General features: G+C 60.0%; 93 protein-coding genes (2 of these 93 running past the window's edge). 41 read left to right on the top strand and 52 right to left on the bottom strand.

The window, feature by feature from the left end; genetic code table 11:
- Window positions 1-917: the 3' portion of a M48 family metalloprotease gene (locus LXM96_RS08785; protein WP_239998084.1), read on the top strand. The gene continues 622 nt to the left of window position 1, outside the view; the window shows 917 of its 1,539 coding nt (coding positions 623-1,539); its start codon lies off the left edge, out of view; it ends in the stop codon at window positions 915-917.
- Between the two features lie 3 nt (window positions 918-920).
- On the opposite strand, the gene LXM96_RS08790 is transcribed toward LXM96_RS08785, so the two are convergent.
- The 5 genes from LXM96_RS08790 to LXM96_RS08810 all read right to left on the bottom strand — a co-directional run bounded on the left by LXM96_RS08790 (window position 921) and on the right by LXM96_RS08810 (window position 6,932).
- Window positions 921-1,784, bottom strand: a complete 864-nt coding sequence (locus LXM96_RS08790) for an RNA polymerase factor sigma-32 (protein WP_239998085.1) — start codon at window positions 1,782-1,784, stop codon at window positions 921-923.
- 275 nt (window positions 1,785-2,059) lie between these two features.
- Complete coding sequence (locus LXM96_RS08795) at window positions 2,060-2,629, bottom strand: CarD family transcriptional regulator (RefSeq protein ID WP_239998086.1); 570 nt, start codon at window positions 2,627-2,629, stop codon at window positions 2,060-2,062.
- 369 nt (window positions 2,630-2,998) lie between these two features.
- Window positions 2,999-3,337 carry a ferredoxin FdxA gene (fdxA, locus tag LXM96_RS08800; protein ID WP_239998087.1) on the bottom strand — a complete coding sequence of 113 codons (339 nt, stop codon included), beginning with the start codon at window positions 3,335-3,337 and terminating at the stop codon, window positions 2,999-3,001.
- A 221-nt stretch (window positions 3,338-3,558) separates the two neighbouring features.
- The gene (locus LXM96_RS08805) at window positions 3,559-3,924 is read right to left on the bottom strand and encodes an RNA-binding S4 domain-containing protein (protein WP_239998088.1); all 366 of its coding nucleotides are present in this window, start codon (window positions 3,922-3,924) and stop codon (window positions 3,559-3,561) included.
- A gap of 2 nt (window positions 3,925-3,926) precedes the next feature.
- Entirely contained in the window at window positions 3,927-6,932 is a 3,006-nt protein-coding gene (locus LXM96_RS08810) for a helicase-related protein (RefSeq protein ID WP_239998223.1), read from the bottom strand.
- Between the two features lie 351 nt (window positions 6,933-7,283).
- Between LXM96_RS08810 and LXM96_RS08815 the strand changes: the two genes are divergently transcribed.
- Window positions 7,284-7,439 carry a DUF3309 family protein gene (locus tag LXM96_RS08815; RefSeq protein ID WP_239998089.1) on the top strand — a complete coding sequence of 52 codons (156 nt, stop codon included), beginning with the start codon at window positions 7,284-7,286 and terminating at the stop codon, window positions 7,437-7,439.
- A 33-nt stretch (window positions 7,440-7,472) separates the two neighbouring features.
- Window positions 7,473-7,727, top strand: coding sequence for a YMGG-like glycine zipper-containing protein (locus tag LXM96_RS08820; protein ID WP_239998090.1), 255 nt, complete (start codon window positions 7,473-7,475; stop codon window positions 7,725-7,727).
- A 50-nt stretch (window positions 7,728-7,777) separates the two neighbouring features.
- Here LXM96_RS08820 and phbB read toward each other — a convergent pair whose 3' ends face one another.
- Both phbB and LXM96_RS08830 read right to left on the bottom strand, forming a co-directional pair.
- Window positions 7,778-8,506, bottom strand: a complete 729-nt coding sequence (gene phbB, locus LXM96_RS08825) for a beta-ketoacyl-ACP reductase (RefSeq protein ID WP_239998091.1) — start codon at window positions 8,504-8,506, stop codon at window positions 7,778-7,780.
- Window positions 8,507-8,577: 71 nt separating this feature from the next.
- Window positions 8,578-9,759, bottom strand: coding sequence for an acetyl-CoA C-acetyltransferase (locus LXM96_RS08830; RefSeq protein WP_239998092.1), 1,182 nt, complete (start codon window positions 9,757-9,759; stop codon window positions 8,578-8,580).
- Between the two features lie 225 nt (window positions 9,760-9,984).
- Between LXM96_RS08830 and phaR the strand changes: the two genes are divergently transcribed.
- Window positions 9,985-10,560, top strand: coding sequence for a polyhydroxyalkanoate synthesis repressor PhaR (gene phaR / locus LXM96_RS08835; protein WP_239998093.1), 576 nt, complete (start codon window positions 9,985-9,987; stop codon window positions 10,558-10,560).
- Between the two features lie 64 nt (window positions 10,561-10,624).
- Here the strand turns inward: phaR and rpmF are convergent, their stop codons facing one another.
- The 3 genes from rpmF to mtgA form a co-directional block, all read right to left on the bottom strand.
- Window positions 10,625-10,810 (bottom strand): 50S ribosomal protein L32, encoded by a 186-nt coding sequence (gene rpmF / locus LXM96_RS08840; protein ID WP_027487079.1) that lies wholly within the window; start codon window positions 10,808-10,810, stop codon window positions 10,625-10,627.
- 144 nt (window positions 10,811-10,954) lie between these two features.
- Window positions 10,955-11,602 carry a glutathione S-transferase family protein gene (locus LXM96_RS08845; RefSeq protein WP_239998094.1) on the bottom strand — a complete coding sequence of 216 codons (648 nt, stop codon included), beginning with the start codon at window positions 11,600-11,602 and terminating at the stop codon, window positions 10,955-10,957.
- A 73-nt stretch (window positions 11,603-11,675) separates the two neighbouring features.
- Window positions 11,676-12,350 (bottom strand): monofunctional biosynthetic peptidoglycan transglycosylase, encoded by a 675-nt coding sequence (gene mtgA, locus LXM96_RS08850; RefSeq protein ID WP_239998224.1) that lies wholly within the window; start codon window positions 12,348-12,350, stop codon window positions 11,676-11,678.
- A 194-nt stretch (window positions 12,351-12,544) separates the two neighbouring features.
- On the opposite strand from mtgA, the gene LXM96_RS08855 reads away from it, so the two are divergent.
- Window positions 12,545-13,459 (top strand): polyprenyl synthetase family protein, encoded by a 915-nt coding sequence (locus LXM96_RS08855; RefSeq protein ID WP_239998095.1) that lies wholly within the window; start codon window positions 12,545-12,547, stop codon window positions 13,457-13,459.
- A gap of 80 nt (window positions 13,460-13,539) precedes the next feature.
- Here the strand turns inward: LXM96_RS08855 and LXM96_RS08860 are convergent, their stop codons facing one another.
- The 5 genes from LXM96_RS08860 to LXM96_RS08880 form a co-directional block, all read right to left on the bottom strand.
- Window positions 13,540-14,196: an OmpA family protein gene (locus LXM96_RS08860; RefSeq protein ID WP_239998096.1), complete on the bottom strand. Its 657-nt coding sequence runs from the start codon at window positions 14,194-14,196 to the stop codon at window positions 13,540-13,542.
- A 38-nt stretch (window positions 14,197-14,234) separates the two neighbouring features.
- The gene (gene ispG, locus LXM96_RS08865; protein WP_239998097.1) at window positions 14,235-15,521 is read right to left on the bottom strand and encodes a flavodoxin-dependent (E)-4-hydroxy-3-methylbut-2-enyl-diphosphate synthase; all 1,287 of its coding nucleotides are present in this window, start codon (window positions 15,519-15,521) and stop codon (window positions 14,235-14,237) included.
- Between the two features lie 89 nt (window positions 15,522-15,610).
- Entirely contained in the window at window positions 15,611-16,798 is a 1,188-nt protein-coding gene (locus tag LXM96_RS08870; RefSeq protein ID WP_394801920.1) for an MFS transporter, read from the bottom strand.
- Window positions 16,799-16,909: 111 nt separating this feature from the next.
- On the bottom strand, window positions 16,910-20,371 hold the full coding sequence (gene pyc, locus LXM96_RS08875) for a pyruvate carboxylase (RefSeq protein ID WP_239998099.1): 3,462 nt from the start codon (window positions 20,369-20,371) through the stop codon (window positions 16,910-16,912).
- Between the two features lie 107 nt (window positions 20,372-20,478).
- Window positions 20,479-21,219, bottom strand: a complete 741-nt coding sequence (locus LXM96_RS08880) for a helix-turn-helix transcriptional regulator (protein WP_239998100.1) — start codon at window positions 21,217-21,219, stop codon at window positions 20,479-20,481.
- Window positions 21,220-21,520: 301 nt separating this feature from the next.
- Here LXM96_RS08880 and LXM96_RS08885 point away from each other — a divergent pair, with 301 nt between their 5' ends.
- Window positions 21,521-23,287: a glucan ABC transporter ATP-binding protein/ permease gene (locus LXM96_RS08885; protein WP_239998101.1), complete on the top strand. Its 1,767-nt coding sequence runs from the start codon at window positions 21,521-21,523 to the stop codon at window positions 23,285-23,287.
- Window positions 23,288-23,347: 60 nt separating this feature from the next.
- On the opposite strand, the gene LXM96_RS08890 is transcribed toward LXM96_RS08885, so the two are convergent.
- Entirely contained in the window at window positions 23,348-31,849 is an 8,502-nt protein-coding gene (locus LXM96_RS08890) for a GH36-type glycosyl hydrolase domain-containing protein (RefSeq protein ID WP_239998102.1), read from the bottom strand.
- Between the two features lie 321 nt (window positions 31,850-32,170).
- Between LXM96_RS08890 and LXM96_RS08895 the strand changes: the two genes are divergently transcribed.
- On the top strand, window positions 32,171-33,331 hold the full coding sequence (locus LXM96_RS08895) for a M20 aminoacylase family protein (RefSeq protein WP_239998103.1): 1,161 nt from the start codon (window positions 32,171-32,173) through the stop codon (window positions 33,329-33,331).
- 33 nt (window positions 33,332-33,364) lie between these two features.
- On the opposite strand, the gene LXM96_RS08900 is transcribed toward LXM96_RS08895, so the two are convergent.
- The 7 genes from LXM96_RS08900 to LXM96_RS08930 all read right to left on the bottom strand — a co-directional run bounded on the left by LXM96_RS08900 (window position 33,365) and on the right by LXM96_RS08930 (window position 41,481).
- Window positions 33,365-33,505 carry a hypothetical protein gene (locus LXM96_RS08900; protein WP_239998104.1) on the bottom strand — a complete coding sequence of 47 codons (141 nt, stop codon included), beginning with the start codon at window positions 33,503-33,505 and terminating at the stop codon, window positions 33,365-33,367.
- Between the two features lie 146 nt (window positions 33,506-33,651).
- Entirely contained in the window at window positions 33,652-34,623 is a 972-nt protein-coding gene (locus LXM96_RS08905) for a threonine ammonia-lyase (protein ID WP_239998105.1), read from the bottom strand.
- Between the two features lie 40 nt (window positions 34,624-34,663).
- The gene (locus LXM96_RS08910; RefSeq protein WP_239998106.1) at window positions 34,664-36,097 is read right to left on the bottom strand and encodes an aldehyde dehydrogenase family protein; all 1,434 of its coding nucleotides are present in this window, start codon (window positions 36,095-36,097) and stop codon (window positions 34,664-34,666) included.
- Window positions 36,098-36,166: 69 nt separating this feature from the next.
- Entirely contained in the window at window positions 36,167-37,006 is an 840-nt protein-coding gene (locus LXM96_RS08915) for an endonuclease/exonuclease/phosphatase family protein (RefSeq protein WP_239998107.1), read from the bottom strand.
- Window positions 37,007-37,070: 64 nt separating this feature from the next.
- The gene (gene cls / locus LXM96_RS08920) at window positions 37,071-38,528 is read right to left on the bottom strand and encodes a cardiolipin synthase (RefSeq protein WP_239998108.1); all 1,458 of its coding nucleotides are present in this window, start codon (window positions 38,526-38,528) and stop codon (window positions 37,071-37,073) included.
- A 71-nt stretch (window positions 38,529-38,599) separates the two neighbouring features.
- On the bottom strand, window positions 38,600-39,958 hold the full coding sequence (locus LXM96_RS08925) for an aspartate aminotransferase family protein (protein WP_239998109.1): 1,359 nt from the start codon (window positions 39,956-39,958) through the stop codon (window positions 38,600-38,602).
- A gap of 89 nt (window positions 39,959-40,047) precedes the next feature.
- On the bottom strand, window positions 40,048-41,481 hold the full coding sequence (locus tag LXM96_RS08930; RefSeq protein WP_239998110.1) for a M20 family metallopeptidase: 1,434 nt from the start codon (window positions 41,479-41,481) through the stop codon (window positions 40,048-40,050).
- A gap of 499 nt (window positions 41,482-41,980) precedes the next feature.
- Between LXM96_RS08930 and LXM96_RS08935 the strand changes: the two genes are divergently transcribed.
- The 5 genes from LXM96_RS08935 to LXM96_RS08955 all read left to right on the top strand — a co-directional run bounded on the left by LXM96_RS08935 (window position 41,981) and on the right by LXM96_RS08955 (window position 47,376).
- Window positions 41,981-43,576 carry an ABC transporter substrate-binding protein gene (locus tag LXM96_RS08935; protein WP_394801921.1) on the top strand — a complete coding sequence of 532 codons (1,596 nt, stop codon included), beginning with the start codon at window positions 41,981-41,983 and terminating at the stop codon, window positions 43,574-43,576.
- Window positions 43,577-43,727: 151 nt separating this feature from the next.
- On the top strand, window positions 43,728-44,732 hold the full coding sequence (locus tag LXM96_RS08940; protein ID WP_239998111.1) for an ABC transporter permease subunit: 1,005 nt from the start codon (window positions 43,728-43,730) through the stop codon (window positions 44,730-44,732).
- Between the two features lie 12 nt (window positions 44,733-44,744).
- On the top strand, window positions 44,745-45,668 hold the full coding sequence (locus LXM96_RS08945) for an ABC transporter permease subunit (protein ID WP_262913572.1): 924 nt from the start codon (window positions 44,745-44,747) through the stop codon (window positions 45,666-45,668).
- Between the two features lie 2 nt (window positions 45,669-45,670).
- Entirely contained in the window at window positions 45,671-46,525 is an 855-nt protein-coding gene (locus LXM96_RS08950) for an ABC transporter ATP-binding protein (protein WP_239998112.1), read from the top strand.
- The gene (locus LXM96_RS08955; RefSeq protein WP_239998113.1) at window positions 46,522-47,376 is read left to right on the top strand and encodes a dipeptide ABC transporter ATP-binding protein; all 855 of its coding nucleotides are present in this window, start codon (window positions 46,522-46,524) and stop codon (window positions 47,374-47,376) included. The genes LXM96_RS08950 and LXM96_RS08955 overlap by 4 nt, the downstream gene beginning before the upstream one ends.
- Before the next feature lie 68 nt (window positions 47,377-47,444).
- On the opposite strand, the gene LXM96_RS08960 is transcribed toward LXM96_RS08955, so the two are convergent.
- The gene (locus LXM96_RS08960) at window positions 47,445-49,037 is read right to left on the bottom strand and encodes a gamma-glutamyltransferase family protein (protein WP_239998114.1); all 1,593 of its coding nucleotides are present in this window, start codon (window positions 49,035-49,037) and stop codon (window positions 47,445-47,447) included.
- A 178-nt stretch (window positions 49,038-49,215) separates the two neighbouring features.
- Here LXM96_RS08960 and LXM96_RS08965 point away from each other — a divergent pair, with 178 nt between their 5' ends.
- The 3 genes from LXM96_RS08965 (at window position 49,216) to LXM96_RS08975 (ending at window position 52,740) form a co-directional block, all read left to right on the top strand.
- Window positions 49,216-49,623, top strand: a complete 408-nt coding sequence (locus LXM96_RS08965) for a hypothetical protein (protein ID WP_239998115.1) — start codon at window positions 49,216-49,218, stop codon at window positions 49,621-49,623.
- An 86-nt stretch (window positions 49,624-49,709) separates the two neighbouring features.
- Window positions 49,710-52,241: a protein translocase subunit SecD gene (gene secD / locus LXM96_RS08970; protein WP_239998116.1), complete on the top strand. Its 2,532-nt coding sequence runs from the start codon at window positions 49,710-49,712 to the stop codon at window positions 52,239-52,241.
- A 52-nt stretch (window positions 52,242-52,293) separates the two neighbouring features.
- The gene (locus LXM96_RS08975; protein WP_262913590.1) at window positions 52,294-52,740 is read left to right on the top strand and encodes a YqaA family protein; all 447 of its coding nucleotides are present in this window, start codon (window positions 52,294-52,296) and stop codon (window positions 52,738-52,740) included.
- Between the two features lie 19 nt (window positions 52,741-52,759).
- Here the strand turns inward: LXM96_RS08975 and LXM96_RS08980 are convergent, their stop codons facing one another.
- Together LXM96_RS08980 and putA are read right to left on the bottom strand one after the other, a co-directional pair.
- Window positions 52,760-53,920, bottom strand: a complete 1,161-nt coding sequence (locus LXM96_RS08980) for an iron-containing alcohol dehydrogenase (protein ID WP_239998117.1) — start codon at window positions 53,918-53,920, stop codon at window positions 52,760-52,762.
- A gap of 82 nt (window positions 53,921-54,002) precedes the next feature.
- Window positions 54,003-57,701 carry a trifunctional transcriptional regulator/proline dehydrogenase/L-glutamate gamma-semialdehyde dehydrogenase gene (putA, locus tag LXM96_RS08985; protein ID WP_239998118.1) on the bottom strand — a complete coding sequence of 1,233 codons (3,699 nt, stop codon included), beginning with the start codon at window positions 57,699-57,701 and terminating at the stop codon, window positions 54,003-54,005.
- A gap of 127 nt (window positions 57,702-57,828) precedes the next feature.
- Between putA and LXM96_RS08990 the strand changes: the two genes are divergently transcribed.
- Window positions 57,829-58,290, top strand: a complete 462-nt coding sequence (locus LXM96_RS08990; RefSeq protein WP_239998119.1) for an Lrp/AsnC family transcriptional regulator — start codon at window positions 57,829-57,831, stop codon at window positions 58,288-58,290.
- 103 nt (window positions 58,291-58,393) lie between these two features.
- On the opposite strand, the gene bfr is transcribed toward LXM96_RS08990, so the two are convergent.
- The 5 genes from bfr to LXM96_RS09015 all read right to left on the bottom strand — a co-directional run bounded on the left by bfr (window position 58,394) and on the right by LXM96_RS09015 (window position 65,092).
- Window positions 58,394-58,879, bottom strand: a complete 486-nt coding sequence (gene bfr / locus LXM96_RS08995; protein WP_239998120.1) for a bacterioferritin — start codon at window positions 58,877-58,879, stop codon at window positions 58,394-58,396.
- Window positions 58,845-59,156 carry a (2Fe-2S)-binding protein gene (locus tag LXM96_RS09000; RefSeq protein WP_239998121.1) on the bottom strand — a complete coding sequence of 104 codons (312 nt, stop codon included), beginning with the start codon at window positions 59,154-59,156 and terminating at the stop codon, window positions 58,845-58,847. The genes bfr and LXM96_RS09000 overlap by 35 nt, the downstream gene beginning before the upstream one ends.
- 137 nt (window positions 59,157-59,293) lie before the next feature.
- The gene (locus LXM96_RS09005) at window positions 59,294-62,716 is read right to left on the bottom strand and encodes an error-prone DNA polymerase (RefSeq protein WP_239998122.1); all 3,423 of its coding nucleotides are present in this window, start codon (window positions 62,714-62,716) and stop codon (window positions 59,294-59,296) included.
- Complete coding sequence (locus LXM96_RS09010) at window positions 62,716-64,131, bottom strand: Y-family DNA polymerase (protein ID WP_239998228.1); 1,416 nt, start codon at window positions 64,129-64,131, stop codon at window positions 62,716-62,718. The genes LXM96_RS09005 and LXM96_RS09010 overlap by 1 nt, the downstream gene beginning before the upstream one ends.
- Window positions 64,132-64,171: 40 nt before the next feature.
- Window positions 64,172-65,092, bottom strand: a complete 921-nt coding sequence (locus tag LXM96_RS09015) for an ImuA family protein (RefSeq protein ID WP_239998123.1) — start codon at window positions 65,090-65,092, stop codon at window positions 64,172-64,174.
- Window positions 65,093-65,259: 167 nt separating this feature from the next.
- Between LXM96_RS09015 and LXM96_RS09020 the strand changes: the two genes are divergently transcribed.
- Entirely contained in the window at window positions 65,260-65,697 is a 438-nt protein-coding gene (locus LXM96_RS09020) for a metallopeptidase family protein (RefSeq protein WP_239998124.1), read from the top strand.
- Window positions 65,698-65,712: 15 nt separating this feature from the next.
- On the opposite strand, the gene LXM96_RS09025 is transcribed toward LXM96_RS09020, so the two are convergent.
- Window positions 65,713-65,919 carry a DUF1737 domain-containing protein gene (locus LXM96_RS09025; protein ID WP_239998125.1) on the bottom strand — a complete coding sequence of 69 codons (207 nt, stop codon included), beginning with the start codon at window positions 65,917-65,919 and terminating at the stop codon, window positions 65,713-65,715.
- On the bottom strand, window positions 65,916-66,812 hold the full coding sequence (locus LXM96_RS09030; RefSeq protein ID WP_239998126.1) for an HpcH/HpaI aldolase/citrate lyase family protein: 897 nt from the start codon (window positions 66,810-66,812) through the stop codon (window positions 65,916-65,918). The genes LXM96_RS09025 and LXM96_RS09030 overlap by 4 nt, the downstream gene beginning before the upstream one ends.
- Before the next feature lie 109 nt (window positions 66,813-66,921).
- On the opposite strand from LXM96_RS09030, the gene LXM96_RS09035 reads away from it, so the two are divergent.
- The 6 genes from LXM96_RS09035 to LXM96_RS09060 all read left to right on the top strand — a co-directional run bounded on the left by LXM96_RS09035 (window position 66,922) and on the right by LXM96_RS09060 (window position 71,865).
- Window positions 66,922-67,149, top strand: coding sequence for a hypothetical protein (locus tag LXM96_RS09035; protein WP_239998127.1), 228 nt, complete (start codon window positions 66,922-66,924; stop codon window positions 67,147-67,149).
- Between the two features lie 123 nt (window positions 67,150-67,272).
- Entirely contained in the window at window positions 67,273-67,878 is a 606-nt protein-coding gene (leuD, locus tag LXM96_RS09040; RefSeq protein WP_239998128.1) for a 3-isopropylmalate dehydratase small subunit, read from the top strand.
- A gap of 11 nt (window positions 67,879-67,889) precedes the next feature.
- The gene (locus LXM96_RS09045; RefSeq protein ID WP_239998129.1) at window positions 67,890-68,279 is read left to right on the top strand and encodes a RidA family protein; all 390 of its coding nucleotides are present in this window, start codon (window positions 67,890-67,892) and stop codon (window positions 68,277-68,279) included.
- Window positions 68,280-68,378: 99 nt separating this feature from the next.
- Window positions 68,379-69,488, top strand: a complete 1,110-nt coding sequence (gene leuB / locus LXM96_RS09050) for a 3-isopropylmalate dehydrogenase (RefSeq protein WP_239998130.1) — start codon at window positions 68,379-68,381, stop codon at window positions 69,486-69,488.
- A gap of 377 nt (window positions 69,489-69,865) precedes the next feature.
- Window positions 69,866-70,900 carry an aspartate-semialdehyde dehydrogenase gene (locus LXM96_RS09055; protein ID WP_239998131.1) on the top strand — a complete coding sequence of 345 codons (1,035 nt, stop codon included), beginning with the start codon at window positions 69,866-69,868 and terminating at the stop codon, window positions 70,898-70,900.
- 152 nt (window positions 70,901-71,052) lie between these two features.
- A complete protein-coding gene (locus tag LXM96_RS09060; RefSeq protein ID WP_239998132.1) occupies window positions 71,053-71,865 on the top strand; it encodes a lytic murein transglycosylase in 813 nt (270 codons plus the stop codon).
- Window positions 71,866-71,882: 17 nt separating this feature from the next.
- Here LXM96_RS09060 and LXM96_RS09065 read toward each other — a convergent pair whose 3' ends face one another.
- Together LXM96_RS09065 and pdxY are read right to left on the bottom strand one after the other, a co-directional pair.
- On the bottom strand, window positions 71,883-72,560 hold the full coding sequence (locus tag LXM96_RS09065; protein WP_239998133.1) for a carbonic anhydrase: 678 nt from the start codon (window positions 72,558-72,560) through the stop codon (window positions 71,883-71,885).
- 55 nt (window positions 72,561-72,615) lie between these two features.
- Entirely contained in the window at window positions 72,616-73,482 is an 867-nt protein-coding gene (pdxY, locus tag LXM96_RS09070; RefSeq protein ID WP_239998134.1) for a pyridoxal kinase PdxY, read from the bottom strand.
- A gap of 175 nt (window positions 73,483-73,657) precedes the next feature.
- On the opposite strand from pdxY, the gene LXM96_RS09075 reads away from it, so the two are divergent.
- Both LXM96_RS09075 and LXM96_RS09080 read left to right on the top strand, forming a co-directional pair.
- Complete coding sequence (locus tag LXM96_RS09075; protein ID WP_239998135.1) at window positions 73,658-78,433, top strand: NAD-glutamate dehydrogenase; 4,776 nt, start codon at window positions 73,658-73,660, stop codon at window positions 78,431-78,433.
- A gap of 52 nt (window positions 78,434-78,485) precedes the next feature.
- Entirely contained in the window at window positions 78,486-79,850 is a 1,365-nt protein-coding gene (locus LXM96_RS09080; protein WP_239998229.1) for an MFS transporter, read from the top strand.
- Here the strand turns inward: LXM96_RS09080 and purH are convergent.
- The 4 genes from purH to htpX all read right to left on the bottom strand — a co-directional run bounded on the left by purH (window position 79,847) and on the right by htpX (window position 85,672).
- Entirely contained in the window at window positions 79,847-81,463 is a 1,617-nt protein-coding gene (purH, locus tag LXM96_RS09085) for a bifunctional phosphoribosylaminoimidazolecarboxamide formyltransferase/IMP cyclohydrolase (RefSeq protein WP_239998136.1), read from the bottom strand. The genes LXM96_RS09080 and purH overlap by 4 nt on opposite strands.
- 72 nt (window positions 81,464-81,535) lie before the next feature.
- The gene (locus LXM96_RS09090; RefSeq protein ID WP_239998230.1) at window positions 81,536-83,215 is read right to left on the bottom strand and encodes a heparinase II/III family protein; all 1,680 of its coding nucleotides are present in this window, start codon (window positions 83,213-83,215) and stop codon (window positions 81,536-81,538) included.
- A 100-nt stretch (window positions 83,216-83,315) separates the two neighbouring features.
- A complete protein-coding gene (locus LXM96_RS09095) occupies window positions 83,316-84,722 on the bottom strand; it encodes an RsmB/NOP family class I SAM-dependent RNA methyltransferase (RefSeq protein WP_394801925.1) in 1,407 nt (468 codons plus the stop codon).
- The gene (gene htpX, locus LXM96_RS09100) at window positions 84,713-85,672 is read right to left on the bottom strand and encodes a zinc metalloprotease HtpX (RefSeq protein WP_239998138.1); all 960 of its coding nucleotides are present in this window, start codon (window positions 85,670-85,672) and stop codon (window positions 84,713-84,715) included. Before htpX ends, LXM96_RS09095 begins: the two co-directional genes overlap by 10 nt.
- Window positions 85,673-85,768: 96 nt before the next feature.
- Between htpX and LXM96_RS09105 the strand changes: the two genes are divergently transcribed.
- Together LXM96_RS09105 and LXM96_RS09110 are read left to right on the top strand one after the other, a co-directional pair.
- Window positions 85,769-85,987 (top strand): DUF1674 domain-containing protein, encoded by a 219-nt coding sequence (locus tag LXM96_RS09105; protein ID WP_239998231.1) that lies wholly within the window; start codon window positions 85,769-85,771, stop codon window positions 85,985-85,987.
- 51 nt (window positions 85,988-86,038) lie between these two features.
- Window positions 86,039-86,479: a thermonuclease family protein gene (locus tag LXM96_RS09110; protein WP_239998139.1), complete on the top strand. Its 441-nt coding sequence runs from the start codon at window positions 86,039-86,041 to the stop codon at window positions 86,477-86,479.
- A 49-nt stretch (window positions 86,480-86,528) separates the two neighbouring features.
- Here the strand turns inward: LXM96_RS09110 and acs are convergent, their stop codons facing one another.
- The gene (gene acs / locus LXM96_RS09115; RefSeq protein WP_239998140.1) at window positions 86,529-88,481 is read right to left on the bottom strand and encodes an acetate--CoA ligase; all 1,953 of its coding nucleotides are present in this window, start codon (window positions 88,479-88,481) and stop codon (window positions 86,529-86,531) included.
- A gap of 219 nt (window positions 88,482-88,700) precedes the next feature.
- Here acs and LXM96_RS09120 point away from each other — a divergent pair, with 219 nt between their 5' ends.
- Entirely contained in the window at window positions 88,701-89,411 is a 711-nt protein-coding gene (locus LXM96_RS09120) for a DUF1013 domain-containing protein (RefSeq protein ID WP_239998141.1), read from the top strand.
- A gap of 54 nt (window positions 89,412-89,465) precedes the next feature.
- On the opposite strand, the gene LXM96_RS09125 is transcribed toward LXM96_RS09120, so the two are convergent.
- Window positions 89,466-91,403 (bottom strand): propionyl-CoA synthetase, encoded by a 1,938-nt coding sequence (locus tag LXM96_RS09125; protein ID WP_239998142.1) that lies wholly within the window; start codon window positions 91,401-91,403, stop codon window positions 89,466-89,468.
- A gap of 90 nt (window positions 91,404-91,493) precedes the next feature.
- On the bottom strand, window positions 91,494-92,153 hold the full coding sequence (locus LXM96_RS09130; protein ID WP_239998143.1) for a YggS family pyridoxal phosphate-dependent enzyme: 660 nt from the start codon (window positions 92,151-92,153) through the stop codon (window positions 91,494-91,496).
- Between the two features lie 165 nt (window positions 92,154-92,318).
- Between LXM96_RS09130 and leuS the strand changes: the two genes are divergently transcribed.
- Genes leuS through holA form a run of 3 tightly spaced genes read left to right on the top strand, consistent with a single transcriptional unit; the run spans window position 92,319 to window position 96,524 of the window.
- Window positions 92,319-94,949, top strand: a complete 2,631-nt coding sequence (gene leuS / locus LXM96_RS09135; protein WP_239998144.1) for a leucine--tRNA ligase — start codon at window positions 92,319-92,321, stop codon at window positions 94,947-94,949.
- Window positions 94,939-95,490 carry a hypothetical protein gene (locus LXM96_RS09140; RefSeq protein WP_239998145.1) on the top strand — a complete coding sequence of 184 codons (552 nt, stop codon included), beginning with the start codon at window positions 94,939-94,941 and terminating at the stop codon, window positions 95,488-95,490. The genes leuS and LXM96_RS09140 overlap by 11 nt, the downstream gene beginning before the upstream one ends.
- Window positions 95,478-96,524, top strand: coding sequence for a DNA polymerase III subunit delta (gene holA / locus LXM96_RS09145; protein WP_239998146.1), 1,047 nt, complete (start codon window positions 95,478-95,480; stop codon window positions 96,522-96,524). The genes LXM96_RS09140 and holA overlap by 13 nt, the downstream gene beginning before the upstream one ends.
- On the opposite strand, the gene LXM96_RS09150 is transcribed toward holA, so the two are convergent.
- The 8 genes from LXM96_RS09150 to hemE form a co-directional block, all read right to left on the bottom strand.
- On the bottom strand, window positions 96,521-97,399 hold the full coding sequence (locus LXM96_RS09150) for a ParB/RepB/Spo0J family partition protein (protein ID WP_239998147.1): 879 nt from the start codon (window positions 97,397-97,399) through the stop codon (window positions 96,521-96,523). The two genes, holA and LXM96_RS09150, sit on opposite strands and share 4 nt — an antisense overlap.
- A 20-nt stretch (window positions 97,400-97,419) precedes the next feature.
- Window positions 97,420-98,208, bottom strand: a complete 789-nt coding sequence (locus LXM96_RS09155; protein WP_239998148.1) for a ParA family protein — start codon at window positions 98,206-98,208, stop codon at window positions 97,420-97,422.
- Between the two features lie 19 nt (window positions 98,209-98,227).
- On the bottom strand, window positions 98,228-98,842 hold the full coding sequence (gene rsmG / locus LXM96_RS09160) for a 16S rRNA (guanine(527)-N(7))-methyltransferase RsmG (protein ID WP_239998149.1): 615 nt from the start codon (window positions 98,840-98,842) through the stop codon (window positions 98,228-98,230).
- Window positions 98,842-100,716, bottom strand: coding sequence for a tRNA uridine-5-carboxymethylaminomethyl(34) synthesis enzyme MnmG (gene mnmG / locus LXM96_RS09165; RefSeq protein ID WP_239998150.1), 1,875 nt, complete (start codon window positions 100,714-100,716; stop codon window positions 98,842-98,844). Before mnmG ends, rsmG begins: the two co-directional genes overlap by 1 nt.
- A 33-nt stretch (window positions 100,717-100,749) precedes the next feature.
- A complete protein-coding gene (mnmE, locus tag LXM96_RS09170) occupies window positions 100,750-102,057 on the bottom strand; it encodes a tRNA uridine-5-carboxymethylaminomethyl(34) synthesis GTPase MnmE (protein ID WP_239998151.1) in 1,308 nt (435 codons plus the stop codon).
- An 84-nt stretch (window positions 102,058-102,141) separates the two neighbouring features.
- Window positions 102,142-103,407, bottom strand: coding sequence for a transcription termination factor Rho (rho, locus tag LXM96_RS09175; protein ID WP_239998232.1), 1,266 nt, complete (start codon window positions 103,405-103,407; stop codon window positions 102,142-102,144).
- A 184-nt stretch (window positions 103,408-103,591) separates the two neighbouring features.
- The gene (hemJ, locus tag LXM96_RS09180; RefSeq protein ID WP_239998233.1) at window positions 103,592-104,134 is read right to left on the bottom strand and encodes a protoporphyrinogen oxidase HemJ; all 543 of its coding nucleotides are present in this window, start codon (window positions 104,132-104,134) and stop codon (window positions 103,592-103,594) included.
- Between the two features lie 2 nt (window positions 104,135-104,136).
- On the bottom strand, window positions 104,137-105,168 hold the full coding sequence (hemE, locus tag LXM96_RS09185; protein ID WP_239998152.1) for a uroporphyrinogen decarboxylase: 1,032 nt from the start codon (window positions 105,166-105,168) through the stop codon (window positions 104,137-104,139).
- Between the two features lie 399 nt (window positions 105,169-105,567).
- Between hemE and LXM96_RS09190 the strand changes: the two genes are divergently transcribed.
- The 5 genes from LXM96_RS09190 to dnaQ are packed head-to-tail and all read left to right on the top strand — an operon-like array spanning window position 105,568 to window position 109,196.
- A complete protein-coding gene (locus LXM96_RS09190; protein WP_239998153.1) occupies window positions 105,568-106,389 on the top strand; it encodes a pyruvate, water dikinase regulatory protein in 822 nt (273 codons plus the stop codon).
- 31 nt (window positions 106,390-106,420) lie between these two features.
- Window positions 106,421-107,017 (top strand): Maf-like protein, encoded by a 597-nt coding sequence (locus LXM96_RS09195; RefSeq protein WP_239998154.1) that lies wholly within the window; start codon window positions 106,421-106,423, stop codon window positions 107,015-107,017.
- Entirely contained in the window at window positions 107,010-107,870 is an 861-nt protein-coding gene (locus LXM96_RS09200) for a shikimate dehydrogenase (protein ID WP_239998155.1), read from the top strand. Before LXM96_RS09195 ends, LXM96_RS09200 begins: the two co-directional genes overlap by 8 nt.
- On the top strand, window positions 107,867-108,475 hold the full coding sequence (gene coaE / locus LXM96_RS09205) for a dephospho-CoA kinase (protein WP_239998156.1): 609 nt from the start codon (window positions 107,867-107,869) through the stop codon (window positions 108,473-108,475). The genes LXM96_RS09200 and coaE overlap by 4 nt, the downstream gene beginning before the upstream one ends.
- Entirely contained in the window at window positions 108,468-109,196 is a 729-nt protein-coding gene (gene dnaQ, locus LXM96_RS09210) for a DNA polymerase III subunit epsilon (protein WP_239998157.1), read from the top strand. The genes coaE and dnaQ overlap by 8 nt, the downstream gene beginning before the upstream one ends.
- A gap of 20 nt (window positions 109,197-109,216) precedes the next feature.
- Here dnaQ and secB read toward each other — a convergent pair whose 3' ends face one another.
- Together secB and LXM96_RS09220 are read right to left on the bottom strand one after the other, a co-directional pair.
- A complete protein-coding gene (secB, locus tag LXM96_RS09215) occupies window positions 109,217-109,696 on the bottom strand; it encodes a protein-export chaperone SecB (protein ID WP_239998158.1) in 480 nt (159 codons plus the stop codon).
- 83 nt (window positions 109,697-109,779) lie between these two features.
- Entirely contained in the window at window positions 109,780-110,289 is a 510-nt protein-coding gene (locus LXM96_RS09220; protein ID WP_239998159.1) for an FxsA family protein, read from the bottom strand.
- Between the two features lie 108 nt (window positions 110,290-110,397).
- On the opposite strand from LXM96_RS09220, the gene LXM96_RS09225 reads away from it, so the two are divergent.
- The 5 genes from LXM96_RS09225 to gyrB form a co-directional block, all read left to right on the top strand.
- Window positions 110,398-111,093, top strand: coding sequence for a Tim44/TimA family putative adaptor protein (locus LXM96_RS09225; protein ID WP_239998160.1), 696 nt, complete (start codon window positions 110,398-110,400; stop codon window positions 111,091-111,093).
- Entirely contained in the window at window positions 111,090-112,211 is a 1,122-nt protein-coding gene (gene mltA / locus LXM96_RS09230) for a murein transglycosylase A (protein ID WP_239998161.1), read from the top strand. Before LXM96_RS09225 ends, mltA begins: the two co-directional genes overlap by 4 nt.
- On the top strand, window positions 112,208-112,774 hold the full coding sequence (locus tag LXM96_RS09235) for a Smr/MutS family protein (RefSeq protein WP_239998162.1): 567 nt from the start codon (window positions 112,208-112,210) through the stop codon (window positions 112,772-112,774). Before mltA ends, LXM96_RS09235 begins: the two co-directional genes overlap by 4 nt.
- Complete coding sequence (locus LXM96_RS09240) at window positions 112,771-113,136, top strand: helix-turn-helix domain-containing protein (protein ID WP_239998163.1); 366 nt, start codon at window positions 112,771-112,773, stop codon at window positions 113,134-113,136. Before LXM96_RS09235 ends, LXM96_RS09240 begins: the two co-directional genes overlap by 4 nt.
- Window positions 113,137-113,281: 145 nt before the next feature.
- On the top strand, window positions 113,282-115,343 hold the 5' portion of the coding sequence (gene gyrB / locus LXM96_RS09245) for a DNA topoisomerase (ATP-hydrolyzing) subunit B (RefSeq protein ID WP_239998164.1). The gene runs 374 nt beyond the window's last position; 2,062 of the gene's 2,436 nt are visible here — the first part of the coding sequence; it begins with the start codon at window positions 113,282-113,284; its stop codon lies off the right edge, out of view.

Consider the following 115,343-nt stretch of genomic DNA (forward strand, 5'->3'; position numbering starts at 1 on the left):
TCCGTCTTGCCGCCTTCTCCCGGCAACAGGAACTTCAGGCAGACGTCATCGGCATCCGAATGCTGGGCGAAGCTGGCTATGATCCCTATGCCGCCCCACGGTTCCTCGATTCCATGGCCGCTTACGCCCGCTTCTCCTCGGCCGACCCGGACACCGATCAAAGCCTCGACTTCCTCTCAAGCCACCCGAACGCGCCGCAGCGCTTAGAGCTTGCGCGGCGTCATGCGCGGGCACAAGGGATGGAAGGCAAGGTCGGCGACAGAGGCCGTGATTACTACATCGAAGGCATCGACGGCCTGCTCTATGGCGACAGTCCCGACGAAGGCTTCGTGCGTGGCCAGACCTTCCTGCATGGTAAATTGGGGATTCGTTTCGATGTCCCCGCCGATTTCCGGATCGACAACAAGGTAGATGCCGTTCTTGCAACCGGACCCGAGGACACCGCTATCCGTTTTGACGGCGTCGATGCCGGCGAGACTGACAGTTTGACCAATTACTTGACGAGTGGCTGGGTGGCTGGGTTGCTCCCTGAAACCGTCCGTGAAACGACGGTGAATGGTCTGCCTGCCGCGACGGCGCGCGCAACTGCGGATCGCTGGGAGTTTGACGTGACGGTCGTCCGCCTAAACGATCAAATCTTCCGCTTCTTGACTGCGGTGCCTAAAGGGAGCACGCGCCTTGAGCCGGTGGCGACGGTGTTGAAGTCGACTTTCAGGAAGATGACGCCCCAAGAAATCGCGTCACTTAAGCCGCTGCGGGTTCGCGTGGTAACGGTTGGACCAAGGGATACGCTGACAACGCTAGCTGCACGGATGATGGGCACCGACCGCAAGCTCGACCTGTTCAAGCTAATCAATGCCATGCCTGCCGGAGCCTCGCTGGCTCCAGGCCAGCGGGTCAAGTTGATCACTGAATAGATTTCAACCTACGACCGCCATTTGCGGATTTGCCGAAACAAGTGCGGATTTCAGCTTTTCGATCGCGCGGCTTTCGATCTGCCGCACACGCTCCTTAGAGATCCCGAGTTCCGCACCCAGTGCCTCAAGCGTTGCACCGTCGTCCGTAAGGCGGCGAGCTCGAATGATCTTCTTCTCCCGCTCGTTCAGCTTTGTGAGAGCGCCTTGTAGCCAACGGAGGCGTCTTTCGCCATCGATCATTCCGGACACCTGTTCATCTGGCAAGGGTTCGGCACTAGCGAGAAGATCGAGCCGCTCACCACTGTCGGAGTCGCCCGCAATAGACGGTGCTTGCAAGGATGCGTCATTGCCAGAGAGTCGGGCGTCCATCGTCTGAACGTCAGCAACACTCACTCCAAGCGCTGCTGCAATCTCTTCATGGATGGCGCGTGAGGTCAGATTGCTGTCACCGCGCGCAAGCTTCGCACGCAGGCGGCGCAGATTGAAGAAAAGCGCCTTCTGGGCCGAGCTGGTGCCGCCACGCACGATCGACCAGTTGCGTAGGATATAATCTTGCATCGATGCGCGTATCCACCAGCTGGCATAGGTGGAAAAACGAACATCCCGCGCCGGTTCAAATCTTGCCGCAGCCTCGAGAAGCCCTACGTAGCCCTCTTGTACAAGATCGCTCATCGGCAGCCCGAAGCCACGGAACTTGGACGCCATGGCAATCACCAACCGCATGTGGGCGAGCGCGATCTGGTTGCGCGCATCCTGGTCCTGATCGTCTTTCCAGCGGACCGCAAGATCCCGTTCCTCCTCGCGTGCGAGATACGGAGCAGACATAGCGATTTTGATCATATTGCGGTCGGCGGACATGGCTTTCATTGTGTTCTCCGTGAGCTTTGGGAACTCTGCAAGGCAACGCGCCACCTTCTCGCCAAGTGGCACAAACTACATTTCCTTGCTTGGTCCCCTTTTTGTTCCCCGAGCACTTGCCCTATCCAGGCCGCTCTCTATCTCTGATGGTAACCTCAAAAAATATTCTGACCGGCAGAAATGTTCGCCGTTCCGGCGGGTTAACGTCCGACAAAGAAAATGGTTCCAAAGAAAAACCCGGCGCAAGGCCGGGTCTTCTTTGATTGCTCAGCGGTTGGAAGGGCTTATGCCGCCTCCTCCTGGGCTTCGTCTTCTTCTACCGTCTTCCCACGCTTAGGGCCCTTGGCAAGATTGGTTTCCACCAGTCGAACAGCTTCTGTGTCGGACATCTTGTTTACGGCAGCGATCTCGCGGGCCATACGGTCGAGTGCGGCTTCATAGAGCTGGCGTTCGGAATAAGACTGCTCCGGCTGGTTCTCGGCGCGGTAAAGGTCGCGCACCACCTCGGCAATCGAGATCAGGTCGCCAGAATTGATCTTCGCATCATACTCCTGCGCACGACGGGACCACATGGTGCGCTTGACGCGCGCCTTGCCTTGAACCACCTTCAATGCGCGCTCGACGAAATCCGTCTCTGAGAGCTTCCGCATACCGATGCTGACTGCTTTGGTAACAGGCACCTTCAGCCGCATCTTATCCTTGTCGAAATCGATCACAAAAAGCTCGAGCTTCATGCCCGCCACTTCTTGCTCCTCGATCGCGGTGATCATCCCGACGCCATGGGCCGGATACACGATCGCTTCGCCGGTCTTGAATCCCTGGCGCGCCGAAGATTTTTTCTGCTGGGTCGTCATTCGTCTAACAAACTCCCTGTTACGCACCCGGTTTACGACCGGGGCCGGGTCAGGCAGGCCCGGATGAGACGGGGGAAACCGTCGGGTCACTCGATACTGGTCCAACCAACGTGCGCGAAAAACAGCTCGATCGCAGGAGCGACGACACAAAACTCAGTGTGATGTCACGGAGACCGCGTATTTTGATCTGTTGCTTTCGTGATGTTTTTTGGGCACACGAGTGCCGCCTTGTGGAACAGTTCTTGAGGTCTACCACAAAAAAGTGCCGAAATCAATAATTTGCTTTTGTATGCGGCGAATCAGCATCAGTCATCGACAGGATAATGCCCTTGCTGCATACCCCGGTGAACCGGCTGCCCCGAAGGCCGGTCAGTCGCCCGCTCCGGGCTCTGACGAAAAGAACTGCTCGAACTTTCCCGTAACGCCATCCATTTCCTTGGCCTCGGGCATGGGCTCGCGCTTGACTGTGATGTTTGGCCAGACCTGCGCGTACTCAGCGTTGACCTTCAGCCACTTGTCGAGCCCCGGCTCGGTGTCCGGCTTGATGGCTTCCGCAGGACATTCAGGCTCGCAGACGCCGCAATCGATGCATTCGTCCGGGTGGATAACGAGAAAGTTCTCACCCTCGTAGAAGCAGTCAACAGGGCAGACTTCGACACAATCGGTGTACTTGCAGCGAACACAATTGTCGGTGACGACGTAGGTCATGCGGCACTCCAGGATATCGCGAACGGCCGGGACAAGTGTGGGAAGTGCGGAGCCCGGCAAAGGCATCTCCGGCCACGACAGCCGATGCGCCTGTTTTGAACGTGACGTAGAACCTTTCAATGCGCCTTGCAAGGATAAAGCTTCCACCGAAACGCCTGTATCGGAAGCATTTTTCCTCTAAGTGGATCCTCAGCAAGCACGGGCCGGATCGTGTGCCCTCTTCAGGGGATGCCGCCTCGTCCATGAGGACGCAAGCGGCGTTGTGCCCGCTCGAAGGGAGTCAGCCTCGGTTGGTCTTTGTCCGTAGAGAGTTGCTCGTACAGTTGGCGAGCTTCTTCATAGGGACCGCGTCGAATGCCACATCCTCGCACGAGCAGACATACATCTCCACGCTCAAGCAGAAGTTCGATCTTGTCACCCACTCGGACAAGATGACGGGGCTGGGCAACGGGATTGCCGTTGATCATGACGCCACCCGCCGAAACAAGCGACTGCGCAAGCGAACGCGATCTCACGATCCGTGCAAAGAAGAGCCACTTGTCGATGCGCTGCTGCGTCCCGCCCAGTGGCTGCTCTTCAACCGTCATGGCTACTTCTTCATCTGCTCCTTGAGAGCCGCAAGCTTTGCGAAAGGAGAATCCGGATCCATTGGCTTTTCCTTCCGAGGAGGCTTGCTCTCGAAGCGAGCCGGCTGCGGCGCTTTGCCGCGATCCTGGCGTTCGCTCCGTTCAGGACGACCCGGCCGTTCCGACTTGCCCTCAGAGCGGCGGTTCTCCCGGCTGGGACGACCACCTTGGCGCGGTCCACGCTCACCATTGTCTCCGCGCTCCTCTCCCCGCCCGCCAGGGCGCCTGTCGCTTTGCTGGGAACGTCCACCACGCTGGTTCTCGTTGCGACCACCCGGCCGCCAGAGCAGAACCGGCTTAGGCGTCTCCGCCTCTGTCATTTCGGCTGCGGGCTTTTCCGTCTTTTGCGTCTCTTGATCACCCGCTACTACCTCGGCAACAGCCTGAGTTGCTTCGCCGGCATCAGCGACGGCTTCCGAGCTGGCAGTCGTGTTCTCTGCAGCGAACGCTTCCGCGCTGTCCTTCGGTGCTTCGGTTGCATCAGGCTGAGCCTCTGCTCGCGCCGGATCCTGCGCCGACAGGAAGGCTGTCGCCTCTGCCGCATCAACGCTGTCGGCGCGGTAGCCAAGACCCTTCAGGATCTCTTCCATATCGTCGGGCGTTGCACCGAGGATTGACAGCATAGACGTCGTCGCGACAAAGCGGCGGCCGTCATAGGCCCCTTCAGGGCGCGGCGACGTACCGGGCTTCCACTGCAGAAGCGGGCGGATCAGGTCCGCCAGCCGCTCCAGGATATCAATGCGTACGGCACGCTTGCCGAGGAAACGGAAGCCTGCGAGCTTATAAAACATGCGCTCGAAGCTCGGGTCTGCGACAACCGAGGTGCGGCCGGCGGCAAGCGCCGGGATGAGCTCGCCATACCCCGGCTTGTCCAGACCATCGTTCTTAAGAGCCCAAAGAAGTGTGATCAGCTCTGCCGGCGCTGGCTTCAGCAACGCGGGCATGAAGATATGGTAGGCGCCAAATCGGATGCCATAACGGCGCATGGAGGCTCTACTATCCTGGTCGAGCGACTTTACGTCGTCGGCGACATCACGGCGGAAGAGAACGCCGAGGTTCTCGACGATCTGGAAAGCAAGACCTTTGGCGAGCCCCTGCAGATCCTCTGCCCGCGAAAGATCGTCAAGCGGCTTGAGCACGGTCGCGATGTGGTGATTGATGAAGCGCTCAATCCGAGCCTGGACATGATCCCGTGCATTGCCGGTCAACTGCTCATCCGCGAGCAAAATGGCGCGGGGACGCATAATATGATCGCTGCTCGCAAGCCGAGCAACCGGGTCTCCCAACCAGCGAACGAAGCCGTCGGACCCAAGCGCGAGGTCGCCATTGCCGGACGCGTAAAGACGTGCCGCCCGCGCTTCGAACTCGAGCGCGAGAGCTTTGTATGCTGCGCCTTGGACGGCTTTCGCATCCGGGCCCTCGGCACCGGCGATCGGCGTAAACCGAAAACCGGCCAATTGCCCGACGTGATGACCTTCCACGAAGACATCACCATTCACACTGATTTCAGCTTCCAGCATCGCATTCTCTCTCAGGCGCTTCATGAGCACAGATGTCCTGCGGTCAACGAACCGTTTCGTCAACCGTTCATGTAGTGCGTCCGACAGCCTGTCCTCAATTTCTCTCGTCTTTTCCTGCCAGTGTGTCGGATCGGCAAGCCAACCAGGGCGGTTGGAGACATAGGTCCACGTGCGGATCTGAGCGATACGGGCAGACAAAGTATCGATCTCGCCATCCGTCCGATCCGCCCGCCTAACCTGCTCGGACATAAAATCCTCGTTGACTGAGCCGAAGCGAACGAGATCCGAGAAAAGCGTCGAAATGAGGTCCGCATGCTGAGCAGGCGCGATGCGGCGATAATCCGGAAGTGCGCAGGCCTCCCACAGCTTCTCCACCCGATCCGGTGAGGTCGCGGCATCAATGATCTCAGGATAGCGAGATAAATAGTCGAGGGCCTGACTATCCGTGGCCGGGAGCGCGCGTGTGAGGCCGGGCACCGCCGGTGCCACCTCCAAGCTGGAGCGCAAATTGCGGATGGAGGAGAAGTCGAGCGCCTTGGAGCGCCACTGCAGAACCTTGACCTCGTCGAACTCGTGGGTTTCGATGCGCTCCACCAGTTCCTCGTCGAGCGGCTGGACCTGCCCGGTGACGCCGAAAGTCCCGTCGCGGACGTGGCGCCCGGCACGGCCGGCGATCTGACCCATTTCTGCAGGATTCAGGTTGCGGAACTGAAAGCCATCGAATTTGCGATCTTGCGCGAAGGCAACGTGGTCGACATCGAGGTTGAGGCCCATGCCGATCGCATCCGTCGCAACCAGATATTCGACATCACCTTCCTGATAGAGACCCACCTGCGCGTTGCGTGTGCGAGGACTGAGTGCGCCCAGCACCACTGCCGCGCCGCCACGCTGGCGCCGGATCAATTCAGCAATCGCATAGACTTCATCGGCAGAGAAGGCGACGATGGCAGTGCGTTGCGGCAATCGCGTAATCTTCTTCTGCCCCGCATAGAAGAGCTGCGACATGCGCGGCCGCTCGATCACGCTGATGCCCGGAAGCAGTCTCTCGAGGATCCTTCGCATCGTGCCGGCACCCAGCAGCAGTGTCTCCTCACGACCCCGAAGGTGCATGATGCGATCGGTAAAGATATGGCCGCGCTCCAGATCAGCAGCCAATTGTACCTCATCGATCGCGACAAAGGCTGCCTTGGTCTCCCGAGGCATGGCCTCGACAGTGCAGACGGAGAACCGCGCGCCTGGCGGGCTAATCTTTTCTTCCCCGGTCACCAGCGCAACGGCAGAGGCGCCCACCTTCTCTACTACGCGGGTATAGACTTCGCGGGCAAGCAGCCGCAGCGGCAACCCAATGACGCCGCTGCCGTGAGCCACCATGCGTTCTATAGCGTAGTGCGTCTTGCCGGTATTTGTCGGCCCGAGCACGGCGGTGACGCCACGCCCGCTAAGCATCATGGGCTGAAAGTTCAAAGCTGGATCCGTATGAATAAACACTCGCCTGCTTGCGAGACCGCACTTGACCAAGGGCAGAGATGGCTATGTTGCAAAGCCTTGGCAAGTGAAGGCCGCTTTTTCTCTAGAGAATAAAGCGGCACGCACATCAGAACAAATACGAACGAAACGGCGACGAATCGCGGACTTGCGGTCTTCCGTTTTTGTTCTGTTGGAGCAGCCGCAACGCCGCAGCGGCCTCTCTTTGAATGGTCGAAACGATCATATTCTGTCGCAATGCCCTCTTGGAACCAAACGGAAGAAGAAGCGTTTGTTCCCGCATCCTGTAAGAAACCGGGATCGGAGAAAACACGCATGCTCGGAACGGTGTTGCTGGTCGTCCTCATCCTGCTCCTGATTGGCGCTTTGCCGAATTGGGGCTACAGCCGCGGATGGGGCTATGGGCCATCGGGAGGACTTGGACTGGTCCTCGTCATCGTCATCATCCTCCTGCTCATGGGCAGGTTCTAAGTTTAGCGTTCACCAAACGGGAAGGAACACGTCATGAAAAAGATCTTGCTCGCAGGCGCCTTGATCGGCTCTCTCGCATCCTGCACCTCTACCGAGCGTGGCACGGCCATCGGCGCCGGCACGGGTGCCGTTATCGGCGGTGTCGCTACCAACAGCTGGGGCGGCGCGGCCGTCGGCGCTGTTGCAGGCGGTGCAGTGGGTGCTCTCGTTGGTGCGTCGCAGGAGCGTAGTGGCTACTGCGTCTATCGCGACCGCTACGGCCGGACCTACGAAGCCCGTTGCCGCTAAGCCGCAGCATAGAACTCCAAAAGGCGCCTTAGCGGCGCCTTTTTTCATGCTTAACCGGCGTAATACTGCCCCCCGTTCGCGGTGAGCGTGGATCCGGTAATGAACCCCGCATCGGTTGAGGCAAGGAAGACGACACAACGAGCAATCTCTTCCGGCTCTCCTAGTCTTCCCACTGGAATCTGCGGAAGAATCCGCTCTTTCAGCACATTCTCAGGAACCGCCTTCACCATCTCTGTTGCTATATAGCCGGGGCAAATTGCGTTGACGGTGATGTTCTTGGCTGCACCTTCTTGCGCCAGGGCCTTGGTGAACCCGAGATCTCCGGCCTTGGCCGCCGAGTAATTGACCTGCCCCATCTGCCCTTTCTGGCCGTTGATGGATGATATGTTGATGATGCGCCCAAAATTTCTGTCACGCATTCCGCTCCAGACCCTATGGGTCATGTTGAATAGACCGCTGAGGTTGGTGGAGATCACCTCGTTCCACTGCTCCGGTGTCATCTTGTGAAACATAGCGTCTCGCGTGATACCGGCATTGTTGACGAGGACCTCGACGGGACCGATTTCGTTCTCCACCTGACCGACACCGTCGGCACAAGCCTGGTAACTTGAAACATCCCATTTGAAGACCGGAATGCCGGTCACCTCCCCGAATGCTTGCGCCTTTTCCTCGTTGCCTGCGTAATTGGCCGCGACCTTATAGCCAGCCGCATTCAGCGCCACGCAGATCGCGGCACCTATGCCCCGTGTACCCCCCGTCACCAAAGCAACTTTACTCATCGAGCCTCCTCCCTTCAGGCGGTTCCGACCGGCCCCGAGAGGCCCGACGCACTCTCATCATCCCGTAGGCGCTACATCGCCTCCACGCACATCGCGACGCCCATGCCGCCGCCGATGCACAAGGTTGCCAAGCCCTTGCGGGAACCGCGGCGCTTCATCTCGAACACCAACGTATTCAAGATGCGGGCGCCAGAAGCCCCGATTGGATGTCCAATCGCAATGGCACCGCCGTTGACGTTGACGATGGAGGGATCCCAGCCCAGTTCCTTGTTGACCGCACAGGCCTGCGCGGCAAAGGCTTCGTTCGCCTCGACGAGGTCAAGATCGCTTGCCTTCCAGCCGGCCTTGTCCAGTGCCTTTCGCGACGCGGGAATCGGACCAGTGCCCATGACTTGCGGGTCGACTCCGGCCGTTGCCCAGGAAACGATCCGCACCAGTGGAGTGATACCCCGACGGGACGCCTCCTCCTCCGTCATCAGCACCGCGGCAGCAGCTCCGTCGTTGATACCCGAAGCGTTGCCGGCGGTCACGGTGCCGTCCTTGTCGAAGGCCGGGCGGAGTTTGGCCATGTTGTCGAGCGTCGCGCCGATGCGAATGTACTCGTCGGCATCAACGGTGACATCGCCCTTTCTCCCCTTGACGACGAATGGAATGATCTCGTCCTTGAACCTGCCGGCAGCTTGAGCTGCCTCAGCTTTGTTTTGCGAGGCGACTGCAAAGTTATCCTGCTCGTCGCGCGAAAGCTGCCACTGGCGGGCGATGTTCTCGGCAGTGATGCCCATGTGGTAGCCGTAGAAGGCGTCGGTAAGGCCATCTTTGATCATAGTGTCGATCATTTTCATGTCGCCCATCTTCACGCCGTTACGCAGATGCGCGCAATGCGGCGCCATCGACATGGACTCCTGCCCACCGGCAACGACAATGCGCGCATCACCCAAAGCGATCTGCTGCATCGCCAGCGCAACGGCGCGCAAGCCGGAGCCGCAGAGCTGGTTGACGCCCCAGGCCGTTGCCTCCTGCGGCACCCCCGCCTTCATTGCCGCCTGTCTTGCGGGATTCTGGCCCTCTCCCGCCGGCAGGACCTGCCCCAGGATGACCTCGTCGACCTCGTCGGAGCTGACCTTCGCTCGCTCGAGAGCTCCCCGCACAGCGGCGGCGCCAAGCTCATGAGCGGGAACATTGGCAAAGGCACCATTGAATGAGGCAACGGCGGTACGGGCTGCGGCGGCTATGACGATTGATGACTGGCTCATGGCGCTTCCTCGATTTTGTTGTGGTGAAACACTGGCAGGCGTCACATCCGGAGTCAAACGCGTAAGAACCCGGAGGTGACGCAGGTCAAGGCCTTACGATCCTTGGCTGCGCAGCATGGCCCACACCGCGATGCACAAAACGACATTGTCAGTCCCGCATTTTTGGGCTTACAGTTTGTCAGGGAGAGCCCATCCGTATGAATGCACGGCTCCGAGGAGGCAAACATGGCCAAGAACGAAGGCGAAACCATCATAAAAAAATACGCCAACCGGCGCCTCTACAATACGGGCACAAGCACGTATGTGACGCTGGAAGACCTCGCAAAGATGGTGAAGAAAGGGGAGGAATTTGTTGTTCAGGACGCGAAGACCGGGGCCGACATCACCCACTCTGTGCTGACACAGATTATCTTCGAGCAGGAATCGAAAACAGGAAATACGCTTCTGCCAATTTCATTTCTGCGGCAGTTGATCTCCTACTATGGAGATCAGATGCAAATGGTGGTCCCGACCTTTCTCGAGCATTCCATGCACGCCTTCGCCGATCAGCAGGTGCAGATGCGCGAGCAGATGACGCGAGCTTTCGGTGAGACGCCGCTCACGAAGAACCTGCAGGCACCTATGCAATTGATGGAAGAACAGGTTCGCCGCAACACGGAGATGTTTCGCCAGGCGATGCAGATGTTCTCGCCCTTCGGTGCTCAGGGCGCCGCGACCAATGAAAAGACAAGCGACCCTAAAGATCTTGACGAGCTGAAGGAACAGCTGCGGGCCTTGCAGAGCCGGATCGATAGCCTCTAACAGATCGACAACTGCGCAACAAAAAAGGCCGGTAACCCGGCCCCTTTTTTACATAAGAAAACGCTTACGCGCTTTCCTTTGGCGTCAGCACCTGACGACCGCGATACATCCCCGTCTTAAGGTCGATGTGGTGCGGGCGGCGCAACTCGCCGGAGTTCTTGTCTTCGACATAGGTCGGGTTCTTCAGCGCGTCTGCCGAACGGCGCATACCGCGTTTCGACGGGCTTGTTTTTCTCTTGGGTACAGCCATTCTCGTTACTCCACTTTCGTGCGAAAGCATCGTCCCCGGCAAATCAAGCCGAAATGGACAAGCCTTAATATCGGAAATTGGGCCGGCTTATACATGTTGATCGGGCACTTGACCAGTCCCCACGGCAAAAAATCCGTAACGCTGTCAAGCCTCGTCTTCAGCCACTACCCAGGTTTCCGCAAGGGCCGCCTCCCGCCACTTCAGCCAGGCTGGATGGCTCTGCACGGCCTCCATGTAACCTAGCACCTCGCGATCGTCTACGAGGTCATAAACATCGAAGCGGTTCACGACCGGGGCGAACATGGCATCGGCAGCTGAAAAGGTCCCGAAGAGGTAAGGGCCGCCGGACCTGTCACGGCACTCTTTCCAGATCGAGGAGATGCGCTCGACATCCTCCGTGACACCCGCAGGAAGGTCTATGGAGCGTCGTGGCCGCCGGAAGTTCATTGGGCAGGCGTTGCGCAGCGCCCCGAAACCTCCCAGCATTTCCATGGAGATCGAACGTGCAACGGCTCTATCAGACGCAGCAGTAGGCCAGACCGGATGATCGGGGAAGAGTTCCGCCACATACTCAATGATTGCCAGCGATTCCCAGACCCGCAGTTCACCGTGATGCAGGGCGGGAACCCGGGCTGTGGGAGACACCTCACTGAAGCGTGGGTTCCCTGCCGGGAAATCGAACGGGATCACAAATTCTTTGAACGGAATGCCGGCAGCCGTCATGGCAACCCAAGGGCGGAAGGACCAGGAAGAGTAGTTCTTGTTGCCGATATAGAGGATCAGGTCACTCATGCGCATCTCCACCTTTCAACAATGAAGTGGGATAGCGCCACAATTTGGCTCCGACCAATGAAAAGAGGAGAACTCACCCATAAATGCAGGTGATGTACTCTCCCGAACTTCTTGCCCTACGCTCCACGACGCCAGCCAGCCGCTGCATGCCTTTGCCGGGCTTGCTTGCGACACGGGTGGTCGGATTGGGGAGCGAGACGGCAAGCAATGCTGCCTGGCGTCGCGTCAACTCCTTCGCCGAAACACCGAAATGGTGCTGGGCGGCGGCCTCGGCCCCGTAGATGCCAGGCCCCCATTCGGCAATGTTGAGATATATCTCCATCATCCGCCGTTTCGACCAGACGAAATCCGCGGTGATTGCCAACGGCAGTTCCAGCACCTTGCGGACAAAGAAGCGGCCGTTCCAGAGAAACAAGTTCTTCGCCGTCTGCATCGGGATGGTGCTTGCGCCGCGAGTGGTTTCACCCTCGAGTGCTTCTTGCACCACCACCTTCATTTCACCCCAATCGACGCCGCCATGGCGACAGAACTGCCCATCCTCCGACATCATCACTGCCTGCACGAGGTTGGGAGAGATCTCGTCGAGGCTGACCCAGCGCCGGTCAAAGCCTTGCAGTTTCAGGAGATCCGCCAGCATCAACGTCGATACCGGATGCACGAAGGCGGCCGCATAGACCAGAATCAGCAGGTATGGGGCGGCGAGCAGAGCCAGACCAAGAAGTATCAGTCGGCGGAAGATGCGCCGGATTGGCGAACGCCCCCGGTTCCTTGCACGCGTATGTCGCTCGTTTACGAACTCGTCCGGCTCGGCTTCCACGCTCGCCCTCTTGCTTAGATCCGCTTCTTAGACGCTGCAGCCGGGCATTGCCAGTGAAAGGAGCAAGACAGATTGGGGAGCGAAGCAGCGTTGCCTACAAAAGCGCAGCATGCCAAAGAGCAAGAATGACCCGACCAACCGATGTGTTTGAGCAACGCCTGACAAACTGCGCCAGCGCAACCGAAGCGCTTCTCGCGGCCCTGCTGAGCGACACTTGCCAGCCAGACGAAACCATCCGCCCGGCAAACCTTATGGCCGCCATCCGGCACGGTGCGCTCAACGGCGGCAAGCGTCTGAGACCTTTTCTCGTGATGGAAAGCGCGGTCATGCTTGGTGGTCAGGGTGAGGCTGCGGCGCGCGTAGGCGCAGCATTGGAATGCATCCATTGCTACTCACTCATTCATGACGATCTGCCGGCCATGGACGATGACGATATGCGTCGCGGGCAGCCGACGGTTCATAAAGCCTTCGACGAGGCTTCGGCTATCCTGGCCGGCGATAGCCTCCTGACCTATGCCTTCGACATCATAGCAGCGCCTGAAACGGATCTTTCCGATCGGCAGAAAACCGAACTCGTCCTGGCACTTGCGCGCTCGGCAGGCCTTGGCGGCATGGCCGGTGGGCAAGCCCTCGATCTCGCCGCCGAGATCACTCCGCCGGACGAAGCTGGGATCGTGACTTTGCAGGCCATGAAGACCGGTGCGCTGCTTCGCTTTGCTTGCGAAGCGGGCGCTGTCGTCGCGGGCGCCGGAGCAGCCGACCGCCAGCAGCTACGCCACTTCGGAGAAACGATCGGGCTCGCTTTCCAGCTTGCCGATGATCTCCTGGACGTGAAGGCAGACGCGCAAACCATGGGCAAGGCAACCGGCAAGGACGCCGCTCGTGGCAAAGGAACCCTGGTTTCTTTGAAGGGTATTACCTGGGCGGAGGAACGGCTTGACGCAATTGCCGAGGAGGCCGTGGGGCTGCTTTCGCCATACGGAGAGCGCGCCACCATCCTGCAGGACGCCGCGCGCTTCATCGCCAATCGAAAGAACTGACGGACGCGGCGCTTAAGGCGCTACTCTACCCGCAGAAAGTCCTGGCGAACCGCCGTAGCGCGGCCCGCCAGACTCTGTCTTTACTGCGAGATGGGTGCGATCAGCACTTCAACGCGGCGGTTCTGCGCGCGTCCTTCCGGCGTCGCATTGGACGCAATCGGCTGCGACGGACCGAAGCCGAGCGTCGACATACGGCGTTGGTCGACTCCGCGGCCTGCCAGGTAATTGGCAACCGAAGCGGCGCGTCGCTCAGAAAGACCCTGATTATGGGCAAGGCTTCCGGTCGAGTCGGTATGGCCATTGACGTCGATCAGCGTCTTGTTGAACTTGTTCAGCACGATCGCAACGGAATCAAGCGTCGCATAGAACGGCGGGATCACCTGGTCCTGATCGGTGGCGAAGGTGACATTGGACGGCATGTTGAGGACGATACGATCGCCCATGCGCGTCACGGAAACGCCTGTGCCTTGTAGCTGCGCCCGCAGTTCGGATTCTTGCTGGTCCATGTAGTTGCCGATCGCGCCGCCGGCGAGACCACCGATCGCGGCTCCGATCAACGCGTTGCGGCCCTTGTCACCGCCGCCAATCACCAGGCCACCGAGCGCGCCCAGTCCGGCGCCAATGGCAGCACCGCCGGCCGTGTTGGATACTTTCTGTTGGCCGGTATACGGATCGGTTGTGGTGCAGCCGGAAAGATAGGTTGCGGCCAGCGCAACAAGTGCGAATTTCTTGATCATGCGAATCGAATTCCCCGTCGTCATTGATGGACGGTGATTTACCATAAATTACGGCAATAGCGGGACCTGATACCTTTTTCCGCCGCGCTTCTCTGTCCGAAGCGCTGTTCGATATAATCGATCACCAGCTTCTCGAAGTCTGCGGCGATATCCGGACCGCGGAGCGTCATCGCCTTCTTTCCGTCGATGAAGACGGGCGCGGCCGGCGTTTCACCGGTGCCTGGCAAGGAAATCCCGATATCCGCGTGCTTGCTTTCGCCGGGACCGTTGACGATGCAGCCCATGACGGCAACGTTGAGCGCCTCGACGCCCGGATATTTTTCCCGCCACACCGGCATGTTCTTGCGCAGGTCGTCCTGGATCCGTTGCGCCAGTTCCTGGAAAACGGTGGATGTGGTTCGGCCGCAACCGGGGCAGGCGGCGACGACGGGCACGAACTGGCGGAAACCCATGACCTGCAAGATTTCCTGGGCAACCTGTACTTCCCGCGTGCGGTCACCATTCGGTTCCGGCGTCAGCGACACGCGGATTGTATCCCCAATGCCGTGCTGAAGCACATAACCCATGGCCGCAGACGAAGCGACGATACCCTTGGATCCCATGCCCGCTTCGGTCAAACCGAGATGCAGTGCATGATTGGAGCGTTGCGCAAGCATGGAGTAAACCGCAATCAGGTCCTGCACCTGGCTGACCTTGGCGGAAAGGATGATCCGGTTGCGCGCAAGTCCGATGCTTTCCGCAAGCTCGGCAGAAATTAGCGCGGACTGGACGATCGCTTCGTGCATAACCTGCCGTGCCGAAAGCGGCGAGCCTTCCAGAGCATTGCGATCCATAAGCGTCGTCAACAGATCCTGATCGAGGGAGCCCCAATTCACGCCGATACGGACCGGCTTGTCGTAGCGGATCGCCATCTCGATGATATCTGCGAACTGCTTGTCTTTCTTGTCCTTGAAGCCAACATTGCCCGGGTTGATGCGATATTTGGCCAGCGCCTCGGCACAGGCCGGATGATCGGCGAGAAGCTTGTGTCCGATATAGTGAAAGTCCCCGACCAGCGGCACATCCATGCCGAGCCTCAGCAGGCGCTCGCGGATCTTCGGCACGGCTGCGGCACTTTCGTCGCGATCCACGGTGATCCGAACAATCTCCGACCCCGCCTTGTAGAGCGAGGCAACCTGCGCCACCGTCGCATCGATATCGGCCGTGTCGGTGTTGGTCATCGACTGGACAACCACGGGCGCACCGCCCCCAACGATTACGCCTCCAACGTCAACGGCAACCGTTGCCTTGCGCGGCTTCGGATCATACTCAATCGGTGTGGACATGGGGCTCTCGCGTCTAAAAACGTGCCTTTCAGGTGGATGATGCCATGGCCAATGTCAACCTTTGGGAGGCTCGCTCACGTCTGGTTGAGTCAGTCGTGCCGGACACCGTCCGCATGTCTGGCAAGCGGCGAAAGCAACAAGACGACGAGATGCAGCACCGAGAGTGCTACGAAGATCAGGGCGAGACCACTGTACTCGGCAATGAAGCCGATCGCGGACGGCGCAAGCAGGATTCCGGAATAGCCCATCGTGGTCACGACAGACAGTCCGACGCCTGCTCTCAAGCCCGGTAGATTTCCTGCTGCGGAGAATACGATCGGGACGAGGTTCGAGATACCAAGGCCTGCCAATGCAAAGCCGAGGATGGCAACCGTGTGGCTTGGAGCAAGGCCGGCGGTGATCAGTCCCGTGATAGAGATGACGGCACAGACGCGAAGCGTCAGAACCGCCCCGAAGCGGTCGCGGACGAGATCACCCGCGAAGCGCATGATTGCCATGGTGAGCGAGAAGGCGGCGAAGGCGAAGCCCGATGCGGTGACCGAGGAGCCGAGTTCCTGGCGCAGGTAGAGCGCGCTCCAGTCGATCACCGCCCCCTCCGGGATCATGCAGAAGAGCGCCATCAGGCCAAGCAGCCAGGGGAGCGGTGAACGAGGCAGGCGCAGACGTTCCTGCACTTCCTCCGGATGCGGCGCGTCGCGCAGGATCATCGACCAGGCTAAAGCCACCATGATCGCGGCCACGACCGTAACGAGGACAGCATGGCTCGTCACGCCCATTCGCTCGATCAGGAACCCGCCGCTCGCAGCGCCGATCAAGCCGCCAAGGCTCCAGAAGGCGTGGCATGAGGACATGATCGCCCGTCTCATATGTCTTTCGACGGCAACCGCATTGGCATTCATCGCGACGTCCATCGCCCCGATCAAACCGCCAAAGAAGAAAATCGCGACCGCACCCGACCAGATACTTCCGGCCCAGGTCAGGAACAGCAATGTGGGGACCGCGAGAAGCGCAGCCGTCTTGGAGACTGCACTGGAGCCATAGCGGGCGATCTGGGCCCCCGCGATCGGCATCATCACCAGCGAGCCAAGCCCGAAGACCAGGATCATGATGCCGAGGGAGCTTTCAGACAGGCCGAGGCGGCTGGCAAATTCCGGGATCTTCGGCGCCCACGCCCCGACGAGAAAGCCGTTCATGAGAAAGAGCAAGGCAACGCCGCCGCGCTCGCGCGTGATCATCTGCGTCGTGGGGGTAACGGGGTTTTCCTGAAGCATGTCCATCTTCCGCGTCTGCAATCGCGGGGAACCTATTTAAATCGATTGAAATAGCAAGCCGCAGCTCTCCGCCGCGGTGTCACGTTTTGTTATGGATGATCCACAAGGTGATCGTCCCTATTCGCTGAAGACCACGAGCAGGTCCTTGGCGTCGATTTGATCTCCCGCGCTGACCAAAACCTCTGCAAGTGTCCCGTCTCGCTCGGCGTGTAACGCTGTCTCCATCTTCATCGCTTCGATCGAAAGGAGGATGTCGCCCGCCTTGACCGCCTGCCCCGCCGAAACCGCGACCGTCGAGATCACACCCGGCATCGGTGCCCCCAGATGGTTGGCATTGGCTGTGTCTGCCTTACGCCGCGCAGCAGATCCTGTCGCTCCATGTGACCTGTCAGGTACCTTGATGCGGCGCGGCTGGCCGTTCAGTTCGAAGAAGGCAGTGACCATACCCTTGCTGTCCGTGCCGCTGGTGGCCTGGTTGACGATCACCAGCGTCTTGCCGCGTTCGATATCGGCAAACAGTTCCTCGCCATCCGAAAGCCCGTAGAAATAGGCGGGGGTCGGAAGCACTGAGACAGGCCCGTAGCTTTCGATGGCCTGGGCAAAATCAGTGAAGACCTTGGGATACATAAGATAGGACGCGAACTCGAAGTCATCGACAGGGCGCTCAAGTTTCTCCTCGATCGCCCGCCGCTCCGCGTCGAGGTCGGCATCGGCCAGCAAGGCGCCCGGACGATCCGTATAGGGCTTCTCGCCCTTCAGCGCCTTCTTCTGCAGGGCCTCCGGCCAGCCACCTGGCGGCTGTCCCAGATCACCCTTCAGCATCGAAACAACCGACTCCGGGAAGGCGATATCCCTTTCCGGATTTTCGACGTCGGCGACCGTTAGATCCTGGCTCACCATCATCAGCGCCATATCGCCCACAACCTTGGAGGACGGGGTCACCTTGACAATGTCGCCGAACATCTGGTTGGCATCCGCATAGGTCTGGGCCACCCGGTGCCAGCGGTTCTCCAGCCCTAGCGAGCGCGCCTGCTCCTTCAGGTTGGTGAATTGTCCGCCCGGCATCTCATGGAGATAGACTTCCGATGCTGGGCCTTTGAGATCACTCTCGAAGGCCGCATACTGGTTACGCACCGCTTCCCAATAGAACGAAATGCGGCGGATCCATTCCGGATCAAGGCCAGGATCGCGCTCCGAACTGGCAAGCGCCTCCACGATCGATCCGAGGCAGGGTTGCGATGTCGTTCCGGAGAAGGCGTCCATGGCAGCGTCAACGATGTCCACCCCCGCATCGACGGCTGCAAGGACGGTCGCCGCGGAGATACCCGATGTGTCGTGGGTATGGAAATGGATGGGCAAATCTGTTGCTTCGCGCAGGGCCTTGAACAGGATGCGCGCCGCCGCCGGTTTCAAGAGGCCGGCCATGTCCTTGACTGCGATAATATGCGCCCCCGCCCTTTCCAGTTCCGCTGCAAGCGAGGTGTAGTATTTCAGATCATATTTCGGCCGCGCACTGTTGAGGAGGTCACCGGTATAGCAGATGGTCGCCTGGCAGATCCGGTTTTCCTCCTGGACCGCATCCATGGAGACACGCATGTTCTCCACCCAATTGAGGCAATCAAAGACGCGGAAGACGTCGATGCCACCCCGCGCTGCCTGTCGGACGAAGTATTTCACGACATTGTCGGGGTAATTCTTGTAGCCGACGCCGTTGGCTCCACGCAGAAGCATCTGCAGCAGAAGATTGGGAGCTCCTTCCCGCACCAGCGCCAGCCGCTCCCACGGATCCTCTGTCAGGAAGCGCATCGACACGTCGAAGGTCGCGCCACCCCAGCATTCCAGCGAGAAGAGGTTCGGAAGAGCGCGCGCATATACGTCGGCAACACGCGCAATGTCATAGGTTCGCATCCGGGTCGCAAGGAGCGACTGATGGCCGTCGCGCATGGTTGTATCGGTCATGAGGACGCGATTTTCGCTGCGTATCCACTCGGCGAACTTGCGCGGACCGAGCCGGTCCAGCATCTGCTTGGTGCCGTCTGGAACTGGCACGTTGATGTAAGGCACGACCGGCTTTGCCGCCTGCGGGGACGGCATCGGACGCCCCTTTACCTCCGGATGTCCGTTCACGCTGACATCGGCAAGATAGGTTAGCAGCTTGGTGGCGCGGTCCTGTCGCTTGACCTGGGCGAAGAGCTCCGGCGTCGAATCGATGAACTTCGTGGTGTAGGAATTGTCGCGGAAGCTTGGATGGCCGATGATGGCTTCCAGGAAGGTGAGGTTGGTTGCGACGCCGCGGATGCGGAACTCGCGCAATGCGCGGTCCATGCGGCTGATTGCCTCCTGTGGCGTGCTGCCAGACGCGGTCACCTTTACGAGGAGCGGATCGTAGTACCTCGTTATGATCGCCCCGGTATAGGCGGTGCCCCCGTCGAGACGGATGCCGAAGCCGGCCGCTGAACGATAAGCCGTGATGCGGCCATAGTCGGGTATGAAGTTCTGCTCTGGGTCTTCGGTCGTGATGCGGCATTGGAGGGCGTGGCCGTTGAGGCGGATATCCTCCTGGCGGGGAACGCCTGACTCGGCAGTACCGATCGCCGCACCTTCGAGGATGTGGATCTGCGCCTTTACGATGTCGATCCCGGTGACGACCTCCGTCACCGTGTGCTCGACCTGAATGCGTGGATTGACCTCGATGAAGTAGAACCTGCCCGTATCAGCATCCATCAGGTACTCGACGGTGCCGGCTCCGATGTAGTTCGTCGCCCTGGCGATCTTCAGCGAGTAGTCGGCAAGTTCCTGTCGCTGCGCGTCGGAGAGATATGGCGCCGGTGCGCGCTCGACGACCTTCTGGTTACGTCGCTGGATGGAGCAGTCGCGCTCGAAGAGGTGGACGACGTTGCCATGCGTGTCGCCAAGGATCTGGCTCTCCACGTGCCGCGCCCGCTCGACAAGCTTCTCAAGATAAACCTCGTCCTTTCCGAAGGCCGCCTTGGCTTCGCGCTTCGCCTCCGTGACTTCCTTGGCGAGATCAGCTTGGGAGCGGATGACGCGCATGCCGCGGCCACCCCCACCCCAGGATGCCTTCAGCATCACCGGATAGCCGACCTCGGCCGCCATACGCGCCACTTCCGCCATGTCGTCCGGCAGGGGCTCCGTTGCAGGCACCACCGGAACTCCGACCGAAACCGCCAGATTGCGGGCAGCCACCTTATTGCCAAGGCGAAGCATTGTATCGGCGGTGGGCCCGATGAAGATGATGCCTGCATCGTTGCAGGCCTCTACGAATTCGGGACTTTCCGACAACAGGCCATATCCGGGATGGATTGCATCGGCACCAGAGAGTTTTGCCACCCGAATGACTTCGGGGATCGATAAGTAGCTTTCTATCGGTCCAAGGTCCCGCTCCAGATGCGGCCCGCGGCCGACCTGATAGCTTTCGTCTGCCTTGAACCGGTGCAGCGACAGCTTGTCTTCTTCTGCCCAGATCGCGACGGTCTTGATGCCGAGCTCGTTCGCCGCACGGAACACGCGGATGGCGATCTCGGACCGATTGGCCACCAGAATCTTCGAAATGGGCAAGGTAGATCTCCTCCATCAACCGCAGCAATGCTGCACTGCAAGGCGAACCTAGCCACTTGGGGGGCGAAGTCAATTTCTACGTTCTGCTAGACTGTCGGGCCCGATGATCAGGCAACGAGACCTCGGCGCAGCGCGAGGGCGACGACATGCAGCCGGTTTTTTGCCTCCATCTTTTCTTGCAAGCCGTTGATATACCAATCGACCGTATGGCTGGAGATCCCCAGTTCGCGAGCAATCTCGCTGGAAGTCAATCCCTCTGCGAGATGGCGCACGACATCCAATTCCCGCTTCGTCAGGGGAGGTTCCGCCGCCTCAGCCTTCTCAAGACCCAAAGGGTATCCACGTAGCTCCAAGTGGCGCAAAAGCGCGCTGCGGGTGGCCGCGTCGAAGAGCGCCAGTTCAGTAGCCGACAGATCGATTGGCCTGCCGCTGACAAGAAGGCTACCGAGCAGACCAGTGCGACCATGAACGGGAAAGACATATCCATCACTCATGCCGTGCTTGGCAGCATCTTGTATCATGCGCTGCAGGCGGCCGCGACGAGGCTGGTTGCGAAGCGCAAACACGGCATCCCGGATGCGATAAGGCTTTTCTGCGACACGGAGCAGCCGCACGACGGGATCGACGGTGGAGTATTTCTTGGCCCGATAAATCTTCGTCCACTCTTCCGGCCACCGATGAGCGAGGGTCACTTCTTCTTCTCTCAGGAGCTTCGGCTGCAGTGCGAGGCGATAGAAAAGAAAGCCATAGCTGTCGATCATTGATTCAAACTGAAGATCGAGGTGGCGCGCGCTCTTGGCCTCTCCTCCAGCAACTGCCAAAAGCTCCATGATGAGGTGAATGCCCAAAGCTGCCCCGCCTCCAGATCAGCGTAGTGAATCAGAATATGGACTATCGTATTCGTCGATATTCCAGCCGTAACCTTACCGATAGTTGAAGCTGTTCTGCGAAATCTTGCAGTCTCTCTCGGCCAGAATGTTCGATAGACGCCGTCTTCCGACGAGGCTTTATCGATCGTATCGCGGGGATGCGGGAAACCTTCTGTGGCTGCCGGCATTTCTCAAGCGATCCGCTCGGGCCCTTCTCAGCCGTTGACGCGGCTCCCGCGTTAAGGCAGCAGGACGTAGAGAAAAGAAAAGGTTCCGCTAGGTGACGTTGTTTCAAATCTATACGCGTGCGCTTGGTTATCTGGCCGAGAAGCGCCTTCGCGTTACGATGGTTGTGATCGCCAACATCATTCTGGCCATCATCACCATTGCCGAACCGATCCTCTTCGGGCGCATCATTGATGCGATATCGTCGGGAGGGGACGTGCTCTCGGTTTTGCTGCTCTGGGCGGGCTTCGGTGTTTTCAATACGGTGGCTTATGTTCTGGTGGCGCGCGAAGCTGATCGGCTTGCGCATGGCCGCCGCGCCTCGCTCCTTACGGAGGCATTTGGGCGCATCATCTCAATGCCATTGTCTTGGCATCATCAGCGAGGCACGTCGAACGCACTTCATACACTGCTACGCGCCGCCGAGACGCTATTTGGCCTTTGGCTCGAATTCATGCGCACGCATCTGGCCACAGCCGTCGCGCTCCTGCTCCTGATACCTACTGCCTTTTCTATGGACACCCGCCTCAGTGCAGTCCTGGTCGCTCTAAGCGTTGCTTACTGGTTCATCGGCAAGATGGTGATGAAGAGGACAAAGGAGGGGCAGGCTCTAGTAGAGGGACACTATCACACCGTCTTTTCCCACGTGAGCGACTCCATCAGTAACGTGTCGGTGTTGCACAGCTACAACCGAATCGAAGCGGAAACCCGCGCGCTACACGACTACACGAGAAATCTCCTGAAGGTGCAGTATCCGGTGCTAGACTGGTGGGCACTGGCCAGCGCATTAAACCGCACCGCCTCCACGGTTTCGCTGATGGTCATCCTCGTCATTGGAACCATTCTGGTACAGCAGGGCGAGCTTCGGGTTGGCGAAGTCATTGCGTTCATCGGCTTCGCCAATCTGCTGATTGGGCGGCTTGACCAGATGCGGCAGTTTGCGACGCAGATCTTCGAGGCGCGCGCCAAGCTGGAGGACTTCTACAGGCTTGAGGATGCGGTGGAGGAGCGCGAGGAGCCCCTGGGCATCGCTGAACTGCAAGGCGTGAGAGGGGATGTCGAGTTCCGAAACGTCTCCTTCGATTTTGCTACCACCGCACAGGGCGTCCACGACATCTCCTTCCGTGCCGCAGCAGGCGAGACCGTGGCGATCGTCGGACCAACGGGAGCCGGCAAGACGACGCTGGTCAACCTGCTGCAGCGCGTCTACGACCCGAAGGAGGGCCAGATCCTGATAGACGGCACCGACATCGCCAAGGTGTCGCGACGCTCGCTTCGCCATTCGATCGCAACGGTGTTCCAGGACGCCGGCCTCCTCAACCGGTCTATCAGTGAAAACATCAGCCTCGGCCGCGAGAACGCCAGCGAGGAGGAGATCGTTCAGGCGGCGGAAGCTGCCGCGGCGACTGATTTCATCGAAAGCCGCTTGACCGGTTACCATACGGCAGTGGGTGAGCGCGGCAACCAGTTATCGGGTGGCGAGCGCCAGCGGATAGCGATCGCCCGCGCGATCCTCAAAAACGCGCCAATTCTCGTGCTCGACGAAGCCACCAGCGCATTGGACGTTGAAACGGAGGCGCGGGTCAAAGCGGCAATAGACAGGCTGCGGCGAAACCGTACGACGTTCATCATAGCGCACCGTCTCTCAACGATACGAGATGCGCACAAAGTGATCTTCCTCGACAATGGCCGCGTCACGGAGATGGGTTCGTTTGACGAACTGAGCAAGAGCGGTGGACGCTTTACGGCGCTTCTGAAGGCGAGTGGCATCCTGGCGGAGAGCGACGCATCCAAAGATGCGCCGCCCGAACCGGTTGTTTGACCTGGACCCTCACCGGCGAAAGGCCGCTACAGCGTTCCCTTCGTCGGCGAGGTTACCTTATCAAAGATCGGCGGCCTCCAGAACCGGACGAGACGGCGCTGCCTCCAAGGTGAAGCCTGAAATTCCGACCCGCTGTCCGTTTACGGTCACGACAGGCTCGCCCGCATCCCTTTTGACCTCGATTTGATGGGGTACGCCATCAATCGCCATCTCTGCTTTGAAGCCGGTCCACTCCGAAGGCAAGGCCGGTCGAACCCACAGCCGATTGCCTTCCTTGCGGATGCCGAAAATGCCTTCGACAGCGGCGCGGTAGAGCCAGCCGGCGGACCCGGTATACCAAGTCCAGCCTCCCCGCCCGGTCAGACTGCCGGCACCGTAAACATCTGCAGCCACCACGTAGGGTTCGACTCGGTAACGCTCGGCGGCCAAGGCATCGAGGCTGTGATTGATCGGATTGAGCATCTGGAAGCAGCGCCATGCTTCATCGGCGCGTCCGAGCCGCGCCAGTGCCAGGACCACCCAGGTTGCGGCATGGGTGTATTGACCGCCATTTTCCCGAACTCCCGGCGGATAGGCCTTGATATACCCGGGGTCGAGCGGCGTGCTGGAGAGGGGTGGCGTGAAGAGGCGAATAATCTGCGCCTGCTCATCCACGAGTTCCGAAACAACCGCGTCCATGGCCTGGCCGGACCGCGTCTCGCTGCCGATACCGGAGAGCACGCTCCACGACTGAGACAGGGAATCGATGCGGCACTCCTTGTTCTGCTCGGAACCGAGAGGCGAACCATCGTCGAAATATCCCCGGCGATAATAGTTGCCATCCCAACCCGCGCTTTCCAGCGCCTGCTTCAGCTTTTCGACATGCGCCGACCACCGGTCGAGACGCGTCGCGTCCCCGCGTCGGCTGGCGTGGTCCTTGAACGCCTCCAGCGTCCCTGCCAAAAACCAGCCCAGCCAAACGCTCGTTCCACGGCCTCCGATCCCGACCCGGTTCATTCCATCGTTCCAGTCGCCGCCGAGCATCAGGGGCAGATCCTGTTCCCCCGTCCGCTCGATCGCTAGATCGAGAGCCCTCGCGGCATGCTCATAGAGACTCGCGGTCTCACTCGAGACCTGCGGCTCAAAGAACGCGTCGTGTTGCTTTGCCTCCACAACGGGTCCCACGAGGAAGGGCAGTTGTTCGTCCAGAAGAGTATCATCGCCGGTCGTGCGGATGTACTCGTCAATCGCGTGAGCCAGCCAAACGACATCGTCGGAGATCCTAGTCCGGACGCCGGCGCCCGTGTCCGGCAGCCACCAGTGTTGAACATCGCCTTCAGGGAACTGTCGCGCTGCAGCGTTGATGATCTGTCGACGTGCTAGTGACGGCTCCTGCGCAAGAAAGGCGAGCGTGTCCTGCAATTGATCTCGGAAACCATAGGCGCCGCTAGCTTGATAGAAGGCGCTGCGGGCAGTAAGCCGGCAGGCCAGCGCCTGATAGGGCAGCCAATGATTGACAAGGTAGTCGGCACCTTTATCAGGAGTCTCAACCTTGAGTTGGCCAGTCAGTCTGCGCCAGTGGTCCTGTGTTTCATGAAGAATAGCGGTGGCGTTCTCCGATTTGACGCTCTCGATCAAATCGACAGCTTCATCACGATTCGCTGCATCGCCAAGGAAGAAGGTAACCACCTTTTCTTCACCCGGCGCCAGCTCGATATCACAAGCAAGTGCCGCGCAGGGGTCACCATCAAGCCCGACTGTTTCTGCGAGGCTCCCGGCTCCGACGATGGCGGAGGGTGTTGCTATCGATCCAAAGCGTCCAATGAAATCGCGACGGCTGGCGGTGAAACTCGACACCGGCTCGCTTGCGGCAAGAAAGGCGACGCGTTGGTGACTGGTGCTGTACCGGTTGCTCGCCAGGACCGCATCTGCTTGCTTGTCATGACCGGTTATAATGTAGGGAAGCGATCGATAGGCGTTGTTCCCAAGCAGCAGCTCTACGTAGCCGTAGACGCGCAAGTGGCGGGGCTGATCGCTCTCGTTCCGCACCTTCAGAATGGACAACTTGACCGGACGTTGCCGATCCACCGTCAGCGTCAATGAAACCGCCAGCCCACCGTCACAGGTTGAAAAGGTGGAATAGCCGAGCCCGTGGCGCACTTCGAATATGGCCGGAGAGGCGGGAGACAGCGCCGCGAATGGCTTGATGATCTGTCCCGATTCCCGGTCTGCGATATAGAAAGCCTCGACTGGCCGGTTGATGACCGGGTCGTTGCTCCAAGGGCTCAGTTGGTAGTCTCGGGAGTTCCGTGCCCAGGTATATCCGCCACCCTCAGCCGCGACATGGAAGCCGAAGCGCTCGTTGGCGATCACATTGATCCACGGCTGAGGCGTGGCTTGTCCGCCCTGCAGCCGGACAACATACTCCGACCCCTTCTTGTCGAAGCCGCCGTATCCGTTCCAGAATTCCAGCCCGAGGCCATCAGCAGCACGTTCAACTTCGAAGGCCTCCCCCCCGAGTAAGGGGCGTACGTACGCGGAAGCGTCGATCGGGACGGCAAACAGGGACACGGCGCGATGGATCTGGTCGATGAGCTTGCCGTTGCGGGCGTGAAGCACTACCCGCGCTGCGGAGATGATCGCATCGAACGTGACATCATCTATCAGATCGCGGCGCAACGCGAAGACATGCGGTCGTCCTGATTCCGTTTGCCCTGTCCGACGCTGCTTCTCGCAGAGCCCCTCCAGTGCGTGCTGCATCTCCTGAACGTAGGAAGACGCTTTCTCGTTGATGATCACGAAATCCGCGATGACGCCCCGCGAGCGGAGGTATTCTTGCGCACTCAGTGCCTCCCTTGCGACCCCGAGATCTATTTCGTCGTTTATCCGCAGCACGAAGATCGGAAAGTCACCCGAGATCGACATCGGCCACAACATCGACTGCGGCTGTAGCCCACTCTGCAGGGTTTCTGGGTCGGCACGCAGGTGCGTATCGGGATAGATGAGGTAGCGTGCCAAATGCTGGAAAGCGGCCGCCTGCTGAGACGTGACCCCTAGATGGCGCATCTGGACTTGCGTCCGCGTCCAAACCTGGACCAGTTCATGAGCGAACGCATCCGCATGACGATACCGCTCGATCGCTTGATCAAGCTCGTCGCGCTTTGGCGCCGCAATGGTCCAGAAGATCACGCTCACCTTCTTGCCGGCAGGCACACGCACAACACGCCTCAAGGCCATGATAGGATCGAGCGTGAAGCCGTCGGTACCTGACAGGGCCGCATCCGGATCGAACGCCGCCGCTTCTGACAGGCTGCGTCCGCGGCCGAGGAATTTCCGTCGGTCCGTCTCGAATTCAGTCGGCCGCGCGGAGCCGGCATTGTCGGCCGCGAGGTGCGCCACCATCATGTCCGGATCGGACGGATTCCGCTTGTTTCGCCACGCTCGGATGACGTCGCCACGGCGGCCGATCTCTGTGCCTATGAACATCCGTGAAAACAGCGGATGGGCATTATCATCGTCTTCCAGCGCCAGAACCGGCTCGAGATAGGAGGTGATCTCAACGAAGCGATCCTCGCTGCCCATGTTGAGCAGCGTCACGCGACGTCCTTCAGCATCGTGTTCCGTTGCTACAAGGCACTCCACGACACTCGTCAGGCTACCGACCGTCTTGTGGAATTCTACCTTGTCATCGCCAAAAAGGGTTTTGGTGATTTCTCCCGGGGCGCGCCGCGGCTCGGCTGTCGCCGACCACCAGTCCCCGGTAGCGGTGTCGCGCAGGAAGATGAATTGACCCCAGCGATCCTCCGTTGCATCCGGCTTCCACCTTGCGACCACCTGCCCGTTCCAGCGCGAATAACCTGCGCCAGTCGCCGTCAGCATGACGGAATAGTGGCCGTTGGAAAGGAGTGCAATCTCGCGGTCTCTATAGGCGGGATTCTCAATCGTGCGAACCTCCGCGCGAAGCAGTTCCGCCTGGCCTTTGCCAGGTGTCTCCTCATGCCTTGCACTCATCACTGGCACATCGCGCGGCGCCTTTTCCTGCAACAGCAACTCGGCCGCCTCGATGACCGGATCGGCATGGAAGAGTTCGCGCAGATAGCCGTTGAACACGACGTTGGCGACGGCCGCGATCGACATGCCATGGTGATGGGCATAGTAGTTGTAGACAATTGCACAACGGGAACCGGCGGGAACACGAGTCGGGGTAAAGTCGACCGCGTCATGGAACCCATACCGGCCAAGTGCTCCCAGCGCTTCCAGCTTCTCTAGGTTCTCAATGGCCGCCAGCGGATCGTACTGGCTCGCCAGGATCGAAGCGTAAGGTGCAATCACCGCGTTCTGCCCGAGCCCGCGCTTGAGGCCGAGCGTAGGAACGCCAAAATTGGTATACTGGTAGTTGAGGAGATGGTCGCGGGCATTGAATGCGGCTTCCGATATGCCCCAAGGCGTCCCCAACCGGCGGCCATGGGCGATCTGCTCCTTGACCACCAGGTTGTTTGTCTGGTTCAGGATGCCACCCTGACGTTCCTGCATGATGAGCGGCGGCATCAGATACTCGAACATCGAACCCGACCAGGAGACAAGGGCGCCCTGAGCACCGATCGGAACAACCTGTCGACCGAGACGGTACCAGTGCTCGTTCGGCAGGTCACCCTTGGCGATGGCAAACAGGCTGGTCAGGCGGCACTCGGAAGCGAGCAGGTCGTAACACGCCTCGTCGAGTTCGTTGCTGTCCACTCGATAGCCGATCGAGAGCAGCCGCCGGTCTTTACGGAACAGGAAGGTGAAATCCATAGAGAAGGCGAGGTCACGTGCGCGGTTTCCGAGCGCGATCAGCCGCTTGCGCAACGGCTCGATATTGGAATGGTCGAAAACACTATCCGAAATATGGGCTTCGCAGACCTCAACGAGTTGAGCCGACCAGTAGATCAGTTCCTCGCTGAGAGGAGAACCGGTTTCGTAGTGCAGATTTGTCGCAAGCTTCTGGATGTCGCGCGCGAGGACTGCAAGATTTATGATCCGGATGGAAGCGAATTCGTGCTCACGCTTGACCGCGGCGAGGGCATTGCCGAAGCCGGCAATGCGCTCTACCAGCCGGCGCCGCAGTGGGCGAACAACCTTCCGGTCGTCTGGCAGACTGCCCATCGTCTCCGACAGGATGCTGACGACGTCCCCGATGCCATCGAGGCTCGCCTGCAGATGGGCCGAAGGCGCCTCCGCCCAGACCCGGCAAGCCGAGGAAATCGCAATGAGGTGGCCGGCGAGATTGCCACTGTCGACGGCTGAGATGTAGCGTGGGCCAAGTGGCGCTAGGCTGTCGGTGTGGTACCAGTTGAGCAGATGCCCGCGGTACTTTTCCATCTTGTCGAGTGTGGCGATCGTGTTTTCCAGCCGCTCGATCGTGTCGGCGAAGCTGATCCAGCCGAATTGACGCGCCGACACGGTCGACAGAAGATAAACGCCGATATTCGTCGGCGAGGTCCGCCGCGCCAGCACGGGCTCTGGCTGCTCCTGAAAATTATCTGGCGGCAGATGATTGTCGTCAGCGGTCACGAAGGTACCAAAATAACGCCAGGTACGTCGCGATATGGCGCGCAGTTCGGCCGCCGCCTCGTCGGGAACAAAAAGCCGATCCTCTGTTTCGGCGGACTGGCTCACGTACCAAGCAACAAGCGGCGAGAATATCCACAGCAGCGCGAACGGCAGGCCCACGAGAAAGGCGTTGTCACCGGGAATGGACGCAAAAATCAGGCTGAAAATGGCGATAACCGGTGCATGCCACATCTGCCGGTAGTATCCGGCCGGGTTCCCCTGGGCACTGGATTGGATGCTCGCAGCAGTCTTCCATTCCAGCATCAGCTTTCGGCTAACAAAAAGGCGATAAAGAGAGCGGCCGATGGCGTCGGTCATCAGGCAAGCCATATCGGCAATGAAGACGATCCGGAGAGCCACCTGAGCATTGGCCGACTGGATCTCCGACCATACGGAATAGATGTGAGCACGCGGTACGATATCGGTGCTGCGCGGAAGGACGCCGGTGACCAGCGACAAGGTAGGCGCAACGAACAGCAGGAATATCAGGAAGATCTGCCAAACCAGCGCCCCGAGCGGCTCGAAGAAGTACCAGCCGAGAACGGAGGCGAAAAACCAGGCGATCGGCGTCAGCGAGCGCCTGAGGTTGTCGACCATCTTCCACCGGCCCAGTGCGGTGACGCCGCGCGCAGGGTCGAAGATATAGGGAAGAAGCTGCCAGTCCCCACGTGCCCACCGATGCTGGCGTGACACCTCCACCTCATAGCGGGTGGGAAAGTCCTCCACGAGCTCGACATCCGTCACCAGTGCACAGCGGGCAAAGGAGCCTTCGAGCAGGTCGTGGCTGAGAACAGAATTCTCGTCAATCCGCCCCTTGATCGACCGCTCAAACGCGTCGACGTGGTAGAGTCCCTTGCCCGTGAAGGTCCCTTCGCCCGTCAGATCCTGATAGACATCGGACACCGTGAACACATAGGGGTCGAGGCCGCGACCGACGGAAAAGACCCGCTGGAAGACCGAAGCATCCTTGCCGGTCGTCAGCGAAGGCGTCACTCGGGGCTGCAGGATCCCATAGCCTTCCACCACGCGATTGCTGTCTGCATCATGAACGGGCCGATTGATCGGATGATGCAGCTTACCCACGAGCTTGGTCACCGCGTCGCGCATCAGACGCGTGTCGGAATCCAGCGTCATCACATATTGAACGCCTTCCGGCACCGCGTTGGCGCCAGGCACATAGCTGGTGTCCTGGTCACCGCGCAGAAGAAGGTTCAGCTCGTGCAGCTTCCCACGCTTGCGTTCCCAACCCATCCAGGCGCCTTCCCCCGGGTTGAACTGGCGACGGCGGTGAAGAAGGTAGAAGCGCTGCTTGCCGTCGAAGGCATATTTAGCGCTGAGCGACGCGACCTCCCCCTTGGCATAGTCCAGCACCTCGAGATCGGCGGCAGTTTCCTCGCTGGCGCTGTCCTTCCAGTCGCTGAGCAGAGCGAAATAGATCTCGCCGCGAGGATTTGCGAGGTAGTGGACTTCCAGGTTTCGCACCAGTTCATCGACGACGTCGCGGCTGGTGATCATGCAGGGAACGACCAGCAGCGTACGCGCTTCTTCCGGAATGCCATCCTTGAACTCGTAACCGACAAGCCGTGCAGGTTTCACGAAGTAAGTGACAAGCGTGTTGAACAGACCTGTCGCCCCCTCAGAGGCGGGTAACGCGAACAAGAACAGGAACAAGACGAGAAGCGGAAAACTCATGCCCGCTTCCGTCAGGAACCAGCCGACAACAGTCATCGCAAGCAGGGTGAGCAGAATGACCGGCGCAGCGATCGCCATCCATTGCAAGCGCCGCACCTGGCGGATCGAGCGCTGCAGGAAGGGTGCGCGATATCCGACCTCGGCTTCGAGTTCCCGGCGCCGGCGGCCCACCAGGAAGGCACCAATATCGCTTTCTCCGATATCTGATGCGCCCTCCGGCATGCCTGCAGCAAGCGCAATCGCCCTGCGTGCCACTTCGATTTCCGTCTGCGCAGAGCGGCGCGCCAGCTGCTCTATCCGGCTGCGATAACTGTTGCGGGAGCCAAAATCGAGTTCGGCATAGTCGGAATGCTCGCGCAGGATCCGGTCAACATGCGACACGTCCTCGAACCAGACGCTCCACTCCGTGTCGTCGATTTCACGCAGGCTCTTGATGATATTGCCCATCGTGACATTGCCGGAGGCGAGGCGGTTATGTTCCGCCATCATCACCTCTTCGGCGTCGGTACCGCCTTTCTGGAGGCGCTCCTCGAGCCATGCGACGGCGAAATTCGACGACTGGGATGCATTACGCAGGCGGTAGAAGAACTGGGTGGTGAAGGTAGGATCCGCCGCGAGCGGCTCCATGTCCTTCAAGACACCTGCGCTTGCCGCCTCGTCATTAAGGCGGATCATCGTGTCGGCCAGATCGTTCGCCTTGATGCGCATACGGCGGGAGCGATCCACGCGAACGGCGATACGGCGCAGGTTCTCGATCAGGACAAAACGCAGAATGGAAGGCAGCGCCCAAAGCTCGCCGATCTGAAGCGGATCCGTCTCCTGGAACCCCTCCACCATTGCGGCGAGAGAATCTTTGGAGATCGTGCTGTGAGTGTGCGCCACGTAAAGCCACGCAAGTGCCACGACGCGCGGCATCGAATGGGTTCCGACCTTCACCCAAGGCAGTTGCCGGTAGAAGCGCTTCGGAAAGTCGCGGCGAACCTCCTGGATGGCCTCTTCCACGATGTAGTGGTTGTCCAGCAGCCATTCGGCAGCTGGCGTGATGGCAGCACCCGCCTCGACATCCGCCGCGACCGCCCGGTAAACACGAAGGATCTCCTTGTCGTTCGACCGGTGCCGGGCGAAAAACTCGAATTCCACGAACTCCGGCAAGCTCTGCAGTCCGTCGCGTCCAAACGTCCGCCCAAGCTCCCTCAGCTCGTCATTGGCAAGGTAGCGTGCCCGGATCGTGTCATTGTGATCGACCTGCTTGGTCTCAAGATCGCGGGGCTGGGTAGACGGCGTGCTGTGGAATGACATGGGTTCAGCTTCTGGCTTGGACTGGCGTCGGGGCTGGCTTAGGCGATCTCTTCAGGGACAGCCCGTTCATCCTTGTGCTGATTCAAACGTTGAGAGGCCGGCAGGCTTCGCGACAAGATGAAGTAGAGGGAAGTACGGATTTTGCAAACACTCAGGCCCAGGCGATGACGGAAAATGCCAATCTTCGCGCTTATCCTGTCGACTCTGAATAACAGCTGAACGGATTTGCACAATTCTCGGCGGCGATCTTACGTCCTGAAGCACCGGTTGCTATGGATGGCCTCACGTCGCAAGAGCCCGCTTCACCACAAGGCGCACCACATGACCATACAAGTATCCAATCACATGCCCGAACTCACGGCCATCCGCCACCACCTCCACCAGCATCCGGAACTGGGTCTCTCGGAGGTAAAAACCTCCGAGTTTGTCGCGCAAAAGCTGGTGGCAATGGGGTATGAGGTCACACGGGGCCTGGGCAAGACCGGTCTGGTCGCCACGCTCCAGAACGGGACGGGTGAGCGGTCGATCGGCATTCGGGCGGATATGGACGCCTTGCCCATCCATGAAGAAACCGGCGCCGTGTATGCCAGCCTTACGCCGGGCCTTATGCATGCCTGCGGCCACGACGGCCACACGACCATGCTGCTAGGCGCGGCGAAGCTGCTCGCTGAACGTCGCAACTTCGACGGCACGATCCATCTCATCTTTCAGCCGGCGGAGGAGAATTTCGGCGGAGCGCGACTGATGATCGAGGACGGGCTGTTCGAACGCTTCCCCTGCGATGCCGTCTTCGCCCTTCACAATGATCCAAGTCTCCCGTTCGGAGAGATCTATGTCCGAGAAGGGCCGGTCATGGCAGCTGTCGATGAATGCCGTATCACCGTCAACGGCCGCGGTGGGCACGGGGCAGAGCCCCAAGAGACCGCCGACCCGATCGTTGCCGGTGCAAGCATCATCATGGCCCTGCAGACCGTTGTGTCGCGCAATCTGCACCCGGTGGATTCGGCCGTCGTGACCGTCGGCGCATTTCACGCGGGACAGGCAAGCAACGTCATCCCGGAACGAGCGGAGATGCTGCTGACGATCCGTTCTTTCGATCCCGAGGTGCGGGACCTCCTGGAGAAGCGGATCCATACGCTGGCCGAAGGGCAGGCTGCAAGCTACGGCATGTCCGTCACCCTTGACTACGAACGGGGTTACGAGCCTACCGTCAATCATGCAGCCGAAACGGAGTTCATCCGGAAAATCGCGGCACGTGTTGTCGGTGAAAGAAAGGTTCACGACCTCCCTCGCCCGATGATGGGAAGTGAGGATTTCGCTTATATGCTCGCAGAGCGTCCGGGCAGCTATTTCTATCTCGGGACGCGGAGATCGGACCGCGACCCGCCGCTTCACCACCCGCGCTTCGACTTCAATGACGACGTGCTGCCGATCGGTGTAAATCTCTGGGTGGAACTGGCCGAGGCTTGGTTGGCGCAGTAAGAGCCTTCCGTCAGAAGGGGTCGGCCTGCGAAGTTACCCAAGCAGGCCGAATGTCACGGCTGCGAGAAAGGTGAAGGCAAGTACAACGAGCGCGGCTTGGCCAAAAAATGCCAACCGGCGGGAGGCGGCGGATCGTGGGAAGGTTACCCGCTGATCGTATAGGCTGAGCCTCATGCTTTCTTCCTGAGCAACAACATCTCGATCTTCAACGTAATCGATCTCTGCCAAACCGGTAGAGATGAACATTCTTCTTGGCGGGCGGCGGTGAAAAATCCTACCAGAAATCAAACGCTCCTCCCGAAGATCAGGACAGGAGCCTGCTAAGGGTTCTGGCGCAGTGCTTCAGCAAAGACGTCGCTGTCGACATTGCCGCCGGACACCACCGCAATGACAGTATCCCCCAGCGCCTCGCCCCGCGAAAGTGCAGCAGCCAGCGCAACGGCGCCGCCGGGTTCAACGACGATCTTCAGCCTCTGAAACGCAAGCGCCACCGCCCGGAGAGCCTCCCGGTCGGTAACGACCCGTCCCGGGCCACAGAGGCGAGAGAGAATGGGGAAGGTAAGATTGCCGGGCTGAGGTGTGACGATGGCATCACAGATCGAACCCGTCTGGCTCGAATTCCGTTCGATCCTTCCAGCAGCAAGAGACCGTGCAACGTCATCGAAGCCTTCCGGCTCACAGGTTCGCACCCGAAGTCCCGGCGCCTTTGCCTCAAGCGCCAGAGCGATGCCAGAGGCAAAACCACCGCCACCCGTAGGCACGATCACATCGGCCGCATCCACACCCTCTTCTGCAGCTTGCTCAACAATCTCGAGGCCTACCGTACCCTGACCGGCGATCACCAGCGGATCGTCAAATGGTCGGACAAGTGTCAGCCCCCGTTCCTGAGAGATCCTTCCACCGATGGCATCGCGATCTTCCGTCGCTCGATCGTAGAGAACGACTTCTGCTCCGTAAGCGCGGGTGTTTTCGACTTTGATGCGCGGCGCGTCTGCGGGCATCACGATGACACTGGGGATGCCGTGGAGCTTCGCCGCAAGCGCCACGCCCTGTGCATGGTTTCCCGATGAGAAGGCGATGACGCCGCGTGAACGGACGTCAGGCGCGATATGAGATATGGCCGACCACGCCCCCCGAAACTTGAAAGAGCCGGTGTGCTGCAGGCATTCGGGCTTTACCAAAACCCGTCGTCCCGCAAGTCCGTCCAAAAAAGGCGAAGAGAGCAGCGGAGTGCGCCGCACCCGACCCACCAGGCGGTCGCGTGCGGCTTCGATCATTTCAATGCTAGCCATCGGCATCCCTCGTCAGGCGCCGACAACCGCCGCCTCTCGTTTACGGCAACGTATAGGCAGTCTTCACGACAGTGAAGAATTCGGCCGCATATTTCCCCTGCTCACGCGGACCAAAGGAGGAAGCCTTGCGGCCACCGAACGGAACGTGGAAATCAACACCCGCGGTCGGCAGGTTGACCATGACCATGCCGGCTTCGGAGTTGCGCTTGAAGTGGGTCGCATACTTGAGGCTGGTGGTTGCGATACCGGCGGAAAGACCGAACGGCGTGTCATTCGCGACCGCCAGGGCCTCATCGTAATCCTTCACGCGGATGACACTTGCCACCGGGCCGAAGATTTCCTCGCGGGAAATCCGCATCTGGTTGGTGGCTTCCGTAAACAGCGTCGGCTGCAGGTAGAAGCCAGGTGTCTCGCGTTCGATGCGTTCGCCCCCGAAGGCAAGCTTGGCGCCTTCCTTCTTGCCGATCTCAATATAGTCCATGTCCTGCTGAAGCTGCTTTTCGTCGACGACCGGACCGATATGCGTGCCCTGCTTCAGTGCGTTGTCGACCGTCAGCGTCTTCAGTTTGTCGGTGAGGGCAGCGACGAACTTGTCGTGGATCCCTTCGGTTACGATCAGACGTGAGGAGGCCGTGCAGCGCTGGCCGGTGGAGAAGAAGCCGGAATTGGCCGCCGCTTCGACGGCAACGCTCAGATCCGCGTCGTCGAGCACGACCATTGGGTTCTTGCCGCCCATTTCCAGCTGGAACTTGCGGTTATGCTCGACGGAGGCCAGAGCGACCCGCTTGCCGGTGCCGGTGGAACCAGTGAAGGTAATGCCGGCCAAATCCGGGCTGTCTAGCATGGCTTGGCCCACTACGGAGCCACGCCCCATCACGAGATTCAGCACACCCTTCGGCAGGCCGGCGCGTTGCAGGATGTCGACGATGGCCCATGCGCAGCCCGGAACAAGGTCGGCAGGTTTAAATACCACGGTGTTCCCGTAGCAGAGAGCCGGTGCGATCTTCCAGGCCGGAATGGCAATCGGGAAATTCCAAGGCGTGATAATACCGATCACGCCAAGCGGCTCGCGGGTGATCTCGACGCCGATGCCCGGTCGCGCAGACGGCACGACCTCGCCGGTTAGCCGAAGTGCTTCGCCAGCGAAGAAATCAAAGATTTGGGCGGCGCGAAGCGTTTCACCGATTGCTTCCGGAAGCGTCTTGCCCTCTTCGCGGGCGAGAAGCTTGCCGAGTTCTTCCTTGCGCGCGACGATCTCGTCTGCCGCCTTCTTCAGGATCGCGTGGCGCTCCATGATGCCGGAGCGCGACCAGGCCGGGAACGCTGCCTTTGCGGCGGCGATGGCTTGCTTGGCATCGTCAGCACTACCTTGTGCGTAGGTACCAACGACGTCATTGGTGTCCGATGGGCTGATATTGTTGGAGGCGTCGCTACCCACCCATTCTCCGGCGATGAGGTTTTGGTAGATGGTCATGGTGAGCTCCTCTTGGTGTTCGGTCGGCCCATGCCTTACGACGTCGGCCATCCCGGTTCAATAGTATGATTAAATATCTTGGCCCGGATCCCCGACGGCAGCTGCCGCGTCGAGGCGAACGCGCGCCTTGATCGGCAGGTGGTCGGAGGCTAGCCGTGCCAAGGCGGAATCGTGAACCGCGACCGGCCCCAGGATGTCCGGCCGGTTGGACATGATCCGGTCGAGTGCCAGCACCGGCAGGCGGGAGGGGAAGCTCGGCACTGCGCTGGGCAGACCAAAAACCGGCGCCAGCGTGTTGAGCGACGAACGATCGCCCAGCCGCCATTCGTTCAGGTCGCCCAGAAGAATAGTCGGCTGGTCCGCCCGCGACCGAAGCAGATCGATGATCATCCGCGCCTGCTGGTGGCGCGAACGGTGTAGCAGTCCAAGATGTGCGGCGATGACGCGAAGCGCGCCACCGCCTTTCAGTTCCAGTTCGGAAATAAGAGCGCCCCTTGGCTCCAGCCCGGGAAGCTTGACCTGATGGACGTCCCGTACCAAGCCTTCGCGAAAGAGGATGACATTGCCGTGCCAACCATGGGCCTTGGCAATGCCTGCCACTGGCACGGGCGAAAGCCCCGTCTCTCGCTCAAGCCACTCCAGATCCAGAAGGCCGCGGCGCTCGCCAAAGCGTGTATCGGCTTCCTGCAGTGCAAGAACGTCTGCTCCGATTTCTCGGATCACCTCCTTCGTCCGGTACGGGTCGAACTTGCCGTCGATCCCGACGCATTTGTGGACGTTGTACGAGGCGATGACGAAGCCCTCTTCGGACACCTCGGACGGCACATTATGCACTGCGCCGCCACGTCTGCGATGTTCGCGGATGGATGCCATGATGCTAGCCGAAAGCTTCTCGCGTCTTGTCCTCATGGTCCTCTGGCAACAGTTCTACAAAACATGGCATGGGCAAATCTGAGGCAAATCTGGTCCTCATTCAAAGATAGGGCGAACCCAGCCAGAGCACACGGTCGAGAAGTCGGGCTGCGAAGGGCCTGTCCCGCAGACGCTCCAGCGTGACCTGCGTGGAGGAGGAAATGGCAAGATCGATTCTTCGTTCCAGTTCCTTGGCGAAAGAAACGTCCATCACCTCAAGATCGACCTCGAAATTCAGCCGCAGTGACCGCGGATCCAGGTTGGAGGACCCGACGAAGGCCCAACGACCATCGATGGCCATCAACTTGGAATGGTTGAAGGCGCCCGGTGACCGCCAGATCCGGCAGTAGTTCTTCAGCAATTGGTCGAACTGACCTGTCATCGCTCGGTCGACCAGCGTCAGGTTGTTGGCCTCCGGCACGACCACATCGACCTCGACCCCGCGCCTGGCGGCGGTGATCAGCGACGTGATCAGCTCGCGGTCGGGAAGGAAGTAGGGAGACGCGATTCGGATGGAGCGACCTGCCACTGAGAAGGCGCCCATCAGCATCTTGTGGTTTGTCTCGACGCTGCGGTCCGGTCCGGATGCGACCGCGCGGATTGCGACAGGTTGGCCCGGCTCGCTCTCGGGAGACACGATCTGCCATGCCTCTCCCTGCAGGTCCTCTCCCGTGGCGAACCGCCAGTCGGAAGCCGCAATGGCGAATAGATCCGCCACCACAGGGCCTTTGATCTGAAAGTGCGTATCAACCGCACAATTGGCACCGAAGAGCTCCCCCGAGAAGCCCTCGCGGATGTTAATGCCACCGGTAAATGCGGTTCGACCGTCCACCACGAGGATCTTCCGGTGGGTGCGCAGGTTGGCATAGGGCAACCTCAAGCCCGTGATCACGTTCCCGTTGAACACATCAACGGGAACCCCGCCGTCCTGCAGCATGCCCAGCACGCTTGGCACCGAATAACGTGCGCCAACGGCGTCGATCAGCACGCGTACAGCCACACCACGTTGGGCAGCTCCCGTCAAAGCCTCGACAAAGCGGCGACCGACCCGGTCGCGATCAAAAATATAGGTTTCCAGCAGGATCGAACGCTCGGCTTTATTGATGGCAGTCAACATCGCCCGATAAGCGTCATCACCCGTCGTCAACAAGTCGATGCTGTTGCCGGTGGTGATGTCATGTTCCGTGACGCGATCGCCTAGCACTTTCATCGCCGCGTACCGTTCGCCAAAACGCTCGGCGACCATCTCGCTCGTCGCGTCATATGCCTCGAAGTGGTCGCGAACATGCCCAAGCATGAAGCGTCGGTCGGAGATGGCGCTCCTGCGGATGCGGTTGATCCCGGCCATGAAGTAGAGGAGCGCGCCGATGATGGGTGACAGGATGATGATACCCACCCAGCCGATGGCAGAACGGACTTCCTCCTTCGTCATGGCTGCGTGAATGGCCGCCGTCGCTCCTAGCAGAAGCGAAAGGACAAAGAGGACATGGGGCCAGTACGGCTCGATCAACATCAGCATCGCGCGAGATATAGGTCCCCGGTTGCTCCCAGCAATCAGCCGCGATCATACCGCGGCAGATGCGTTCAATGTCAGCCCTGATTGAGCTGCGCCTGGAAGGCATCCAGCGACGCTTCGAAGCTGTCGAAGATCGTGTTGATCTGCTCTTCGGTGACGATCAGCGGCGGGCAAAGCGCGACACTGTCGCCGATCGCACGCCCGATCACTCCCTTGTCGAGCATCAGGGCCGCAAACTTCGGACCGAGTTGTCCGGTGGCAAAGCCTTCCCGCGGCTTCAACTCCAAGGCACCGATCAGGCCGATACCGCGGGCCTCGGTGGCCAGCGGATGCCCCTCGAGCGCCTTCAGCCGCTTCAAGAACAGCGGGCTAAGACCCCTGACATTGCCGACAAGATCCCGCTCTTCAATGATTGCAAGGTTCTCCAGTGCAACGGCAGCAGCCACCGGATGTCCGCTGGCTGTAAAGCCATGCCCGAAGGTGCCGATCTTGTTGGATTCATCCGCCAGCGGCCCATAGACCCGCTCGTTGATCAGCAGCGCCGAGATCGGCTGGTAGGACGAGGACAACTGCTTCGATACGGTCATGATGTCCGGCTGCAGGCTGAAGGTCGTCGTGCCGAACATCTCGCCCGTGCGACCAAAGCCACAGATCACCTCGTCGGCGATCAGCAGGACGTCGTACTTGCGCAGCACCGCCTGGATGGCTTCCCAATAGCCATTTGGCGGTACGATGACGCCGCCGGCACCCATGACAGGCTCACCAATGAAAGCGGCAACCGTCTGAGGACCTTCTGCAAGGATCAGGTCCTCCAGGTCCTGCGCGCAACGAATGACAAAGGCCTCCTCCGTTTCCCCCTCCTGCTTGAAGACACGATAGTGGGGGCACGTGGTATGGAGGATGTTGGCGAGCGGCAGATCGAAGGAACGGTGGTTGTTCGGCAGGCCGGTGAGGCTAGCGCTGGCAATGGTGACGCCGTGGTATCCCTTCACCCGCGAGATGACCTTCTTCTTCTCTGGCTTGCCGAGCGCGTTCGACCGGTACCAGACCATCTTCAGGGCCGTATCGTTGGCCTCCGAGCCCGAATTGGTGAAATAAACCTTCGACATCGGCACAGGGGCCATCTGGATCAGCTTCTCTGCCAGGTCGACCGAAGGCCCGTGCGTGCGTCCGGTGAAAGTATGGTAATATGGAAGCTTCGCCATCTGCCGCGTGGCGGCATCGATCAGGCGCTGCTCGCCGAAGCCGACCGCCACGCTCCAGAGCCCCGACATCGCCTCGATATACTGCTTGCCGTTGTTGTCGTAGACATGGACGCCCTCGCCCCGCTCGATCACCAGCGCACCATCACGCTCAAGGGCGCGGGCATTGGTGTATGAGTGCAGCTGATAGGCTTGGTCGCGAGCTTCTACGGAATTGGGCTGAACGGTCACGGTAGTCTCCTTGTGGAATTCGCCGCGCAGTGATAGCCGGGCGCGCGCTCGGCGTCAGCTTCCGATTGCGGCGGAAGATGATCTTGCGGCTACTTCGAGGACATGGCGGCGATGGGAGGCTCGGCTCCCTCCGGAATCGGGCTTTGATAGATCTGCCCCTTGTGACGGCGCTTCAGATCCGCCCAGGCCGCCTCGCGCAGTTCCGGGCTTTGCAGCGCGGCGAGCCCTGTTGCCGCCATCACCTTGGCTGTTGCGGCCATGCCCTTATGCGCCAGCGGGCTTTGGCCCTGCGCCACCACCTGCCAGGTGTGCAGCTGAGTGCCCACAGCGAGCGTTGGACCATAGGCCTGCACCGTCGGGACGACCCAGCTGACGTCGCCGACGTCCGTCGAGCCACCCATCTGGCGAACCTCATTGTGCGGCGGCAGGATGAAGTCGGCCAGCGGAATGTCCCTCTGCTCCAGTCTCTCCTGGTTCCAGCTGGCAGCGATATCCTCCGGTGTGAGGGTGGCGCGGATGCTCTCGGCAAAAGCGATGTCGCTGTCGTCATATGTTGGCGGGCCAAGGCTCTCCCAGATGCCCTGCATCGTGTCCATCAAGGGCGTGTTGACGATGAGATTGGAAACACCTGCCAGGATCGTGCTCCTGACGCTTGTTTCCGTCATCAAGGCCGCGCCGTCGGCGACCTTCTTCACCCGCTCGATCAGCGTCAGCAGGCCGGCAAGATCCGGAGAGCGGACCACATAACGCACCTTCGCATAGGCCTGCACGACGTTGGGCGAAATCCCGCCGGCATCGAGGATGGCGTTGTGAATCCGGCACTCGGAAGGCATGTGCTCGCGCATGTAGTTTACGCCGACGCTCATCAGTTCGACCGCATCAAGCGCGCTGCGACCCAGTTCCGGCACCGCAGCAGCATGGGCCGACCGACCGGTGAACTCGAAATCGATGCGGCAGTTGGCTAGCGACGTTTCACGCTGGACGCCAGCGAAGTTGCTCGGGTGCCAGCTGATCGCAATATCGACGTTCTCAAAAGCTCCGGCGCGCACCATGAAGGCCTTGGCCGCACCGCCCTCCTCAGCTGGGCATCCATAGTAGCGGACACGCCCGGGCTTGCCGGTCTGCTGCAGCCAGTCCTTCACCGCCGTTGCGGCAAGCAGCGAGGCCGAACCGAGAAGATTATGACCGCATCCGTGACCGTTCGCGCCAGCAACAAGCGGGTCATGCCTCGTTTCTCCTGCCTTCTGGCTGAGACCTGCAAGAGCGTCGTATTCACCCAGGAAGGCAATGATTGGTCCGCCCTCTCCGGACTCGCCGATCAACGCTGTCGGAATCCCCGCAACGTTTTCGGTGACCCGGAACCCTTGAGCTTCCAGCATCTGGCGATGGGCCGCTGCGGACTGCGTTTCCATGTAGCAGGTTTCGGGCGTCTCCCACACGCGGTCGCTGAGTTGGAAGAAGTCCTTCTTCTTAGCATCGACCATGTCCCAGACCGGCGGGTGGTTGGAGTGGTTGTTCGTCATGAAAGCCATGCCCTTTGTGCAACGCATTAGAGTTGACCGTAATCACATTCACGCGGCGCCGCAAAGGGGCATGTTTCCTCGAGCTGCAAGAGCGCCATAGCCGCAGTACCGAGGCGCCTAACCTTCCTGAACCGCCGGATTCAAGGTCTCTCGACAAGTGCGATCTAATCGCTATGCTTCGCCGCCGCTGCCTGAGCACAATTTCCGTGAAATGACGTCTGCGCGACAAATTTCCGAGAGTTGGGACGCATCTTGAGGTTTTTCTTCTAAGATGCATAGCATAGGCAGAATGTGCGACCGTCCGCGGTCGGAAATGCTGATCTAGGGGCGGCAACGGCAAGTCCGAAACCGATCCCGGGAACGGCTGCTCGGTGTGCGACGGGATCTTCTGCCGCACAATCGAGAGGTTGAAGGACAAAACGGTATGGGCCCTTGGCACGTATCGGCATAGTAGCGGTCGGCCAGGTAACATCCAGGCCGCCTAACTGGGAGAAAGCCCGTGAAACATAAACTTGTTCTGGCCGCAGCCTTGCTGTCGGCAACGTTCTTCGCAAGCGCGGCAAGCGCCAAGACCTTCGTGTATTGCTCTGAAGGTTCTCCGGAAGGTTTCGACCCTGGCATGTACACCGCCGGAACGACCTTCGACGCCTCGGCGCACCCGATCTACAGCCGCTTGATGGAGTTCAAGCCCGGCACGACCGAAGCTGAGGCTGGTCTGGCCGAGAGCTATGAGGTCAACGAAGACGGCACCGTCTACACATTCAAGCTGCGTCCGGGCGTGAAGTTCCACACCACGGAGTTCTTCACTCCTAGCCGCGAACTGAACGCAGACGATGTTGTGTTCTCGCTCGAACGCCAGATCAACGCCGAGCACCCGTGGAACCAGTACGTGGCGGGCACTTCTTGGGAATATGCCGCCGGTATGGGCTTCCCCGAGTTGATCAAGTCGATCGAGAAGGTCGATGACATGACCGTGAAGATCACGCTCAACCGGCCGGAAGCGCCTTTCCTGGCAAACCTCGCAATGCCGTTCGCTTCGATCGTATCGAAGGAATATGCTGACAAGCTCGAAGCCGAAGGCAAGAAGGAGCAACTCAACCAGATGCCCGTCGGCACCGGGCCGTTCTCCTTCGTCGGCTATCAGCAGGACGCGGTCATCCGCTACAAGAAGAACGCCGACTACTGGGGTGGCGCGCCGAAGATCGATGATCTGGTCTTCGCGATCACGACCGATGCAGCCGTTCGCTATCAGAAGCTGAAGGCAGGCGAGTGCCACCTGATGCCATTCCCGAACGCTGCCGATGTCGAGGCAATGCGTTCTGACGAGAGCCTGACGATCCTTGAGCAGGAAGGCCTCAACGTTGCCTACCTCGCCTACAATACGACCCAGGCTCCATTCGACAAGGTCGAGGTTCGCAAGGCGCTCAACAAGGCGATCAACAAGCGAGCGATCGTTGATGCCGTGTTCCAGGGCATGGCAACGCCGGCCAAGAACCCGATCCCGCCGACCATGTGGTCCTACAATGACGCCGTCGAGGAAGATGAGTACGATCTCGAGGCCGCAAAGAAGATGCTTCAGGACGCAGGCGTTGAGAATCTGTCGATGAAGATCTGGGCAATGCCGGTTTCGCGCCCGTACATGCTCAATGCCCGTCGCGCTGCCGAAATCATCCAGGACGACTTCGCCAAGATTGGCGTCGACGTTGAAATCGTCTCCTATGAGTGGGCCGAATACCTCGACCGCTCGAAGGCAAAGGACCGCGACGGCGCTGTCATGCTCGGCTGGACCGGCGACAACGGCGATCCGGACAACTTCCTCGACACACTGCTTGGCTGCAACGCCGTGGGCGGCAACAACCGCGCCCAGTGGTGCAACGAGGAGTTCAACGAGCTCGTGACGAAGGCAAAGACCATCTCCGACCAGGACGAGCGTGCGAAGCTCTACGAGCAGGCACAGGTCGTGTTTAAGCGTGAAGCTCCTTGGGCCACCATCGACCACTCGCTGTCGATCGTTCCGATGCGCAAGGAAGTAACCGGCTTCGTGCAGAGCCCCCTTGGTGATTTCACGTTCGAGAACGTCGATATCGCCGAGTAACGGCACCTGATCGATAAAATCTGCCGCGGGATACATTGCGTTTCCCGCGGCATTTGCTTTATGAGCGCCAGAAAAAATGAAGTGAAACCACTTCAAGCGCCATGAGCGGGGTCCAAAACCTGCCTTGGCTCAAGGGACAAAAAGGTTTCCTATGTTCGGCTTTCTCCTGCGGCGTTTCGCCGTTCTGATCCCGACCTTCATCGGGGTCTCGATCATCGCTTTCTCGTTCATCCGGCTTCTGCCCGGAGATCCGGTCGCGCTGCTCTCGGGCGAGCGCGTCATGTCGCCCGAGCGTCATGCGCAGATCAGCGCGCAACTCGGCCTCGACCGCCCAGTGGTGATCCAGTATTTCGACTACCTTGGCGGTGTCGTGACCGGTGACTTCGGGTCGTCCATTGTCTCAAAGACACCGATCCTTGACCAGTTCCTGGCGCTTTTCCCAGCAACGGTGGAACTGTCGCTCTGTGCCATCATCCTCGCCGTCCTGATCGGCATCCCGGCGGGCGTAATCGCGGCGATCAAGCGTGGCTCGATCTTCGACCAGTCGCTGATGGGCATTGCCCTTGTCGGCTATTCGATGCCGATCTTCTGGTGGGGATTGCTGCTGATCATCCTGTTCTCCGGCATCCTCCAGTGGACACCGGTCTCCGGTCGAATTTCGCTGATGTTCTTCTTCCCGCCGGTCACGGGTTTCATGCTGATCGACTCGCTTCTGTCCGGTCAGAAGGGCGCCTTCATGTCTGCGCTCAGCCACCTCGCGCTGCCGTCCATCGTTCTGGCCACGATCCCGCTCGCGGTGATCGCCCGCCAGACGCGCTCGGCAATGCTTGAAGTGCTGTCGGAAGATTATGTCCGTACCGCTCGCGCCAAAGGCCTTTCGCCGTTCCGCGTCGTCGGCATTCACGCGCTGCGCAACGCCATGATCCCGGTCATCACCACCATCGGTCTCCAGATCGGCGTAATGCTGGCAGGCGCCATCCTGACGGAGACGATCTTCTCCTGGCCGGGCATCGGCAAATGGATGGTCGACAGCGTCTTTAGGCGCGACTATCCGGTCATCCAGGGCGGCCTGCTGCTGATCGCGGCGATCATCATGTTCGTCAACCTCATCGTTGATCTGCTCTACGGCCTGATCAACCCGCGTATCCGGCACTAAGAGGATAATCCCATGGCCGATACTATCACCGATATCGACAACTCCCCGGAAGCACTGTCGAGCGCAGCCCTGCGCCGCAAGATGCTCAAGGAGTTCTGGTTCTACTTCTCTGAAAACCGCGGCGCCGTCATCGGGCTCTATGTCTTCGTGGCACTGGTGCTGATCGCGATCTTCGCGCCGCTCGTCGCCCCGCATTCGCCGTTCGAGCAGTACCGCGATGCTATCCTTCTCCCGCCGGCATGGCTGGACGGCGGCAATGTCAGCTACCTCCTGGGCACAGATCCCGTCGGTCGAGACATCCTGTCCCGCCTCATCTATGGCGCCCAGTATTCGCTGTTCATCGGCGTCTTCGTCACCACGCTGTCGCTGACGAGCGGTATCCTCATCGGCGTCATCGCCGGCTACTACCGCGGCTGGCTCGACACCGCGATCATGCGCCTGATGGACATCATCCTGGCCTTCCCGTCGCTGCTCCTGGCGCTGGTGTTGGTTGCCATCCTCGGCCCCGGCCTGATCAATGGCATGATCGCCATCGCGCTTGTACTGCAGCCGCACTTCGTGCGCCTGACCCGTGCTGCCGTCATGACGGAAAAGACCCGCGACTACGTCACGGCCTCCCGCCTTGCCGGCGCCGGGCCCTTTCGCCTGATGTTCCGCACGATCCTGCCGAACTGCACGGCACCGTTGATCGTGCAGGCGACGCTCTCCTTTTCGAACGCCATCCTCGACGCCGCGGCCCTCGGTTTCCTCGGTATGGGCGCTCAGCCGCCGGCTCCTGAATGGGGCACCATGCTCGCCGAAGCCCGCGAGTTCATCCTGCGCGCCTGGTGGGTCGTGACCTTCCCTGGTCTTGCGATCCTGATCACGGTTCTTGCCATCAACCTGATGGGTGACGGCCTGCGCGATGCGCTCGATCCGAAACTGAAGAGGTCCTGATTATGGCGCTTCTGCAAATCGATAACCTCACCGTCGAATTCGAGACAGCTTCCGGCTGGTTTCGCGCCGTGGACGGCGTCTCCATGTCGGTCAATTCCGGCGAAGTGCTGGCGATCGTCGGCGAATCCGGCTCCGGCAAGTCGGTGGCCATGCTGGCCGTCATGGGCCTCCTGCCGTGGACCGCAAAGATCACCGCGGACCGCATGCTCTTTGAAGGTCGTGACATCCAGAACATCGGCGCGTCCGAACGGCGCAAGCTGATCGGCAAGGAAATCGCGATGATCTTCCAGGAGCCGATCGCGAGCCTCAACCCCTGCTTCACCGTCGGCTTCCAAATTGAGGAGGTGCTGCGTATCCACCTCGGGCTGGACAAGAAGGCACGGCGCGAGCGGGCGATCGAGCTGTTCAGACAGGTCGGTCTTCCCAATCCGGAAGAGCGGCTCAACCACTTCCCGCACCAGATGTCCGGCGGTCAGTGCCAGCGCGTGATGATCGCAATCGCTATCGCGTGTGACCCAAAACTTCTCATTGCGGACGAGCCGACAACGGCGCTGGACGTCACCATCCAGAAGCAGATCCTCGACCTCCTGATGTCGCTGCAAGCCAAGAATGGAATGGGCCTCATCATGATTACCCACGACATGGGCGTGGTGGCCGAGACTGCCGACCGGGTGGTCGTACAGTACAAGGGCAAGAAGATGGAAGAGGCCGACGTGCTTTCCCTCTTTGAGAACCCCAAGAGCAATTACACCAAGGCCCTGCTTGCGGCATTGCCAGAGAATGCGACTGGAGATCGCCTCACGACGGTCTCTCAGTATTTTGACGGCACGCACGAGCCTGCGGGAACAAGCGCATGACCGACATCAAGAAAAGCAACACCATGCTTGAAGTGCGCGACATCAAGCGCGACTACGAGCTTCCCGGCGGGCTGTTCAAGCCGAAGAAGATCATCCATGCGGTCAAGGGCGTGTCCTTCTCGCTTGAACGCGGCAAGACGCTTGCCATCGTCGGCGAATCCGGCTGCGGCAAGTCGACCCTTGCTCGCATGCTTACTTTCATCGACGAGCCCACCTCCGGGGATCTCATCATTGATGGGGAGAAGACCGACACCCGTCCCGGTCATCTGACGCCCGAGATGCGCCAGAAGGTGCAGATCGTCTTCCAGAACCCCTATGGCTCGCTGAACCCACGCCAGAAGATCGGCGATGTCCTTGGCGAGCCCCTGCTGATCAACACCAAGTTCTCGGCCGCGGAACGCCGCGAGCGCGCCAACGAGATGCTGGTGAAGGTCGGGCTGGGCCCGGAGCACTACAACCGCTATCCGCACATGTTCTCCGGCGGGCAGCGTCAGCGCATCGCGATCGCGCGCGCCCTGATGATGAACCCGAAGCTTCTGGTCCTGGACGAGCCGGTGTCTGCGCTCGACCTTTCGGTCCAGGCGCAGGTTCTTAACCTGCTCGCAGACCTGCAGGACGAGTTCGGCCTGACCTACGTGTTCATCAGCCACGACCTTTCGGTCGTCCGATACATCGCCGACGAGGTCATGGTGATGTACTTCGGCGAGGCTGTGGAATACGGCACCCGCGATGAGGTCTTTTCCGACCCGAAGCACGAATACACGCGCACGCTTTTTGCGGCGACGCCACGGGCGGATGTTGAATCCATCCGGGCACGCGTGGCTCGCAAGAAGACTGCGAGCGCTGCTTGATAAATGATTGCAAGCCGGCGACCGCTATCGCCGGCTTGCAAGGCACCGGGTGATCGATCCCCCGGGGATCAGATGCCGAGCGCCAAGCCGTCCTTGCGCGTATCGGAACCGCCAAGCAAAACACCCCTCTCCCAATCGATCCATATCGCCTGCGCGCCACCCATCGCCGACTCCGGCGTCCGCAGTTCGAAGCCGCGACGAACGAGTTCTTCGCCAATGCTTTCGCGCAGCCGCTCCTCGATATCCACCTGCTTCGTACCGGGCAGCGGAAAGAGCCGCGGCAGCTCGATCGCCGTCTGGAGATCGAGTCCGTAATCGAACACTTTCGACAGCAGATGGGCATGACCCATGGCCTGGTAATGTCCGCCCATCACGCCGAACGGCATCACTGCGCGACCACCCTGTGTCACCATCCCCGGAATGATCGTGTGCATCGGCCGCTTGCCTGGTGCCAGTTCGTTCGGATGCCCTGCCTCGAGCGAGAAGCTCTGGCCGCGGTTGTGGAAGAGGACGCCGCTCTTCGGCGCCATGATGCCGCTGCCATAGGGCGAGAAGATCGAATTGATGAAGCTCACGGCATTCCGGTCTTCATCGACGACACAGATATAGACCGTGTCCGTGTGCGCCTTCTCGTTAAACTGTGGGAGATCTTCAATGGCACGGTCGAGATCAATTTTTGCCGCTAGCTCCTTCGCAAGCCTATCCGACAGCAGGTAGTCGACGGGCACCTCTGCCTTGGCCGGATCCACAAGAAGCTGCTGCCGCGCAGCGTAGGCCAGCCTCGTCGCTTCGATCTCGACGTGAAGACGGTTGACGTTGAGCGGATCTCCGGAGCCTGGAAAATGAGAAAGGATGTTGAGGATCATCAGGGCGATGATGCCCTGTCCGTTCGGCGGGCATTCGTGAATATCATAGCCGCGGAAGCTGGTCTTGATGGTCTCGACATACTCCCCTTCGGCTGCCGCGAAATCGTCGAGCGAATGCATGCCTCCGGCTGCACGAAGGCGCTCTACCATGTCCTCCGCCACCCAGCCCCGGTAAAAGCCGTCGCGCCCATCTCGGCCGATCGCCTCCAGCGTCTCTGCAAGGCGCGGCTGATGCTGGATGGCCCCAACCTTGGGCGCTTCACCGTCAACGAGAAAGGTGGCGCGTGTCGAAGCATCCCGTCCGACGGTCGCATGCTGTGCCGCCAGATCGTGCGCAACGCGCGGCGAGACGGGATAGCCGCCGCGTGCAAGCTCGATGGCCGGCGCAAGGACATCCGCCATGCTCAGCCGTCCGTGGTCGGCAACAAGGCGGGTCCAGGCATCGACAGCGCCGGGGACGGTCACCGCATGGGGTGACCATCGCTCGATCGCCGTCAGGCCTTGGGAGCGCAGCCGTTCCGCAGATGCCGCCGCCGGCGCGCGTCCGGAGCCGTTATATGCAACGATCTTGTCACTGCCCCCGATGGAGAGCAGGGCAAAGCAATCGCCGCCAACGCCGGTGGAGCCTGCTTCGACCACGCACTGTACCGCGCAGGCCGCAACTGCGGCATCGATCGCATTGCCGCCCTGCCTGATGATATCAATGGCCGTCAATGTGGAAGCCGGATGAGACGTGGCGGCCATCCCTTTTCGGCCGACGGCGAGCGAACGGCCCGGCAGGGAAAAATCTCTCATTGTCGTCATCTCCTGAGGGAAGCGCTGGGCGGGACCCGCGCAATCTGTGACGCCAGAGACTGGGGGTCAATGGTGGAGGCGCCATCTCTGCATCCGTTGACCCCTGAGGCGCTCTCCAGTAGAACGCGCCATTCGGCCTTGACACGATCAGGGCTTAGATGCTCCGGAGTTGCAACGGATGGCGATTTTTCCGCCGACATTGCGGATAACCGCCGAAAACAGGAGGCTGAGCCCCGCCTTCCTGCCATGGCTTGCGCTCGGCCTGTTTTTTGCCGCGTTCTTAGGCGTGATTACCGATGCGACGCGGGACACCGCACTGAAGATCGGCGCTCTGGCCGCCGAAAACAGTTCGGACGTGCCTCACCTGTCCAAGCGCGAACCGGTGCGCTTCCTGACTCCGGACATCCGTCGCGATGGCACGGCCTCGACCGCCTGGTCCGGCGGAAAAAGCTTCATGCCAGCCATGGGCGCTGTCGCCGCTATCGTCTTCAGCTCGGCTGTGTGCTTCGACGGACCCCGAAACGCCAGTCCTGCCGGCTCCCTGGCCCTCGCCTACCGTTCGAGAGCACCGCCGCTGGCCGCCTGAGAACAGGACGCCTTGCCGTCCGCAGCGCCAACAACTTAGTGCCCCGGCCCGGTCAACGTGCCGCTTGGCTCAGCAGGAACAGTCATATGAGAACTTCCCCTTGGGTGGTGGCGAGCTACGCCTTCATCATCTTCATCGGCATACTGATCGCCTTGCCGAACGTGCTTCCGCAGTCAACGCTCGACCGGATGCCGTCCTGGCTCCCACACAGCCGGGTCTCCCTAGGTCTCGACCTTCGCGGCGGATCACACCTCGTGCTCGAGGTTGATCATGCTGATCTGCTCAACGAACGCCTTCAGAACCTGTTACAGGACAGCCGACGCGTGCTGCGGGACAACGGCATCGAACCGTCCGGCGTGCGGCGCAGCGGCGATGTGGTGACAGTGACGCTGCGCGATCCGGCGCAACGTGGCGACGCGGTGGACCAACTTGAGACGCTCGCAAGCCCCGTAGGCTTCGGCACCAGTGTCGGGCAATCAGACCTAAACGTAGGGACGCCGACACCCAACACCATTACGCTTGCCTATACCGAGGCTGGGATCGAATCTCATGCGAGCGCCGCGGTTGAGCAGAGCCTCGAGATCATACGCCAGCGCGTCGATCAGGTTGGCGTCGCCGAACCGACGATCCAGCGTGTCGGCTCCGACCGCGTTCTGGTGCAGCTACCGGGCGAGCAGGATCCATCTCGCCTCCGGCAGTTGTTGGGCTCGACGGCGAAGATGAGCTTTCACCTGCTTGGAAACCAGGGGGAACCCGGCGTCACCATGCTGCCCGATGAACAAGGACAGCAATACCCAGTACAAGATCGCGTTGAACTTTCGGGTGACCGACTGACGGATGCACGCGCCGCCTTCGATCCGCAGACGAACGAACCAATTGTAAACTTCCGGTTCGACACAGCCGGTGCGAGCCGCTTCGCCCAAATCACTCAGGCCAATGTTGGGCGTCCCTTCGCCATCGTTCTTGACAACAAGGTCCTCAGCGCTCCGGTCATCCGTCAACCCATCACGGGAGGCTCCGGGCAGATCTCCGGCGGCTTCACCGTGGAGGAAGCCAACACCCTTTCCGCTCTTCTGCGTGCCGGTGCGCTGCCCGCGAAGCTGACAGTCATCGAAGAGCGTACCGTCGGTGCCGATCTGGGATCCGATGCCATCGAGATGGGCGTGTTCACGGGCCTTATCGGCTTCCTGCTTGTCGTAGGATTCCTGATCCTGCTCTATGGTGGGTGGGGCGTCGTCGCCAACGTGGCGCTTTTCATCAATATCATTCTGACGTTTGCGGCGCTGACAATGATCGGAGCAACGCTGACGCTACCGGGCATTGCCGGTATCGTCCTCGGCATCGGTATTGCGGTTGACGCCAACGTTCTGATCAACGAGCGCATCAAGGAGGAAACGCGCAAGGGCCGCAGTGCGTTCGGTGCCATCGATGCAGGCTTCAAACGTGCTTATTCCACGATCGTCGACAGTAACGTCACGACCCTGATCGCGACTGTGCTCCTCTTCTGGTTCGGGTCCGGGCCGGTGCGCGGCTTTGCGGTGACCATGGGCTTCGGCATCATCATCTCCATGTTTACGGCCGTTGCGATCGTCCGGGTTGCGATGATCTGGCTGACAGGCCGCATGAAGCTCAAGAAGATCGAGATCCGTCCGCTGCTACCGATCAAGCTCGTGCCGGATGGCACGCAGATCCGATTCATGAAGGCGCGGTTTTTCGGAATTGGAATTTCGCTCTTCCTGTCTGCAGCCTCCATCATCCTGTTCTTCACTCCCGGCCTCAACTATGGCGTTGACTTCAGGGGCGGTATTCAGATGGAGGTCGTGACGGAAGGCGCTGCCGATATCGCAGCCTTCCGCAGTCATCTCGACGGGCTGGGCTTGGGAGATGTGGCGCTTCAGGAATTCGGCAGCCCCAATCATCTTCTTGTTCGCGTCGAGCGGCAGCAAGGGGGTGAAGAGGCCCAGACGGCAGCGGTTCAGAGCCTGCGCGCAGCAGTTGTCGAGATCGATCCAACGGCTGAGGTGGAGAGAACCGAGGTTGTAGGCCCGAAGGTCAGTGGAGAACTGGCCACCGCCGGCATTCTCTCCGTGGTTCTAGCCTCGATCGCCATGCTCATCTATATCTGGGTGCGCTTCGAATGGCCGTTTGCGGTCGGTGCGATCGCGACCCTGGTGCTCGACGTGACGAAGACGATCGGCTTCTTCGCCATAACCGGCTTGGACTTCAATCTAACAGCCATCGCCGCCGTGCTGACGCTGGTTGGCTATTCGGTCAACGACAAGGTGGTGGTGTATGACCGCATGCGCGAAAACATGCGGCTCTACAAGAAGATGCCGCTCCGCGAGTTGATCGACCGATCGATTAACGAGACGCTGGCACGAAGCCTCTACACCTCGGCAACGACTTTCCTGGCTATGCTACCTATGGCGATCTGGGGCGGCAGCGCCGTCTCTAGTTTTGCGATTCCGATGGTGTTCGGGATCGTGATCGCGACGTCGTCCTCGGTCTTCATCGCGGCCCCGATCCTGCTCTTCCTTGGCGACTGGCGCACGCGCCGCGCGAAGAAAGCGGCAGCAGATGCCCTGGTCGAGGACGGTGAAGAAGCGCGACCTACCTGAGCCGAAACTCACTGCCGAAGAGGGCGGCAAACCCGCCCTCTTCCTTCCGGAGATGGCCCTCGTGCTGGACATTGGGATCTACGTCGGCCTTTTCACCGCCGCCTTTCTCGCCGCCACGGTTCTACCGATGCAGTCGGAGGCGCTTCTGGTCGGCCTCATTCTCTCTGGCCATCATCCAGTTTGGACTCTCGTCAGCGTTGCAGCTGTCGGCAACACTCTCGGTGCTGTCGTTAACTGGATGCTGGGCCGCGGCATCGAGCGTTTTAGGCACAGCCGCTGGTTTCCGGCCTCTGACCGGCAGCTGGAAAAGGCGGAGCGCTGGTACCACAGGTTCGGCAGATGGTCCCTTCTCCTAAGTTGGCTGCCTGTGGGAGGAGATGCGCTGACTGTGATAGCCGGTGTCCTGAAGGAGCCGCTGCCGAACTTTCTTCTGCTTGTCTTTGTTGGCAAAACAGCGCGTTACATCGTTCTAGCCGCAGCTACTCAAGGCGTTCTTTGAGGATGCCGCAACAGCTGCGCTACCACGCGCTCCGGTAGATGGCCAAGGCGTCCTGCTCGGTGACGTCCCGGGGATTGTTGACGAGGAGGCGTGTCTGTTTCAGCGCGTCCCGAGCCATCTTTGACAGATCATCCTCGCTGATGCCAACATCCCGCAAGCGCTGCGGCAGGCCGAGCCTCAGCGGTAAGACGGCAAGCGCTTCAATGAAGGCTGACGTGCGTGCACTCTCGTCTTGCTCCCGCTCAAGATCGGGAAAGGCGTCCGCCGCGATCTCTGCATAAAGAGACGAGACGGTGGCAGCATTAAAGCGCAGCACATGAGGGAGAACCAGCGCATTCGACAATCCGTGAGGAACGTGAAAGCTGCCGCCGATGGGGTAGGCAAGCGCATGCACTGCCGCAACGGGAGAGTTGGCGAAAGCCTGTCCTGCTAGCATTGAACCAAGCAGCATGCCGCTGCGCGCAACAAGATCATGTCCGCTGAACACTGCACGTTCGATGTTCTGTCCCAGGAGCCGCAGCGCCTGGCGCGCGAGCATCTTCGACAGCGGGTTATTGTTGGCACTGGCGGAGGTATAGGCCTCGATGGCATGAACCATTGCATCGATCCCAGTGGCGGCGGTTGTCTGTGGCGGCAGGCCAAGCGTAAGTCTGGGATCAAGAATCGCGATGTCCGGCAGGATGAGCGGCGATGAGACGCCCTTCTTCTCTGTTCCCCCAACAGTGATGATCGCCACCGGTGTCACTTCGGATCCAGTTCCGGCGGTTGTGGGGATAAGGACCAGCGGCAGGCGGGGACCAAGGGCATTGCCCACCCCCCATGCCCGCTCGATGTCCTGCGCCGAACCGAGAAGCAAGGCAGCAACTTTCGCAACGTCCAGCGAGGAGCCACCGCCAAAACCGATCACACCCGTGGCTCCTGCTCGTCTCCCAGTCTCGACGGCATCGGTCACGGTATCAAGCGATGGGTCCGCCTCTACCGCATCGAAGACGATGACCTGCGTACCGGCTGCCGTCATGGATGCGATGGCGGGTTCAAGCAAACCCAGCCGGCGGATGCCGACGTCGGTTATAACCAGAACCAGGTCTCCGACCACGCCTCCGGCAATCGCGGCAACGTCCGCGACCGCTCCAGACCTGAAGATAATCTGGGGCGTGGTGTTGAACACGAATGGCTGCATGCACTTCCTCCCGAGTTCCGGCAGGGCTGCAGCCGGACACGTCATGAAAGACGCATGTCTAGCCATGGCAAGTCAAGAACGCTTATCCGATTGCCATCAGGCTTGCGTTGCCACCCGCTGCCGCGGTGTTGATGGAGACGGATACCTCCTCAAGCAGCCAGCTAAGGCAGTAGGCGTCCGGTCGGGCTATGTCTTGAGTAGACGCCGACTGGATCAGCACCAAAGGCCCCGGCAGATTCGCAATCTTCTGCGCCATTGCCCGAACCCGCTCCTCCTCTCCCTCGATCAATGCGCCGGCATAGGGTCCATCGGCAGCCCAGTCCGACGACCAGGCGGTCCTTGAGGCAACGGAAGCCGGAAGCTCATGAAGTGGAGCTCCTAGCGCCTGTCCTGGAGCAATTACAGCGGTATTGCCGGTGGCCAGCACCGCTGCCAACTGATGGTGAAGCCCCGCCTCGGTTGCCGGCAAGAGCAGGATCTGGCCCCGTGGGTGTAGGGAGTAGCGATTGCTCTCGCCGACCGGCCCCGGAAGCTGAAGATCCAGCCCAAGCGTCGAGGTACTGCCCATAGCCGCTGCTACTTCCGCCTCCTCGGCCATCCCACGCGCCTGTAACCAACGCACAAAGTCGAGCAGAGCTGGATCGGTATGAACCGAGCTATGCTGCGGCGGCACCGGCGCGGTCTCTACGAGGCGCCCAAGGTAAAGCGGTCCGCCGGCCTTGGGTCCTGTTCCTGACAACCCACGCCCCCCGAAAGGTTGGACGCCGACCACGGCTCCAATGATGTTGCGGTTGACATAAAGGTTGCCCGCCCGAATGCGGCTCGTCACATGCGCAATGGTCTCATCGAGGCGCGTGTGCAGACCAAAAGTCAGCCCGTAACCCGTGGCGTTGATGTCGTCGATAAGGCGATCTAGCTCATTACGCCTATAGCGAATAACGTGCAGGATCGGCCCGAATACCTCGCGCTCCAGATCCCTGAGCGAATGCAGCTCGATGATGGTCGGCGGGACGAATGTGCCGGTGACCGTGTGCTCCGGCAGATCGGTCTGGTCGACCCTCCGCCCCAGAGCGCGCATCTTTTCGACATGCCCGACGATGGTGGCCTTTGCCTCGGTCGTGATGACCGGTCCGATGTCAACGCTAAGGCGGTCGGTACGGCCGATGGCCAACTCCTTCAACGCGCCCTTCAGCATGCCAAGCGTCCGGTCTGCAACCTCCTCCTGTAGGCAAAGAACCCGTAATGCGGAGCAGCGCTGTCCAGCGCTGTCGAAGGCCGAAGCAATCACATCGCCGACCACCTGCTCGGCCAGGGCAGAGGAGTCGACAATCATTGCGTTCTGGCCCCCGGTCTCCGCGATCAGGGGGATAGGCTTGCCGCTTGGCAGCAGCCGGTCGGCGAGCTGCGTCTGGATCAGCCGTGCAACCTCGGTGGAGCCTGTGAACATGACGCCGTAAGTCTCTGGCGCAGCGACGAGCGCAGCACCGATACGTCCTCCGCCGGGGAGGAATTGCAGCGCCGAACGTGGAATGCCTGCTTGATGAAGGATCCGCACAGCCTCAGCCGCGATCAGCGGGGTTTCTTCCGCAGGCTTTGCGAGAACAGGGTTTCCTCCCACCAGGGCCGCCGCGACCTGTCCTGTGAAGATGGCCAGCGGGAAATTCCAGGGACTGATGCAGACGATGGGCCCGAGCGGCTTGTGCATTGGTCCAAGCGTACGCCGCGCCTGTTGAGCATAGTAGCGCAGGAAGTCGACTGCCTCGCGCACCTCCGCGATCGCATTGAGCGCCGACTTACCAGCCTCCCGCATGATCAACCCGAGCAGGATTGGCATTCGCTCCTGCATCAGGTCCGCCGCCCTCTCAAGACGAGCGGCTCGCTCCACTGGTGGCACCGCCCCCCATTCACCAGCGGTTTCCTTCGCCGCACGTGCGGCGGCCTGTGCCTCGTTCTCTGTTGCCTCAGACACGTGACCAACGATATCCGCGTGATCGGCTGGATTGGACACCGGTCGTGCATTTCCGCCCGGTACCACTCCCTCGATCATGGGCGTCGCCGTCCAATCGATTTCAGCGCTGCGTTGCAACTCGTTCGTCAATCGCGCAAGGACCTGTTCATCTGAAAGGTCCAGTCCTTCAGAGTTGGCTCGACCCGACCCGAGGATATCGCGTGGTAGCGCGATCTGCTCATGTCGCGAACCCGGTACCGCCATGGCGCGAATGGTATCTGCCGGATCTGCAATCAGCTCTTCTACGGAAACGGCGGGATCTGCGATCCGGTTGACGAACGAGGAGTTGGCACCGTTTTCGAGGAGCCGGCGAACGAGATAGGCCAGTAGCGTTTCGTGTGTGCCGACGGGGGCATAAATCCGACATGGTCGATTCAGCTTTTTTTCACCCACGACCTCGTCATAGAGGGGCTCTCCCATCCCATGGAGGCACTGAAACTCGTACTTTCCGACCTCGAAGTCCGGCCCGGCCAGATGGTAGATCGTGGAAAGCGTCTGCGCATTGTGGGTGGCAAACTGCGGGAACACGACCTCGCTTTCCGCCAGAAGCTTTTTGGCACAGGCGATATAGGAGACGTCCGTGTGCACTTTTCGGGTGAAGATCGGGTAATCCTCCAACCCATCCAGCTGTGCCCGCTTGATCTCGGCATCCCAGTAAGCGCCCTTGACCAGACGAACCATGATCCGGTGTCCCGAGCGGCGGGCAAGATCGATGATAAAATCGAGCACCAAAGGGCAACGCTTGCCGTAAGCCTGGACGACAAAGCCGATCCCGTCCCAGCCATCAAGTGCCGGGTCCAAACAAAGCTCCTCCAGAAGATCGAGCGACAGCTCCAGGCGGTCCGCCTCTTCGGCATCGATATTGAGGCCGATATCATAGGACTTGGCGACCAAAGCGAGAGCCTTCACCTTAGGAAGCAACTCCTCCATGACCCTGCCCGCTTGCGCACGGCTGTAACGGGGATGAAGCGCCGAGAGCTTGATCGAGATGCCAGGCCCCTCATAAACGCCGCGGCCGCCGGAAGCCTTGCCAATGGCATGAATAGCGGCCTCGTAATCCCGATAATAGCGTGCAGCGTCACCGGCGGTGGTCGCAGCCTCGCCCAACATATCATAGGAATAGCGAAAGCCGCGCTCTTCCAGAGGCCGTGCGCGCTTGAGCGCTTCGTCTATGGTCTCGCCTGTGACGAATTGCTCGCCCATCATCCGCATCGCCAGGTCCACGCCGCGACGAATAACCGGCTCCCCGCACCGCGCAAGGAGTCGCGTCAGAGCGGCGGCAAGGCTCCGGTCATTAACCGTCGACGTCAATTTGCCAGTCACCACTAGTCCCCAAGTGGCGGCATTGACGAACAGGGAGCGGTTGCCCCCCAGATGGGATTTCCAGTCACCGTCGGCAATCTTGTCGCGTATTAGGGCGTCACGCGTGGCTGCATCGGGAATTCGAAGCAGCGCCTCAGCCAGGCACATCAGCGCCACACCTTCTTGACTGGAAAGCGAGTATTCGTGAACCAGTCCCTCGACGCCCGAACCGCGATGTTTTGCCCGAAGTGCCTCGATGAGCGTCCGTGCCGTCTCCTTCGTTTTGCCGCGGATGTCTTCTGGTAGGGTTGCTGCATCCAGTAGGGACTCGACGCAGGTGATCTCTGGCGGGCGATAGGCTGACGTGATCTGCTTGCGCAGCGAATTCTGTGGCCGGGCTGGCGGTGCGAAGTCGGCAAAGGGTGGACGGGCCGCTGCAGCGGGCGTGGCGGGTTCTGGATAGTTGATCATGTGTCGGAATCCGGAGCGGTGTTGGTTGCAGATAGCTTACTTCACCGCCACACTCGCGCTGGACTTTTTGTTAAACCTATCTCAGCTTAAAACTCCTTTTATGGAGCTGTTGCTGGACGTTATGCCTATGAAAGATCCGAAGACCAGCCAAATTGACGGATACGACCGTAAGATCCTGGAGCTGCTCGCTGCTGACGGGCGTATGCCGGTGACGGAACTTGCTAGCCGGATCGGCTTATCTAAAACGCCTTGCGCTGCACGCCTGAAGCGGCTTGTCGATGAGGGTTATATTGAAGGCTTTCGGGCCGTTCTCAATCCACAGAAGCTTGGCCTTGATCACGTCGCTTTCGCAGAAGTCACGCTGTCCGACACGCGGGAGTTGGCCCTTGCAGAGTTCAACAAGGCCGTCAGCAAGATCCGCGAGGTGGAGGAATGCCACATGATCGCCGGTCGCTTCGACTACCTGCTGAAGGTTCGCACGCCAAATATCCGACGTTACCGGGAGGTCCTGGGGGAGAAGATCTCGAGCCTGCCACACGTCGCAAGCACATCGACGTCGGTGGCAATGCAGTCGGTGAAGGAGAGGTAGACACGTCAGGACCAAGGGCGGCAGTGCGGGAAGACTGCGGGCTGCCCGTTCTGCACCTTAGGAGAGTGCTCCGACGGTAAAGCCGCCGGAGCATAGAATTCAATCACTCAGCAGAATCTGCGGATTCCGCGTTCAGCAATCCGTAGCGCTCCTCGCCGATCTTTCCGAGCAGTTCTAGCTGGGTCTCAAGGAAGTCGATATGGCCTTCCTCGTCTGCGAGCAGTTCTTCGAAGAGCTTCATGGAAACATAATCGCCTGCGGCATGACAGACGTCACGCGATGCTTTGTAGGCTGTTCGGGCATCGTATTCGCCGGCAAGATCAGCCTCGAGAACTTCCTTGACGTTCTGGCCGATACGCAGCGGCGCCAGCGTCTGCAGGTTCGGATGGCCTTCGAGGAAGATGATGCGATCGATCAGCCGGTCGGCATGATGCATTTCTTCGATCGACTCTTCCCGCTCTTTCTTGGCGAGCTTGGTATAGCCCCAGTCCGATAGCAGACGGTAGTGAAGCCAGTACTGGTTGACGGCGCCGAGTTCGAGGAACAAAGCCTCGTTAAGCCGCTCGATGACGCTGCTGTCGCCTTTCAATGTCCGCTCTCCTGTTTTCCTCGTGGAACTGTTTCAGGCGGGACATATAATCGATAACGTCAGCGGTCGTCGAGTGCCGCTGCGCGTGATATTCCTCGGTGGTCTTGATGATGATGTCGACGACGTTGGGGAAGCAGCCACAGCAACGGCCGCGCTTGCTCATCGCGTGGTAGACCTTCGCCGGAACGATCAGCTGCCAGCAGTCCTGATCCAGGAGCTCGACGATGACGTCGCGGATTTCCTTGTCGGTGATGTAATTGCAGCTGCAGACTAGCATTCTCGGTCAACCCGTCAAACATGACCAGTAACATCCGCTTTTTGCGAAAGAGGACGGCTCCTGTCAAGAAAAAATGCTGAGCTTTATTAGCACACCCTTGTGATGGTGCCTTGGGCAGGCCGGGCACGCATTGACGCTTACTGGAAATTGCGCCCCTTCGGCATGACCTCCTCCGGTCGGCTACCCAGCGCAAGCTGCGGCTCGCTCGGATCGGAGGGTCTGATTTCTCCTTCCACCTTCCTCTTGCGATAACTGCCGCATCCTGAGCCCAATGCTTCGTCGGCGCCCGGGCGGGGAGCGCCAAATCGGCGAACTTCCTTCTGGAGCAGGCCCAGCATAGGCGTAATATCCTCGATATGCTCCACCACCGTATGGATGACGCCATGCGCGCTCTGCAGTTGGCCGCGGATCTTCACCATGCGTGCGCCCATCACCACCGGTCGGTACTTCTCGAAGACCTTCGGCCAGACGATGGCGTTCGCCACTCCCGTCTCGTCTTCTAGCGTCATGAAGATCACGCCGCTTGCCGAGCCGGGGCGTTGGCGCACGAGGACCAGCCCGGCGATGGTGACCTTGCGGCCGTTCGGCACCGAAAGAAGGTCGACGCTCCGCGTCACACCCATGCGGGCAAAATCCTCGCGCAGGAAGGAGGTTGGATGAGCCTTCAGGGAAAGGGTGAGGTGGCGGTAGTCCTCGATGACCTCTTCTCCCGGAAGCATCAACGGCAGCGCAACCTGATGCTCCGGCCTCAAGTCTGCGTTTCCTGCCGCCTCGAACAGTGGCAGGTTATTCTGAGGCTTCACCTGATCAAGCCCCCGCACCGCCCAAAGAGCCTGCCGGCGGCTGAGCCCGATGGAGCCGAAGGCATCCGCATCCGCCAGGCGCTCCAGAGCCCCCCGGTCGAGACCCGACCGCCTCCAGAGGTCATGGATGGAGCGATAGCCGTCGCCCCTGTTGGCGATCAGCTTCTCCAGCACCTCCTTCTCCGCCATTCCCTTGATCTGGCGAAACCCCAGCCGCACCGCATGGCGGCTGCGGATGACGCTCTGCATCTCCCGGTGCCGCGGATCCACGCGGCTCGGACGAAACTCCGCCTCTTCCAGGCTGCTGTCCCAGCTTGAGAGATTGACGTCCACCGGACGGACCTCGACCCCATGCTCCCTTGCGTCACGCACCAGCTGGGCCGGCGCATAGAACCCCATGGGTTGCGAGTTCAAGATCGCGGCGCAGAACACGTCGGGATAATAGGTCTTGATCCAGCAGGAGGTGTAGACCAGGAGGGCAAAGGAGGCGGCATGGCTTTCCGGAAAGCCGTATTCCGCAAAGCCCTCGATCTGGCTGAAGCAGCGCTCGGCAAATTCCCGGCTGTAGCTGTTCCTGACCATGCCGGAGACGAGCGCCTTCTTGAACTCCACCACCCGCCCCGACCGCTTGAAGGTCGCCATGGACCGCCGCAGCTTGTCGGCCTCGGATGGCTTGAATCCCGCCGCGGTAATAGCAATCTGCATCACCTGTTCCTGGAAGAGCGGAACGCCGAGCGTCCGCTCCAGAACAGCCTTCAGCTCCGGCTTCTCGTAATGAATCTCCTCGCCCTTGAGCGCCTTCTCCCTTCGCTTCAGATAGGGGTGCACCATATTGCCCTGGATCGGGCCAGGCCGGACGATCGCCACCTCAATGACGAGGTCGTAGAAGCGCCGCGGCTTCAGGCGTGGCAGCATGCTCATCTGCGCCCGGCTTTCGATTTGGAAGACGCCGATCGTGTCGGCACGGCAGATCATGTCGAAGACGTTCGGATCGTCCCCCTTCGCCATCAGGCTCGCCAGCGTTTCCGGCTGCTTGTAATGATCCTCTAGGAGCGCCAGGGCGCGTCTCATACAGCTCAACATACCAAGCGCCAAAATATCGATCTTGAGGAGCTTCAGCGTGTCGAGATCATCCTTGTCCCATTCGATCATGTAGCGACCGGGCATGGCGGTCTTCATGATCGGCACCACTTCGTCGAGCCGGTCGCGCGTGATGAGAAAGCCGCCGACATGCTGGGTGAGGTGGCGGGGAAAGCCCATCAATTCCTTTGCGTGAGCGATCACCTTCTGGGTCGTGGGATGAGCAAGATCGAGGCCGGCCACCTTTGCTTCCCGCTCCGACAGGCCTTCTTCCGACCATCCCCAGACGGTGCTTGCCAGCGCTGCCTGCACATCTTCGGACAGGCCGAAGGCCTTGGCCACTTCACGGCCGGCCATACGAGTGCGATAGCTGGTCACCGCCGCCGTCAGCCCCGCATGGCGAAAGCCGTAATGCCGATAGATGTACTGGATGATCTCTTCGCGCCGCTCGTGCTCGAAATCCACATCGATGTCCGGCGGCTCGTTTCTTTCGGTGGAAATAAAGCGCTCGAACAGGAGCGTACTATGGACAGGATCGACCTCCGTGATGCCGAGACAGTAGCAGACGGCCGAATTGGCAGCCGACCCCCGCCCCTGGCAAAGGATTTTCAATTCGTTGCGGGCATGCCAGACGATGTGGCGCACCGTGAGGAAATAGGGCTCGTACTGCATCTCCTGGATGAGATCGAGTTCGTAGCGGATCAGTTGGGCAACTTTTTCCGGCACGTCGGAAGCATAGCGCTCTCGCGCTCCCTCCCAAGTCAGGCGCTCAAGCGTCTGCGCCATCGTCTCACCGGGAACGCTCTCATCCGGGTAATTGTGCTGCAGCTCGTCCAGAGAAAAATGGAGCCGGCTAAAGAATTTTCCCGTATTCGTCACGGCTTCCGGAAAATCTGCAAAAAGGCGGCTCATCTCCTGCCCTGTTTTCAGGTGCCGCTCCCCGTTCGGCGCCAACCTGAAGCCAGCCTCAGCGATCTGCACGTGCTCGCGGATTGCGACCACCACATCCGATAGCGACCGCCGTTCCGGGAGATGAAAAAGGGGTTGGTTGCTGGCCAGAAGCGGGATGTGGTGCGTCGCGGCAACAGCCGCAAAAGTGGCGAAAATGAACCTGTCCTGCCCGTCATAGCTGGGAGAAAGCGTCAGGTAGACCGCCCTTCCGAATTTCTCCCGAAGCAGTTTCAGAAGCTCGCCGAGTTTTTGCAGATAGGCTTCATCGGGAGCACGGGCAGGATCGGGCGTCACGGCCAGCATCATCTCCTGCCCCCATTCCAGAAGATCCCATTCCTCCAGAATGCAGCCGCCCTTCTCCGTCCGCAGGTTTCCCCGGCTGAGGAGGCGGCAGAGATTGGCCCATCCCCTCCGCTTTATGGGATAGGCAAGGACATCCGGGGTTCCGTCGGCGAAGACGAGTCGGGCACCGGGTTGCATACGACAAGGGGAAGGAACATCCTTCTCCTCTTCATACCCGTCCTTTCCTCGCTGATGCCGTTCGGCAAGATCCCGCACATGGGCATGGGCACGCACCACTCCGGCCACCGAATTGCGGTCTGCAATGCCAAGCCCGGAAAGCCCAAGCAAGGAAGCGGCCAGCACCATCTCGTCCGGCTTCGAAGCACCCTCCAGAAACGAAAAATTCGTCCGGGCGCCAATCTCGAAGAAAGCAGCATCCGCCATCACGCGAAGATCCCATGCATGTGCCAGGTGGGTCGGTAGTCGGCACTGTAATGGCCTTGCCGGTACACCCAGAAGCGATGGCCGGAGGCGACTTCCAGGCGGAAATAATCCCGCTCCTGCGCGGTTTCCTGATCCAGCCACCATTCCGGCGAAATCCGCTCCGGCCCTTCCGCACGCGCGACATCGTGAAGAACGCGGCGCCAGCGGAAGCGGCTCGGCGGTCCGTCCGGGACGATTGCGGCAAAGGCTTCCACTGGCTCTGGCCGTGCAAGGAGGCGCAGCGGCCTTTCTCTTTCCGTCATGACTGCCGGGTATGGTTTGCCTCCTGTCTCCGCCTCATGTCCCAGGGCTGGGTGCGCGAAGACTGCGCGTTCCGGGATATGACTTTCGCGGAGCTGGAATGCCTGGAGCACGTCTTCACCCAGCCTTGCCGAAACACGATCGATGAGATCGGCCAGCGGCGCCTCACCTTCCGCCTTTCCCAGAAGATTGTCCTGGCTTGCCTCGCATAGATCATGCTGGAGCACGTTGAGCCGGAAAAGCTCGAAGCCGAAACCTGCATCCAGTTCGTCATGAACCGACTTCAGCCGCTCGGTAAACAATCCGGCGATCTTCTGCGGATCCCGCAAAGGGCGGGAGGCGCCGGCAGAAATCCGAAAGACGCGGCCGTCCACACGGAACAGCACGAGTTCAAAAACCCGCCCGCCCACACCGCGCGCCTCCAGGCTGGCCCGCAAGGAAAGCGCCATGCGCGCCGCCAGTTCCAGGATTTCCTCCTCCGCCTGGATGGCTTCAGCCAACTTCCTTTCGATCGAAAGCAAGGCTACGGGGCGGCGCGGCGAGATCGGCTCCTCCTCGTGACCGAGTGCCTGATCGAGCCGGAGAAGGAGATGGCCGCCAAAGCGCCGCGCCAAGCCAGCGCGCGGCATCGAAAGCAGGTCCCCCACCTGTTTGAGCCCGAGCTTGTTCAACGCTGCAATGGTTTCTCCGCCAATGCGCAGGGAGGCGACAGGGAGAGACGCAAGCACCTCCTCACCCCCGCCATCCTCGATCACGCCGCCGTGGCCGAAACGGCAGATGGCCCAGGAGAGACCGGGCGAGCCGGAGATTGCTCCCTGAACCTTAAACCCCATCTGGAACAGGCGCAGCAGAATGTCGTCGAGCAGGGCCTGTTCCCCGCCGAACAAATGCGTGCAGCCGGTGATGTCGAGAAACAACCCGTCGCTGCCATCGAGTGCCACCAGCGGCGTATAACGGTCGCACCAGTCGGCGATCGCTTCCAGAAGCGCCCTGTCGGCGGTCGGATCCTCTTCGGCAACATCGATGGCCGGATACATGGCCCGCGCTTCGGCCAGACCCTGCCCGTGCCGCAATCCCAGTTCGGTCGCCACTTCGTCCAGCGCCGTTAAACGCATGCCGTTGTCGCGCCGGCCCGAACAGAGCAGCGGCGGATGGTCAGGACGCCCGGTCAAACGCCAGGAGGCGCCCCAGAGCCGCCGCGCGATCCGATCCGTCGGCAGATGCGGGAAGACGAGGGCCAGAATGCGCTGTTGCATCCCCGGCAAGGCGAGACGGCTCTGGTTGTCGGGCAGGGCAAAATTGACGGTCACGGGAATTCCACTCCAGAAGAAAGGAGAGCGGAGCCGGGTTGCGGCTCTTCTCCAGGGTAAGACGGAAAACTGGGAAGCCTATGCTGCCGCCAAGCATGGTCCCGTTGGGAAGGACCCGCTCGGCAGCGGGTCCGGGTTCGGCATGGAAACGGAAGACGGCGCTGCTGGCCTCCTCCTCGCTTGCATGCCGCAGAAGCAAAATCGGGCGCCTCGCCGCTTTTGCTCTCAGACTGAGCCTCCGGCTTTCGGACAGACCGAAGGCGGAAGGGTTTCCTCTGATCTCAAGAATGGTCGCAGCCAGGGCACCACTCGCCGCAGCGGTTTCCGCCAGCCATAAGGCATCCTCCAGCTTCTTGGGAAGCGCGTGGAGGAAGTGCCTGACCTGGAGGCCATATTGAGCAAGCCCAATCGGATAGGGCAGGCCCGCCTCGACATTGGAGAACCTGTCGCTGATCCACAAAAGGGCGGGAGCCTTGGCCTGTTGCTGGATCAGAGCTGCCAGGGCCAAAACAAACCCACTGCCTGCACCGGCGTTGCGCATGGCACAGGTGCGGATTTCCGTCATCCCGTCCAGCGGAAGCCCCCCTTCCAGGGCAGCATCCAGCTCGTCGACTCCAAGCGCAATGCGCCGGCTGCCCTTTCCCGTTGCAGCCATTCTCTCGCCCTGCGGCTCTTCGCTCACCAGCGTCGGGGTCTTGCCTTCCAGTTTGGCAATCGTCTCACGCAGGGCAAAAAGTCTCTCCTGCGCCGTGGCATGCTTGGCCATGGCGTCAGCTCCATTCCGATATGTTCACTTTATGTTCTAATGGATTCCAGAGCTCTCCAGAAGAGTCAACAGCCATTTTAAGAGAAGAGCCGGCTTCCTCTGGAGCTCTATGAATCCTCTCGAAAATTTCCGGAAATAGATTATATGAGCTCCAACAAGGAGCATCTATGGCCCGTATAGACCAAACCGACGATTGGCGGGATCGCCACGCGCCGACCATCAGCGCCTTTGAATCGTTGGCCATCGAAGCCTATGGCAACTTGCCGGAAGAATTTCGGGCGCTGACCACCAACCTGACCATCGAGATCGAGGATTTCCCGGACGACGAGATCTTCGAGGACATGGCCCTGGAAACGCCATTCGACCTGCTCGGCCTGTTCGAAGGGCGCGGCATTTCCGAACGCTTTTCCATGGAGACAGGCGAGCTGCCGAACCGCATCCGGCTCTACCGCCGCCCGATCCTGGATTACTGGGCCGAGAACGAAGAAACGCTGGGCGATATCATCACCCATGTGCTGATCCACGAGATCGGCCACCACTTCGGCCTGAGCGATGATGACATGGAGCGGATCGAGGCGAGCGCCGAAGAGGCGACGGATCGCTGATCCGCTCTGCGCCCTTTACTGCTCGCCGAGTTTCATGTTGGGATCGTAATCCTTGCCGTGTACCGTCTTCACCACGGCCTGACCGCAATACATCTTGTTCTCTGCAGCGTTGAAGCTGTGGCTCGGCGAGCCGTGCAGTTCCCACCCCTTGTTCAAGGCATCGGTGACGCGATGGCAGAAGGAGGAATCGTCGGGGCCAGTGATAAAGCGGTAAACTTTCATGCCATCGTCTTTCTGAGAGAGATCTGCTGTGCCTTTGCCACAAGCCGCTCGGCCTGTTCAAGGTGAAGCCGCTCGACCATCTGGCCGTTCATGGTAATCACATTGAGATCGTGTGCTGCCGGATCGGCAAAAGCGGTAATGATCGCCTTCGCTTCGGCAATTGCCTCGGCAGAGGGACCAAAGGCCTGATTGGCGCCCTCGATCTGCGCCGGATGGATCAGCATCTTGCCGTCAAATCCCATGGCGCGGCCTTGGGCGCACTCGGCTGCAAACCCGTCTGTATCACGGAAGTCGTTGAAGACACTGTCGATGACATCAAGGCCATGGGCACGAGCCGCCAGCACCACCTGCATGATCCAGGGCACCAGATAGGTCCGACCATGCTCGGATGGCACGCCAGTGTCCTTGCGCAGGTCGTTGAGGCCGAGCACAAGGCAGTCCAGCCGTGGATCTGACTTGGCGATCGCGGCAGCGTTAAGCACGCCCCCTGCCGTCTCCATCATTGCCCAAAGCCTTACGTCCGGCGACGTTGCGGCAAGAAGACCCGCAACTTCTCGAATGTCCTCTGGATCATCCACCTTGGGAAGCAGCACGGCATCCGGCGCAAGCTCCAGGACCAGCTCGATATCCGCTTTTTGAAATTCGGAGCCGCTTGCGTTGATGCGGATGACTGCTTCTCTCCCCTGAAGCGGCGTCTGCCGAAACAACCGCCGAAGATTGTCCCGCGCCTCGCCTTTCTTCTCCGGGAACACCGAATCTTCGAGGTCAAAAATGACCACGTCGCAATCGAGACCGTGCGTCTTGTCTAGGGCCCGCTGATTGATGGCAGGGACGCTGAGACAGGAGCGGCGGATGCGGGCAGAATGGCTTGTTGGGGAACTTACGGTCGTCATCGCGATTTTGTGACAAGGTTTTCGGCGCGGCGCAATATCGCAACAGCATGAAAAGCCTTGCAAGCCATACCGGCAGGGACCACATTCGTGTCACAGAAAGGGTTGTGCCATGCAAAACATCCGTTCGTTCTTCTTCTTCACCACCGGCCTTGCGCTTTTTGCGCTGGCGGCGTTGCTGACGGCTTCGCTCACTGTTGCCTTCATCGGGGTTCTCGGCGCACTTGCGGCCGGCCGCCTTCTGTCGGCTAAGCTGAAACAGGTCCCGGTGCAGGCTAAGGTGCGAAAGGACGAGATGCGCGTCTGGAACGACGGCCGCGGCACGATCATCGATCTTTGATCCGGCGCTACGCCGAAAGGCTCTGTTTCCGGCCTTGAGCGTACCGCCCAGGGCCAAAACGGTCCTTCAAATTCGTCGGGATTTGCTTTAAGTGCTTCCGCACAACTCCAGCGGAGGCAGATCATGGAAAAGTTCACCAAGCTCACCGGCGTTGCAGCGCCGCTTCCGGTTGTCAACGTCGACACGGACATGATCATTCCCAAGGACTACCTCAAGACGATCAAGCGGACCGGTCTCGGCAAGGGACTTTTTGCCGAAGCCCGCTACCAGGAAGACGGGTCCGAAAACCCGGACTTCGTGCTGAACAAGCCTGCCTATCGCAATGCCAAGATCCTTGTCGCCGGCGATAACTTCGGCTGCGGCTCGTCCCGCGAGCACGCTCCCTGGGCACTTCTGGACTTCGGCATTCGCTGCGTGATCTCCACCAGCTTCGCCGATATCTTCTACAACAACTGCTTCAAGAACGGCATCCTGCCGATCGTGGTCGCCCAAGACGATCTCGACAAGCTGATGGATGATGCCTCGCGCGGCTCCAACGCCGTGCTGACGGTCGACCTGGAGGCTCAGGAAATCACCGGTCCGGATGGCGGCTCCATCACCTTCGACATCGACCCGGCGCGCCGCCACATCCTGCTGGAAGGGCTCGATGATATCGCCAGCACGCTGAAGAGCGAGGCCGTGATCGGCAGCTTCGAGCAAAAGATCAGCGCCGAGCGGCCCTGGCTCTGAACGGCCGCTCGATGGTACAGCGCATCTCCTCCGGCTCCCCATTTGAAACGCGCATCGGGTATTCGCGTGCAGTGGTCGATCGCGAGATGGTCTATGTCTCCGGGACCACCGGCTATGACTATGCCAGGATGGAAATGCCGGAGGACGTCGCGGATCAGACCCGCAATGCCCTGGCCACCATCGACAACGCCTTGCGAGAGGCCGGCAGCAGCCTGAAGGACGTGCTCCGCGTCCGTTACTACATCACCGACATGGCTGACTATGATGCCATCGTGGACGTTTTGGGTGAAACATTCTCTGAAATTCGGCCCGCCGCCACGATGATCGTCTGCGGCCTGACCACGCCCGAGATGAAGGTGGAGATCGAGGTCACCGCTCGCATCGGCGCCGGTTCATCCTGAAAGTTCTCAATCGGCCTTCTCCTATCGGCAGGCTCGGAGGAGGTTAAGACGGCACGACATCGTGCGGAGGGTGAGCCTGTCACCGAGAGGAAATACCGAATGACCAAGTCTCTCTTCCTGCTTCCCGGCGACGGCATCGGCCCTGAGGCCATGGCTGAGGTTCGCAAGATCATCGCCCACATGAACAGCACGATGAATGCCGGCTTCGAGACCGACGAAGGCCTAGTCGGCGGCTGCGCCTATGACGCGCATGGCCAAGCGATCTCGGAAGCCGACATGGCAAAGGCCACGGCGGCGGACGCCGTGTTGTTTGGTGCCGTCGGCGGGCCGAAGTGGGATGCCGTTCCTTATGAAGTACGTCCTGAAGCCGGCCTGCTGCGGCTGCGCAAGGACCTCGAGCTTTTTGCCAACCTGCGCCCAGCCATCTGCTACCCGGCACTCGCCAATGCCTCTTCTCTCAAGCCAGAGCTGGTAGAGGGCCTCGACATCCTTATCGTTCGCGAACTGACCGGCGGTGTCTATTTCGGCGAGCCGAAGGAGATCATCGACCTCGGCAACGGCCAGAAGCGGGGCATCGACACCCAGGTCTACGATACCTACGAGATCGAGCGGATCGCCAGCGTCGCCTTCGAGCTTGCGCGCACCCGCAAGAACCGCGTCTGCTCGATGGAAAAGCGCAACGTGATGAAGTCTGGGGTTCTCTGGAACCAAGTGGTGACGGAAACCCACAAGCGCTCCTTCTCCGACGTACAGCTCGAGCACATGCTGGCCGACGCCGGCGGCATGCAGCTTGTCCGCGCGCCGAAGCAGTTCGATGTCATCGTCACGGACAACCTGTTCGGGGATATGCTTTCCGACGTCGCAGCAATGTTGACCGGCTCGCTCGGAATGCTGCCGTCGGCCTCACTGGGGGCGCCGGACGGAAAAACCGGCAAGCGCAAGGCGCTCTACGAGCCCGTCCACGGCTCGGCACCGGACATTGCCGGCACCGGTGTTGCCAACCCGATCGCAATGATCGCCTCCTTCGCCATGTGCCTGCGCTATTCCTTCAACATGGTCGCGGAAGCCGATCGCTTGGAAAGGGCAATCGCCAATGTGCTCGATCAGGGCATTCGCACCGGCGACATCATGGCCGAAGGCTGCAGGCAGGTAGGAACCGCCGAAATGGGCGACGCCATCCTCAAGGAATTTGGCTCGCTTTCGGCTTGAGCGATCTGACTGCGGCGCCGAGGAAGAGCGGCGCCGCAGGGCAAACCTTGGCAGATTCATCACCGTAAGTAGGTAGCGCAAAGCACCGGCCTTGACTCCAAATCAGAATCTTCTAAACACCACCGACGAACGGGAAAGCATCCTATGAACCGCCGCGAGTTCAACATCGCTGCTGATTTCCAGCCGGCAGGTCTTGCCGGGCTGAGCCGGTGCTTTTCCGCCTCCAACAAAACCACGGCCAAAACGACGACGAAAACCGTCTGACGTCTCTGGCCCACCGCTCTCTCCCCGGTTAGGCCGGGGACAAGGAAAACTGCGGTTTGTCCGCGGGCTTCCCCCTCAACGATCGAGGAGAGACAGAAAGAGAGCAAAAGATCATGGGTTTCAAGATTGCAGTCGTCGGAGCAACCGGCAATGTCGGCAGGGAAATGCTGAACATTCTGGCCGAACGCGATTTCCCTGCCGAAGAAGTGGTCGCACTTGCCTCCGCCCGATCGCAGGGGACGGAAGTGTCCTACGGTGACAAAACCTTGAAGGTCTCCAACCTCGAGAACTACGACTTCTCCGACACAGATATCTGCTTAATGTCGGCCGGCGGCGAGACCTCGAAGAAGTGGTCGCCGAAGATCGGCGCCCAGGGCTGCGTCGTCATCGATAACTCTTCTGCATGGCGGTACGATCAAGAGGTTCCGCTCATAGTTCCGGAAGTGAACCCAGACGCGGTCGAAGGCTTCCGCAAGAAGAACATCATTGCCAATCCCAACTGCTCCACCGCGCAGCTGGTTGTGGCGCTGAAGCCGCTTCACGACTTTGCCAAGATCAAGCGCGTCGTCGTCTCGACCTACCAATCTGTATCTGGCGCCGGCAAGGAGGGCATGGACGAGCTCTTCACCCAGACCCGCGCCGTCTTCGTGGCCGATCCGGTAGAGTCGAAGAAGTTCACCAAGCGTATCGCCTTCAACGTGATCCCCCATATCGATAGCTTCATGGAAGACGGCTACACGAAGGAAGAATGGAAGGTCTTGGCCGAAACGAAGAAGATGCTGGACCCGAAGATCCGTGTGACCTGCACCGCAGTCCGGGTCCCCGTATTTATCGGTCACTCAGAGTCGGTCAACATAGAGTTCGAGAATGAGATCACTGCCGATCAGGCGCGCGACATCTTGCGTGACGCGCCCGGCTGCCTCGTCATCGACAAACATGAGAACGGTGGTTACATCACGCCGATCGAATGCGCGGGTGAGGACGCGACCTACATCTCCCGCATCCGCGAAGATGCGACTGTCGAAAATGGCCTCAACTTGTGGGTCGTATCCGATAACCTACGCAAGGGAGCAGCCTTGAACGCGATCCAGATCGCCGAACTGCTGCTCAACCGCGGCCTCATCAAGCCGCGCAGACAGACAGCCTGAATCTTGTTGATTGAGCCGGCGCCAGCAATGGCGTCGGTCGCTTCTCCTCACGAATAATTCAGTCCCTCTGAGTTGAAGCCCCTGATACGAGTCCCATAAAGCTTCATTTGAACCAGAACCGGGCGTAGCGCCCATTGGAAGCGGATTGTTCTATGTTGAAAACCCTGCGCGCCACGACCTTCGTAGCGGCTCTCACCTCCATGGCGGCACCGGTTGCGGCTGCGCAATGCGGCAATGACAGCAGCGGATTCAATGCTTGGATGCAGGCGTTCAAGCCGCAGGCAGTTGCCAACGGTATCTCGCCGCAAGTTGTCGAGCGGGCGTTTGCCAATGTCTCCTATAACCGCGATACCATTCGCGCGGATCGTGGCCAGAAGAGCTTCAAGCTTTCCTTCGATCAGTTCATGGAAAAGCGCGGCGGTGCCACCATCATCGCGCGGGGCAAGAAGATGAAGAATACCCATGGCCAGTTGTTGGCGTCGATCGAACGCCGCTACGGGGTACCAGCCGGTCCGCTGCTCGCAATCTGGGGCATGGAAACCGGCTTTGGCAGCTTCCTCGGCAACCAGAATACACTATCTGCGGTCGCAACACTGGCCTATGACTGCCGTCGCTCAGACTACTTCACCGAACAGCTTTACGCCGCGCTGACCCTTGTGCAACGCGGCGACTTGAGCCCGTCCGACAAGGGCGCGGCACACGGTGAAATCGGCCAGACGCAGTTTCTTCCTGCAAACGTGGTTCGCTACGGCGTCGATGGAGATGGTGATGGTCACGTTGATCTCGTCCGATCACGCGCGGACGCCCTCGCATCTACGGCCAACTTCCTCGTCGGCCACGGCTGGCGTGCCGGCGCTGGTTATCAGCCGGGCGAACCAAACTATGGTGCGATCCAAGGCTGGAATGCTGCCACCGTCTACCAGCAGGCGATCGCCCATATTGGTGCAGCAATCGACGGCGGCTAAGCCGTCCACCGCGTTTCCTAGGCGGCAGGTTCGGAATCTGCCGCCGCCGGATTGCGATCGGACGGTCTGGCAAAGTCGCCAGTCGCCCCGTCCATCACCCAAAGCTCGCCAGTTGAGATGTCGAACCAGGCGCCGTGAAGCTGAAGCTTTCCTTGGTCTTCCAGCGCGCGCACGTAAGGGAACGTGCGCAGGTTGCTGAGCGAATTGCGGATGGATACACGCTCCAATGCCGTCTGTCGCTCGCTCTGCGTCATCAGGTCGTTGCTCTGTATCTGATCGGCAGCAGGTCGAACCAGTCCCATCCACTTCCCGATGAAATCACCCGGCGAGAGTGGCTCCATGTTCGGATCCAGCGCTGCCTTGATGCCGCCGCAACGGCCGTGGCCCATGACAACGATGTTTTCGATCTTCAGCGCCTGCACCGCAAATTCGATTGCAGCCGACGTTGCGTGATATTGGTTGTCCGGCTCATAGGGCGGAACCATGTTGGCCACGTTGCGGACCACGAATAGTTCTCCGGGACCGCAGTCAAAGATCGTCTCGGGCGCCGCGCGGGAGTCACAGCAGGCGACGACCAGCGTGTGCGGGCTCTGCCCTGCCTCCGCCAAGCTCCGGTAGCGGTCACGCTCATCCGTATAACGGCCGCTCATGAAGTTGTTGTACCCGTTCAGGAGGCGCTCTGGAAACTGTTGCATGGGTTCACTCTTTCCCTAGGGTTCTCGTACTGACCGGTCGACCAGCTGTCGTCTATCATCGCACACGCTGAAGCGGGTGTATGAGGCGGCGCATCTGCACCATCGCCATCGGTGTTGTCAGGCTGCTCGCATCGGTCTCGAGCGTAAGCTCGTCGCTTCCGCGCTTTGCGGTGCGGGCAAGAATTTCGTAGACGCTGGCGGTCGCGAGCTGAAGCGCCCGCTCCTCATCAGCGCCGGTCATCAATCGCGCCAGGAAGAGGGCCGAGAGCAGGTCGCCCAAGCCGTTGGGCGGATTGTCGATCAGCCGGTGTTCGGCGAGCAGCGCGTGCGTCCCGCTGAGATAGAGATTGCCGGTCCCCCCTGCCATCATAGGCACGGCGGAGGTCACCAGCATCCGCGACGGTCCGAGCGCAAGTGCGGCTTCCATGATCGCGGTGTTGCTTTCCAGTTCGCTCCCGGCAAGCCAGGCAAGCTCGTAGCGGTTTGGTGTCGCGATATTGGCAAGCGGTATGAGCTCTTCTCGGATGGCCTCGGCTGTCGCCTGGGGGACGTAGAGGCCGCCCAGATCACCCATCACCGGATCGCAGACATAAAGAAGATCCGGATTGCGCTCCTTGAGCGCCCTCACCAATCCGGCCACCGCCTTCGGCTGCCGCTCGTTCCCGAAATAGCCGGTCAGCACCGCCTTCACCTCTGCGCCCCATCGGGCGTGGATCAGGTCGTCAATGACTTTATCGAATTCGTCGGCTGCGAAGGTGAGGCGGGTTGAGGGACCGTGACCAGGATGCCAGGGCAGAACGACCGTCGGCAGCGCCCAGACCGGAAACCCCAGCGTCTCCAGTGCGAAGACAGCGGCGCGATTGCCAACGGAGCCACGAACGACGTGACTGGAGATGACGATGACGGCGCCGGGAGTGTCCATGTCTGCGTTTCCGTTTCGGCTCGCTTGATGGTTTTTTCACGGTCGCTTGTCAATAACCCTGCTCCATATGGATAGCTGAAGCAACGGGTCTTAGGGTCAGGCATTTCCCTGATGACGCGACAGTTGACGGATCGATCACGGCGACATCATGTTGTCGCCGAAGCAGGAGATGGACATGGCAAGGCAGAACCCCAAGCGAGACAAGCAGATCGAGAACGCGCGGAAGATTGCAGCCCAGAACTCCAAACCATTCCTCGATCCGTCAGTCCTATTTGGCCGGGCAAGCAACGACGACCTGGAAAACTATGCTCCAGATATGCTGGCCGCCGCGGCGGTGTATGCCAGGGAACGGCTCGACAGCTGGACGCGCATTCGCTCTTCGGTGACTCTGGAGCCCGTGGAAGGCGTCAAGCCAGAGGGTCAGGCGGTGCATGTCCTGACGGTGATCGATCGCAACATGCCTTTTCTCTTCGATTCCGTTATGGGAGAGGTGACGGCAAACCATCGGGACCTCGCTCTCGCTGTCCATCCGATCCTGCTCCTTGAGCCGGGGAAGGAGCCCGTCCTGCGGACTGGTGATCATCCGGGTGATCCGTCTCATCACGTCAGCTTAATCCAGATCCACCTACCTCCGCTTTCGGCGAGCGAAGCCGACAATCTAGTAGCCCGCATCCAATACGTGCTTGACCAGGTGCATCTCGCGATCACCGATTGGCGCCCGATGCTGGATCTCCTCCAAGGCGCGGCCGACCAGCTTCGGACCTCCGCCAGCAGGAGGAAGAGCGACCGCGACGAAGCGCTCGCCTTCCTCGAATGGCTGCGAGACGACAATTTTACCTTCCTCGGCATGCGCGAATACATCTATTCCGGCAAGGGGGCGAACGCTACGGTAGAGCGCAGCAAAGGCAGGGGTCTCGGCATCCTGTCGGATCCGGACGTTCTGGTCCTGCGCCAGGGTAAGGACGCAGTGACCACGACTCCCGAGATTCTCGAGTTCCTCGACGGTCCGGATTTCCTCATCGTCACCAAGGCGAACGTGAAGTCCGTGGTCCATCGCCGTGCTTACATGGATTATGTCGGCATCAAGCGCTTCGACGCTGACGGGAAGGTGACGGGCGAGCTGCGCATAGTCGGGCTCTTCACCGCCACAGCCTACACCCACTCGGTCACCGACATTCCGCTGCTGCGGGCGAAGACACAGCGGGTGGAGGAACAGTTCGACTTCGACCCGAACAGTCACTCGGGCCGCATGCTCGCCAACACGCTAGAGTCATACCCCCGCGACGACCTCTTCCAGATCGAGGTCCCGACGCTGGCGCGCTTCTGCGAGCAGATCATGGAGCTCAGCGAACGCCCACGCGTGCGCGCGCTGCCTCGCATCGATCACTTCGACCGCTTCGTCTCCGTCATCGTCTATGTGCCGCGCGAGGATTACAATTCGCAGGTACGTGAGAAGGTGAGCGATTACCTGGCACAGGTCTATGAGGGCCACCTCTCTGCCTATTACCCGGCATTTCCCGAAGGCGGCGTTGCCCGGGTCCACATCATCATCGGTCGTCGCGGCGGCCGCACGCCGCGCATTCCCCAAGCGAAACTTGAGGAAGCGATCCGCGCCATCTCCACGCCGTGGGAGCAGAGTTTCGCGGCTCTCGCGGACGAGCAGATCAAGCTCTCCGTCAACAAGGCCTTTCAGGAAGCCTTCGCACCAGAGGAAGCCTATGCAGACCTGCAAAACATCACCGCCTGCGCGAATGGCGAATCCATCCGGATCGCTCTCTACACAAGGCCGGAAGACGCCGCAGACACGCTGCGCCTGAAAATCTTCCATCAGCCGGAACACCTCTCGCTGTCGCGACGTGTCCCGCTGCTGGAAAACCTCGGTTTCCGGGTCGTCAGCGAGCAGACATTCGACATCGAGGTTGAAGGGCAGGACCTGAATCCGGTCGTGCTGCACGACATGGAGCTCCAGTTACGACACCAGTCGCCATTCACGCTCGAAGACGATGCAGCGCGGCTGCAAGAAGCCTTTCTGGCCGCCTTCAATGGCCTTGCCGACAACGACTCCTTCAACCGGCTCGTCCTTCTCTCGGGCCTTACCACGCGTGAAGCGACGGTTCTGCGTGCCTATGCCCGCTACCTGAGGCAGGCCGGCATCGTTTATTCACAGGCGCTGATCTCCGATACCCTTGCCAGGTATCCAGCCATATCGCGCGCCATCTTCCACCTGTTCCAGGAGAGCTTCGATCCGTTGCTGGGTGACAAGGCCCGGGCAAAGAAGATTTCCGGCCGGCACGAAGAGCTGGAGAAGGCACTGGCTGGCGTCCCGAGCCTCGACGACGACCGGATATTCCGCCGCTACATCAACGCCGTAGATGCCACGCTTCGCACCAACTACTTCCAGCGGACCGAAGTCGGCCTCCCACGGGCCAACCTTGCTTTCAAGTTCGATCCGAAACTCCTCGATGGCCTGCCCCAGCCGCGCCCCTTCCGCGAAATCTTCGTCTACGGCACTGAAGTCGAGGGCGTCCATCTGCGCTTCGGCAAAGTGGCACGCGGCGGTCTCCGCTGGTCGGACCGTGCGGAGGACTATCGCACCGAGGTGCTTGGCCTGGTAAAGGCCCAGCAGGTGAAGAACGCGGTGATCGTGCCGGTTGGCGCCAAGGGCGGCTTCGTTCCGAAAGCTCTGCCGGAAGTCGGTTCGCGTGAGGAGATCTTCGTCGCGGGCAGGGAAGCCTACAAGACCTTCATCCGGACCCTGCTCTCGATCACGGACAATATCGTGGACGGTGAAGTCGTCGGACCGGAGAACACGCTTCGCGTCGACGGCGACGACCCATACTTCGTCGTCGCAGCCGACAAAGGTACCGCCACCTTCTCGGACACCGCCAACGCTCTGGCTCAGGAGGCGGATTTCTGGCTCGATGATGCCTTCGCATCCGGCGGCTCCGCCGGCTATGATCACAAGAAGATGGGCATCACCGCGCGCGGTGCCTGGGAAGCCGTCAAGCGGCACTTCCGCGAGATGGACATCGACATCCAGACAACGCCGTTCACTGTCGCAGGCGTCGGCGACATGTCCGGAGACGTCTTCGGTAACGGCATGCTGCTGTCGCCGCACATCCGCCTCCTGGCAGCCTTCGACCATCGCGATATCTTCATCGACCCGGATCCCGACACGGCCCGTTCCTTTGCCGAAAGGGAGAGACTCTTTGGCCTGCCGCGTTCCAGCTGGAAGGACTATGACCGCAGCTGCATGTCAGAAGGCGGAATGATTATCTCACGCACAGAAAAATCCGTGAAACTGACGCCGCAAGCGATGGCTGCAATCGATATCGACAAGGACGTGGCAACGCCGTTTGAAATCATGGCGGCAATCCTCAAGAGCCCGGTCGACCTTCTCTGGTTCGGTGGCATCGGGACCTATATCAAGGCCGCGTCTGAGACTGATGCGGAGGTTGGCGATCGGACAAACGACCCGATCCGCGTCATTGCCACCGACGTGCGCGCCAAGGTGATTGGCGAGGGTGCCAATCTGGGTGTCACCCAGAAGGGGCGCATCGCCTATGCGCTGACAGGCGGGCGTCTCAATTCGGACGCCATTGATAACTCGGCCGGCGTCAATTCGTCTGACGTTGAGGTGAACATCAAGATCGCCTTCAGTTCAGCGATGCGCTCCGGCCGCCTTACTCGCGAGAAGCGCAACCAGCTTCTTTCGTCGATGACGGACGAAGTTGCCGCCCTCGTTCTGCGCAACAACTATCTCCAGACGCTCGCGATTTCGCTGACGGAGCGGGAAGGCGTTGCAAACCGTGAGGAACTGTCCCGGGTCATGTCGGTTCTGGAGGCGCAGGGCCACTTGAACCGTACGGTCGAGACGTTGCCGAGCGACATCGAGCTCGCCGAGCGTTACCAGGCGGGCAAGCCATTGACCCGTCCAGAGATCGGAGTACTTCTTTCTTACGCCAAGATCACGCTGTTCGACGAGATCTTGGACAGCAGCCTGCCGGACGACCCTTACTTCGCCGAGGTGCTGAAGAATTACTTCCCCGCCAAGATGCAAAAATCCTTTGCACCCGACATTGAGGGGCATCGGCTGCACCGTGAGATCGTCGCCACCGTGTTGGCGAACGAAGTGATCAATCGAGGAGGGCCAGGCTTCGTCCAGGCGATGATTGACGTCACCGGGGCATCACCGGCGGACGTCGTGAAAGCAGCCTATATTGCGCGCGATGGCTTCGAGCTGCCGCATCTCTGGTCAATGACCGACGGCCTTGATGGCAAGATATCCGGCGAGACGCAGAACGACCTCTATGCCAGAATCGGCGACATCTTCGCCGACGCCACGCGCCTGGTGTTGAGGACCCACACCGGTACTGCATCGATCGAGAGCAGCACCAAGGCTATTAGGGCGGGAAGCAAGAAGCTCAGGAGTGCGCTCTCGGGCCTCGGCCTCGGCTCGGACCTTCGCGAGCTCGCCATGGAGCTTGAAGCGGCAGGCGTTCCCGCCGATCTCGCGGCAGAGGTAAGCCGCCTGCCGACCCTGGTCCTCGTGCCGGAACTTCTGATGATTGCCGAAAGCACAGGCTGTGACCTCGGTCACGTCGCACAGACCTATTTCGCAGCCACCGACACCTTCCGCATCGACCGGCTGCTTTCGCTCGGCGAAGCGATCAGCCCGTCGGACCATTACGAAAGCGTGGCGCTTGACCGGAACCTGGCACAGATGTCGTCAGCCCGTCGGGATATCGTCTGCTCGGCGCTTACCTCGCATGCCAAGGAGAAGAAGCCTTTGGAAGCCTGGTATGGTGCCAAGCGCCAGCAGGTGAACCGCCTCGTCAACGAACTCCTCGTCCTCAGCGAATCGACGGACTTCAATCTGGCGAGGCTTTCCGTTGCCGCGGGCCTTCTAGAGGATCTGGCGGCGCCGGTACCTCAAACATCTACGCCATGATCCGCAGGGGGATGCGCCGTTGACGATCCTGACTACGCCAGATGCCTCGCCAATGGCCGCCCCGCAGCGTGGCATCTGGGGTTGGATGCTGTTTGACTGGGCCGCGCAACCCTTCTTCACGGTCGTCGTCACCTTCGTGTTTGGCCCCTATTTCGTCGCCCGCCTGACGGAAGACCCAGTTTCCGCCCAGGCGGCCTGGGGCAATATGGCGACGATCTCGTCGATCGTCATTGCGCTTTTGTCGCCGGTGCTTGGTTCGATCGCCGATCAGTCCGGCCCTCGCAAACCCTGGATTGCTGCCTTTGCCGCCGTGAAGATCGTCTGCCTGTCTCTGCTCTGGCTGGCTGCTCCTGGATCGCCGATGATCTGGCCGCTCCTGCTGATGATCTTTGCCTCGATCGCCGCGGAGTTCTCCATCGTCTTCAACGATTCGATGATGCCGCGCCTGATTGGTCCGGATGACGTCGGCAAGGTCTCTAACACCGCCTGGGGACTAGGCTATCTCGGCGGCATGCTGGTGTTGATCCTGGTGGTGACGCTTCTGGCCGGCAGGCCGGAAACCGGCCTTACCCTGCTCGGCATAGAACCTCTCTTCGGCCTTAACCCGGCGCAAGGTGAAGACGCCCGCATCGCCGGCCCCATTGCCGCCGGATGGTACTTCCTGTTCATCCTGCCGATGTTCTTCTTCACGCCGGATGCGGCCAAGGGCCTGCCGATGGCGAAGGCAGTGCGTTCCGGTCTGACCGAACTTCGCGGCACCCTTGGGGACCTCAGACAGCGCCGGGGAATCTTGAAATTCCTGGTTGCGCGCATGCTCTATCAGGATGGCGTTAACGGCCTGCTGATCCTGGGCGGCGCCTTTGCGGCCGGCATGTTCGGCTGGGCGACGATCGAGATCGGGGTCTACGGCATTCTCTTGAACGTGGTCGCGATCTTCGGCTGCTTCATCGCCGGTCGCCTCGACGTAAGGCTGGGTTCGAAGGCCGTGGTGCTGATCAGCCTGATCCTGCTCCTGACGGCAACGGTCGGGATCATCTCCACCGGTCCGGGCTTCGTCTTCTTCGGCCTGATGCCGCTCGGGCTGGAGGACAGCGGCGGCCTCTTTGGAACGGCTGCCGAAAAGGCCTATGTCCTGTTCGGCCTGCTGATCGGCATCGCCTTCGGCCCGGTCCAGGCCTCGTCGCGTTCCTACCTCGCGCGCAGCGTCAGCATTGCCGATGCCGGCCGCTACTTCGGCATCTATGCACTGTCCGGCCGGGCGACGAGCTTCATGGCCACGCTGCTGTTTTCGCTTGTCACCTATGCCAGCGGCTCTGCCCGCTTCGGCATGGCAACACTCATCCTGTTCCTGCTGAGCGGCCTTCTGCTTCTGCTGCGCACGCCCTACCCGGCCAACGCTCCGCCAGCCAGGACCTAGTGGCGGAAGTGCCGCATGCCCGTGAACACCATGGCCACGCCATGTTCGTTCGCGGCGTCGATCACCTCTTGGTCGCGCATGGAGCCACCCGGCTGGATCACTGCAGTGGCACCTGCAGCAATGGCTGAGAGAAGCCCGTCGGCGAAGGGGAAGAAAGCTTCGGACGCAACGGCCGAACCTTTGGTCATCGGCTCGGCCCAGCCCATCGCCTTGGCCGCCTCTTCCGCCTTGATGGCGGCGATGCGGGCAGAATCGATGCGGCTCATCTGTCCGGCACCGATCCCGGCCGTCTGGCCGTCCTTGGCGTAGACGATCGCGTTCGACTTCACGTGCTTGGCCACCTTGTAGGCAAATTTCATGTCTTCCAGCTCGCGGTCCGTCGGAGCGCGCGCTGTGACCACCCGCAGGTCAATATCCTCGATCATGCCGTTGTCGCGCGTCTGCACCAGAAGTCCGCCGGCAACCGTCTTGGCCGTGATGCCGCGCGAACGGGGGTCGGGCAGCCCGCCCGTTTCAAGCAGGCGCAGGTTCGGCTTCTTCGCGATCACGGCCTTCGCCTCTTCCGAAACCTGCGGCGCTATGATCACTTCGGTGAAGAGCTTTACGATCTCCTCCGCCGTCTCCGCATCGAGAAGCTGGTTGAACGCAATGATGCCGCCGAAGGCCGACGTCGAGTCACAGGCAAGCGCCCGCAGATAGGCGTCCTTCAGTGTCGGCCCTGTAGCGACGCCGCAGGGATTGGCGTGCTTGATAATCGCGCAGGCTGCGCCTTGGTCTGACGAGAACTCGCCAATCAGTTCGAATGCGCCATCGGTATCGTTGATATTGTTGTAGGAGAGCTGCTTGCCCTGCAGGAGCTTTGCCGTTGCGACCCCAGGGCGGTTTTCGCCGGTAACATAGAAGCCGGCTCTCTGATGCGGGTTTTCGCCGTAGCGCATCTCTTCCCTGAGGATACCGCCAATTGTGCGGTAGTGCGGGATCTCGATGTCGAGCGCTTCGGCAAACCAGTTCGAGATTGCCGCATCGTAGGCCGCCGTGCGCGCATAGGCTTTAGCGGCGAGCTTCTGCCGGAAGGCGTAAGCCGTCTGGCAGTCATTGGTGCGCAGCGCCTCGATCAGGGCCGGGTAATCCGTAGGATCTACCACCACCGTCACATAGGCGTGGTTTTTCGCCGACGCGCGGATCATTGCCGGACCGCCGATGTCGATGTTCTCCACCGTGGTGGGATAATCGCCGCCGGCCGAGCGAACCTCCTCGAAGGGATAGAGATTGATGACGGCAAGATCGATTCCCTCGATCCCATGCGTCTTCATCGCCTCCACGTGGTCGGCATCATCGCGAATGGCCAGTAGACCGCCATGGACGTTCGGGTGCAGCGTCTTGACGCGACCGTCCATGATCTCCGGGAATCCAGTAACCTCCGAGACGTCCGTGACGTCGAGACCTGCAGCAGCGATCGCCTTGTGCGTGCCACCGGTCGAAAGAAGCCGGACGCCTTGCGCCGAAAGAGCCTGTGCCAATTCGACGATACCGGTTTTGTCAGAAACTGACAGCAGCGCGGTGCGGATCTTGATCTGGTCAGGGGCGGGAATCTTCTTGGAAACGACGGCCATCGGATGCTCCTTGAAACGGTGCGGCAGGGGCTTTGGCGCCGCGTTAGCACAGCTTCCGGAAGGAAGGAACGCCTATTCCATCCGCTTCAACATCCAGCGGATCTCGGAAACCTCCGGCGGCGAGAAGGCGATGACGATTTGCTGGCTGGAGCGGAAGCCGGAGGCATCGGCAAAGAAGATGTCCTCTTCGATCGTGGGCGTTAGGCCAGGAGCGCTGAAAGTCCAGGCCTCACCGTCGGCCGCCACCATCAGCACCGTCTCCTCGTCCTGCCGGGAAAGAGTGATCGATGGGTGAATGTGAAATCTCGCTACCGCCTCTACAGGACGCTGCCCGCGCAGCCCTTCCGGCGAAGAAAGCATGTCGTGGCCCTTAATCTTGTTGCCGCTGTTGTTGAGGCCGATTTGCCGTTCGTGGACATAGCCAAGGCCGCTGAGATAGCCATCGTGAACCGACCTGAGCCAGTCATTGCCGTGCTGGTCATTGGACCGCTCCACCTCGATGACCGTGGCGCCGGCGAGAATGCTGGCGCGGCAGAAATACGAACGGATCATCCGGCTTGAGGATGTCTCGTCCACCGTGACGGTCGAATGTGCGGCCGTGGACCGCGCGACACGGCGGAACTCACGCGCCGCAAACTTTGGCGAACCGCTGTTCACGATGAAGCGATTACGCCCGGAAGACATCTCGAATGAGAGACAGCCGGCATGGGCGCGCTGGGAGAGCTCGGCTCTCAGCGGAACGCCCGTATCCACAATGATCGTCGTGCCGCTGGCTGAAAGCCGATGATAACGCGCATGGGGAAGCGATTTGGACGGCTGACCGCCGGTCTCGTCATACCGTAGCACTGACATCAGTTCGCTTGCCGGCGTCGACGTCGCGCCATTGAAGAGCGCCAGATCTCCGTCCTGATGGCGGAAGAAGCGAAGGGCGGGATACATCCGGTCGATCGTCGGGATGAGCTTCGACGGCACATCATGACCAAGATTGATATAGGTCTGGCGTAGCGGCAGAAGATCAAGCAGCAGATCTAGGATGGCGCGCGGATTTCGCGATACATGCGCTCCGTCGGCCAGGATCTGCCGCTCCAGTTCACGATCCAGCCGCTTTCCCTCGCGCTTGATGAAGGCGTTGCGGGTGGGCATGGAGACCGAGGCCATGGCAAGAGCGATGCGGATCCGCAACCGCGTCTCGTCCTCCGGCAGCCCACGCACAATTCGTCGTAGATAGCGCACCTGATACGTTAGGCTCTTCATGAAGCGCCGGTAGAAACCCGCTTCCGCCCCCTGCAGCACGACGGTTGAGTGGGAGAGCCAGGCAATCACCCGCTCGGCAACCACATTCGGCTCCCAACCCACGCCCCACGGACGACGGCCATGCAGCGCGATCCAACTCGCAACGATGGAGCGGCAACGGGCACAAGCGGGCTCCGTGCGCTGCGCCCGGATATGGCGGAGCCAAGCGAAGGAATGCAGCCGCTCCGAGAGCGCTCTTGAGGGGTGTTCTACGGCAAAGGGCGACAGGCCTTGGGTGTCCAAGGAGGTGCCGGCAAGAGGGAAGCGGCCGAAGCCGATTTCTTCGGCGACAAAAGGGTCCACCGCCCGGAGGTCAGACGGGGCAACCAAAAGCCGATCGGGCACATGGGATGAAAACGGCGTAAGCGCGAGCCGCAGGCCGGCCGTCCGCCGATAAAAGCGACGGCAGGCCTCCCGCAAGCCGAACGACATCAGTGTTCGGCGATCCGCGAGCTGCATTGCCAATTTTGGACACTCCGCGGAATTGAACAACCGCCCCACGAGCGGGCTCACCCTTTAGCCAATTCGAATACAATCGGTTGTCAGGGTAAAGAAATTCTTAGCGGCGCCGGAGCACGCAGGCGAAGAAGCCGTCCATGCCACCGGAGAACCCTTCGCTCGGCGACAGCATAGCCGGCGTTGTTCGGAACTCGCCCTGTGCCGTGATGGCCTGTTCTAGCCCGGGCCAGAGCGCCACATCGACCGGCACCCGCTCGAGAGTTGGATCCTCCGCTAAGAGGTCTGCCACCAGATCCTCGCCCTCCAGCGGATCGAGCGAGCAGTTGGAGAAGACAATCAGCCCGCCGGATTTCACCAGCGTCACCGCATGCCGAAGCATCTTGGCCTGCAGCGCTGCAAGCTTAGCGACGTCCTCCGGCCCCTTGGTCCAGAGGACGTCCGGATGTCGCCTCGTCGTGCCGGTGGACGAGCAGGGTGCATCGAGCAGCACGCCATCGAGCGGGGGGTCCGGCCGGAAATCGAAGAGATCCCCCTGCACCAGCTCCGCCTTCAAGCCGAGCCGTTCGAGGTTCTCCTTTAGCCGCGTCATGCGGTTCGCGGATTGCTCAACGGCGATCACCTCGGCGCCCGCAGCAATCAGCTGTGCCGTCTTGCCGCCGGGCGCGGCGCAAAGGTCGGCGATCCGCTTGCCCCTGATATCGCCGAACAGCTTTGCCGGGATACTGGCCGCCACGTCCTGGACCCACCATGCACCCTGGTCGAAACCGGGCAGGGACGCGACAGATCCCTCAAAGGAGGGCAGGCGAAGGCTGCCCGTCGGCAGACGCCGTGCCCCCATCGCCTCGGCCCACTGCTCCGGGTCGCCCTTTGTCGTGACGTCGATCGGCGGCGGCGAAAGCTGCGCCTCTGCGATATCGCGTGCATCATCGGCGCCGTAGGCAGCCGTCAGACGCTCCATGTACCAGCCTGGAACCGGCGAAACCTGCGCGATCTGCTGCAGAACCGCTTCCTTCTCCCTCACCAGCCGGCGCAACACGGCATTGACCAGCTTGGCGAACCGCCGATTGCGCGGATCGCGGTTCGCCTGCTCAACGGCCAGGTCGACGGCAGCATGGGAGGGGATGTCGAGGTAGAGGATCTGCCCGGCGGCCACGCAGAGAACGTGGTGGAGCGGGCGAGCGCCCTGCGGCAGCGGCGACTCCAGGAGAGACGCAAGCGCCGCTTCAATGCGCGGCAGGTGGCGCAGCACGCTGAGAAGGATGGCGCGGGCGAGGGCGCGATCCTGATCGTGCAACTGCTTATAGGCGGGATTGCCATGAACCGGATCGAGGATCCCGTCCAGCGAGATCTTCCTGTCAACCACCGCCGCCAGAAGCTTGGCTGCGGTGGCGCGGACCTCAAGCCCGGCCTTGTCGTCGTGAGCGGGTCGGGCAGGGGCCTTCGGTCGTTTGGCGGATGCTGTGTGCTTGAACGGCTTCTTGTTCTTTTTAACTTGGTTCAAGACCAGGGTCCCTTGCGCGGCTCGGATGGGCCGCGTCCCCAGCCGGTATTAGGAACGGAGCGCGCGGTGCGCGTGGATTTAGCAGCACGGAAGCCCTGCGTCGACCCGCCGCCGATTTCGCCAGACATCTGCTGCAGGGCGGCGATGCGGTTTTCCGTGTTTGGATGGGTCGAGAACAGATTATCCATCCGCTCGCCGGACAGCGGATTGATGATGAACATGTGCGCCGTCGCAGGATTGCGCTCCGCGTCATCGTTATGAATCACCTGCGCGGCACCGGCGATCTTGCCGAGCGCGGAGGCAAGCCACATCGGATTGCCGCAGATTTCCGCGCCCCGCCGGTCGGCGGAGTATTCCCGGGTCCGGCTGATCGCCATCTGCACAAGCATGGCAGCCAGCGGCGCAACGATCATCGCGACAAGCACGCCGACGAATCCGAGCGGATTGTTGTTGTCGCGATTGCCGCCGAAGAAGAAGGCGAAGTTTCCGAGCATGGAGATCGCACCCGCGAGCGTCGCCGTGATCGTCATCGTCAGCGTGTCGCGGTTCTGGATATGCGCGAGCTCATGCGCCATCACCCCCGCCACCTCCTCCGGCGTCAGCCGCTGGAGAAGTCCCGTGGAGGCCGCGACGGCCGCGTTCTCCGGATTGCGGCCGGTGGCGAAGGCGTTCGGTTGCGGGTTATCATAGACATAGACCTTCGGCATCGGCAGCCCGGCATTGGCGGAAAGCCGCCGCATCATCTGGTGGAGCTCCGGCGCATTCGTTTCGTCCACCGGCTGCGCCCGGTAGGCCGACAGCACCATCTTGTCGGAATTCCAGTAGGAGAAGAGGTTCATGCCGGCAGCAAAGACGAGCGCAATCATCATGCCGGCGCGGCCCCCGATCAGAAATCCGACGCCCATGAACAGGGCCGTCATGAAAGCAAGAAGCATGGCGGTACGAACTGAGTTCATCGTCGGTCTCCAAATGGCTTTATTGCCGGAGTTGAACGCCCTATGATGTGGTCTATCGACCATTTCTTTTCAATATTCCGCACGGCGGAGTGAATGATGCAGAACCCCGACAACGACAACAGCCACATTGCAGAAGACGAGTCGGCAGCTAAGAAACCGCTTTCGCCGGCGGCCAAACGCGCTCTGGAGGAAGCGGAGCAGCGCCGGCAGGCCGAAAAGCAACAAGCGATGCCAGCAGAGATAGGAGGTCGCGGCGGCGCCGACCCGGCCCGCTTCGGCGACTGGGAGATCAACGGCCGCGCCATCGACTTCTAGAGGCTGAAAATCCTATTGACTCGTCGCATGAAAAGGAATTTATTCCTCTTCATGCGAATCACGGTCATCCTCATTTCGGTATTTTTCGGCGCCGGCAATGCGCAAGCCGCCGCACGCGACGAAATCTCCGGTCCCGTAGAGGCCGAAATCCTTCGCGTCATTGACGGCGACACGGTGCTCGTGGAGGCGCGTCCCTGGCCGCAGCAAAAGGTCGAGGTCTATGTCCGCATTCGCGGCATCGACACGCCGGAGATGAAATCGTCCTGCCAAAGCGAACGCGATGCGGCGCAGGCGGCGCGTCAGGCGCTGGAGCTTCTCGCAGCGTCATCATCAACCGTGAAGCTCAGCCGAATTAGCGGTGACAAGTATTTTGGTCGCGTCGTGGCGGATGTTACTTTGGCCGGAGGCGAGCAGCCGGCAGAGCATTTACTGCTCGCAGGACTTGCAGTGAGCTATGACGGAGGCCGGAAGGCCAAGCAGAACTGCAGATAGCGTGAAGAGATCGGGGCCGCCTCCCGTCGGAAGCGGCCCCGGAACTCGATCAACCAGCCTTGTTTTGCCGGTTTTCGATCAAGTCGTCGACGACGCCTGGATCGGCGAGCGTCGAGATGTCACCCAGCGCCCCAAAATCGTCTTCCGCGATCTTGCGCAGGATGCGCCGCATGATCTTGCCGGAGCGGGTCTTCGGCAGGCCCGGCGCGAACTGGATCTTGTCGGGCGTCGCGATCGGGCCAATTTCGGTTCGGACATGCTTGATCAGCTCCTGGCGAAGCGCATCGTCGCCCTCATTGCCGGACATCAATGTCACATAGCAGTAGATGCCCTGTCCCTTGACGTTGTGCGGGTAACCAACAACCGCGGCCTCGGAGACCAGGTCGTGCGAGACGAGCGCCGATTCGACCTCCGCCGTACCGAGCCGGTGACCCGAAACGTTGAGAACATCGTCCACGCGACCGGTGATCCAGTAGTAGCCGTCTTCGTCGCGGCGGCACCCGTCGCCGGTGAAGTACTTGCCCTTGTAGGTGGAGAAATAGGTCTGAATGAAGCGCTCGTGGTCGCCATAGACCGTCCGCATCTGCCCGGGCCAGGAATCGGCAATGCAGAGGTTACCGTCAGCCGGCCCTTCAAGTACGTTTCCGTCGTTGTCGACCAGCTGCGGCTTGACGCCGAAGAACGGCACGGTTGCGGAGCCCGGCTTCAGGTCCGTCGCCCCCGGCAGCGGCGTGATCATGTGGCCACCCGTTTCCGTTTGCCACCAGGTGTCGATCACGGGGCAGCGGCTGTCGCCCACGACCTTGTAGTACCACTCCCAGGCTTCCGGATTGATCGGCTCGCCGACAGTGCCGAGCAGCCTAAGGCTAGAGCGCGAGGAGCGCTTCACGTATTCGTCTCCAGCCCCCATCAACGAGCGGATCGCCGTCGGTGCGGTGTAGAAGATGTTGACCTTGTGCTTGTCGATCACCTCCCAGAATCGCCCCTGGTCGGGGAAGTTCGGCACCCCCTCGAACATCAGCGAGGTCGCACAGTTCGCCAGTGGACCGTAGACGATGTAGGAGTGACCGGTCACCCAGCCGACATCCGCGGTACACCAGTAGACGTCCCCATCGTGATAGTCGAAGACATATTCATGGGTCATCGCTGCGTAGACGAGGTAGCCCCCGGTCGTGTGCAGCACACCCTTCGGTTTGCCCGTGGACCCCGAGGTGTAGAGAATGAACAGCGGGTCCTCCGCCTTCATCTTCACCGGTTCGCAATGGCCCTTAACGCTGGCGATCTCCTGGTGATACCAGAGGTCGCGGCCAGGCGCCCAATTCACCTTGCCGCCGGTCCGCCGGACGACGAGCACGTTGTTGACGGTCGCATACTGGCGCGCGGCGATATGGATCGCCTTGTCTGTGTTCTCTTTGAGCGGTACCGGCTTGCCGCCGCGCACGCCCTCGTCACAGGTGATCACGAAGCAGGACTGGCAGTCGACGATACGGCCGGCCAGCGCTTCCGGTGAGAACCCGCCGAACACGACGGAATGTACCGCGCCGATACGCGCGCAAGCCAGCATCGCATAGGCCGCTTCCGGGATCATCGGCATGTAGATCGTGACACGGTCGCCCTTCTTGACCCCGTGCTTCTTCAGGACATTCGCCAGCCGGCAGACCTGATCATAGAGCTGGTTGTAGGTGATCTTCTTGTCGATGTAGGGATTGTCGCCTTCCCAGATCAGCGCGGTGCGCTCACCATGGGTCTTCAGGTGGCGGTCGATACAATTGTAGGAGACGTTGGTCAGTCCATCCTCGAACCACTTGATCGAGACCTTGCCCCTGAAGGAGGTGTTCTTGACCTTTGTGTATGGCTTGAACCAGTCGATCCGCTTGCCGTGCTTGCCCCAGAACTTGTCGGGATCTTCGATGCTCTCTTCGTACCACTTCTCGTATTTGTCCTTGTCGATCAGCGCCATGCTCTTGGTGGCACGTGACACAGGATAAACCTTCTCGGACATGGTCTCCTCCCCACTACGTCGCGAAAACCGGACCATAGGATCCGGATCATGATCTCTTCATATCAGGTGAAACCGGACCATCAATTAGACAAATGGTTCATGCTGCGCGATATTTGCAATCCGACCAATTTCCGGTTATAGACGCGTCGAAATCCCGGAAATAGTGGTTAATACCCACGGCCCGCGACACCGGCGCGGACGGACAGAGGAACTATATCCATGGCTCAACAATTGCTCATGCCGAAGGCGACGGCGGTGTGGCTGGTCGACAACACGGCACTCTCCTTCGACCAGATCGCACAGTTCTGCAAGCTACACCCCCTGGAAGTGAAGGCGATCGCTGACGGCGAGGCCGCCCAAGGGATCAAAGGTCTTGACCCTATTGCCACGGGTCAGCTTTCGCGTGACGAGATCCAGCGCGGCGAAAAGGACGTGAATCATAAGCTGAAGCTGCAAGAGCCAAAAGTTCGCGTTCCGGAATCCAAGCGCCGCGGCCCCCGCTACACGCCGGTCTCCAAGCGCCAGGACCGTCCGAACGCAATCCTCTGGCTTGTCCGCAACCATCCGGAACTCAAGGACGCGCAGATCTCGCGACTCGTCGGCACCACCAAGTCGACAATCGAGCAGATCCGCGACCGGACCCACTGGAACTCTGCGAACCTGACGCCGATGGACCCGGTAACGCTTGGCCTGTGCAGCCAGATCGATCTGGACCTGGAAGTCGAGAGGGCCTCCAAGGGCCGTCCGTTGCCGACCATGGAAGAAGCGGGGGCCACGCTTCAGTCTGCCACAGAGACAGAGAACCTCGGCTTCGACTACCGTAGCGAGCGCGAGGAAGAAAAGGAGATGGATGCCGACGCCGTCTTCGCCAAGCTGAGCTCCTTGAAGTCCACGCCACGCGACGAGGACGATGAAGACAGCCGCTATTGAGCGGCCGAGACATCTACAGATGCAGGCCCCGGCTAAAGGCCGGGGTTTTTCGTTTCAGGCACTTTCTTTGACGCCACCTGGCGCACAAGCGTTGCCGCGCCGTTGCAGGATCTCGAGGATCTCATCGAGGATAGCCGGATCATCGATCGTTGGCGGCATGGTCCACGCCATTCCATCGGCGATCTTCTGCATGGTACCGCGCAGGATTTTGCCGGAGCGTGTCTTGGGTAGGCGCTTCACCACCATCACCATCCGAAAGGCCGCGACAGGCCCTATCTCGCTGCGCACCAGATCCACCACTTCCCGCTCGATGGCCGCTTCATCGCGGGAAATGCGGTTCTTCAGCACCACGAATCCACACGGTACCTGACCCTTCAAAGGATCGGCCACGCCGATGACCGCGCATTCGGCGACATCCGGATGCATGGCACAGACCTCTTCCATTGCACCGGTGGAGAGACGGTGGCCAGCGCAGTTGATGATGTCGTCGGTTCGCGCCATCACCGAGATATAGCCCTCCTCGTCCATCACGCCGGCATCTGCGGTCTTGTAGTAGCCTGGGAACTCAGTGAGGCAAGCCTGCCGGAAGCGGTCGTCCGCATTCCAGAAGCTGACAAGGCATCCCGGCGGCAACGGCAGCTTCACCACGATGTTGCCGAGCATTCCCCGTGGCACCGGTTGGCCCTCGTCGTCGAGGACATCCACCGCATAGCCTGGCATCGGATGCGTCGGCGAGCCGGCCTTGAAAGGCAGGAGGCCGAGACCAAGCGGATTGGCAACCATAGGCCAGCCCGTTTCCGTTTGCCACCAGTGATCAATAACGGGCACCTGTAGTACCCGCTCGGCCCACTTCAGTGTTTCGGGATCGGCCCTCTCTCCCGCTAGAAACAAAGCCTGTAGCCCCGAAAGATCCTGGTTGCGAACCAGATCACCCTCCGGATCGTCGCGCCGGATCGCACGGAACGCCGTCGGCGCCGTGAACAGCACCTTCACGTTGTAGTCGGAGATCACCCGCCAGAAAGTGCCTGCGTCCGGTGTGCCAACTGGCTTGCCCTCGAAGAGGATCGTCGCATTGCCGGCGAGAAGGGGCGCATAGACGATATAGGAATGGCCGACCACCCAGCCGATATCGGAGGCAGCCCAGAACACATCCCCTGGCTTCACACCATAAACGTTTTGCATCGTCCAATGGAGCGCCACCATATGTCCCCCGTTGTCGCGCACCACCCCTTTCGGCTGCCCCGTAGTTCCCGACGTATAGAGGATGTAGAGCGGATCGGTCGCAGCGACGGACGCGCATTCCACCACGGTCCCGTTGATCTTCTCGGCCTCCACGGCTTGGCGGAAATCCACGTCGCCATGTTCGTAACGCAGTGGCGCATGCAGTTCGTCCCGCTGCAGGATCAGGCAAACGTCCGGTTTCGTCTTCGCCATATCGATGGCGTGGTCGAGCAGGGGCTTGTAAGGCACGACTTTGCCCGGCTCCAGGCCACAACTGGCACTGATCACCACTTTGGCGCAGCAGTCATCGATGCGGGTTGCAAGTTCATGGGCTGCGAAGCCGCCGAAGACGACGGAGTGGACGGCACCGAGTCGTGCGCAAGCGAGCATGGAAAACACGGCCTCTGGAACCATCGGCATGTAGATGATTACCCGGTCGCCCTTGCCGACGCCGTGGTTGCGCAGAACCGCCGCAATCGCCTGCACTTCAGCCAGCGCCTCGTCATAGGTGAAGCGAGCTTTCGCACCATTCATCGCGCTGTCGAAAATCAATGCCAACTGGCCTCCGCGACCTTGTTTCACGTGGCGGTCGAGGCAGTTGAAGCATGTGTTTGTCTCGCCTCCGACAAACCAGCGCCCATAGACGCCTTGATCACCGTCGAAGACTTTGTCGATCGTCTTGAACCATGTAAGACCGTCGGCGGCATTCCGCCAGAACGCCTCGGGATCGTCCTGCCATTCGGCATAGACCTCAAAGTATTTGCTCGGCATCTGCTCCTCCCAAAGTCCCAGCGCAGCCATGAGACAGTCTTAGGATGAGGCAGTTTGGCCTGGAAAGCCAGACTTAAGGGCTAGGCGGAGCTAGCGTTTGCCAAAGATGGCGGAGCCGACACGGACACTGGTGGCGCCGAACTCAATGGCTGTCTCGAAATCGCCGGACATACCCATGGAGAGCTTGTCCAACCCGCATTCCATGGCGAGCTTCGCCAACAGGGCGAAATGCGGCCCCGGATTCTCTTCTGCCGGCGGAATGCACATCAGTCCCTCGATGGAGAGACCGAGTTCGTCGCGGCACATACTGACGAAGTCACAGGTCTCCTTCGGCGCAATCCCCGCCTTCTGCGGCTCAAGGCCCGTATTCACCTGGACATAAAGTCGTGGCGTCCGGCCCTGTTTTCTCATCTCGTCCGCCAGGACGCGGGCGATCTTCTCCCTGTCGACTGTCTCGATTACATCGAAAAGAGCCACTGCATCCGCTGCCTTGTTCGACTGCAGAGGCCCGATCAGGTGCAGTTCGACGGCGGGAAATTCATCCTTCAACACCGGCCATTTGTTCTGGCTCTCCTGCACCCTGTTCTCGCCGAATACCCGTTGGCCCGCCTGGATAACCGGCCGGATGGTGTCTGCATCGAAGGTCTTAGACACCGTGACTAGGGTCACCGAACCGGCTGATCGACCCCCTCTCCGTTCCGCTGCCGCCACGCGTCCGCGAACCTCCGCCAATCTTTGCTCGACAGTCATGACATCCTTCCTTCGAAATCAGGTGATGGCTTACCCGTCCGGACGCGACGTGCCAAGTCGGCTTCCGCCGCAAGCGATTCTCCTTGGCCCTGTAAAACTTGACGCTTGAAGCCATTCATGGTGAAGGTCTGCGCAATCTTTTCAAGCATTCCCGGATAAATCGAAATGGCGAGTGAACGTTACAATCCGCGTGAGGTCGAGCCACGCTGGCAGCAGAAGTGGGCGGAGGCCAAAGCCTTCGAAACGGACAACTCGGATCCACGTGAGAAGTACTACGTCCTCGAGATGTTCCCGTATCCATCCGGCCGGATCCACATGGGCCACGTTCGCAACTATGCCATGGGCGACGTGGTGGCACGCTACAAACGGGCACGGGGTTATAACGTTCTCCATCCGATGGGGTGGGACGCCTTCGGCATGCCAGCGGAAAATGCCGCGCGCGACAACAAGGTTCATCCCAAGGAGTGGACCTACCAGAACATTGCTTCGATGAAGGCGCAGCTGAAGGCCATGGGTTTGTCCCTCGACTGGTCGCGCGAGTTCGCCACCTGCGATGTGGATTACTACCACCGCCAGCAGCACCTCTTCCTCGACATGATGGAAAAGGGCCTCGTTTACCGCAAGCAGTCCAAGGTGAATTGGGACCCGGTGGATCAGACGGTGCTCGCCAACGAGCAGGTCATCGATGGCCGCGGCTGGCGCTCCGGCGCCCTGGTGGAACAGCGAGACCTGGTGCAGTGGTTCTTCAAGATCACCGACTTCAGCCAGGACCTGCTCGACTCTCTGAATACGCTCGACCAGTGGCCGGAAAAGGTCCGGCTCATGCAGAAGAACTGGATCGGACGCTCCGAAGGCATGACGATCCGCTGGGAGATCGTGGCCGAGACTGCGCCGACAGGCCAGAGCGAGGTGACGGTCTATACGACGCGCCCCGACACGCTCTTCGGCGCCTCCTTCCTGGCCATCGCGGCGGACCATCCGCTGGCAAAGGAAGCCGCCGCGAAGAACCCGGAAGTCGATGCATTCTGCGAAGAGTGCCGCCACCAGGGTACCTCGCTGGCTGCCTTGGAAACGGCCGAGAAGAAGGGCATGGACACCGGAATCCGCGTTCGGCACCCTCTTGATCCGGACTGGGAACTGCCGGTGTATGTGGCCAACTTCGTGCTGATGGATTACGGCACCGGCGCAATCTTCGGCTGCCCTTCCGGGGATCAGCGCGATCTTGATTTCGCCCGCAAATACGATCTTCCGGTGGTCCCAGTGGTGATGCCGGCCGACGCCGATGCACAGAGTTTCGTGATCGGAGACACCGCCTATGACGGTGACGGCGTGATGATCAATTCCCGCTTCCTGGACGGCAAGTCCACCGAAGAAGCGTTTTCGCTCGTGGCCGACCGTCTTTCCGGCACGCTGCTCGGAAACATGCCGCAGGGCGAGCGGAAGGTGAACTTCCGTCTGCGCGACTGGGGCATCTCGCGCCAGCGCTACTGGGGATGCCCCATCCCTGTGATCCATTGCGAGGTCTGTGGCGTGGTGCCGGTTCCGAAAAAGGACCTGCCCGTCAAGCTGCCGGACGACGTGACCTTCGACCAGCCGGGCAACCCGCTGGATCGGCACGCGAGCTGGCGCCACGTGAACTGCCCACAGTGCGGCGGGCAGGCTCGGCGTGAAACCGACACCATGGATACATTCGTGGACTCCAGCTGGTATTTCACCCGGTTCACGGCACCTTGGGCGGAAGATCCCACGGATCCGAAGGCCGCCAATCATTGGCTGCCGGTCGATCAGTATATCGGCGGCATCGAGCACGCGATCCTGCACCTCCTCTACTCGCGCTTCTTCACCCGCGCCATGAAGGAGACCGGTCATGTCGACGTGAAGGAGCCCTTCAAGGGCCTCTTCACGCAGGGCATGGTCGTCCACGAGACCTATCGCCGCGGCAGCGGCGCCAGTGGCGAATGGGTGTCACCAGCCGACATCCGAATAGAGGAGATCGAGGGAAAGCGTCGAGCGACCCTGCTCAGATCCGGCGAGGAGATAGCCATCGGATCGATCGAGAAGATGTCGAAGTCGAAGAAGAACGTGGTCGATCCGGATGACATCATCGCCTCCTATGGAGCTGATACGGCTCGCTTCTTCGTCCTCTCCGACTCCCCACCGGACCGTGATGTCATCTGGTCTGAGGCTGGCGTCGAGGGAGCGCACCGCTTTACGCAGCGCCTGTGGCGCTTGATTTCGGAGGCAGCCGACAAGCTGGCCGCGGTGCAGCCGACTCCGGCTAAGGAAGGTGAGGCGCTTGTCATCTCCCAGATCGCGCACAAGACGCTAAAGGCCGTGCAGGATGACTATGACCGTCTTGCTTTCAACAAAGCGGTGGCGCGCATCTACGAACTGGTCAATGCGCTGGCAGGGCCGCTTACCCGCGTTTCCGCAGGAGAAGGTGACACCGCTTTCCTCGCAGCCGTGCGTAATGCTGCAGAGATCGCCGTCCAGGTCGTTGCTCCGATGACTCCGCACCTTTCGGAGGAGTGCTGGACTGCGCTCGGCAATGAAGACCTTCTGGCCGAAACACGATGGCCGGCTTACGACCCAGCCCTTGTCGTGGAAAACGACGTGACGCTGCCGGTGCAGATCAACGGCAAGAAGCGCGCAGAATTGACAATCGCTCGCGACGCGTCGCAAAGTGATGTCGAAGCTGCGGTCCTCGGTCTGGACGCGGTCCGCGGCGTTCTGGACGGTCGGGCGCCAAAGAAGATAATCGTCGTCCCACAAAGGATCGTGAACATTGTCGTCTGATGCCTCTCCCCGTTCGTCGCTGCTTCCGAGGCTGATGTTGGTCGTCGGCGCGGTAGCCTTCCTGAGCGCCTGTCAGGCTCGCCCCTTGTACTCGCAAACCTCCGGCACCGGCGCCAAGCTGGCCGAAATAACGTTCGCCAAGGCAGATGATCGGGTCGAGCAAACCGTTCGCAACCACCTTATCTTCCTGACCTCAGGTGGCGAGGGAGACTCATTGCTACCGCAGTATCAGGTCGGCTTCGAGGTAGTATCCTCTTACAACGACATCTTGGATGACGAGGACGCGGAGGGTCTCAAGCCAGGGCGGGTTATCCTTAGAGGGAGCTATACCTTGGTGCGCATCAGTGATGGCTTACTTTTGAAGACCGGCAATCGCCATGTGACCTCACTGCTCGACGTCTCACAGCAAGAGTTTGCAGAATTGCGGGCAGTACGGGATGCCGAGGATAGGGCTGCAAGGGAGCTTGCAGAGATTATTCGCGCCGATCTCGCGATTGCACTTGCCCGAGAGCCGCAGCCTCAGGTGACATGGCAGAAATAAAATCCAACGATTCCGACAGTTTCGTCGCTCGCGCCAGCGAAACGTATCGCATCTTCGTCATCTACGGCCCGGATCGAGGGTTAGTATCTGAACGCGCCGCAATCCTCGCACGGAAATCGGGTGTGGCGCAGGATGATCCGTTCTCCATGTTAAAGCTGGATGTTGGGGACCTCCAGGACGGAGGGCGCCTGCTGGATGAGGTGAACTCCCTTGGGCTTTTTGGTGGCGAGAAGCTGGTTTGGCTGAGAGGGGCTGGTAACGAAAAGCCACTTCTGGATGCAATGGCCGTGCTTGCGGCCGGGCCGCCGCCTCCGAACCGCCTGATCGTGGAAGCTGGCGACCTGAAGAAGGGAAGTGGGCTGAGGAAGATCGCGGAGCCGGCCAAGGCCATCGGGGTGATTCCTTGTTATTCCGATGATGCCCGTGCTCTTAATGCCCTGATCGATGCCGAACTTGCCCAGGACGGATTGACTATAACGCCCGCCGCTCGCCGACAGCTCATGGACTTGATCGGTGGGGACCGAGTGGCATCCCGGAACGAGATTCGCAAACTGTCTCTCTACTGCCGCGGCTCCGGAATCGTTGAGGAGGAAGATGTTGCAGCGATCATTGGCGATGCCAGCAGCGTTTCGACAGACGACGCTGTAGACGCGGTCTTGACAGGAGACCTGCCGGCGCTGCGTCACGCTCTGCAGAAGGTGGTGGCGTCGAAGTCCCCCATCTTCCTCGTCCTGCAGGCGTGTCTCAAACAACTGCAGATGATTGATTCGATGCGTGCGGAAATGCATGAGAAGAACCTGCAGACAGGGCAGGTGATGATGACCCTCGGCCGCCACATCCACTTCAGGCGCAAGCCGGTCGTCGAAAATGCGTTGAGAACCTGGTCTCCCGAAGCGCTTCTGCGGGAGACTGAGAGGCTGCAGTCGGCAATCCTTCAAACCCGCCGAAGGCAGAATCTCGAAAACAGCATCGCATTTCAAAGCTTGATGGCGGTCGCGCTCCAATCGGCGCGAACAGGCCGGCGCACAGGTTAACGTCGCTCCAGAAGACGACAGACATCCTCAAGCTGTTCGAGGCTACGGTACGATATCCGCATCTGACCAGCACCCCCCTTGTGACTAATCTTTACGTCCAGACCCAGCGCGTCTGAAAGCGACCGCTCCAAGGCAAGGGTATCGGAGTCCTTCTGGTCGGGCTTGTCCACAACGGAAGACTGTGCTTGTTGCTTCACTTCATTCTGTGCAAGTCTTTCCGCATCACGGACCGACATCCCCTTCGAGATAATCGTGCGCGCCAGAGCAACAGGATCCGTGGTGGTGATCAACGCACGGGCATGGCCGGCAGAAAGTTCTCCCTTCGCCAGCATATCTCGAACGGGATCTGGCAGCTTAAGGAGCCGCAGACTGTTGGCGACGTGACTACGGCTCTTGCCGATAATCCCACCAAGATCATTTTGCGTATATCCATACTCCGCGATCAGCTGGTCATACCCCAAGGCCTCTTCTAGCGGATTGAGATCTGCCCGCTGAACGTTCTCCACGATGGCGATTTCAAGCGCCGTACGGTCGTCCACATCCCGTACGATCACTGGTATTTCATGGAGACCGGCTAATTGTGCTGCACGCCACCTCCGCTCCCCTGCGATAATCTCGAAGCCATCAGCGACAGTACGAACCACGACAGGTTGAACAATGCCGTGTTGACGTATGGAACTGGCTAGATCCTGCAGATCGCTTTCATCAAATTGCCGCCGAGGGTTACGCGGGTTGCGGCCAATGTGCTCTATCGGCACCATGCGGTCGGAGTTCATCGGCTTCGGTGGGTCACTGACCTGGATTGGCTGGTCCATTTCACCGATGAGGGCCGCCAGGCCGCGTCCTAGCCGCCGCTTTGAAAGGTCTTCGGTCATCTTAGTACATCACCCGTTGGTCAGGCCGCCTTGCGCCGACGTTCTCGTTGAATTACCTCCGAAGCCAATTGCAGATAAGCTTGACTACCAGCGCACTTCAGGTCGTAGAGTATGGCAGGCTTACCATAAGAGGGGGCCTCGGACACACGTACATTCCGGGGGATCAAGGTCTGATAGACCTTCTCGCCAAGGTAGGTCCGCACGTCATTCACAACCTGCTGAGCGAGATTATTGCGTGCATCGAACATGGTCAGCACGATCCCCTGGATATCCAAGCTCGGATTGACCGTCCGCCGCACCTGCTCGACTGTTTCCAGAAGCTGACTCAATCCCTCCAGAGCAAAGAACTCGCATTGAAGCGGTACGAGAACAGACTGTGCAGCCGCCATTGCGTTCATTGTCAATAGGTTGAAGGAGGGAGGGCAGTCTAGAATGATATAGGTGAACGGAAGAACGTCTTCCGTCAACGCTCGCTTCAATCGAAAAACGCGGTCTGGTTGTTGAGCAATCTCCATTTCCACGCCGAGCAGATCCATTGTGGACGGAACAATCGACAGATTGGGTACGGCAGTGGGCAGAAGCGCCTGTTGGACCGTATTGCTCGCCACTAAAAGATCATAGGAAGACAAAGCTCGGTCGCGGCGGTCGATGCCCAAGCCAGTGCTTGCGTTACCCTGTGGGTCAAGATCGACAATCAGCACCTGTTCCCCAATAGCCGCGAGGGCGGTTGCTAGATTGATGGCAGTCGTTGTTTTTCCGACGCCACCTTTCTGGTTCGCGATGGTGATTATACGACTTCTGTTGATCATGCCGCACCTAATAAGGCTGTCATCCTAGGGCCTGCAGATGGCTCACTTCGAGGATTTTCGAATCCATCTCGACAGCACTTCGATGTTCTATCAGATCGAACTGCCATTCACCACGGGCTTTCTCCAGCTCCTTTTGATAATCCCGGCCTTTATGAAAGAACGCCGTCGTTCTCCCACTCGCCATCCAAGGGTAAGAGTAGCGAAACAACAGATCGACACTGGCTAGGGCGCGTGCTGAGACAAAGTCACACCTCTCGATATGCTTCGGCGCCTCTTCGATGCGAATGGCATGCACGCTTCCCTTCGCCATGGTTTCCATCAGCGCCACGCGGAGGAATGCCGCTTTCTTCTGATTGCTTTCGATAAGGTGAACCCAACCCCCTTCCACCTCGTTCATAAGGATGGCAGTTATGATCCCAGGAAACCCTCCACCTGAGCCTAAGTCAATCCAGGTTGCTGGGTGAGGTCGCAGCTGAAAAACTTGCGCGCTATCCGCAATATGGCGATCCCAAAGTTCGGCGACGGTCGAAGGTGCCACCAAATTGATACGCCTACACCACCGAAGGAAGAGCTCCGAAAAGTGCTCTAAACGCTCGTGCGTTTCACGTGAAACACGTTTTCCGTTCAGATGCATCAGGAGACTCTCTTGGCGCGAGATAGAGATTGCTTGCGGATTGTAGCTAGGAGAAGTGCAGAGGCTGCGGGCGTCATTCCCTCAATTCTCGCCGCGTGGGCAAGTGATACCGGTCTCTGCGCAACCAGTTTCTGCTTCAGTTCAGAGGAAAGACCCGCTAGCTGCTCATAATCGAAGTCAGCAGGGATTCTCAGGCTTTCATCGCGCCGAAGCGAGAGGACATCACTCTCCTGCCGTTCAAGATAAACGGCGTACCCCGCTTCAATCTCCAGCGCTTCTGCAACTCGCGACGGGATATCACCCAGTTCGGCCCAGATTGCTCTCAGAGCGGAGAGATCGATGGATTCGTATGACAGAAGTTCAAAAGCGCTGCGTCGTTTGCCATCGTAATTGACCTTCAGTCCTCTCTGGGCGGCCTCTGTCGGCGTCAGTGATAGCTGCCGCAAAAGCGTTCGGTATTCAGTAAGGGAAGTCTCATAAGCAGAGAATGCCCGTGCTCGCTCGGATCCTACAATACCAGACGCGATGCCTTCCGGTGTAAGCCTTACGTCAGCATTGTCTGCCCGTAACGAAAGCCGGTACTCTGCACGTGACGTGAACATCCGGTAAGGTTCTGTGACGCCGCGCGAGGTCAGATCGTCGATCATCACTCCGATATAGGAACTTGTTCGGCTGAAGGTTTTAGGTGCCCCACCCCCTGCGCATAGGCCCGCGTTGAGCCCCGCCGCAAGACCTTGAGCAGCCGCTTCCTCGTATCCGGTGGTGCCGTTGATCTGCCCGGCCAGATAGAGCCCTCTGATGCTCCTAAGTTCTAGAGAATCCGTCAGTTCGCGGGGATCTACATGGTCATATTCTATTGCGTAGCCCGGCTGCAGTATCTCGACTTTCTCCAAGCCTGGGATCGTGCGAATGAACATCTCCTGCACCGCAGCGGGGAGGGAGGTCGAGATGCCGTTTGGATAAACGGTAGGGTCATCCAGCCCCTCCGGTTCGAGGAAAACCTGGTGCCCGTCTCTCTCGCCAAAGCGCATGATCTTATCCTCGATCGAGGGGCAGTAGCGAGGACCCACCCCCTCAATCTGACCGGAGTACATGGCAGATAAGCCTATGTTCCGCCTAATAACGTCATGTGTTGCACCGGTGGTCCGCGTCACTCCGCATGCGATTTGCGGCGTATTGATCTTGTCGGTCAGGAATGAAAACGGGACGGGTACCTCATCTGCCTCCTGATATGTTACCGATGACCAGTCTACCGTATGTCCATTTAGACGTGCCGGTGTTCCTGTCTTCAGTCGCCCGAGCGTAACCTGGTGCCGTGCCAGCGTCTCCGAAAGCCCGGTTGAAGCTTCCTCGCCAACACGACCACCCGATATCCTTTCGGTACCGATATGAATTACGCCTCGCAGGAAGGTTCCGGTTGTCAGTACGACAGCGGCTGCGCGAAGATGACGACCGTCCGCCAGAACAACGCCCTGAATCCTCCCATTGTTGATTAGAAGATCGTGCGCGTTACCCTCGACCACAGTGAGATCGTCTTGTGCCAGGATGGCTTCTTGCATTGCCAGCCGGTACAGTTTCCGGTCGGCTTGGGTCCTCGGTCCTCGTACAGCAGGTCCTTTACTGCGGTTCAACATGCGAAACTGGATACCGGCAGCATCGGCGACTCTTCCCATCAGGCCGTCCAGAGCGTCCACTTCCCGTACCAGATGGCCCTTCCCCAAGCCGCCGATGGCGGGGTTGCAGGACATAACCCCGATGGTATCGAACTTATGGGTCAAGAGAGCGGTCTTGGCGCTCATCCGTGCAGCGGCACTCGCCGCCTCGCAGCCAGCATGCCCTCCACCGATGACGATAACGTCGTAAGCCTCTGTCATGATGACACTCCATGTTCACGTGTTTCACGTGAATCACTTACCTATGCAGAACTGGGAAAAAATAACGTCGAGCAGATCTTCGACATCGACCGCGCCGGTTATGCGGCCAAGTGAATTTGCTGCTACTCTCAAGTACTCAGCGCGCAACTCAAGTACGTTCGCCTTTAGCGCCTCTTCGATGAAATTGGAAGCCTGTTGGAGAAGATCCAACTGCCGCTTCCGCGTTGGTACCGCACTCCCTGCCCAAACCGCCTTCACGCGCTCAAGGATCAAACGCCGCAGATCCGAAATACCTAAATTAGAATTAACCGAGATACAAAGATCGAACTCGGTTGAGGCGCCTCGCAAATCGGACTTGCTACCGACCCGGACGATCTCTCTTCCTTCAGCCGAGAAGGGTTGGTCTGTGGAAGATCCAATCTCCTGCAAAAACAGGACAAGATCTGCCTGCTCTATCAACTTACGAGCTCGGCGAATGCCCTCTTGCTCAACCACGTCCATGCTCTCTCGAAGCCCGGCCGTATCGTAAAGCTTCACTAAGAAGCCTTCGAGATCGAGATCCACACTGATTACATCACGCGTGGTGCCTGCCACCTCGGTAACAATGGCAACATCACGATCAGCAAGGGCGTTGAGCAAGCTGGATTTGCCAGCATTCGGCGGCCCTACGATCGCGACCTTGTAGCCGTCGCGAATGATCTCCCCGGCACCTGCCGCTGAGACGTGTTCTTTAAGAGCCCTGTGAAGCGTGACAATTTCATCCACTATTTGTTCCGCGACGGAGCCCGGCACGTCGTCTTCGTCGGCAAAGTCCAGTTCAGCCTCAATCATTGCCCGCGCATGGGTGAGACGTCTTGCCCAGGCATTATAAATCTCGGACTGCCCACCAAAACTTTGCTCCACCGCAAGACGTCGTTGCATCTCCGTCTCGGCAGAAATCAGTTCCGCTAATCCTTCCACCTCGACCAGGTCTAAACGCCCATGTTCAAATGACCGTCTAGAAAACTCCCCAGCCTCAGCCATGCGGAGCCCGTCCATGCTCTCCAGTTCGCCCAGCAAAGCACTTACGACAGCCCGGCTGCCGTGGGAGTGCAATTCGACGATATCCTCTCCAGTGAAGGAGTGTGGAGCTCGGAACAGAAGCACCAGAACTTCATCAAGCAGGAAGCCCGACTGACTAAAGACACGACGTAGACTTGCCACACGCGGCGCCGGCAAGGCCTTCAAGGTCAGTTTTTGTAATGCCTCACATGCTTTGGGCCCGCTGAGCCGTATCACTGCGACGCCAGCGGGTGGAGAGCCACTAGAAAGGGCGAAGATCGTATCTACTGGCGATCCCATCGCGATACCATGAGCTGGGAGGAACCAAAACGCCCGACACAAGGCCGGGCGTCGAGATATGGGCTAGCTTCGGCTAAAGCAAGCCTAGGTATTCATAGAGTCGAAGAAGTCGCTGTTGCTCTTCGTCTGCTTCAACTTGTCGATGAGAAACTCGATAGCATCCGTGGTACCCATTGGCGCCAGAATCCGGCGAAGAACAAAGATCTTCTGCAGATCCTGGCGTGGAACCAGCAGATCTTCCTTTCGGGTGCCGGACTTGAGGATGTCCATGGACGGGAAGATGCGCTTGTCGGCCACCTTACGGTCGAGGACGATTTCGGAGTTGCCGGTTCCTTTGAACTCTTCGAAAATAACCTCATCCATGCGGCTACCGGTATCGATGAGAGCGGTCGCTATGATCGTCAGCGACCCACCTTCCTCGATGTTGCGTGCAGCACCGAAGAAGCGCTTTGGACGCTGCAAGGCGTTGGCGTCGACGCCACCGGTGAGAACCTTGCCGGATGAAGGAACGACGGTGTTGTAGGCGCGGCCAAGGCGAGTGATGGAATCGAGAAGGATCACCACGTCGCGCCCGTGTTCTACCAGACGCTTCGCCTTCTCTATCACCATCTCCGCGACCTGGACGTGACGCACTGCGGGCTCGTCGAAAGTCGACGACACCACTTCGCCGCGAACCGAGCGCTGCATGTCGGTTACTTCTTCCGGCCGCTCGTCAATAAGGAGAACGATAAGGTAACATTCCGGATGGTTCGCCGTAATGGAATGGGCGATATTCTGAAGCAGAACCGTCTTGCCGGTCCGTGGCGGCGCGACGATCAACCCGCGCTGGCCTTTTCCCAGCGGTGCGATGAGGTCGATAACGCGCGCAGAGAGGTCTTTTGAGGTTGGAACTTCGAGTTCCATCTTGAAACGCTCATCGGGATAGAGCGGTGTCAGGTTGTCGAAGTGAACCTTGTGTCGGATCTTTTCCGGGTCGTCGAAATTGATCGTGTTGACCTTCAAGAGCGCGAAATAGCGTTCCCCTTCTTTGGGACCCCGGATCGGGCCCTCGACCGTATCGCCGGTCTTCAGCGAGAAGCGGCGAATCTGCGACGGCGAGATGTAGATGTCATCCGGCCCCGGGAGATAGTTCGCGTTGGCCGACCGGAGGAAGCCGAACCCGTCCTGAAGGACTTCCACAACGCCTTCGCCGATGATTTCCACATCCTGGCTGGCCAAAACCTTGAGGATCGCAAACATCAGCTCCTGCTTACGCATGGTGCTCGCGTTTTCGACCTCGAGTGATTCGGCAAAGGTCAGCAGATCCGTCGGGGATTTGCCTTTGAGTTCTTGAAGCTTCATTTCAGCCATGAAGGGGACCACGTTGAGCGTAGAAGGGGAAAAAGGCGTGCCGGTGGAATTCTCGACCACGGAGGACCTCCGGGGAGTATGAGTGATTACACGCATGCCACGAGATGAGATGGCGCGAAAATAGCGAGTCAACGCAAAGGCCGCAAGGGGTTCTGCACAAATCTTCGCCGAATTATCGGCGGCCTCAGAACGGCTTGACGATCACCAGGATGACGATGGCGATCATCAACAACGTAGGCGCCTCATTCATCATCCGCCAATAGCGTGCTGACTTGCGCGGTCCCTCCGCCGCAAAGCTCCGGACCGCTCGGCTGAAATGCACATGAACGACCGTCAGGACCACCACCAGAGTGATCTTGGCGTGTAGCCAGCCGCCCTGGAAGCCAAAGACATCCCAGGCGAGATACAGGCCTAGAACCCAGGTGATCATCATCGCGGGGTTCATGATGACCTTCAACAGCCGCTGCTCCATCACCTTGAAGGTTTCAGACTGCTCTGATCCTGGCGCGGCGTCGCTGTGGTAGATGAACAGCCGCGGCATATAGAGCAGTCCGGCCATCCAGGAGATGACCGCTATGACGTGCAGTGCCGTCATCCACCGCGCAAAATCGGCCGGCTGAGCGAAGTAAAGGCCGAGAAGGATCGCGACGAAAACGGCGAGCGCCACATAGGCCCGCTTGCCGGCGCGTCGTCCGGCCCTTTCTGACGTCTGACGTTCAGTCTCCACCATCAGGTGATACCTCGCACGAGGCGCACCAGATCCGCCACGTGCTCAGGATCAGCCTCCGGGGTGATCCCATGACCCAGATTGAAGATCAGCGGACCGCTCCCCAGCACCTGCAGGATCCTATCCACGCCCTCTTCCATCGCACGTCCGCCAGCCACAACCCGCATCGGGTCGAGGTTACCCTGAACCGGACCATCCTTCTGCAACTCGGCCGCAAACGAGAGAGGAACAGTCCAATCAAGGCCTATAGCGTTGGCATCTGTCCCCTGCCGGTAGGTCTTCAGGTTCATTCCTGCGCCCTTGGCGAACGCGATGATTCGCGCGCCCGGTCGGGCACCCCTCACTTTGCGAACCATCCGTGCCACCGGCCCGACGGCATACCGCTGAAATTCGGCTTCCCCGAGAACGCCTGCCCAGGAGTCGAAAATCTGGACGGCATCGGCACCAGCATCCAGCTGCGCGATCAGGTATTCCGCCGAAATGTCTGCGAGGATGTCCAAAAGCCGTTCAAACGCGATTGGGTTTCGATAGGAGAACAGCCGCGCAGGCGCCTGGTCAGACGTGCCATGACCCGCGATCATGTAGGTCGCCACTGTCCAGGGCGCTCCACAAAAGCCCAGCAAAGTTGTGTCTTTCGGCAGTTCCTGCCGCAGGCGTCGAACTGTCTCGATGACGGGGGAAAGATGATCCAGCACGCCATCGGGACGAAGGGTGGCCACCTCTGAAACATCCAGCGGATCCATTTGCGGTCCTTCGCCCTGTACGAAGCGTACATTGCGTTTAAGGGCATCGGGAATGACGAGGATATCGGAGAAAAGAATTGCAGCATCGAATTTGTAGCGACGAATGGGCTGCAGCGTCACTTCCACCGCATGCTCAGGAGAATAACACAAGTCAAGGAAGCTGCCGGCTCGCGAACGTGTCTCGCGGTACTCCGGAAGGTAACGTCCTGCCTGCCTCATCAGCCAGATTGGTGGAGGGGACAGGGTTTGCCCTTCAAGCACCGCTACGATCTTCCGGAATGGGCCGGTCAAGGTTTTCCTCCTAAATAGGAATCTATTTCAAAAGGCTTTCTATTTCTTAGAGTCGGTGAGTATCAAGGATTAAACAGTCTCCACAGAAGCCGCTACGATCCGGTACCTCGGTCAGCTTCGTGTACTGCGGAAGTCCGCTACAGACGTGTAATTGTGGAAGGATGATATTAGTCAACTAAAACAACGATATGTTGGTATTGTGTGGGGCGGCTTGTGTGTGGATAATGCGGGGATAAGTTTCTAAGGTTTCGATCGAAACAACGTTATCCACAACCAACGCAAAGACGGCTCCCCGGTGGAAGGATTTGTGGACAACCTGCCGGTTTTCCCATCGTGATAGATCGCAGCCCGCATCTGCCCTGAGTTCTCCCAAGTTATCAACAAAGGATAAAGAAGAGCGTGGAGAACCGGAAAAACTTCTTTCACCTGCACATGATTTCTGACTCCACTGGCGAGACTCTCATTTCGGCGGGACGTGCCGTATCGGCCCAATTCCGCAGTGCAATGCCGGTCGAGCACGTGTATCCGCTGATCCGCAACCGCCGGCAGTTGCTAGCGGTGCTCGAGGCCATAGACCACCAGCCTGGAATCGTTCTCTACACGATCGTAGATCAAGAGCTCGCCGCGCTTGTAGATGTCCGATGCCGGGAAATCGGCACCCCGAGCGTCAACGTTCTTGAACCGGTGCTGACGACTTTCCAAAGCTATTTGGGCTTCCCCTCTCGCCGACGTGTGGGCGCGCAGCACGATCTTGATGCCACCTACTTTGCTCGGATGGATGCACTCAACTTCACCATGGACCATGACGATGGACAGTTGCCCGAGGATTATGATCGAGCCGATGTGGTACTGGTCGGTATCAGTCGTACCTCGAAGACACCGACCAGCATCTATCTTGCCAACCGTGGCGTCAAAACAGCAAATCTGCCGATCGTGCTGGGAAATGGCCTTCCTCCTAGTTTGCTCGAAGCGACACGCCCCCTGATCGTAGGTCTTGTTGCCACCACAGAACGGATCTCACAGGTGCGGGAGAACCGTGACCTAGGCGGTGCCCATGGCTTCGACCAGAACTATTATACGGATCGCGCGAGCATCCAGGAGGAACTGAAATATGCTCGCAGCCTGTGTGCTAGGCACGGGTGGCCCGTCATCGACGTCACACGTCGATCGATCGAGGAGACTGCAGCCGCCATCGTTGCGCTCCGTGAGAAGCTGCGTTAATCCGCATTGACCCTCTATGGAGACATTGGTCTTGAAGCCTTTGCTCGTGCTAGCATCGTCCAGTCCTTTCCGCCGCATGCTGATGGATAATGCCGGACTAACCTTCGAAACGCGGGCGGCGTCCATTGACGAGCGTGCGATTGAAGCGGCGCTGGCAGATGATGCGACCCCTGATAATGTTGCCATGGAACTGGCGCGAGCGAAGGCGCTGGATGTCAGTCGCGATCTGCAGGGAGCGCTGGTGCTGGGGTCTGATCAAACGATGTCTCTCGGAGAGCGCGTTTATCACAAGCCCAAGGATCTGGATGAGGCTAAACGGCACCTCCTTTCCTTGTCCGAAAATACGCACCGCCTGAACAGCGCGATTGCTCTTGCTCAAGACGATCGGATTATCTGGGAGCATGTCTCACACGCGGAGCTGACGGTGAGACCGCTCTCCGAGAGTTTCGTTGAGCGATATATCCAGCGCTGTGGCGACAAGCTGTTAGGGAGTGTGGGCGCCTATCAACTGGAAGGCGAGGGGATCCAGCTCTTTTCGGAAATCCGCGGCGACTACTTCACGATACTGGGCCTTCCGCTTTTGCCGCTCCTTGGAAAGCTTAGGGAGCTCGGGGCGATTGATGGCTGATTCACGTGAAACAAATATGGTAAAAGCCTTCGTAACAGGTTGGCCCGTCAAGCACTCACGCTCGCCCTTGATCCATGGACACTGGCTGAAGCAGTTTGGTATCGCCGGTGAGTACCGGCGCGAGCCGGTGACCGTTGACGGATTCCCTGCCTTCGTAGCCAGCCTAAAATCAGGTTCGTCCTCCTATGTAGGCGGCAATGTCACCATTCCGCACAAGGAATTGGCCTTCCACCTCGCGGATGAACCGGATGCGATCGCGAGCGATCTCGGCGCTGCCAACACGTTGTGGCTGCAGAAGGGTCGCCTGCATGCGACCAACACCGACGTTTATGGGTTCGCCGCCAATCTGGATGAGCAGCATGCAGGCTGGGACACAGCAGACCGCGCGGTTGTTCTTGGAGCGGGCGGCGCCAGCCGCGCTGTTATCCGCGCCCTGCGCGACCGCGGCATTCATGAAATCAACGTCGTCAACCGGACACCGGCCCGCGCCCAGGAGCTCGCCGATCGTTTCGGGCGGGCCGTTCATGCTCATCCGATAGAAGCTCTTGCGGAAGTCGTGTCGGGAGCGGGTCTCTTCGTTAATACGACATCTCTGGGTATGGACGGAGGCGAGGTGCCGGAAATCGATTTCTCACGGATGAACTCCGCGGCGCTGGTGACCGACATCGTGTATGTCCCACTGAAGACGCCGATTCTTGCGCAGGCGGAGAACCAGGGATTGGCGATTGTGGATGGCCTCGGAATGCTCCTGCACCAGGCGGTTCCGGGATTTGAAAAATGGTTTGGCAGACGCCCGCTTGTGGATGAGGAACTGAGGAACCTCGTCATTGCCGACATGGATGCGGAGCAATGATCGTTGTCGGGCTCACCGGCTCGATCGGCATGGGCAAGTCGACCACTGCCAAGATGTTCGCGGAAGCGGGTATTGCGGTCAACGATGCAGATGCTGTCGTGCACGACCTTTATCAGTCAGATGCCGTAGCTCCGATCGGCAGCGCCTTTCCCGGCAGCGTGATCCAAGGGAAAGTGGACCGACAGGAACTTGCGCGACAGCTGGCCGTCGATCCCGGTCGCTTCGAGGAGCTGGAAGCCATCGTTCATCCTTTAGTGCGGTCCCGGGATCTCGCGTTTCTGAACGCGCGGCAAGCGGCCGGTGACGAAATCGTTCTTCTCGATATCCCATTGCTTTTTGAAGCGGGCGGCGAGTCCCGTGTTGATGTGATTGTCGTCGCGACTTGCGATCCACAGATACAGCGCGCTCGGGTGCTTGCGCGTCCCGGCATGACCGTGGAAAAGTTCGAGTTGATTCTGTCCCGCCAGATCCCTGATCATGTGAAACGCAAGAAAGCCGATTTTTTAATCGATACGGGGCAGGGGCTTGAGGCGGCACGGAACCGCGTCCACCAGATCATCGCTGCGCTGCGCGCCGGCAAGAGAAGTGAGAGAACGGATGCGTGAAATCATCTTTGATACGGAAACCACCGGTCTTGAGTCGAAGCTGGACCGTGTGATTGAAATCGGCGGGATCGAGCTGATCAACAACTTTCCGACCGGACGCAGCCTTCATCTCTACATCTGCCCAGGGGACCGAAAGGTGCATCCGGATGCACTCTCGGTCCATGGCATCACCGACGAGTTCTTAAGAGACAAGCCATCCTTTGCCGACGTGGCGGAGCAGATCGTCGAGTTCTTTGATGGCGCGAAATGGATCGCCCACAATGCAAGCTTCGATATTGGTTTCATCAATGCCGAGTTCGAGCGGGTCGGTTTGCCACCGGTGCCGGCAGAGCATGTGGTGGACACGCTTGCCCTGGCGCGCCGCAAGCATCCGATGGGACCAAATTCCCTTGATGCCCTTTGCCGCCGTTACGGCATAGACAACGCGCACCGCACCAAGCATGGCGCCTTACTGGACTCGGAGCTGCTTGCGGAAGTTTATATTGAGATGACGGGGGGCCGGCAGGCCGCGCTTGGCCTCGTCGAAATCGAAACCTCCACAACAGTCATCGAGCTTGATGAGCATGTGGTTGGCTTGTCGCGCCGACCGCGTTCCCTGCCTAGCCGACTGAGTGAAATCGAGCGGCAGGCGCACGCAGCGTTGGTGGCGCGATTGGGGGAAAAAGCGGTCTGGAACCGTTATCAACAAAAAAGCCCGGACGTTCGCATCCGGGCTTCCTAATCTCGATCGCTGGTGGCCTATCAGCTATTCAGCGTCTGAACCTGCGCCTTCGCCTTTTCCTGCGCCATGCGCTGCGTGAACATCTGAGCAAAATCGATTGGATCGATCATCAGCGGCGGGAAGCCACCATTGCGAGTTACGTCGGCAACGATCTGGCGGGCGAACGGGAAAAGTAGCCGAGGGCATTCGATAAACAGAACCGGCAGCATATGCTCCTGAGGGAAACCCGTGATGCGGAAGACGCCGCCATAGACGAGTTCCGCGGCGAATACGATCTTTTCGCCTTCCTTGGCTTCAACATTAAGCGAGAGCACGACGTCAAAATCCGTCTCGGAAAGCGGATTAGCATTCACGTTAACATTGATGTTGATGGCGGGAGCCTTGTCGCGGGCCTGCAGCGAACGGGGTGCGCCCGGGTTTTCGAAGGAAAGATCCTTCGTGTACTGCGCAAGGATGTTGAGCGATGGGCTCGTTGCACCTTGTGTGTTCTCGTCGGCCATGCGGTGTCCTCGAAAGAGAGTTTGTTAGGTCGGCGTCTAACATTTCACCTTTGACCTTACAACCCTCGGCGCCAGCATGACGTCTAGTCGTCCTTCAGGCGCTGATCGTTCCACGGCGAGGAAGGATTGGGTTCCCGCTGAAAGTCCTCGTTCTCGAGCTCGACCACCGGCCCTTTACGAGCGTTTGGATCAAATCCGGCCTCGTAGGCATAGCTGCGGCTATAGGTCGTAGAGTTGACGACGATGCGACGGCCGACCGCGGACCAGAGCAGGCGGCGAACGGCAGGAACAAAGAGGGTAAGGCCGACAGTGTCCGTAATGAAGCCTGGAATGAGAAGCAGGAACGCGGCGACGACGATCATCGCACCATGGACAATCGTATCGCCTGGTACACGACCTTCCCGTCCCTCGGATGAAAGCTCTCGTAGCATCTGGAACCCCTGCGCCCTCAGGAGAAGAATTCCGACCAGGCTGGTCAAGATGACGAGGCCAAGCGTGCTCCAGATGCCGATCGCCCTGCCGACGAGGACAAAGCCGGCGATCTCGGCCAATGGCATGAGAAGGATAAGAATGAAGATCCAGCGGGCGCGCATGATGGGTACCTGTGGCGGAAGGTCTCTCGCCTTCGCTATTTGAATGATGTCACGTTGCGGACTATATGAGAATGTACATCAACAAATTAAACGGCATTGCGGGCAAAGATGGGATCCAACGACTTCATTACTCTGTTCTTTCTCGTCGCGGCGGTCCTGATCTTCCTGCAATTGCGCAGTGTCTTGGGCCGTCGGACTGGAAACGAGAAGCAGCCCTTCGACCCCTATAGCGCTCGTGAAGCCGCCAAGGCTCCTGTCTCGGATGATGGGAAGGTGGTGACCCTGCCGCGCCGGGAGATGACGGATGAGGAGAGGTTTTCCGAAATCGACGGTGTGGCAAAGCCTGGCAGCCAGCTTAATGACGCTTTGCGCCAATTGCTCAAGCTTGACCCGACCTTTAAGCCAAAGGAATTCCTGAACGGGGCCCGGATGGCCTACGAGATGATCGTCATGGCCTTTGCTGATGGCGATCGAAAGACCCTGAAGAACCTTCTTTCCAAGGAAGTTTATGAAGGTTTCGATGCTGCCATCTCAGAGCGCGAAGCGCGGGGCGAGGTCGTGAAGTCGACCTTCGTGGGTATCGACAAGGCGGACATCACCCACGCCAACGTGAACGGCACCGAAGAACAGGTGACCGTGCGGATTGTCAGCCAGTTGATCTCTGCCACCTTCGACAAGGAAGGCAGCTTGGTGGAGGGTGACCAGGAGAATGTAGCCGATGTCACCGACATCTGGACCTTTGCTCGCGATGCACGGTCACGGGATCCGAACTGGAAGCTTATAGCTACAGAATCTGAGCAATGACGGGGGATCGGTCGGGATTCTCGCTCAGCCAGGTGGATTTCCAGCATCTACCAGGTTGGGCAAGTGATGATCCCTCCGATCTCGTTGCGGGCATGCGCACCTGCCTGCGACACGTCCGCACCGCCAAACCTTACCGTTCTGGAGCCTTGGGCTTAGCCACTGACGATATCCTCGCGGTTTACGAGTCGGTCGAGAGCCGGAACTTTGTCGACGCCCAGGAAGCCAGGCAGTTCTTCGAGGCGCATTTTCTGCCGTTTCAGATCTGCAAGAATGATGGAAGTCGGGGTTTCGTCACAGGCTTCTATGAGCCAGAGGTCGACGTCGACGCTCGCAAGTCAGAGGCGTTTCCTTACCCATTCTATCGCCGTCCAAAAGATCTCGTCGATCTTGACGAGGCGAACAGGCCGTCCACGATGGAGCCGTCTTACGCATTTGGCCGCCTCCGCGACGGCGAGATCGGGCCCTATCCGGACAGAAGGGAAATTGATCACGGCTACCTTGAGGGGCGCGGACTTGAGATCGCCTGGGCACGATCAAAAGTTGATGTCTTCTTCGCGCATGTCCAGGGTGCCGCGCGTCTGCGTTATCCGGATGGGTCTCTGAAGCGCATCACCTATGCCGCCAAGGCTGGCCATCCGTTTTCCGCCGTTGGCAAGTTGCTCATCGATCGTGGAGAGATCGATCCCGCGACCGTATCGATGCAATCGATTCGCACTTGGCTAGCGGAGAATCCGGCTAAGGTTGACGAGGTGCTGTGGCACAACCGGTCCTACATCTTCTTTCGCGAGGCGGAGGTGGCGGAGATGGAGCTTGGACCAATAGCCGCAGCCAAGGTCCCGCTGCTGGCGGGACGCTCCCTGGCCGTGGATCGGCTGATCCACACCTTCGGCTTCCCTTTCTTTGTTCATGCGCCGACTTTGACGCATCTGGACGACGGGCGTCCGTTTGCACGCACTCTTCTTGCGCTCGACACCGGCAGCGCCATCGTCGGTCCGGCGCGGGGCGACATCTTCACCGGCTCCGGAGCGCGCGCCGGAGATCAGGCGGGCACCATCCGGCATGATGCAGATTTCTACATTCTGATCCCCAAAGCCGTTTCTGCGAGGTTCGGCAGATGACGGGCGGGCGTAAACTGAGCTCGGAGGAGCGCATCCTCTGGGGAAAGGTTGCAAAGTCCACCCGGGCACTCCCGGGGCGGGCGGAGGAAGCGCGTGAGCTGGAAGAGGAGATTGCCGCGATGATGGCGGCGGAAGATGCCGCACTGCAGACGCCGGCATCGTCCGAGAGAAAAGGCGCATTGGAAGCGCCGGCGCAGGAGAAGCCTCGACGTCCGGCGGGCAGCCACCAGCCTTTGGAGAAGCCCGTCCACCGCAAGCTTGCGAAAGGCCGGCTGGCAATCGAGGCGCGGCTGGACCTGCACGGCCTGTTTCAGGCGGAGGCGCACGATCTTCTTCTCGATTTTCTCTTTCGTGCCCACGACCGAGGCCTCCGACACGTTCTGGTCATTACCGGGAAGGGCAGCTCGATGGGCAGTGAAGGGGCGCTTCGCCGCGCCGTGCCGCTCTGGTTCTCCAAGCCCGAGTTCCGCTTCCTGATCTCTTCCTATGAGTGGGCGGCCCGCCATCACGGCGGCGAGGGCGCTCTCTATGTTCGGCTCAGCCGGCCCCGGAGGCACGGATGACGCCGTTCGGTCAGGCGCTTCGCGAGCTGCGCGATCGCAAAGGCGTGACGCAGCGTGATCTCGCCCATGCAATCGGTGTCTCACCCGCCTATCTTTCTGCCCTCGAGCATGGCAAGCGGGGAAAGCCAAGCTTCGACCTGCTGCAGCGGATTGCAGGCTATTTCAACATCATCTGGGACGAGGCGGATGAGCTTTTCATGACCGCAGAGGCCTCGCATCCACGTGTGGTCCTCGACACGTCGGGCTTGCCCGCAGCCTATACCGCGCTGGCCAACCGGATGGCGCGCCAGATTCGCTCTTTGTCGCCCGATATGGTACAAACAATAGATGAACTGCTCGATAAAGCGCGTCATCAAGCCTGAGTGGCGGAAAACCCCCTGTTTTCGGGCACCGCAACGAGGCTAGAGCTTTAGAAACAGCCCCAAACTTCCTATATCTGTAAGCGGACACGCGGGTGATTCGCATGATTTGCTTTTACCCGCCGACGGACAACTGGAAAGATTATTGATGACCGACACACCCGTGAGCGAAAACGGCGCGAGTGCAGAATACGGCGCAGACTCCATCAAGGTCCTGAAGGGACTAGATGCAGTGCGCAAGCGGCCGGGAATGTATATCGGCGACACCGATGATGGTTCCGGTCTCCATCACATGGTCTATGAGGTTGTCGACAACGCCATCGACGAGGCGCTGGCCGGTCATGCCGACATCGTCACGGTGACGCTCAATCCGGATGGCTCCGTCACCGTCACCGACAACGGCCGTGGCATCCCGACGGATATCCATACCGGAGAGGGCGTCTCGGCGGCGGAAGTCATCATGACGCAGCTGCATGCGGGCGGTAAGTTCGACCAGAATTCCTACAAGGTCTCCGGGGGCCTGCATGGCGTCGGCGTCTCCGTCGTCAACGCGCTGTCTGTCTGGCTGAAGCTGCGCATCCGCCGCAACGGCAAGGTCCACGAGATTTCCTTCACCCATGGCGCTGCCGATGCGCCGCTCAAGGTCGTTGGAGATTATGAAGGCCGCTCCGGGACGGAGGTCACCTTCCTCGCCAGCCCCGAAACCTTCACCATGACCGAGTTCGACTACAACACGCTCGAGCACCGTCTGCGCGAACTGGCCTTCCTTAATTCTGGCGTCAGAATCCGGCTAACGGACAAGCGTAAGCCGGACGTGCGCGAAGAAGAGATGATCTATGACGGCGGCCTCGAAGCTTTCGTCCGTTATCTCGATCGTTCCAAGAAGCCGCTGGTGGATAAGCCGGTGGCGATCCGCGGCGAGAAGGACGGTATTACAGTCGAAGTCGCTCTCTGGTGGAATGACAGCTATCACGAGAATGTCCTCTGCTTCACCAACAACATCCCCCAGCGCGATGGGGGCACCCATATGGCCGGCTTCCGCGGTGCACTGACGCGTCAGGTCACCTCCTATGCCGACAGCTCCGGCATCACCAAGAAGGAGAAGGTGACGCTGACGGGTGAGGATTGCCGTGAAGGTTTGACGGCGGTGCTTTCCGTCAAGGTACCAGACCCCAAGTTCTCGTCGCAGACGAAGGACAAGCTGGTCTCCTCGGAAGTTAGGCCCGTCGTGGAAAGTCTCGTCAACGAGGCGCTCAGCACCTGGTTTGAGGAGCATCCGACGGAAGCGAAGGTGCTTGTCGGCAAGGTGGTCGAAGCGGCCGTCGCCCGCGAGGCCGCTCGCCGTGCGCGCGAACTCACCCGCCGCAAGGGTGCCCTCGACATTGCCTCGCTGCCAGGCAAGCTTGCAGACTGCTCCGAACGCGATCCTACGAAGTCCGAACTTTTCCTGGTTGAGGGCGATTCCGCCGGCGGATCAGCAAAACAAGGCCGCTCGCGCGAATCTCAGGCGATCCTCCCGCTGCGCGGCAAAATCCTCAACGTCGAACGCGCCCGCTTCGACAAGATGCTGTCCAGCCAGGAGATCGGCACGCTGATCACCGCGCTCGGCACCTCAATCGGTAAGGACGAGTTCAACGCCGAAAAGCTGCGCTACCACAAGATCATCATCATGACGGACGCCGATGTTGACGGCGCCCACATCCGGACACTGCTGCTTACCTTCTTCTTCCGTCAGATGCCGGAACTGATCGAACGCGGCCACATCTATATCGCCCAGCCTCCGCTCTATAAGGTTACGCGCGGCAAGTCCGTTCAGTACCTGAAGGACCAGAAGGCGTTTGAGGAGTATCTGATCACCAGCGGCCTTGAGGAAACGAGCCTCACGCTCGGCTCCGGCGAAGTCCGCACCGGGCAGGATCTGCGCGAAGTGATCCACGACGCCACCCGCGTACGCAACCTGCTCGACGGTCTGCACTCCCGCTACAATCGCACGGTCGTAGAGCAGGCCGCGATCGCCGGCGCGCTCAATCCGGACCTGACCGACAATCCAGAGCGGGCGCAGCAGACGGCCACTGAGGTTGCGCGACGTCTTGACGTCATTGCCGAGGAGACCGAGCGGGGTTGGAGCGGCCACGTCACCGAAGAAGGCGGCCTGCGCTTCGAGCGCATGGTGCGCGGCGTCAAGGAAGTCGCAGTACTCGATGTGGCGC

The sequence above is a fragment of the Rhizobium halophilum genome (assembly GCF_021648825.1).
Classification (GTDB): Bacteria; Pseudomonadota; Alphaproteobacteria; order Rhizobiales; family Rhizobiaceae; genus Neorhizobium; species Neorhizobium halophilum.

What these genes read in the sequence shown, in the direction of transcription:
- LXM96_RS08790 (WP_239998085.1), bottom strand. Translation starts at nt 1,784, where the DNA reads ATGAAAGCCATGTCCGCCGACCGCAATATGATCAAAATCGCTATGTCT.
- LXM96_RS08795 (WP_239998086.1), bottom strand. Translation starts at nt 2,629, where the DNA reads ATGACGACCCAGCAGAAAAAATCTTCGGCGCGCCAGGGATTCAAGACC.
- fdxA (WP_239998087.1), bottom strand. Translation starts at nt 3,337, where the DNA reads ATGACCTACGTCGTCACCGACAATTGTGTTCGCTGCAAGTACACCGAT.
- LXM96_RS08805 (WP_239998088.1), bottom strand. Translation starts at nt 3,924, where the DNA reads ATGACGGTTGAAGAGCAGCCACTGGGCGGGACGCAGCAGCGCATCGAC.
- LXM96_RS08810 (WP_239998223.1), bottom strand. Translation starts at nt 6,932, where the DNA reads ATGATGCTTAGCGGGCGTGGCGTCACCGCCGTGCTCGGGCCGACAAAT.
- LXM96_RS08815 (WP_239998089.1), top strand. Translation starts at nt 7,284, where the DNA reads ATGCTCGGAACGGTGTTGCTGGTCGTCCTCATCCTGCTCCTGATTGGC.
- LXM96_RS08820 (WP_239998090.1), top strand. Translation starts at nt 7,473, where the DNA reads ATGAAAAAGATCTTGCTCGCAGGCGCCTTGATCGGCTCTCTCGCATCC.
- phbB (WP_239998091.1), bottom strand. Translation starts at nt 8,506, where the DNA reads ATGAGTAAAGTTGCTTTGGTGACGGGGGGTACACGGGGCATAGGTGCC.
- LXM96_RS08830 (WP_239998092.1), bottom strand. Translation starts at nt 9,759, where the DNA reads ATGAGCCAGTCATCAATCGTCATAGCCGCCGCAGCCCGTACCGCCGTT.
- phaR (WP_239998093.1), top strand. Translation starts at nt 9,985, where the DNA reads ATGGCCAAGAACGAAGGCGAAACCATCATAAAAAAATACGCCAACCGG.
- rpmF (WP_027487079.1), bottom strand. Translation starts at nt 10,810, where the DNA reads ATGGCTGTACCCAAGAGAAAAACAAGCCCGTCGAAACGCGGTATGCGC.
- LXM96_RS08845 (WP_239998094.1), bottom strand. Translation starts at nt 11,602, where the DNA reads ATGAGTGACCTGATCCTCTATATCGGCAACAAGAACTACTCTTCCTGG.
- LXM96_RS08855 (WP_239998095.1), top strand. Translation starts at nt 12,545, where the DNA reads ATGACCCGACCAACCGATGTGTTTGAGCAACGCCTGACAAACTGCGCC.
- LXM96_RS08860 (WP_239998096.1), bottom strand. Translation starts at nt 14,196, where the DNA reads ATGATCAAGAAATTCGCACTTGTTGCGCTGGCCGCAACCTATCTTTCC.
- ispG (WP_239998097.1), bottom strand. Translation starts at nt 15,521, where the DNA reads ATGTCCACACCGATTGAGTATGATCCGAAGCCGCGCAAGGCAACGGTT.
- LXM96_RS08870 (WP_394801920.1), bottom strand. Translation starts at nt 16,798, where the DNA reads ATGGACATGCTTCAGGAAAACCCCGTTACCCCCACGACGCAGATGATC.
- LXM96_RS08890 (WP_239998102.1), bottom strand. Translation starts at nt 31,849, where the DNA reads ATGTCATTCCACAGCACGCCGTCTACCCAGCCCCGCGATCTTGAGACC.
- LXM96_RS08895 (WP_239998103.1), top strand. Translation starts at nt 32,171, where the DNA reads ATGACCATACAAGTATCCAATCACATGCCCGAACTCACGGCCATCCGC.
- LXM96_RS08900 (WP_239998104.1), bottom strand. Translation starts at nt 33,505, where the DNA reads ATGAGGCTCAGCCTATACGATCAGCGGGTAACCTTCCCACGATCCGCC.
- LXM96_RS08905 (WP_239998105.1), bottom strand. Translation starts at nt 34,623, where the DNA reads ATGGCTAGCATTGAAATGATCGAAGCCGCACGCGACCGCCTGGTGGGT.
- LXM96_RS08910 (WP_239998106.1), bottom strand. Translation starts at nt 36,097, where the DNA reads ATGACCATCTACCAAAACCTCATCGCCGGAGAATGGGTGGGTAGCGAC.
- LXM96_RS08915 (WP_239998107.1), bottom strand. Translation starts at nt 37,006, where the DNA reads ATGAGGACAAGACGCGAGAAGCTTTCGGCTAGCATCATGGCATCCATC.
- cls (WP_239998108.1), bottom strand. Translation starts at nt 38,528, where the DNA reads ATGCTGATGTTGATCGAGCCGTACTGGCCCCATGTCCTCTTTGTCCTT.
- LXM96_RS08930 (WP_239998110.1), bottom strand. Translation starts at nt 41,481, where the DNA reads ATGACGAACAACCACTCCAACCACCCGCCGGTCTGGGACATGGTCGAT.
- LXM96_RS08940 (WP_239998111.1), top strand. Translation starts at nt 43,728, where the DNA reads ATGTTCGGCTTTCTCCTGCGGCGTTTCGCCGTTCTGATCCCGACCTTC.
- LXM96_RS08945 (WP_262913572.1), top strand. Translation starts at nt 44,745, where the DNA reads ATGGCCGATACTATCACCGATATCGACAACTCCCCGGAAGCACTGTCG.
- LXM96_RS08950 (WP_239998112.1), top strand. Translation starts at nt 45,671, where the DNA reads ATGGCGCTTCTGCAAATCGATAACCTCACCGTCGAATTCGAGACAGCT.
- LXM96_RS08955 (WP_239998113.1), top strand. Translation starts at nt 46,522, where the DNA reads ATGACCGACATCAAGAAAAGCAACACCATGCTTGAAGTGCGCGACATC.
- LXM96_RS08960 (WP_239998114.1), bottom strand. Translation starts at nt 49,037, where the DNA reads ATGAGAGATTTTTCCCTGCCGGGCCGTTCGCTCGCCGTCGGCCGAAAA.
- LXM96_RS08965 (WP_239998115.1), top strand. Translation starts at nt 49,216, where the DNA reads ATGGCGATTTTTCCGCCGACATTGCGGATAACCGCCGAAAACAGGAGG.
- secD (WP_239998116.1), top strand. Translation starts at nt 49,710, where the DNA reads ATGAGAACTTCCCCTTGGGTGGTGGCGAGCTACGCCTTCATCATCTTC.
- LXM96_RS08975 (WP_262913590.1), top strand. Translation starts at nt 52,294, where the DNA reads ATGGCCCTCGTGCTGGACATTGGGATCTACGTCGGCCTTTTCACCGCC.
- LXM96_RS08980 (WP_239998117.1), bottom strand. Translation starts at nt 53,920, where the DNA reads ATGCAGCCATTCGTGTTCAACACCACGCCCCAGATTATCTTCAGGTCT.
- putA (WP_239998118.1), bottom strand. Translation starts at nt 57,701, where the DNA reads ATGATCAACTATCCAGAACCCGCCACGCCCGCTGCAGCGGCCCGTCCA.
- LXM96_RS08990 (WP_239998119.1), top strand. Translation starts at nt 57,829, where the DNA reads ATGAAAGATCCGAAGACCAGCCAAATTGACGGATACGACCGTAAGATC.
- LXM96_RS09000 (WP_239998121.1), bottom strand. Translation starts at nt 59,156, where the DNA reads ATGCTAGTCTGCAGCTGCAATTACATCACCGACAAGGAAATCCGCGAC.
- LXM96_RS09005 (WP_239998122.1), bottom strand. Translation starts at nt 62,716, where the DNA reads ATGGCGGATGCTGCTTTCTTCGAGATTGGCGCCCGGACGAATTTTTCG.
- LXM96_RS09010 (WP_239998228.1), bottom strand. Translation starts at nt 64,131, where the DNA reads ATGCGTTTAACGGCGCTGGACGAAGTGGCGACCGAACTGGGATTGCGG.
- LXM96_RS09015 (WP_239998123.1), bottom strand. Translation starts at nt 65,092, where the DNA reads ATGGCCAAGCATGCCACGGCGCAGGAGAGACTTTTTGCCCTGCGTGAG.
- LXM96_RS09020 (WP_239998124.1), top strand. Translation starts at nt 65,260, where the DNA reads ATGGCCCGTATAGACCAAACCGACGATTGGCGGGATCGCCACGCGCCG.
- LXM96_RS09025 (WP_239998125.1), bottom strand. Translation starts at nt 65,919, where the DNA reads ATGAAAGTTTACCGCTTTATCACTGGCCCCGACGATTCCTCCTTCTGC.
- LXM96_RS09030 (WP_239998126.1), bottom strand. Translation starts at nt 66,812, where the DNA reads ATGACGACCGTAAGTTCCCCAACAAGCCATTCTGCCCGCATCCGCCGC.
- LXM96_RS09035 (WP_239998127.1), top strand. Translation starts at nt 66,922, where the DNA reads ATGCAAAACATCCGTTCGTTCTTCTTCTTCACCACCGGCCTTGCGCTT.
- leuD (WP_239998128.1), top strand. Translation starts at nt 67,273, where the DNA reads ATGGAAAAGTTCACCAAGCTCACCGGCGTTGCAGCGCCGCTTCCGGTT.
- LXM96_RS09045 (WP_239998129.1), top strand. Translation starts at nt 67,890, where the DNA reads ATGGTACAGCGCATCTCCTCCGGCTCCCCATTTGAAACGCGCATCGGG.
- leuB (WP_239998130.1), top strand. Translation starts at nt 68,379, where the DNA reads ATGACCAAGTCTCTCTTCCTGCTTCCCGGCGACGGCATCGGCCCTGAG.
- LXM96_RS09055 (WP_239998131.1), top strand. Translation starts at nt 69,866, where the DNA reads ATGGGTTTCAAGATTGCAGTCGTCGGAGCAACCGGCAATGTCGGCAGG.
- LXM96_RS09060 (WP_239998132.1), top strand. Translation starts at nt 71,053, where the DNA reads ATGTTGAAAACCCTGCGCGCCACGACCTTCGTAGCGGCTCTCACCTCC.
- LXM96_RS09065 (WP_239998133.1), bottom strand. Translation starts at nt 72,560, where the DNA reads ATGCAACAGTTTCCAGAGCGCCTCCTGAACGGGTACAACAACTTCATG.
- pdxY (WP_239998134.1), bottom strand. Translation starts at nt 73,482, where the DNA reads ATGGACACTCCCGGCGCCGTCATCGTCATCTCCAGTCACGTCGTTCGT.
- LXM96_RS09075 (WP_239998135.1), top strand. Translation starts at nt 73,658, where the DNA reads ATGGCAAGGCAGAACCCCAAGCGAGACAAGCAGATCGAGAACGCGCGG.
- LXM96_RS09080 (WP_239998229.1), top strand. Translation starts at nt 78,486, where the DNA reads ATGGCCGCCCCGCAGCGTGGCATCTGGGGTTGGATGCTGTTTGACTGG.
- purH (WP_239998136.1), bottom strand. Translation starts at nt 81,463, where the DNA reads ATGGCCGTCGTTTCCAAGAAGATTCCCGCCCCTGACCAGATCAAGATC.
- LXM96_RS09090 (WP_239998230.1), bottom strand. Translation starts at nt 83,215, where the DNA reads ATGCAGCTCGCGGATCGCCGAACACTGATGTCGTTCGGCTTGCGGGAG.
- htpX (WP_239998138.1), bottom strand. Translation starts at nt 85,672, where the DNA reads ATGAACTCAGTTCGTACCGCCATGCTTCTTGCTTTCATGACGGCCCTG.
- LXM96_RS09105 (WP_239998231.1), top strand. Translation starts at nt 85,769, where the DNA reads ATGCAGAACCCCGACAACGACAACAGCCACATTGCAGAAGACGAGTCG.
- LXM96_RS09110 (WP_239998139.1), top strand. Translation starts at nt 86,039, where the DNA reads ATGCGAATCACGGTCATCCTCATTTCGGTATTTTTCGGCGCCGGCAAT.
- acs (WP_239998140.1), bottom strand. Translation starts at nt 88,481, where the DNA reads ATGTCCGAGAAGGTTTATCCTGTGTCACGTGCCACCAAGAGCATGGCG.
- LXM96_RS09120 (WP_239998141.1), top strand. Translation starts at nt 88,701, where the DNA reads ATGGCTCAACAATTGCTCATGCCGAAGGCGACGGCGGTGTGGCTGGTC.
- LXM96_RS09125 (WP_239998142.1), bottom strand. Translation starts at nt 91,403, where the DNA reads ATGCCGAGCAAATACTTTGAGGTCTATGCCGAATGGCAGGACGATCCC.
- LXM96_RS09130 (WP_239998143.1), bottom strand. Translation starts at nt 92,153, where the DNA reads ATGACTGTCGAGCAAAGATTGGCGGAGGTTCGCGGACGCGTGGCGGCA.
- leuS (WP_239998144.1), top strand. Translation starts at nt 92,319, where the DNA reads ATGGCGAGTGAACGTTACAATCCGCGTGAGGTCGAGCCACGCTGGCAG.
- holA (WP_239998146.1), top strand. Translation starts at nt 95,478, where the DNA reads ATGGCAGAAATAAAATCCAACGATTCCGACAGTTTCGTCGCTCGCGCC.
- LXM96_RS09150 (WP_239998147.1), bottom strand. Translation starts at nt 97,399, where the DNA reads ATGACCGAAGACCTTTCAAAGCGGCGGCTAGGACGCGGCCTGGCGGCC.
- LXM96_RS09155 (WP_239998148.1), bottom strand. Translation starts at nt 98,208, where the DNA reads ATGATCAACAGAAGTCGTATAATCACCATCGCGAACCAGAAAGGTGGC.
- rsmG (WP_239998149.1), bottom strand. Translation starts at nt 98,842, where the DNA reads ATGCATCTGAACGGAAAACGTGTTTCACGTGAAACGCACGAGCGTTTA.
- mnmG (WP_239998150.1), bottom strand. Translation starts at nt 100,716, where the DNA reads ATGACAGAGGCTTACGACGTTATCGTCATCGGTGGAGGGCATGCTGGC.
- mnmE (WP_239998151.1), bottom strand. Translation starts at nt 102,057, where the DNA reads ATGGGATCGCCAGTAGATACGATCTTCGCCCTTTCTAGTGGCTCTCCA.
- rho (WP_239998232.1), bottom strand. Translation starts at nt 103,407, where the DNA reads ATGGCTGAAATGAAGCTTCAAGAACTCAAAGGCAAATCCCCGACGGAT.
- LXM96_RS09200 (WP_239998155.1), top strand. Translation starts at nt 107,010, where the DNA reads ATGGCTGATTCACGTGAAACAAATATGGTAAAAGCCTTCGTAACAGGT.
- coaE (WP_239998156.1), top strand. Translation starts at nt 107,867, where the DNA reads ATGATCGTTGTCGGGCTCACCGGCTCGATCGGCATGGGCAAGTCGACC.
- dnaQ (WP_239998157.1), top strand. Translation starts at nt 108,468, where the DNA reads ATGCGTGAAATCATCTTTGATACGGAAACCACCGGTCTTGAGTCGAAG.
- secB (WP_239998158.1), bottom strand. Translation starts at nt 109,696, where the DNA reads ATGGCCGACGAGAACACACAAGGTGCAACGAGCCCATCGCTCAACATC.
- LXM96_RS09220 (WP_239998159.1), bottom strand. Translation starts at nt 110,289, where the DNA reads ATGCGCGCCCGCTGGATCTTCATTCTTATCCTTCTCATGCCATTGGCC.
- LXM96_RS09225 (WP_239998160.1), top strand. Translation starts at nt 110,398, where the DNA reads ATGGGATCCAACGACTTCATTACTCTGTTCTTTCTCGTCGCGGCGGTC.
- mltA (WP_239998161.1), top strand. Translation starts at nt 111,090, where the DNA reads ATGACGGGGGATCGGTCGGGATTCTCGCTCAGCCAGGTGGATTTCCAG.
- LXM96_RS09235 (WP_239998162.1), top strand. Translation starts at nt 112,208, where the DNA reads ATGACGGGCGGGCGTAAACTGAGCTCGGAGGAGCGCATCCTCTGGGGA.
- LXM96_RS09240 (WP_239998163.1), top strand. Translation starts at nt 112,771, where the DNA reads ATGACGCCGTTCGGTCAGGCGCTTCGCGAGCTGCGCGATCGCAAAGGC.